90 protein-coding genes and 1 tRNA gene (2 of these 91 only partly in view) are annotated in these 115,343 nt (G+C 33.7%); 44 read left to right on the top strand and 47 right to left on the bottom strand.

Annotation, left to right across the window (positions count from 1 at the left end):
- Both dgt and ACWNT5_RS02485 read left to right on the top strand, forming a co-directional pair.
- Positions 1 to 563, top strand: partial view of a dGTP triphosphohydrolase gene (gene dgt, locus ACWNT5_RS02490; protein ID WP_456516700.1) — the end only. Its footprint begins 781 nt before the window's first position; the window shows 563 of its 1,344 coding nt (coding positions 782-1,344); the start codon falls outside the window, past its left edge; the stop codon is at positions 561 to 563.
- Between the two features lie 263 nt (positions 564 to 826).
- Positions 827 to 3,487, top strand: a complete 2,661-nt coding sequence (locus tag ACWNT5_RS02485; protein WP_456516493.1) for a T9SS-dependent M36 family metallopeptidase — start codon at positions 827 to 829, stop codon at positions 3,485 to 3,487.
- A gap of 11 nt (positions 3,488 to 3,498) precedes the next feature.
- Here the strand turns inward: ACWNT5_RS02485 and ACWNT5_RS02480 are convergent, their stop codons facing one another.
- Complete coding sequence (locus tag ACWNT5_RS02480) at positions 3,499 to 5,268, bottom strand: 1-deoxy-D-xylulose-5-phosphate synthase (protein ID WP_456516492.1); 1,770 nt, start codon at positions 5,266 to 5,268, stop codon at positions 3,499 to 3,501.
- A 131-nt stretch (positions 5,269 to 5,399) separates the two neighbouring features.
- On the opposite strand from ACWNT5_RS02480, the gene ACWNT5_RS02475 reads away from it, so the two are divergent.
- The 5 genes from ACWNT5_RS02475 to ACWNT5_RS02455 all read left to right on the top strand — a co-directional run bounded on the left by ACWNT5_RS02475 (position 5,400) and on the right by ACWNT5_RS02455 (position 10,206).
- Positions 5,400 to 5,849 (top strand): nucleoside deaminase, encoded by a 450-nt coding sequence (locus ACWNT5_RS02475; protein ID WP_299603867.1) that lies wholly within the window; start codon positions 5,400 to 5,402, stop codon positions 5,847 to 5,849.
- Between the two features lie 108 nt (positions 5,850 to 5,957).
- The gene (locus ACWNT5_RS02470; protein WP_456516491.1) at positions 5,958 to 7,877 is read left to right on the top strand and encodes a DUF294 nucleotidyltransferase-like domain-containing protein; all 1,920 of its coding nucleotides are present in this window, start codon (positions 5,958 to 5,960) and stop codon (positions 7,875 to 7,877) included.
- The gene (locus ACWNT5_RS02465; protein WP_456516490.1) at positions 7,878 to 8,543 is read left to right on the top strand and encodes a 3'-5' exonuclease; all 666 of its coding nucleotides are present in this window, start codon (positions 7,878 to 7,880) and stop codon (positions 8,541 to 8,543) included.
- A gap of 75 nt (positions 8,544 to 8,618) precedes the next feature.
- Positions 8,619 to 9,389, top strand: coding sequence for a hypothetical protein (locus ACWNT5_RS02460; protein WP_456516489.1), 771 nt, complete (start codon positions 8,619 to 8,621; stop codon positions 9,387 to 9,389).
- Positions 9,376 to 10,206 (top strand): hypothetical protein, encoded by an 831-nt coding sequence (locus ACWNT5_RS02455; protein WP_456516488.1) that lies wholly within the window; start codon positions 9,376 to 9,378, stop codon positions 10,204 to 10,206. Before ACWNT5_RS02460 ends, ACWNT5_RS02455 begins: the two co-directional genes overlap by 14 nt.
- A 47-nt stretch (positions 10,207 to 10,253) precedes the next feature.
- Here the strand turns inward: ACWNT5_RS02455 and ACWNT5_RS02450 are convergent, their stop codons facing one another.
- Both ACWNT5_RS02450 and ACWNT5_RS02445 read right to left on the bottom strand, forming a co-directional pair.
- A complete protein-coding gene (locus ACWNT5_RS02450) occupies positions 10,254 to 10,451 on the bottom strand; it encodes a cold-shock protein (RefSeq protein ID WP_299603854.1) in 198 nt (65 codons plus the stop codon).
- Between the two features lie 83 nt (positions 10,452 to 10,534).
- On the bottom strand, positions 10,535 to 10,792 hold the full coding sequence (locus ACWNT5_RS02445; protein ID WP_299603852.1) for a hypothetical protein: 258 nt from the start codon (positions 10,790 to 10,792) through the stop codon (positions 10,535 to 10,537).
- Positions 10,793 to 10,986: 194 nt separating this feature from the next.
- Here ACWNT5_RS02445 and ACWNT5_RS02440 point away from each other — a divergent pair, with 194 nt between their 5' ends.
- Complete coding sequence (locus tag ACWNT5_RS02440; RefSeq protein ID WP_456516487.1) at positions 10,987 to 12,936, top strand: alpha-amylase family glycosyl hydrolase; 1,950 nt, start codon at positions 10,987 to 10,989, stop codon at positions 12,934 to 12,936.
- Between the two features lie 55 nt (positions 12,937 to 12,991).
- Here ACWNT5_RS02440 and ACWNT5_RS02435 read toward each other — a convergent pair whose 3' ends face one another.
- Positions 12,992 to 14,776 (bottom strand): chloride channel protein, encoded by a 1,785-nt coding sequence (locus ACWNT5_RS02435; protein ID WP_456516486.1) that lies wholly within the window; start codon positions 14,774 to 14,776, stop codon positions 12,992 to 12,994.
- Between the two features lie 81 nt (positions 14,777 to 14,857).
- The gene (gene aspS / locus ACWNT5_RS02430; RefSeq protein WP_456516485.1) at positions 14,858 to 16,606 is read right to left on the bottom strand and encodes an aspartate--tRNA ligase; all 1,749 of its coding nucleotides are present in this window, start codon (positions 16,604 to 16,606) and stop codon (positions 14,858 to 14,860) included.
- Positions 16,607 to 16,851: 245 nt separating this feature from the next.
- On the opposite strand from aspS, the gene ACWNT5_RS02425 reads away from it, so the two are divergent.
- Complete coding sequence (locus ACWNT5_RS02425) at positions 16,852 to 19,782, top strand: SusC/RagA family TonB-linked outer membrane protein (RefSeq protein WP_299603840.1); 2,931 nt, start codon at positions 16,852 to 16,854, stop codon at positions 19,780 to 19,782.
- Between the two features lie 12 nt (positions 19,783 to 19,794).
- On the top strand, positions 19,795 to 21,132 hold the full coding sequence (locus tag ACWNT5_RS02420) for a RagB/SusD family nutrient uptake outer membrane protein (protein WP_299603837.1): 1,338 nt from the start codon (positions 19,795 to 19,797) through the stop codon (positions 21,130 to 21,132).
- An 88-nt stretch (positions 21,133 to 21,220) separates the two neighbouring features.
- Here the strand turns inward: ACWNT5_RS02420 and ACWNT5_RS02415 are convergent, their stop codons facing one another.
- From ACWNT5_RS02415 to ACWNT5_RS02390, 6 genes are all read right to left on the bottom strand, one after another.
- Positions 21,221 to 24,967: a fibronectin type III domain-containing protein gene (locus ACWNT5_RS02415; protein ID WP_456516484.1), complete on the bottom strand. Its 3,747-nt coding sequence runs from the start codon at positions 24,965 to 24,967 to the stop codon at positions 21,221 to 21,223.
- A gap of 326 nt (positions 24,968 to 25,293) precedes the next feature.
- Positions 25,294 to 28,842: an efflux RND transporter permease subunit gene (locus tag ACWNT5_RS02410; protein WP_299603831.1), complete on the bottom strand. Its 3,549-nt coding sequence runs from the start codon at positions 28,840 to 28,842 to the stop codon at positions 25,294 to 25,296.
- A gap of 6 nt (positions 28,843 to 28,848) precedes the next feature.
- Positions 28,849 to 30,015, bottom strand: a complete 1,167-nt coding sequence (locus ACWNT5_RS02405; RefSeq protein WP_299603828.1) for an efflux RND transporter periplasmic adaptor subunit — start codon at positions 30,013 to 30,015, stop codon at positions 28,849 to 28,851.
- An 8-nt stretch (positions 30,016 to 30,023) separates the two neighbouring features.
- On the bottom strand, positions 30,024 to 31,445 hold the full coding sequence (locus ACWNT5_RS02400; protein WP_299603825.1) for a TolC family protein: 1,422 nt from the start codon (positions 31,443 to 31,445) through the stop codon (positions 30,024 to 30,026).
- Between the two features lie 3 nt (positions 31,446 to 31,448).
- Positions 31,449 to 32,048 (bottom strand): TetR/AcrR family transcriptional regulator, encoded by a 600-nt coding sequence (locus tag ACWNT5_RS02395; RefSeq protein ID WP_299603822.1) that lies wholly within the window; start codon positions 32,046 to 32,048, stop codon positions 31,449 to 31,451.
- 210 nt (positions 32,049 to 32,258) lie between these two features.
- Complete coding sequence (locus ACWNT5_RS02390) at positions 32,259 to 33,146, bottom strand: hypothetical protein (protein WP_456516483.1); 888 nt, start codon at positions 33,144 to 33,146, stop codon at positions 32,259 to 32,261.
- Between the two features lie 167 nt (positions 33,147 to 33,313).
- Between ACWNT5_RS02390 and ACWNT5_RS02385 the strand changes: the two genes are divergently transcribed.
- Positions 33,314 to 34,288: a polyprenyl synthetase family protein gene (locus ACWNT5_RS02385; protein ID WP_456516482.1), complete on the top strand. Its 975-nt coding sequence runs from the start codon at positions 33,314 to 33,316 to the stop codon at positions 34,286 to 34,288.
- A gap of 98 nt (positions 34,289 to 34,386) precedes the next feature.
- On the opposite strand, the gene ACWNT5_RS02380 is transcribed toward ACWNT5_RS02385, so the two are convergent.
- On the bottom strand, positions 34,387 to 34,731 hold the full coding sequence (locus ACWNT5_RS02380) for a hypothetical protein (RefSeq protein WP_456516481.1): 345 nt from the start codon (positions 34,729 to 34,731) through the stop codon (positions 34,387 to 34,389).
- Positions 34,732 to 34,887: 156 nt separating this feature from the next.
- Here ACWNT5_RS02380 and ACWNT5_RS02375 point away from each other — a divergent pair, with 156 nt between their 5' ends.
- On the top strand, positions 34,888 to 35,514 hold the full coding sequence (locus ACWNT5_RS02375; protein WP_456516480.1) for a hypothetical protein: 627 nt from the start codon (positions 34,888 to 34,890) through the stop codon (positions 35,512 to 35,514).
- A gap of 9 nt (positions 35,515 to 35,523) precedes the next feature.
- Here ACWNT5_RS02375 and ACWNT5_RS02370 read toward each other — a convergent pair whose 3' ends face one another.
- Positions 35,524 to 35,898, bottom strand: coding sequence for a hypothetical protein (locus ACWNT5_RS02370; RefSeq protein ID WP_456516479.1), 375 nt, complete (start codon positions 35,896 to 35,898; stop codon positions 35,524 to 35,526).
- Positions 35,899 to 36,038: 140 nt separating this feature from the next.
- Positions 36,039 to 36,560, bottom strand: coding sequence for a hypothetical protein (locus ACWNT5_RS02365; RefSeq protein WP_456516478.1), 522 nt, complete (start codon positions 36,558 to 36,560; stop codon positions 36,039 to 36,041).
- 114 nt (positions 36,561 to 36,674) lie between these two features.
- On the opposite strand from ACWNT5_RS02365, the gene ACWNT5_RS02360 reads away from it, so the two are divergent.
- Together ACWNT5_RS02360 and odhB are read left to right on the top strand one after the other, a co-directional pair.
- The gene (locus ACWNT5_RS02360) at positions 36,675 to 39,461 is read left to right on the top strand and encodes a 2-oxoglutarate dehydrogenase E1 component (protein ID WP_456516477.1); all 2,787 of its coding nucleotides are present in this window, start codon (positions 36,675 to 36,677) and stop codon (positions 39,459 to 39,461) included.
- A 61-nt stretch (positions 39,462 to 39,522) separates the two neighbouring features.
- A complete protein-coding gene (odhB, locus tag ACWNT5_RS02355) occupies positions 39,523 to 40,752 on the top strand; it encodes a 2-oxoglutarate dehydrogenase complex dihydrolipoyllysine-residue succinyltransferase (RefSeq protein ID WP_299603802.1) in 1,230 nt (409 codons plus the stop codon).
- Positions 40,753 to 40,840: 88 nt separating this feature from the next.
- Here odhB and ACWNT5_RS02350 read toward each other — a convergent pair whose 3' ends face one another.
- The 4 genes from ACWNT5_RS02350 to ACWNT5_RS02335 form a co-directional block, all read right to left on the bottom strand.
- Positions 40,841 to 43,375 (bottom strand): glycoside hydrolase family 9 protein, encoded by a 2,535-nt coding sequence (locus ACWNT5_RS02350; RefSeq protein WP_299603800.1) that lies wholly within the window; start codon positions 43,373 to 43,375, stop codon positions 40,841 to 40,843.
- 484 nt (positions 43,376 to 43,859) lie between these two features.
- Positions 43,860 to 44,807 (bottom strand): GYDIA family GHMP kinase, encoded by a 948-nt coding sequence (locus ACWNT5_RS02345; protein WP_299603797.1) that lies wholly within the window; start codon positions 44,805 to 44,807, stop codon positions 43,860 to 43,862.
- Positions 44,808 to 44,917: 110 nt separating this feature from the next.
- On the bottom strand, positions 44,918 to 45,577 hold the full coding sequence (locus ACWNT5_RS02340; protein ID WP_456516476.1) for an ATP-binding cassette domain-containing protein: 660 nt from the start codon (positions 45,575 to 45,577) through the stop codon (positions 44,918 to 44,920).
- A gap of 679 nt (positions 45,578 to 46,256) precedes the next feature.
- Entirely contained in the window at positions 46,257 to 47,573 is a 1,317-nt protein-coding gene (locus tag ACWNT5_RS02335) for a hydroxymethylglutaryl-CoA reductase, degradative (protein WP_299603792.1), read from the bottom strand.
- Between the two features lie 245 nt (positions 47,574 to 47,818).
- Here ACWNT5_RS02335 and ACWNT5_RS02330 point away from each other — a divergent pair, with 245 nt between their 5' ends.
- The 6 genes from ACWNT5_RS02330 to ACWNT5_RS02305 all read left to right on the top strand — a co-directional run bounded on the left by ACWNT5_RS02330 (position 47,819) and on the right by ACWNT5_RS02305 (position 55,258).
- Complete coding sequence (locus tag ACWNT5_RS02330) at positions 47,819 to 49,990, top strand: S9 family peptidase (protein ID WP_456516475.1); 2,172 nt, start codon at positions 47,819 to 47,821, stop codon at positions 49,988 to 49,990.
- A 42-nt stretch (positions 49,991 to 50,032) separates the two neighbouring features.
- A complete protein-coding gene (locus tag ACWNT5_RS02325) occupies positions 50,033 to 51,622 on the top strand; it encodes a peptide MFS transporter (protein ID WP_299603787.1) in 1,590 nt (529 codons plus the stop codon).
- A gap of 99 nt (positions 51,623 to 51,721) precedes the next feature.
- Positions 51,722 to 52,261, top strand: coding sequence for a thioredoxin family protein (locus ACWNT5_RS02320; protein ID WP_299603784.1), 540 nt, complete (start codon positions 51,722 to 51,724; stop codon positions 52,259 to 52,261).
- Positions 52,262 to 52,435: 174 nt separating this feature from the next.
- Positions 52,436 to 53,092, top strand: a complete 657-nt coding sequence (locus ACWNT5_RS02315; RefSeq protein ID WP_299603781.1) for a hypothetical protein — start codon at positions 52,436 to 52,438, stop codon at positions 53,090 to 53,092.
- A 287-nt stretch (positions 53,093 to 53,379) separates the two neighbouring features.
- Positions 53,380 to 53,718: a hypothetical protein gene (locus ACWNT5_RS02310; RefSeq protein ID WP_299603778.1), complete on the top strand. Its 339-nt coding sequence runs from the start codon at positions 53,380 to 53,382 to the stop codon at positions 53,716 to 53,718.
- Between the two features lie 244 nt (positions 53,719 to 53,962).
- Positions 53,963 to 55,258: a serine hydrolase domain-containing protein gene (locus tag ACWNT5_RS02305; RefSeq protein ID WP_299603776.1), complete on the top strand. Its 1,296-nt coding sequence runs from the start codon at positions 53,963 to 53,965 to the stop codon at positions 55,256 to 55,258.
- Positions 55,259 to 55,263: 5 nt separating this feature from the next.
- On the opposite strand, the gene ACWNT5_RS02300 is transcribed toward ACWNT5_RS02305, so the two are convergent.
- The 6 genes from ACWNT5_RS02300 to surE form a co-directional block, all read right to left on the bottom strand.
- A complete protein-coding gene (locus tag ACWNT5_RS02300) occupies positions 55,264 to 57,306 on the bottom strand; it encodes a ComEC/Rec2 family competence protein (RefSeq protein WP_456516474.1) in 2,043 nt (680 codons plus the stop codon).
- Positions 57,307 to 57,434: 128 nt separating this feature from the next.
- Positions 57,435 to 57,992 (bottom strand): hypothetical protein, encoded by a 558-nt coding sequence (locus ACWNT5_RS02295; protein WP_456516473.1) that lies wholly within the window; start codon positions 57,990 to 57,992, stop codon positions 57,435 to 57,437.
- Between the two features lie 91 nt (positions 57,993 to 58,083).
- Positions 58,084 to 58,599, bottom strand: coding sequence for a C40 family peptidase (locus ACWNT5_RS02290; protein WP_456516472.1), 516 nt, complete (start codon positions 58,597 to 58,599; stop codon positions 58,084 to 58,086).
- Positions 58,600 to 58,614: 15 nt separating this feature from the next.
- Positions 58,615 to 59,724, bottom strand: a complete 1,110-nt coding sequence (gene lpxB / locus ACWNT5_RS02285) for a lipid-A-disaccharide synthase (protein ID WP_299603764.1) — start codon at positions 59,722 to 59,724, stop codon at positions 58,615 to 58,617.
- A gap of 24 nt (positions 59,725 to 59,748) precedes the next feature.
- Complete coding sequence (locus tag ACWNT5_RS02280; protein ID WP_299603761.1) at positions 59,749 to 60,030, bottom strand: hypothetical protein; 282 nt, start codon at positions 60,028 to 60,030, stop codon at positions 59,749 to 59,751.
- Positions 60,023 to 60,805: a 5'/3'-nucleotidase SurE gene (surE, locus tag ACWNT5_RS02275; protein WP_299603758.1), complete on the bottom strand. Its 783-nt coding sequence runs from the start codon at positions 60,803 to 60,805 to the stop codon at positions 60,023 to 60,025. Before surE ends, ACWNT5_RS02280 begins: the two co-directional genes overlap by 8 nt.
- Positions 60,806 to 60,976: 171 nt before the next feature.
- On the opposite strand from surE, the gene ACWNT5_RS02270 reads away from it, so the two are divergent.
- Both ACWNT5_RS02270 and ACWNT5_RS02265 read left to right on the top strand, forming a co-directional pair.
- Positions 60,977 to 63,115: a carboxy terminal-processing peptidase gene (locus tag ACWNT5_RS02270; RefSeq protein ID WP_299603755.1), complete on the top strand. Its 2,139-nt coding sequence runs from the start codon at positions 60,977 to 60,979 to the stop codon at positions 63,113 to 63,115.
- Between the two features lie 9 nt (positions 63,116 to 63,124).
- Positions 63,125 to 64,237: an ABC transporter permease gene (locus tag ACWNT5_RS02265; RefSeq protein WP_299603752.1), complete on the top strand. Its 1,113-nt coding sequence runs from the start codon at positions 63,125 to 63,127 to the stop codon at positions 64,235 to 64,237.
- A gap of 95 nt (positions 64,238 to 64,332) precedes the next feature.
- Here the strand turns inward: ACWNT5_RS02265 and ACWNT5_RS02260 are convergent, their stop codons facing one another.
- Positions 64,333 to 64,512: a hypothetical protein gene (locus ACWNT5_RS02260; protein ID WP_299603749.1), complete on the bottom strand. Its 180-nt coding sequence runs from the start codon at positions 64,510 to 64,512 to the stop codon at positions 64,333 to 64,335.
- Between the two features lie 181 nt (positions 64,513 to 64,693).
- Positions 64,694 to 66,289: a vitamin K epoxide reductase family protein gene (locus ACWNT5_RS02255; RefSeq protein ID WP_456516471.1), complete on the bottom strand. Its 1,596-nt coding sequence runs from the start codon at positions 66,287 to 66,289 to the stop codon at positions 64,694 to 64,696.
- 413 nt (positions 66,290 to 66,702) lie between these two features.
- Between ACWNT5_RS02255 and ACWNT5_RS02250 the strand changes: the two genes are divergently transcribed.
- Positions 66,703 to 67,503: a DNA/RNA non-specific endonuclease gene (locus ACWNT5_RS02250; protein WP_299603743.1), complete on the top strand. Its 801-nt coding sequence runs from the start codon at positions 66,703 to 66,705 to the stop codon at positions 67,501 to 67,503.
- Between the two features lie 51 nt (positions 67,504 to 67,554).
- Here the strand turns inward: ACWNT5_RS02250 and rodA are convergent, their stop codons facing one another.
- From rodA to purH, 6 genes are all read right to left on the bottom strand, one after another.
- Positions 67,555 to 68,808 carry a rod shape-determining protein RodA gene (rodA, locus tag ACWNT5_RS02245; RefSeq protein WP_299603740.1) on the bottom strand — a complete coding sequence of 418 codons (1,254 nt, stop codon included), beginning with the start codon at positions 68,806 to 68,808 and terminating at the stop codon, positions 67,555 to 67,557.
- Positions 68,808 to 70,676, bottom strand: a complete 1,869-nt coding sequence (gene mrdA, locus ACWNT5_RS02240) for a penicillin-binding protein 2 (RefSeq protein ID WP_299603737.1) — start codon at positions 70,674 to 70,676, stop codon at positions 68,808 to 68,810. The genes rodA and mrdA overlap by 1 nt, the downstream gene beginning before the upstream one ends.
- Positions 70,673 to 71,017, bottom strand: a complete 345-nt coding sequence (locus tag ACWNT5_RS02235; RefSeq protein WP_366141434.1) for a hypothetical protein — start codon at positions 71,015 to 71,017, stop codon at positions 70,673 to 70,675. The genes mrdA and ACWNT5_RS02235 overlap by 4 nt, the downstream gene beginning before the upstream one ends.
- A 154-nt stretch (positions 71,018 to 71,171) precedes the next feature.
- Positions 71,172 to 71,999 (bottom strand): rod shape-determining protein MreC, encoded by an 828-nt coding sequence (gene mreC, locus ACWNT5_RS02230; protein WP_299603733.1) that lies wholly within the window; start codon positions 71,997 to 71,999, stop codon positions 71,172 to 71,174.
- A gap of 141 nt (positions 72,000 to 72,140) precedes the next feature.
- Positions 72,141 to 73,169, bottom strand: a complete 1,029-nt coding sequence (locus tag ACWNT5_RS02225) for a rod shape-determining protein (protein WP_027393894.1) — start codon at positions 73,167 to 73,169, stop codon at positions 72,141 to 72,143.
- A gap of 43 nt (positions 73,170 to 73,212) precedes the next feature.
- On the bottom strand, positions 73,213 to 74,745 hold the full coding sequence (gene purH / locus ACWNT5_RS02220; RefSeq protein ID WP_299603728.1) for a bifunctional phosphoribosylaminoimidazolecarboxamide formyltransferase/IMP cyclohydrolase: 1,533 nt from the start codon (positions 74,743 to 74,745) through the stop codon (positions 73,213 to 73,215).
- Positions 74,746 to 74,884: 139 nt separating this feature from the next.
- On the opposite strand from purH, the gene ACWNT5_RS02215 reads away from it, so the two are divergent.
- A complete protein-coding gene (locus ACWNT5_RS02215; RefSeq protein ID WP_299603727.1) occupies positions 74,885 to 76,138 on the top strand; it encodes an ABC transporter permease in 1,254 nt (417 codons plus the stop codon).
- A 262-nt stretch (positions 76,139 to 76,400) separates the two neighbouring features.
- Here the strand turns inward: ACWNT5_RS02215 and ACWNT5_RS02210 are convergent, their stop codons facing one another.
- The 7 genes from ACWNT5_RS02210 to ACWNT5_RS02180 all read right to left on the bottom strand — a co-directional run bounded on the left by ACWNT5_RS02210 (position 76,401) and on the right by ACWNT5_RS02180 (position 89,199).
- A complete protein-coding gene (locus tag ACWNT5_RS02210) occupies positions 76,401 to 80,606 on the bottom strand; it encodes a T9SS type A sorting domain-containing protein (protein WP_456516470.1) in 4,206 nt (1,401 codons plus the stop codon).
- 23 nt (positions 80,607 to 80,629) lie between these two features.
- On the bottom strand, positions 80,630 to 81,742 hold the full coding sequence (locus ACWNT5_RS02205; RefSeq protein ID WP_299603723.1) for an ABC transporter substrate-binding protein: 1,113 nt from the start codon (positions 81,740 to 81,742) through the stop codon (positions 80,630 to 80,632).
- A 61-nt stretch (positions 81,743 to 81,803) separates the two neighbouring features.
- Entirely contained in the window at positions 81,804 to 82,370 is a 567-nt protein-coding gene (locus ACWNT5_RS02200) for a phage tail protein (protein ID WP_299603720.1), read from the bottom strand.
- Positions 82,371 to 82,990: 620 nt separating this feature from the next.
- Positions 82,991 to 83,428 carry a retropepsin-like aspartic protease gene (locus ACWNT5_RS02195; RefSeq protein ID WP_299603717.1) on the bottom strand — a complete coding sequence of 146 codons (438 nt, stop codon included), beginning with the start codon at positions 83,426 to 83,428 and terminating at the stop codon, positions 82,991 to 82,993.
- The gene (locus ACWNT5_RS02190) at positions 83,425 to 86,022 is read right to left on the bottom strand and encodes a CHAT domain-containing protein (protein WP_456516469.1); all 2,598 of its coding nucleotides are present in this window, start codon (positions 86,020 to 86,022) and stop codon (positions 83,425 to 83,427) included. Before ACWNT5_RS02190 ends, ACWNT5_RS02195 begins: the two co-directional genes overlap by 4 nt.
- Entirely contained in the window at positions 86,003 to 87,997 is a 1,995-nt protein-coding gene (locus ACWNT5_RS02185; protein ID WP_456516468.1) for a PKD domain-containing protein, read from the bottom strand. Before ACWNT5_RS02185 ends, ACWNT5_RS02190 begins: the two co-directional genes overlap by 20 nt.
- Positions 87,998 to 88,155: 158 nt before the next feature.
- Positions 88,156 to 89,199 carry a hypothetical protein gene (locus ACWNT5_RS02180; protein ID WP_456516467.1) on the bottom strand — a complete coding sequence of 348 codons (1,044 nt, stop codon included), beginning with the start codon at positions 89,197 to 89,199 and terminating at the stop codon, positions 88,156 to 88,158.
- Positions 89,200 to 89,331: 132 nt separating this feature from the next.
- On the opposite strand from ACWNT5_RS02180, the gene ACWNT5_RS02175 reads away from it, so the two are divergent.
- From ACWNT5_RS02175 to ACWNT5_RS02115, 13 genes are all read left to right on the top strand, one after another.
- Positions 89,332 to 89,919, top strand: coding sequence for an RNA polymerase sigma factor (locus tag ACWNT5_RS02175; protein WP_456516466.1), 588 nt, complete (start codon positions 89,332 to 89,334; stop codon positions 89,917 to 89,919).
- Positions 89,916 to 90,656, top strand: a complete 741-nt coding sequence (locus ACWNT5_RS02170; RefSeq protein ID WP_456516465.1) for a hypothetical protein — start codon at positions 89,916 to 89,918, stop codon at positions 90,654 to 90,656. Before ACWNT5_RS02175 ends, ACWNT5_RS02170 begins: the two co-directional genes overlap by 4 nt.
- Before the next feature lie 127 nt (positions 90,657 to 90,783).
- Positions 90,784 to 91,071, top strand: a complete 288-nt coding sequence (locus tag ACWNT5_RS02165; protein WP_299894841.1) for a hypothetical protein — start codon at positions 90,784 to 90,786, stop codon at positions 91,069 to 91,071.
- 59 nt (positions 91,072 to 91,130) lie between these two features.
- Positions 91,131 to 91,919: a TatD family hydrolase gene (locus ACWNT5_RS02160; protein ID WP_456516464.1), complete on the top strand. Its 789-nt coding sequence runs from the start codon at positions 91,131 to 91,133 to the stop codon at positions 91,917 to 91,919.
- A 58-nt stretch (positions 91,920 to 91,977) separates the two neighbouring features.
- Complete coding sequence (locus ACWNT5_RS02155) at positions 91,978 to 93,012, top strand: asparaginase (RefSeq protein WP_299603698.1); 1,035 nt, start codon at positions 91,978 to 91,980, stop codon at positions 93,010 to 93,012.
- Between the two features lie 66 nt (positions 93,013 to 93,078).
- A tRNA-Ser gene (locus ACWNT5_RS02150) sits at positions 93,079 to 93,166 on the top strand.
- 82 nt (positions 93,167 to 93,248) lie between these two features.
- A complete protein-coding gene (locus ACWNT5_RS02145) occupies positions 93,249 to 94,043 on the top strand; it encodes a MotA/TolQ/ExbB proton channel family protein (RefSeq protein WP_299603695.1) in 795 nt (264 codons plus the stop codon).
- 101 nt (positions 94,044 to 94,144) lie between these two features.
- Positions 94,145 to 94,639 carry a phosphoethanolamine transferase domain-containing protein gene (locus ACWNT5_RS02140; RefSeq protein ID WP_299603692.1) on the top strand — a complete coding sequence of 165 codons (495 nt, stop codon included), beginning with the start codon at positions 94,145 to 94,147 and terminating at the stop codon, positions 94,637 to 94,639.
- A 1-nt stretch (position 94,640) separates the two neighbouring features.
- Positions 94,641 to 95,249: an ExbD/TolR family protein gene (locus tag ACWNT5_RS02135; protein WP_299603690.1), complete on the top strand. Its 609-nt coding sequence runs from the start codon at positions 94,641 to 94,643 to the stop codon at positions 95,247 to 95,249.
- 24 nt (positions 95,250 to 95,273) lie between these two features.
- Positions 95,274 to 95,756, top strand: a complete 483-nt coding sequence (locus ACWNT5_RS02130) for an ExbD/TolR family protein (RefSeq protein WP_299603687.1) — start codon at positions 95,274 to 95,276, stop codon at positions 95,754 to 95,756.
- Positions 95,757 to 96,178: 422 nt separating this feature from the next.
- Entirely contained in the window at positions 96,179 to 96,799 is a 621-nt protein-coding gene (locus ACWNT5_RS02125) for an ExbD/TolR family protein (RefSeq protein WP_456516463.1), read from the top strand.
- Between the two features lie 18 nt (positions 96,800 to 96,817).
- Complete coding sequence (locus ACWNT5_RS02120; protein WP_456516462.1) at positions 96,818 to 97,297, top strand: ExbD/TolR family protein; 480 nt, start codon at positions 96,818 to 96,820, stop codon at positions 97,295 to 97,297.
- Positions 97,298 to 97,463: 166 nt separating this feature from the next.
- Positions 97,464 to 98,144 (top strand): porin family protein, encoded by a 681-nt coding sequence (locus tag ACWNT5_RS02115; RefSeq protein WP_456516461.1) that lies wholly within the window; start codon positions 97,464 to 97,466, stop codon positions 98,142 to 98,144.
- Here ACWNT5_RS02115 and ACWNT5_RS02110 read toward each other — a convergent pair.
- Together ACWNT5_RS02110 and rpoN are read right to left on the bottom strand one after the other, a co-directional pair.
- The gene (locus ACWNT5_RS02110) at positions 98,139 to 98,744 is read right to left on the bottom strand and encodes a hypothetical protein (protein WP_299603675.1); all 606 of its coding nucleotides are present in this window, start codon (positions 98,742 to 98,744) and stop codon (positions 98,139 to 98,141) included. The two genes, ACWNT5_RS02115 and ACWNT5_RS02110, sit on opposite strands and share 6 nt — an antisense overlap.
- A complete protein-coding gene (gene rpoN / locus ACWNT5_RS02105; protein ID WP_299894853.1) occupies positions 98,744 to 100,204 on the bottom strand; it encodes an RNA polymerase factor sigma-54 in 1,461 nt (486 codons plus the stop codon). Before rpoN ends, ACWNT5_RS02110 begins: the two co-directional genes overlap by 1 nt.
- 481 nt (positions 100,205 to 100,685) lie before the next feature.
- Between rpoN and ACWNT5_RS02100 the strand changes: the two genes are divergently transcribed.
- From ACWNT5_RS02100 to ACWNT5_RS02085, 4 genes are read left to right on the top strand one after another with little or no spacing between them, the layout of a single operon-like run.
- On the top strand, positions 100,686 to 100,913 hold the full coding sequence (locus tag ACWNT5_RS02100; protein ID WP_456516460.1) for a hypothetical protein: 228 nt from the start codon (positions 100,686 to 100,688) through the stop codon (positions 100,911 to 100,913).
- A 15-nt stretch (positions 100,914 to 100,928) separates the two neighbouring features.
- Complete coding sequence (gene gwsG, locus ACWNT5_RS02095) at positions 100,929 to 101,957, top strand: grasp-with-spasm system ATP-grasp peptide maturase (protein WP_456516459.1); 1,029 nt, start codon at positions 100,929 to 100,931, stop codon at positions 101,955 to 101,957.
- Complete coding sequence (locus ACWNT5_RS02090; RefSeq protein ID WP_456516458.1) at positions 101,950 to 102,162, top strand: hypothetical protein; 213 nt, start codon at positions 101,950 to 101,952, stop codon at positions 102,160 to 102,162. Before gwsG ends, ACWNT5_RS02090 begins: the two co-directional genes overlap by 8 nt.
- 43 nt (positions 102,163 to 102,205) lie before the next feature.
- Positions 102,206 to 103,147, top strand: a complete 942-nt coding sequence (locus tag ACWNT5_RS02085) for an SPASM domain-containing protein (RefSeq protein ID WP_456516457.1) — start codon at positions 102,206 to 102,208, stop codon at positions 103,145 to 103,147.
- 188 nt (positions 103,148 to 103,335) lie between these two features.
- Here the strand turns inward: ACWNT5_RS02085 and ACWNT5_RS02080 are convergent, their stop codons facing one another.
- The 3 genes from ACWNT5_RS02080 to ACWNT5_RS02070 form a co-directional block, all read right to left on the bottom strand.
- On the bottom strand, positions 103,336 to 103,974 hold the full coding sequence (locus ACWNT5_RS02080; protein WP_299603672.1) for a response regulator transcription factor: 639 nt from the start codon (positions 103,972 to 103,974) through the stop codon (positions 103,336 to 103,338).
- A gap of 212 nt (positions 103,975 to 104,186) precedes the next feature.
- The gene (locus ACWNT5_RS02075) at positions 104,187 to 104,984 is read right to left on the bottom strand and encodes a sensor histidine kinase (protein ID WP_456516456.1); all 798 of its coding nucleotides are present in this window, start codon (positions 104,982 to 104,984) and stop codon (positions 104,187 to 104,189) included.
- Between the two features lie 649 nt (positions 104,985 to 105,633).
- On the bottom strand, positions 105,634 to 106,362 hold the full coding sequence (locus tag ACWNT5_RS02070; protein WP_456516455.1) for a hypothetical protein: 729 nt from the start codon (positions 106,360 to 106,362) through the stop codon (positions 105,634 to 105,636).
- An 831-nt stretch (positions 106,363 to 107,193) separates the two neighbouring features.
- Here ACWNT5_RS02070 and ACWNT5_RS02065 point away from each other — a divergent pair.
- Positions 107,194 to 108,006, top strand: coding sequence for a hypothetical protein (locus tag ACWNT5_RS02065; protein ID WP_456516454.1), 813 nt, complete (start codon positions 107,194 to 107,196; stop codon positions 108,004 to 108,006).
- A gap of 27 nt (positions 108,007 to 108,033) precedes the next feature.
- Complete coding sequence (locus ACWNT5_RS02060) at positions 108,034 to 108,885, top strand: hypothetical protein (RefSeq protein WP_456516453.1); 852 nt, start codon at positions 108,034 to 108,036, stop codon at positions 108,883 to 108,885.
- 66 nt (positions 108,886 to 108,951) lie between these two features.
- Here the strand turns inward: ACWNT5_RS02060 and ACWNT5_RS02055 are convergent, their stop codons facing one another.
- Positions 108,952 to 109,416 carry a GNAT family N-acetyltransferase gene (locus ACWNT5_RS02055; protein WP_456516452.1) on the bottom strand — a complete coding sequence of 155 codons (465 nt, stop codon included), beginning with the start codon at positions 109,414 to 109,416 and terminating at the stop codon, positions 108,952 to 108,954.
- Between the two features lie 5 nt (positions 109,417 to 109,421).
- Complete coding sequence (locus tag ACWNT5_RS02050) at positions 109,422 to 109,910, bottom strand: MarR family transcriptional regulator (RefSeq protein ID WP_299603660.1); 489 nt, start codon at positions 109,908 to 109,910, stop codon at positions 109,422 to 109,424.
- Positions 109,911 to 110,268: 358 nt separating this feature from the next.
- Between ACWNT5_RS02050 and ACWNT5_RS02045 the strand changes: the two genes are divergently transcribed.
- Positions 110,269 to 113,463 carry a DUF5060 domain-containing protein gene (locus tag ACWNT5_RS02045; protein WP_456516451.1) on the top strand — a complete coding sequence of 1,065 codons (3,195 nt, stop codon included), beginning with the start codon at positions 110,269 to 110,271 and terminating at the stop codon, positions 113,461 to 113,463.
- 78 nt (positions 113,464 to 113,541) lie between these two features.
- Here ACWNT5_RS02045 and ACWNT5_RS02040 read toward each other — a convergent pair whose 3' ends face one another.
- Positions 113,542 to 115,343: the 3' end of a DNA repair ATPase gene (locus ACWNT5_RS02040; protein ID WP_456516450.1), read on the bottom strand. It continues 3,064 nt past the right edge of the window; 1,802 of the gene's 4,866 nt are visible here — the last part of the coding sequence; its start codon lies beyond the right edge, outside the window — the gene reads right to left on this strand; it ends in the stop codon at positions 113,542 to 113,544.

Below are 115,343 nucleotides of genomic sequence, written 5' to 3'. Positions count from 1 at the left end.
TTGAAGATGGAATTAATTTGGGACTCATACAAGAAGAGTATGCGTTGGAGTATTTGATTAAACTGGTAAAAGACTCTATAAATACAGCTAAATACAACAGTCTGTCTACTACTGCAGATCGACTAAGTTATCTTAGAGCACTTGCTATAAATACATTAATTCAAGAAGCGGCAAATACTTTTATTACATACGAAGAGGATATTTTATCCGGTAATTTTGATACAGCACTTATCGATAAGAGTAAGTACCAAGCGCAAATAGATGATATTATCAAAATCAGTGTTGCCAATATATACCAAAGTACAGAAGTGGTTGAAAAGGAAATCGCTGGATATGAAATTTTGGCAACTTTATTAGATCGGTATTGTACAGCAACCAATAATTATAATAATCAAGAAACTTCTAATTATGACAAATTAATCTTGAAAGCTGAAGGAAGTAATTTTGATTATACGCATGAAGATCTTTATACCAGATTAATTAGTATAAGCAATTATGTTGCAAGCCTTACGGATGGAAATGCTTTATTGAAATTTCAGAAAATAAGAGGTTTACAGGTATAATCAAACACTATATAAAGGATAAAAGATTAGCTAAAAAGTTAAATCTTTCTAGAGTGATATACTAAAGTAGTTTTTTAAGTCATTCTTTGAAAGTTTTGACGAATAATTCCGACAGCAGTATGCATATGGTGCATTGTATCCATACGTTTGATTTTAGCATATATACAATGGAATAGAAATCTAATGTTAACATTTAAGATTTCTTTTTTCATTATTTTAGACAGCTAATTTTAGAGATAGTCATCGATTTAAATAATTTGAAAATGAAAAAATACTACGTAGGTATTCTGTTTTTTGTGATGATTCTTCATTCCGTTAGTTCGAATGGGCAGTCTTCAAATCTTCAATTGATTAAGGATTATTTAATAGCGGAAGGAATGTCTCCGAATGATGTTCTGGGGTTACAAATACAAAGAGAATCTTTTTCTAACAGCTTAAAGGCTAATAATGTATATGTTATTCAGGAATATAATGGGATTCCAATTTATAATGCGATAGGTAGTTTCGTTTTAAAAAATGGTAGAATACTATCTAGTACCCAGAAATTTCACAAAAATCTTTCACAAATCGTAAATACAACACGTCCTTCGATTTTAGCCGAAGACGCTGTACAATATGTAGCTTCTGATGCTGGGATTAATGCTCCTACTAATTTGAAAACAGTACAGAAGAAAGAGAATAAGACAGTAGTTTTTTACGACGAGAAAGTTTCTGAAGAGGAAATACCTGTTCAGCCTATGTACGTTTGGAAAGACGAAACATTAATACTTACTTGGGATGTTAGTATTTATACCTTAGATGGAAAGCATTGGTATAGTACTAGAGTAAATGCGTTAAACGGAGAAGTAGTTGATAAAACAGATTGGATGACAGAATGTACATTTGATCATTCTCATGTTAAAGAGAAATCTTCGGCAGTAATAAATAAGAATTCTTTTGGAGTTCATGCCAGAGAATATGATTTTTTTATGGATGGAACATACAATGTTTATCCTATTCCAGCTGTAGAGAGTCCTAATCATGGAGATAGAGTCTTAGTATCTAATCCAGCGGACGCAACAGCATCACCTTTTGGTTGGCATGATACTGATGGTGTAAACGGTGCAGAATTTACCACTACTAGAGGTAATAATGTAATCGCTTCTGAAGATGTAAATGCTAATAACGGAATTGGAAATTTGGCAGACGGAGGTGCTAATTTAGTATTTGACTTTCCTTTTGACCCTAATGCCCTAGTAGAAAATTTTGAAGATGCCTCAATAACAAATCTATTTTATGGTAATAATGTTGCCCATGATGTTTGGTATCATTACGGATTTGATGAAACTGCAGGTAATTTTCAGTTTAATAATTATGGAAGAGGAGGATCTGACGGTGATGAGGTTTTTGCAGATGCTCATGATGGTTCTGGTTTTAATAATGCTAATTTCGGAACGCCACCTGATGGTTTTAACCCAAGAATGCAAATGTTCTTATGGAACCCACAGGCGGATCCATCTGTTAACACTTTTGTTGTGAACGGAGGAACGTTAGGAGGATCCTATACTACTGTTGATAATTCTTTTAATCCAGGGCATGTAGATGCTCCCGAATTTCCGAGTGGACTTACAGCCAATTTAGCTCTTGCAATTGATGATGATTCTTCAGCAGATGCCAGTGATGCTTGTTCAGATATTATAAATGCTGCTGCACTTAATGGAAGAATTGCGGTGGTAAGAAGAGGTTCTTGTAATTTTGATGATAAAGTAGCTAGATGTCAGGCTGCAGGTGCTGTTGCTGTTGTAGTAGTAAATAATGTTGCGGGAGACCCTATAGCGATGGCAGGAGATGATGGTAGTATTACTATTCCTGCAGTGATGATTGGCAGAGATGATGGAGAGGCATTAATTGCCGAAATAAGTTCAACAACGATTAATGTTACCTTATCAGATATCGGAAGAAATTTTTTTGCAGAAGATAGTAGTTTTGATAATGGAATCGTAATTCATGAATATGGACATGGAATTTCTACTCGATTGACCGGAGGAGCTAATAATTCTGGATGTTTAACTTCTTGTGCGGAAAGAGATGTTGATGGTAATTGTATCCAATTTACTGAACAAATGGGAGAAGGATGGTCAGATTGGTTTGCCCTGATGATGACTATAGAATCTGGAGACGCTGGAGTCGATAGTAGAGGAATAGGAACGTATGCCGCAGGACAACCAACAACAGGTGGAGGAATTAGACCATTTCCATATAGTACTAATATGAGTATTAATCCTGTAACCTATGCTGATACTAATAATGAAGCAAATTTTTCTGCTCCTCACGGAGTAGGATCTGTATGGGCATCAATGATCTGGGATTTGGCGTGGGCTCTTATAGAAAGAGATGGTTTTGACCCAGATTTATATAATGGTACTGGAGGAAATAATTTGGCAATGCAGTTGATCATCGATGGATTAAAGTTGCAATCTTGTAATCCTGGTTTTGTTGACGGGCGTGATGCAATACTGATGGCAGATGAAGTTGCAAATTCAGGAGCGAACGCTTGTTTAATATGGGAAGTGTTTGCAAGACGCGGACTTGGTTGGAGTGCTTCACAAGGTGATCCTCTTAGTAGAACAGATCAGACAGAAGCATTTGATATTCCGCCATCATCAGAAGTATCTTGTTTCTTAAATGTTGAAGATTTTGATGAAAATATCTTCAGAATTGCGCCAAATCCTTCTAATGGAAATTTTGTAATTAATGTTTCCAGAGGTTTTGGAGAGAGTAATGTGAGTATTCTTGATCTAAATGGTAGAGTGGTATATAATAAAGAAATTCTACTTGATAATTCTTATAATATCAATGCCGAAAATTTAAGAGCTGGGATTTATTTACTACAGATTGAAACCAGAGAAGGAAATAGATTCACTGCTAAAATTGCAATCCAGTAATAGTTGTATCGCTAAAGAAGATTAAGAATAGTTTCTTTTATTTTTTCTGCAGAAATACCACAGATATTTTGTAATTCTTCTGTGGTTCCGTGATCAATAAAATTATCTGGGATTCCCAAGGTATGTATTTTATTGCTCGATTTATGTTGATTTGCAAAGGAGATTATAGAATTACCAAAACCACCTTGGATAACACCATCTTCTACTGTAACGAGTATTTTGTGTTTTTGTAATATTTCTTTTATAAGTTTGATATCTAATGGTTTTATAAAACAAAAATGATAGTGACTTATTTTTATTGAAAGTGTATCCAAAGCATCTGAGACATTATTTCCAATCGTGCCGGTAGATAATATTGCTATATCAGAATCCATTTCTAAAAGGCATTTTCCTTTACCGATTGGAAGCTCTGTCATATCTTTTTTCCAATCTAAAATTCTACCTCTACCTCTTGGGTATCTTATGGCGATTGGATTATCCAATCTCAAAGAAGCTGTGTATAATAAATTTCGCAGTTCAATTTCATTTAGTGGTGCCGCTACAATCATATTTGGGATACAACTTATATAAGCAATATCAAAAATACCATGATGAGTCGCTCCATCTGCTCCCACCAATCCAGCTCGATCAATACAAAAGACTACAGATAGATTTTGCAAAGCCACATCATGTATTAGTTGATCATAAGCACGTTGAAGAAAAGTAGAATATATGGTGCAAAATGGTATTAATCCTTGTGTTGCCATTCCTGCAGCCAAGGTAACAGCATGTTGTTCTGCAATACCCACATCAAATGCTCTATCTGGCATTTCTTCCATCATATATTTTAGAGAGCTACCAGTAGGCATGGCAGGAGTAATTCCGATAATATCTTTATTTTTTCTCGCTAGCTCTAAAATAGTATGACCAAATACATCTTGAAATTTTGGAGGCTCTTGGATATCTTTTTTAGGAACTAATTCTCCAGTAGCAGCATCAAATTTTCCAGGTGCGTGGTATTTTACCTGATTTTCTTCTGCTTGTTTTAACCCTTTCCCTTTAGTGGTAATAATATGCAATAATTTAGGGCCTTTTTTATTTTTTAAGTTTTCTAAAGTTTTAAGTAAACCAGGTAAATCATGACCATCAACAGGACCAAAATAAGAGAAGTTAAGTGCCTCAATAATATTATCCGTTTTGGGTTTATATCCTACTTTGGCTTTGGTTAAATATTCTTTTAAAGCACCGACGCTTGGATCAATTCCTATAGAATTATCATTAAGAATTACTAACATGTTTGCATCGGTAACACCAGCATGATTAAGACCTTCAAATGCCATTCCACTAGCGATAGAAGCATCCCCAATTACTGCGATATGTTGTTTCGAGATATTTCCTTGTAATTTAGAAGCAATAGCCATCCCTAAAACAGCAGAAATAGAAGTGGAGGAATGTCCTACTCCAAAAGTATCATAATCACTTTCGCTACGTTTAGGGAATCCACTAATACCATGTAATTGTCTATTGGTATGAAAAAGATCTTTTCTTCCTGTAAGAATCTTATGAGGATATGCCTGATGTCCTACATCCCAAACCAGTAAATCATTTGGAGTATCAAAAATATAATGCAAAGCAATAGTTAATTCTATAACGCCTAAACTCGCTCCCAAATGACCTTCTTTGGTGGCTACGATATTAATAACAAAATCGCGTAATTCTTTTGCTAATACTGGTAATTGATCAATAGAAAGCTTTCTGAGATCTTGCGGATATTTTATACGAGAAAGTAATTTTTCTTTCATGAAGCAAAAGTACTATTTTGAAATGAGCTGGAGTATCAATTTAAAATTAGATATATAAGTTTAGTAGAATATTAATTTCAGTAAAATAAGAACAATTATATTTATTAGTTTTACTTGAAATTGAAATTATTATGTTTGATCCCTATGATGATTCTCATTTTATGAGAAAAGCACTTCAGGAAGCTGAAATGGCTTATGATAAAGGAGAAATACCTATTGGAGCGGTAGTAGTAGTAGCCGATAGGGTTATTGCTAGAGCCCATAACCTCACAGAACTTTTAAATGATGTTACAGCACACGCGGAAATGCAGGCGATTACGGCAGCAGCTAATTTTTTAGGAGGTAAATATCTTAAAGAGTGTACTTTGTATGTAACGATAGAACCGTGTCAGATGTGTGCTGGTGCTTTGTATTGGAGTCAGATTGGTAAAATCGTATATGGAGCAAGAGATGAACAAAGAGGATGTATTAATATGGGAACTAAACTTCATCCAAAAACCAAAATGGTTGGAGGTGTTTTAGCAGAAGAATGTAGTGAAATACTAAAGCGCTTTTTTGTTGAAAAACGAAATCTAAATTGATTTGAATATTACCTCGATCGCGTAACTTTAGTAATAAGGAAATCAAGGGAGGTTTACTTTATTTAATCGTTGGTCTATTATTCAATACGTACTAAAAATTTAAAAGGTTTGAAAAATACAATTGCAGAGCGAATTCAGGATTTTTTAAAACAGTTCCCGCCTTTTAGTTTGCTTTCTACAGAAGAATTGTTGTTTGTTTCTAGCCAAATTAGAGTATTGTATTTAGAAAAAGGAGCTTATGTGTTTAAGCAAGATGAGCAATGTCATGACGAATTCTATATTGTTAGAGAGGGAGCAATAGGGTTGTACAGAACTACAGAAAATATTCAAAACTTCGTGGATATTTGTGATTCAGGAGATCTCTTCGGATTGCGTATTATGATTATCAAAAAGAATTATCGAATGGCTGCTTTGGCTAACGAAGAGTCCATCGTATATGCAATTCCTTCTTCCGTTTTTAAACCTTTTATTGATGAAAATAAAGAAGTAAATAATTTTTTATTAGAGACTTTTGCTACGCATGCTAGAAACTATTTTACCGAAACCGAAAAGGGGAAAAAAATAGATAATACTATTACCATCGAACCGGCTAGTGATCTGTCTACATTACGCACTATTTCTTATCGTAAAAAGCCTCTTACGTGTACTTCTGAGGCTATTGTAAAAGATATTGCTATAGAGATGAATACTAAAAAATCGGATGCGATCGTTGTTGTGGATGAACAAAAGTATCCAATAGGAATTATTACAGATAGTGATCTTAGAGCTAAAGTTGCTACCGGATTAACTTCAGCCGAATCTCGTGTTACAGAAGTAATGACAACACCCGTAAAAACGTACTCCAAAAGAATAACAGTTGCAGAAGCACAAATAGCTTTAATTAAAAACAACATAAGTCACCTTTGTATTACAAAAGATGGCACGCGCAACTCTAAAACCGTTGGTGTTTTTTCTAATCATGATTTGTTAGTATCCTTTGGGAACAATCCTTCAGTTTTGATAAAGGAAATCAAAAGAGTAAAAAAAATCCAGCGGTTACGATATATCAGAAAACAAGTAGAAAGGTTGTTAACTACCTATTTAGAGCAAGATATTCCTACAATGCATATTTTAAATCTTATTTCAGAGATAAATGACGCCTTAGTAGTTCGAACGATTGATTTGTCTTTACAAGAGATGGATTCTTCACCACCAGTATTATTTAGTTTTTTGGTATTAGGAAGTCAGGGAAGAAGAGAGCAATTATTAATTACGGATCAGGATAATGCTATTGTATTTGAAGATGTTGAGGAAATAAGGTATCCAGAAACCCAAAATTATTTTTTAGAGTTAGCAAGAAAAATTACTAAGAATTTACATACGATTGGTTTTGAATATTGTCCAGCAGAGATGATGGCTAGTAACCCAAGATGGTGCATGTCGGTATCCGAATGGGAGAAACAGTTTAGAGATTGGATGACAACTCCGACTGAAGAAAGCACTTTGTTGTCGTCTATATTTTTTGATTTTCAGGCTGTATATGGTGATACTGATATGGTAAATCAATTATCGGATGTCGTATTTGATGGTGTGAACAAGAGCAAAAGATTTCTCGGGTTATTAGGTGTTAGCGCATTACAAAAACCATCTCCTTTAGGCTTTTTTAAACAATTTTTAGTAGAACAAAACGGAGAACATAAAGATACTTTCGATATTAAAACAAGAGCGATGATGGTCTTAATAGATGGTGCACGAATTTTAGCGTTATATCATAATCTAAAAGGAATAAATAATACGTTACTTCGTTATGAGAAACTTGCAGCATTAGAACCAAATAATAAAGAACTTTTCGAAAGTTGTGCAAAAGCTTTTAGGGTATTATTAAAGTTTAGGGCAAGACAAGGATTGATGCACAAAGATTCAGGGAGATATATTCAATTAAATACACTTAGCAAGAACGATAAATTAAAGCTTAAAAGGTGCTTTAGACCGATTAGAGATATACAAGAAGTATTGAGGGTTCGTTTTCAATTAAAAACATATATGTAAATGAATTTTTGGTTTTCAAATAAGCATAAAAAGAATTTCCCTAAGTTTTGGGAGGAGTATCTTAATTCTTTCGAAAGCCAGATTAGTAAAAAAAAGGTAGAAGAAACCAGGTTTATTGCTTTTGATACGGAAACTACAGGTTTTGATTATAAAAATGATAGAGTTCTATCCATTGGCGCTGTGACAATTCAGAATATGAGTATTGATGTGTCTGATCAACTCGAATTATATCTAGAACAGGATGTTTTTAATTCTGAAACGGTGGAAATTCATGGAATTCGAAAAAATCATGAATATATAAGAGTTCATGAAAGCGATGCTATTGAGATGTTTTTGGGATTTATCCAAGATGCTGTTTTAATTGCGCATCATGCAGACTTTGATAGAAGGATGATCAATAGTGCGCTTCAAAGACAAGGTTTAGGCACATTGAAAAATAGGTTTTTGGATACAGGAGTACTATTTAGGAAGACCAAACATCAAATATACAGTAGGGAAAGAAAATATAATCATTATACACTTGATGAATTATGTGATGATTTGAAAATTTCCAAAAGTGATCGACATACAGCTGCTGGAGATGCTTTTATAACTGCATTAGCCTTTTTGAAAATTATTTCAAAACTGAAAATTAAACCAACAGATGTTACTTCTTCACTTTTCTAAAACAGTATTCATGTAATCGAAACCTTGTTGCAACCGTAGTTATTGTTTTTCGTCTTTTTAGTAGAATCAATCAAAATGAAAAAGGAACTTTTTGTTGTATTTTCTTTACTAGGTCTTACAGGTTTTGCACAGGAAAAAGATGTCTTGCGCGGAAAAATAGTAACAGATACTTTACAACCTCAATCCATAAATATTATCAATCTAACTAAGGGGTTAGGGGCGATTAATGATGATGTTGGCTATTTTCAAATAAAAGCAGAAGAAGGAGATACAATTGTTTTTTCTTCCGTTCAACATTATCAAAAAGCACATATTGTTACGAAGAAAGATCTGAAAAAAGCGAATCTAGCAATACAATTAGTAACCAAGGTAAATGAGTTAGATGAGGTCACAGTTTCTCAATATGATCTGTCTGGAGAAGCAAAAGAGGATATTAAAAAAATAGAAACATTCGAGGATAACCTTCCTATGTTTAATGCAAAAGTTCTGGATCCAACTCCTTTTGTAAAAGAAATGGGGGCAAAAACAGTTAGAAATACTACAGTGGATCATCGAAAAAATGCTACTGCTTTTAATTTTATTGCAGCGGGTAGAATGGTAGCGAGTCTGTTTAAGAAAAAGGATAAAACAAATCGTGGTAATGTTAGGATTCCACAGATATCTGATTTTTATCAAGCAACTTTTATTGTAGAAGAGTTAAAAGTCCCAGCAACTGAATTGTATAATTTCCTAGATTATATAAACGAACAAGCTGAAACAAAGAAGATATTAAAAACAGGAGATGAGCTTAGAATTTTAGAGCATTTGATACAGCAGAGCAAGATCTTCAATGATGAAAATAAGTAGAGAAAGTAATAATGGAAAACCAGTTTTATTATTTTTAATGAAAAGATATACGAGTATTCTGTTGCTACTGATTTCTTTCTTAAGCTTTGGTCAACAAAATTCATGGTTAAAAGGTCAGATTATAGTTAATGCATTAGAGCTTGAAGCGATTAATATTGTAAACCTTACTAAAGAAATAGGAACCATAAGTGGTAAGTCTGGCTACTTTGAGATTCCTGCTGATCCTGGAGATGTTGTTGTTTTCTCTTCGGTTCAGTTTAAACTAAAGAAGCTACAAATAACGGAGGAACAATTAAGATCAGAACACTATATAGTTTTTCTAGAACCAGAGGTGAATACATTGGATGAAGTTCATGTATCTCAATATTCTTTAACCGGTGACATTCAGAAAGATCTAGATGATATTCCGACTTACGAAAAAAATCTTCCTTTTTGGAATGCAGAACAACTTAAACAAATGGGTGTGGCCAGACCCAATGATGCACAATCGCCAGTGGAAAACACGGTGCTAAAAACCGGGAATGAAGGAGCTGGTGTTTCCATTGACCTTATAGGGTTTATTCAGGTAGTTTCGGGTATTTTTAAGAAAAAAAGTAAAGAAGATAGCTCAGAAATTCCACTAAATCAATATTACAAAGAAGAGTTTTTTATAAAAGAACTAAAGATTCCAGAAACAGAGTTTTATAATTTTATGGATTTTTTGGATCAGGAGACAGAAATACAAGCAATATTGAGTACTAGAGATGGATTAAAAATATTAGAGTATCTAATGTTTCAAAGCAAAGTATTTAGAGATAAATATAGCATACAAAAATAAAAAAAGACGCTATTTATAGCGTCTTTTGCAACCTTTCGAATATATCTTTATCCATGAATTACGCGAACCTGCGCCGCAATAATTCCTTTTCTTCCTTCTTGTTCTTGGTATTCTACTTTGTCACCTTCATTTAGAGCTTCACCATTTAATCCTGAAGCATGCACGAAAATGTCTTTTCCGGTTTCATCGTTGGTAATAAATCCGTAACCTTTAGATTCATTAAAAAATTTTACTGTTCCTTCCATTGTAATAAGATAATATTATGAATTCTAAAGGTAGCTTTTAATATAATAACAGTTGTTATTAAAATGTAAATATTTACATAATTTTAATTTTTGTCAGTTTTTTCTTCTTTAGTGAAATCCTTCATTTTCTGAAGGTTTTCTTCGGTCAACATATAATCCTTTACCTTTTTATCTTTCCATCTATGGTATATGAATAAAGGCATTAGAATAAAAGAAGCTCCAAGGATACCAATTCCAACCCATTTGTCTCCAGTAAGGTGATCTCCAGTGTTTTTATAATAATAACCTACGGATACAAGAATAACCACTGCAACGAATAATATTCTTATTATATATTTCATAATTGAATTGAGTTTTACAATGAATTTCGGACAATTTATTAACAATCAAAGGTTTTCGTAAAAAAGAGATCTAATAGTTCTACAAAAGATCCGTTTTGATACAATCAGAAGTTTTTTGAACAGTATGGTTCTAAAACATGACAAATAAAACTTATACGTAAATCAAACACAAACAAAAACTAAAAATTCACACAATGAAAAAGAAGTTACTAATTGCAGTAGCCTTTATACTTTGTTTATCAAAGATAGGTTACACACAATCAGATAAAAATTTACCATTCGTTTGGGAGAATGCAACAGTATATTTTGTCCTTACTGATCGTTTTGAGAATGGAGACACATCTAATGATATTTCTTATGGGAGACCTCAGGATGGTCCGGCATTAAGAAATTATGAAGGAGGAGATTTGCAAGGGCTTATTAATAAGATTGAGGAAGGATATTTTGATGATCTTGGAGTAAATGCTATCTGGATTACTCCACCAGTAGAAAATATTTATGGATCGGTACCAGGCGCGGGATATGGTTTTCATGGATATTGGACGAAAGATTGGACAAATATCGATGCTAATTTGGGAACGAATGAGCTTTTCGGAACATTTGTAGATATAGCACATGAACATGGTATTCGAGTATTAATGGATGTTGTTCTTAATCATGTAGGACCAGATACTAGCACGGATCAAAATCAGTCTTGGCCCGATGAGTGGGTTCGTAGAGATCCTAATTGTAATTTTCAAGGCCCTGGAGGAACAATTCCTTGTGAATTGGTAGATAATTTACCTGATATTAGAACTGATTCTAATGATAATGTTAGTCTGCCAAATTGGTTATTAGAAAAGTGGAGTCAGGAAGGAAGAAGAGATAGTGAGGAAAATGAATTGAATGATTTTTTTAACAGAACGGGTAAGTCGAGATCACCAAGAAGTTATATCATAAAATGGTTAACGGATTATGTAAGAAAATATGGTGTAGATGGATTTAGAGTAGATACTGTAAAGCATGTAGAGGAAGCTGTTTGGAAAGAACTAGAAGAAGAAGGGATTATTGCTTTAAGAGAGTGGAAGACAAATAATCCAAGTAAGAAATTAGATGATTTAGATTTCTGGATGACTGGTGAGGTGTTTAACTATAATGCGCCAAGCATGGGGAGAACATTTACAGGAGATGGATTTAATGTAGATTATTATAATAATGGATTTGCCAATTTAATTAATTTCGAATTTCGATTTAATGCCGAAGAAGGTTTAGAAAGTATTTTTAGTCGTTATGATAATTTGTTGCAAAACCAATTAGGGCAAGGGAAAAGTGCTATGAACTTTTTGACTAATCATGATACAGAAGAAGTTTTTGACCGAAATCGTCAAAAAACATTCGAAGCAGGAACAAAATTATTACTGACTCCTGGACCTGCTCAGATTTATTATGGAGATGAAACCGCAAGAACACTTACACCTGGCGGAGGAGCTACAGGAGATGCTACTCTTAGATCCAATATGAATTTTAGTGATTTAAGTAATCCAAATTCTATTCCTTCCTTAACACTGCTTCATTATCAGAAAATAGGAAGATTTAGAAGAGAGCATGTTTCTGTTGGAGCAGGGAAGCATACCAAATTACAGGATACACCATATACTTTTAAAAGAGAATATGATCAAAATGGTATAGACGATAAAGCATTAGTATATACAGGTAATGATAATGATTTTGTAGGAGCATTAGATGTTTTTGGTATGTGGACTGATGGTACTGAATTACAAGATTATTTTTCTGGTAGTTTAGCTACAGTGTCGAATGGAACAGTGACTTTTGGGACTTCCTTTGGATTGGTATTGATAGGAGAACCAACATCTCAAACTTTAAGTATAGATGAACTGGATACTCCAAATGGAAATTTTGCGAAAGCTTGGCCTAATCCTTTTACAAATTCATTACAAGTAACATTATCTACGACCAATCTTTCTACAGATGATATACATATAGAAATGTATGATCTTACTGGTAAGAAGGTGTTAGAAAATAAGAGGATAAAAATTCAGGATAGTAGTTTTAGCATTAATGCACCTCATCTAATGAATGGGATGTATTTGATGAAGATAGAATTTAATGATAGAACCCAAGTAGTTCAATTAATAAAAAAGTAGTTTGAATTGCTAAGTTTATAAAAACCTGTTGAATTTAGTTTCAGCAGGTTTTTTTTTATCGTGTAAAATGAATAAGCTTTCTTCTATAAGCGGTTAGTAGTTTTGATTTTGAGATAAAACCAAAATATTTTCCATCTTTTATCACAGGAAGATTCCATGCTCCTGTATCTTGAAATTTACGCATGGCTTTTTTAGCATCATCACTTTCATAGATAATTGAAGTTTCTACTTGTATCATTAACACTTCTACTGTTGTTTTATGATATAAAGAAACATCGAACATAATGTCCCTAATATTGTCTAAAGTTACGATGCCTAGTAAGGTATTGGATTCGTCAATTACAGGAAATAGGTTTCGGTTCGATTTGGCTACAGCTTCACTTAGCAACTGTTTCAGCGTATAATGTGGTTGTACAGATATAAAATTAGTTTCTATACAATCATCTAATTTCATAAGTGTTAACACCGTTTGATCCTTATCATGTGTAAGTAGGAGTCCTCGTTCTGCAAGAGATCTGGTATAGATATTATGTTCAATGCTGTTTTTGGAAATGATAAATGATATAGACGTTGTGATCATTAATGGAACAAATAATTCATAACTGGTAGTAATTTCAGCAATTAAAAAAATAGATGTTAAAGGAGCATGTAATACACCTGCAATCAATCCTGCCATACCTAATAAAGTGAAATTTGCTTCAGAGACCTGAAATCCTATTCCAATGTTATTAATGATTTTAGCAACTACATTCCCGAGAGCACTGCCCATTACTAATGTTGGAATAATAATACCACCGGATCCTCCAGCTCCAAAAGTAGCAGTCATTGCAATCGCCTTAAAAATGGTAATTCCCGTGAGTAAAGCTATAATCATCCAGATGTTATTGGTCATATTATCAAAAGGAGTATTTCCTATCGCTGCTAAATGATTTCCATTAAGGAGATCATTTATAAAACCCAATCCCTCACCATAGAGTGGAGGTATAAAATATAGCATCACTCCAATAGCAAATCCTCCAATAAGTAATCGATGAATTTTTTTTGGAAAACGATCAAAGAAAGATAATATCCCAAAATACATTTTAGTAAAGTATATAGATGCAATAGCAGTACCAACTCCAAGAATTACATAAAAAGGTGTATCGTAGATATCAAATTTTTCTAGTACTTGAAATCGGAACAATACTTCATCTCCAAGAAAAAAATAAGATGTAATGATAGAAGATACCGAAGCAAACAACAAAGGGAGCAAGGAGGTAAGGGTTAAATCCAGACTAAATATTTCTACAGCAAACACTAAACCTGCCAGAGGAGATTTAAAAACTGCAGATATGGCTCCTGCAGCTGCACACCCAATTAATAAAAATCTGGTTTTTGTATCTAATTTAAAAACTCGGCTTATACTAGAACTTAATGTAGATCCAGAGCCTACTGCAGGCCCCAGAAGACCTACGGATCCACCAAATCCTACGGTTATAGGAGCTAAAAGCAACGGAAGATAACCGCTTACAGGTCTTATTTTACCATCTTTCTTAGAAAGAGAATATAATATTAGTGGAATTGCTGATTTGATATCTTTTTTAAAGATAAACTTTGTAATAACATAAACTATCAATAATCCTATTACAGGTATGATAAAATAAAAAGATGTCTGCCAGGATATAATATCACTCTCCAACACTACTTGGATCAAATGTGTAATGTTTTTAAGAAGCAGCGATATTAAACCAGCACAAAACCCTACTAGTATGCTTAAGACTAAGACAAAGTTTTTGGTAGAAATATGGCGATACCTCCAAATCAAAAACCGATGCAATAAAGTCTTTTTTTTAGTTGGCATAAGAAGATTTCTGTTGGTTAGATTAAAGGTAACAAAAAATCCCGCTTAGCGCGGGATCTTTTCTATTTTGGTTATTTTGAGTTATAAATCTAATTTGATATTGAGTTCTTTGAGTTGCTCTTGATCAATATTGGCTGGAGCATCTATCATTACATCCCTACCACTGTTGTTTTTAGGGAAAGCAATAAAATCCCTGATGGTTTCTTGTCCTCCTAGTATGGCTACTAATCGATCAAACCCAAAGGCAATTCCACCATGTGGAGGAGCTCCATATTGAAACGCATCCATTAAAAATCCAAATTGTTCTTTGGCTTCTTCTGGAGTGAATCCTAAATGATCAAACATAAGAGCTTGCGTTTCTTTATCATGTATTCGTATAGAACCTCCACCTATTTCATTTCCATTTAATACTAGATCATAAGCATTTGCTCTTACGTCTCCCGGTTTAGAATCTAATAGAGGAATATCTTCTGGTTTAGGTGAAGTAAACGGATGATGCATCGCATGATAGCGTTCTGTTTCTTCGTCCCATTCTAAGAGAGGAAAATCGACTACCCATAATGGAGCGAACTCTTCAGGATTTCTCAATCCTAATCGTTCTGCTAATTCCATTCTAAGAGCACTTAGTTGACCTCTCACTTTATTTGCATTTCCAGATAATACACAAATAAGATCACCAGCTTTGGCGCCTGTTGTTTCTGCCCATTTTTTTAAATCGTCCTGATCATAAAATTTATCCACAGAAGATTTAAAACTTCCATCTTCATTACATTTTACATATACCATTCCTAGTGCACCTACTTGCGGACGTTTTACCCAATCGATTAGTTTGTCAATCTCTTTTCTGGTGTAGGAAGCACCTCCAGGAACTGCGATACCAACAACTAATTCGGCATCATTAAATACTTTAAATTCTTTATGTTGAGCCACTTCATTAAGCTCTCCGAATTTCATTCCAAAACGAATATCAGGTTTATCATTACCATAGGTTCGCATTGCCTCATCATAGGTCATTCTCGGGAAATCACTGATGTCCTGACCTTTTATATCTTTTATTAAATGACGTGTAAGTCCTTCAAATATGTTAAGAATGTCTTCTTGTTCTACAAATGCCATTTCACAATCGATCTGTGTAAATTCCGGCTGTCTATCTGCTCTAAGATCTTCATCTCTAAAACACTTTACAATCTGAAAGTATTTATCCATTCCACCCACCATCAATAATTGTTTAAATGTCTGCGGTGATTGAGGTAAAGCGTAAAACTGTCCTTCATTCATACGAGAAGGAACTACAAAATCTCTAGCTCCTTCCGGAGTAGATTTAATAAGGTATGGTGTTTCTACTTCTACAAAGTCTTGGTCAGAAAGATAATTGCGAACTTTCATCGCTACTTTGTGTCTAAATAGTAAGCTATTTTTAACAGGGTTACGTCTTATATCCAGATATCTGTACTTCATACGAATATCTTCTCCACCATCAGTTTCATTTTCAATAGTGAAAGGTGGAACCAAAGCTTCATTCAAAATCTGTAATTCTTTGACCAAAATTTCGATATCACCAGTTGCTATATTCGGATTTTTAGATTCTCGTTCAATCACGGTTCCTTTAACCTGAATAACAAATTCGCGACCTAGAGTTTTAGCATTTTCCATTACATCCAAAGATGTACGTTGCTCATCAAAAATAAGTTGAGTAATACCATAACGATCTCTTAGGTCTACCCATATCATAAATCCTTTATCTCTGGTCTTTTGTACCCAACCTGAAAGAGTAACTTCTTTGTTAATATCTGAGTTGCGTAATTCACCGCAAGAATGACTTCTGTACATAGCTATTTGTTAAGGCTGCAAAAATAAGAAGTTTAAGATGAAAAATATCTAGTTTTTATAAAAATGAGAATGGAAGCTAAAAAATATCTGATAGTAATTTAATATACGGATTTAACATATTTTTTTTATGGTTTTACTGTATAACATGTTGATTGTCAATATCTTTTTAACTAACGCGCGTTAGTTTTAACATTTTTTTATAAGAATGTTTTAATAGTTTTAACCGAACTTATAAACAAATCATTATGAAAAAACATTCACTAAGTAGCAAGGGGCTTTTGCTATTCTTGTTTTTTTTTCCGGTCGTTCTGTTTGCACAGGAAACAATAACCGGGAAAGTAACTAACGAAAGTACTGGGGAAGGAGTACCTTTCATCAATATCGTAGAAGATGGAACCAATAATGGAACTGCCAGTGATATTGATGGTAATTTTTCACTTACCGTTAACAATCTTCCTGTAAAATTAAAAGTGTTTGCACTTGGATTTACTACTAAAGTTGTTTCAGTAGAAAGTACTGGATCGATTACTATTCAGGTAGCTGAAGCATTAGAAGCATTAGATGAAATCGTTGTAACGGGTCTTGGGTCTTCGGTAAAAAGAGCAAATTTGGCAAATGCTGTTGCTACAGTATCTGCAGAGGAATTAGTTGGTAATACAGGGCAGCCAACTGTTGATGGAGCTTTATATGGTAAAGTTCCAGGAGTTAATATTACTTCATCTTCTGGAGCACCAGGAGGTGGTTTTGCATTAAGACTTCGTGGTATTACTTCTATTACAGGAGATAATCAGCCACTTTTTGTAATTGACGGAGTGTATTACAATAACGATGAAATTCCAACGGGATTACGAGCTGCTTCTGGAGCGAATCGAGGTAATGAAGAAAATTCCGCAAATAGGCTATCTGATTTGGATCCTAATGATATTGATAAAATAGAAATTTTAAAAGGAGCATCTGCTGCAGCAATTTATGGTCAAAGAGCAAGTGCTGGGGTTATTATAATTACCACAAAACGTGGTACAGGTGGAAGAACTAAAATTAATTTCAGTCAGGATTTAGGAATTACTAAAATTGCTAATCCTTTAGGATTAAGACCTTGGACCGCTCAATCTGTAGAAGATACTTTTGATGCTTCTGAAAGAGCGTTGTTCGAGCAAGCTGTGGCCAATGGCGGATTGATAGATTATGAAGATGAAATCTATGGAGAAACTGGTTTTATTACAGAAACCAGAATCAGTGCTTCAGGAGGTGGAGAAAAGACTAAGTTTTATGTAGGGGGTTCCTTTAGAGATGAAGAAGGAATTATCAAAAACACTGGTTTTGATAGACTTTCGATAAGAGCCAATATTGATCATAAAATATCCAATGTTTTTGACTTTTCGTTAAACTCTAATTATGTAAAAAGTAACAATAGTAGAAGTTTTACTGGTAATGAAAATGAAGGAGGACTTAGTTATGGATATACACTCGCTTTTACCAGACCTTGGATTAATTTATTTCCTGACGCTAATGGAAACTATCCAAATAACCCTAATTATCCTGGGAATCCTCTTTTTGTAAGAGATGTTGCTAGAAATGAAGATGCTACCAATCGTTTTCTACAAGGATATAAATTAAATACAAAGTTATGGACAACCGAAAGGAATCGCCTTCGATTCTTAATTAGTGGAGGTGTTGATTATGTAGCAAACGAAACGTATGTTTATGTGCCAGAAACACATCAAGCCCAAGTAGGAGGGCAAGAGGGTTTCATTGCACAAGGAAAAAACAATATTACCCAATTTAATAATCAGGCTATTTTTATATGGGATCATACTGCTCTTGGTCAGGATTTAAATTTAACTACGCAGGTAGGAACAACTTATATTGATATTGAAAGAAATTTTGTAAATAGTCAAGGTGCTGATCTTAATCCAGGTCAAACCAATGTAGATCAGTCTGTTAACCAAACAATTAATCAGTTTTTAGCAAAGGAAAGAGATTTTGGATATTTCGGGCAAGTAGAAGGTAATTATAAAGATCAAATTATTGCTACTTTAGGATATCGTCTAGATAAATCCACCAGAAACGGTGACCCTAATAAGTTTTTTGGATTTCCAAAAGCTTCATTAGCGGTAAATATTAATAATTTTGATTTCTGGCAATTTGAGCCGATTAGTCAGTTAAAACTAAGAGCAGCTTATGGAGAAACAGGTAATCCAGGAGGTTTTGGAGCTACTTTTACTAGTTTTACTGCTTCTAATGTAGGAGGTAACGGAGGAACTTCTGTTGCGGGTCTTCGAGGAGATCCAAATATAGAACCTGAAACTTCCTCAGAATTTGAAACAGGTTTTGATATTAGCTTTTTAGATAACAAAATCTCATTAGAGGCTACTTATTATAATAGAAAAGTTGATGATCTTATTTTAACAAGACAATTACCTGCGTCCTCAGGATTTACTACTGAAACAACAAACCTTGCCGATATGGTAAATCAAGGGGTAGAACTAGCTTTACAAGCAGATGTTTTGGATAATGATGTTGTTTATTGGAATACTGGAGTTCAGTTTTATTTAAATCGTTCGGAAATTACACGATTAGATGTGCCTCCTTTTGCAGTGCAAGGAGCTGGTTTTGGAACAGGTTTAGGAACTTTCTTTTTAGAAGAAGGACAACCAGTAACGCAACTAGTGGGTAATATTGATGGAACATTAACTCAGGTTGGTAATGTAGAGCCAGATTTCCAAATGGCTTTTAACAATCAGCTTACATTATTCAAACAATTAGATATCTCTTTCTTACTACAATGGAAAGAAGGTGGAGATAACTTAAACTTAACTAGGTTTCTTACAGATTTAGGGCAGACCTCTGAAGATTTAGAAACACCAGAAGGACAAGCTCGATTAGCTTCTCCAGCAAATGCGGTACGTTTTGTGGAGCCAGCTGGTTATGTTAGATTAAGAGAAGCAGCAATATATTATAGATTCCCATCTGATATGATCACAAGCTTTTTAGGAGAGGCAGTAGAAGGTGTAAAGCTAGGAGTGTCTGGTAGGAACATTTTCACGATAACAGATTATAGTAGTTATGATCCTGAAGTATCCGTAAATGGAGGAGCAGGATTGTCGAGTGGAATTGAGGTTACTCCTTTCCCAAGTTCTAGACAATTTTATTTTCACTTAAATGTTAATTTTTAAAAGAAAGAAATCATGAAAAATATCTCAAAAATAACATTCAAAGTGGTCATCGCTGCGATTTTCACAATGATGACATTTACATCTTGTGATTTCGATGAAGTTATTGACCCAAATGGACCGAGTGTAGGTGGTGTAGAAACGGGTGCCTCGCTTGATCAGTTAAATGGTTTGGTGGTAGCTGTTGAGTCTACTTCAAGAAATGGACTAGGTATTGAAACGACTGCTTCAGGTACAATGGCAAGAGAATTGTATTTATTCGATGCCGACCCTAGAAATACAGGAGATCTTCTTGGTAAAAATGGAATAGGATTAGATAATAATTCATTTTATAGTACAGCTCAATGGAATGGTAGCTATAGATGTATTAAAAATGCCAATGTTTTAATTACAGCGGTTATGAATACCGAAGTTATTACTGATACAGAAAGACAAGGATATCTAGGGTTTGCTAAAACTTTTATAGCATATGAACTTATCCAGATTTTAAAATCGTACAATATTGCAAGAATCGATGTTGCTGATCCAGATAATTTAGGACCAGTATTAGAATTTGGACCTGCTATGACAGCTGTTAGAGCATTGTTAGATGAAGCTGAAACGAACCTTGGTAATGCAGGTAGCGAATTTAGTTTTCCGCTTAGCAGTGGTTTTGATGGGTTTACTACGCCTTCGACATTTTTACAGTTTAATAGAGCTGTAGCAGCTCTTGCAGCAGTGTATGATGGAGATGGCTCTGGCGCTTTAACAGATTTAGGAGCGTCATATTTTGATTTAACAGCGGATTTAACGTTAGGGCCAAAACATATATTTAGTTTAGGTGGTGGTGATCAAGCGAATCCAGTTTTTAGAATACCTTCTTTATCTGCTGCAGAGCCGAATAATGGAGACCAGATTATCGTACATGATAGCTGGGTGAATGATGCTGAAGCTGGTGATACTAGAGTTACTACAAAAACGGCCACAAGACCAAACCCAACGTCTCAGGATGATCTCAATGGAACAAACGAAACGAGATTATATGCTTCTAATGTAAGCTCCATTGACATTCTTAGAAATGAAGAGTTAATCCTGTTATATGCTGAAGCTAGTATTTTAGCAAATAACTTACAAGATGCAGAAGATGCTTTAAATGTAGTAAGGAATGCAGCAGGTTTAGCAGATTATAGTGGAGCTCAAACATCTGCCGATTTAACTACTGAAATGTTAAATCAAAGAAGATATTCTCTTTGGGCAGAAAATCATAGAATGTTTGACTTAAGGAGGTACAATTTATCTAATACATTACCGATTGATAGAACAGGAGATCAGATTTTTAATATGTTCCCTATTCCTTTATCGGAAAACCAATAGTGTTTTTATCTAACATAATAATAAAAACGCCGCAGATCTGCGGCGTTTTTTTATAGATTCAAAATCATCAATATGCTTTCTATTTTTCTTATATTTTATTCACTTTCTGTATGATTCTTTTACCAGAAAAATCTGTGATTTCCATTAAATAAAAACCACTTGGTAAATCGGATAAGTCATATTCTAATTGACTATTCGTAGATTTAAAAATTGCTTTTCCAGAAACATCATACAAACGAATTCCTGAAGGAGCGGTAGTAAACGATACGGTATTGATTACAGGATTAGGATAGAATACAATGGTGTTTAATACGACTTCTTCCACTGATAGTATTTCTGATTCACCAACTTCTCTTACCACACTAACTTTATTACTTTGTGATATAAACAGGTCTCCATTTCTATTAAACAAAAGATAGTTAGAATCATCCAGTCCTCCAATAATATCTGTTGTGCTACCGTCATTTTGGTTATATTTCACAATTTTTACAGTAGCAGATGGTCCGTTACCTACTTGTTCGTCGAAATAAACAAAATCATTAGAATCTACAGCGACAGAACGAATCCCAACAATTCCGGTTAATAGTGTTGTGCTCGATCCATCAGGCGAGATTTTGATTAATTTACGGTCGTTACGATCTGCAACAAAAAGATTTCCACTACGATCAAATGCGATTCCTTCTGGAGAGAATAATCCAGTAGTGTATTCGGAAACTGATCCAGCAGGTGTTATTTTAAGAATATTTCCACTAAAATTACTTACATATAAATTTCCAGCAGTGTCAAACTTTACATCCCATGGAGAGCTAATCCCATCAGAAGAACTTAGAAATTGTGATTGTTGTGCATTGGTATCAAAAGTTAAAACCTGACTTAAAAACGACTCTGCCACATAAAGGTTGTTATTCTGGTCAAAAGAAATTCCGTTGTTATTAAAACCTGTAGAAGCAAACTCTGTGGTTGTTTCTATATCCGTTGCTTTAAAAATTTTCCCGGTAGTATGTTCAGCGATAAATAAATTTTGATCTCCATCAAAGGCTAGACCTCTCGGAGAGTTTAACCCAGTTACATAATCCTCAATTACAAAAGCAGGACCTTCTACAGTTACGGTGGTACTACATGTGTTTATATTACCTGCAATATCTGTAACAGTTAAGGTAACTATTTGTTCTCCAATATCAGCACTAGTAAAATTCGTTTTATCAATGGCTATATTTTGAATGCCACAATTATCCGAGGAGTTCTCATTTATATCTTGTGCGGATATGTTTGCTAAACCAGAATCATCTAATTGAATACTAAAAGGAGCAATACAATTGGCAGTAGGAAGGATTTCATCAGTTACAGTAACTGTTGCTGTTGTCATATCAGAATTTCCAGAAGTATCAGTTACGGTAAGAGTAACAATATTGTCTCCAATGTTAGAGCAATCAAAAGTACTAGGAGAAACGATAATGGATGCGATATTACAATCGTCATTTGATCCATTGTCTATATCTGTTTCTGTAATAGTACTGTTTCCATTAATATCAAGTTGTACTGTAATATCTTTTGCTTGCGCAATCGGATCAACGGTATCCTGTATCGTAACTATTGCAGTGTTAGAATCAGAATTACCATTTACATCAGTTACTGTTAAAGTTACTGTATTTTCTCCTATATCAGCGCAGTCAAAAGTATCTGGAGATACGGTAATTGTAGAGATGCTACAATTATCCGAAGATCCGTCATTAATATCACTAGCAACAATACTTGCCATTCCACTATTATCTAAAGAGACAGAAATATTTTTAGTAACTACTGTAGGGTTTATAACATCCTGTACCGTAACTATAGCAGTCGTTTCGCTAAAGTTATTACTTGTATCTGTTGCGGTCAGTGTAACGGTGTTTTCTCCGACATTCGAGCAATCAAAAGTGTTTGGTGTAACAGTCAGGCTTAGATTACAATTGTCTGAAGATCCATCATTAATATCGTTTCCTGTAATACTTACTGAACCATTCTCATCAAGTGCTACAGTAATATCTTTTGCTTGCGCTACTGGATTTGTATTATCTTCTACTGTTACAAGTGCTGTTGTCGAATCACTATTTCCAGCAATATCTGTTACAGTCATTGTTACTGTATTTGCTCCTAAGTCAGAACAGGTTAATACACTAGGAGACACTGTAATTGAATCAATAGCACAATCATCTGTAGAACCATTATCAATAGCAGTAGGATCTAAAACAATAAAACCGTTAGTGCCTAGTTGTACGGTAATATCCTGAGCCACAGGTGTTGGATCGGTAGTATCTTCTGTTGTGCTAATAAAGTCACGACTTGAGTATCTACTTTTATCATCAGAAGCACACACGGCTCTTACAAATATTCTGTAAGTGGTGTTAGGATTTAAATCATTTAACGTAAATGGGTTTGTATTTGCTGCATAAATAACTTCGTCTGATGTACCAATACGAGTAACTGAAACCTCCCAAGAAGTTTCAGAACCATTTGAGGTCCATCCAATGGTTCCAGAAGAACAAGTTTCATTAGTAATTGTCAATGAAGTTGGTATCTGACATGTAGCTATGGTTCTAAAATCATAAGTAATCCATTTACTAAAACCATCTGTATCACAATTAGATCTTACATATAGTGTGTAATCGGTATCTTTAATAAGTCCATTAACACTATAAGTTGTAGAAGTGATCACATCACCAGAAACTGGTTCTGGATCATTGAATAAAACAACGGTTGCCTCCCAGCTAGTTTCTGAATCACCAGCTTGCCAGGAGAAGTCTGCACTGTCCAATGTGATATCTGTACTGTTAATATTTATAGGAGAAGGACATGTTTCAAGCGTTGTAAAAAATACTTGAGGAGAGTAGTCACTATCAGAAGTAGTACAATTAGATCGAATAGCAATACTATAATTAGTGTCTTGATCTAAATTTGTTAGAGTAAACGGATTTGAATTTGCCGATATCACTTCTCTTGAAGAATTATCTCGATTGATAACCAAAATATCCCAAGAGGTTTCAGAACCTGCATTTGTCCAACTTACGTCTACCGTCGATGGAGTCAAGCTATTCGTATCAATATCTAAATTTGATGGGATTCTACAGTTTGGAAATTGATAAGTAAAAGTATACTGTGTACCTTCTCCAGGGTACTCGGACGTAGATATATTGTCATCAGAAACTGTAGAGCTAACAGAGCTTGGAGATCCTGGTGTAACACTAATAAAACTAATTTGATCTGAAAATTCTGTATTCAACCCGATACTTGTAGATTGATTTTCAGTAGAATTATTTGGCCCATATAAAAAAGTAATATTATTTGTGGTCTCTTCGAAGATTATTCTGAAGCTAACTTCAGAACTTGTATTCGAAGGAAATTGACTTGTCCAAAGTACTTTTTCCCATTCAATCGTAAATGTTCTAAAAGGAGCTGTTCCCGATAACAGTGTTTTTCTTTTAGCAATAGTATTATCATTTGCAACAGTCATTTGGTTGTCCCATAAAGGAGCAATAATTGCTGTTGTACCAGATTCATTTTGTTGTCCAAGATCAGATAGTTCATTAGGTTGAGGTTCACTAGTTCCACCCAGACTGACCTCTCCGTTATTTTTAAATATTAAGCGGTCTATTTTTTGACCAGCATATTCAAAATCAAAAGGTATGCTAAGTGAACTAAAAGTGTTACGGCTTAGTACAGTTTCATCGGCTCCAACTAATGGGGCATAGGAAGCAGTACTTTCAGAAAAGGTATAATAATTTTCGATTTGAGCTTTTGTGGTATTCCAACACAAGAGCGTTAAAAGTATTCCAAGGTAAAAATAGTTTTGTTTCATAAAGTGTTATTTGTTTTCTGTTTTCATCGTAATTAGATATACATTTTTTGAAGAAGTGTATCTATTTACTTTTTGAATTAATGCAAAAAAGTAAATAGATAACAAAATGTATCCAGATTAATATTGTTTGTTTAGAATTTGTAAGTAGGAAAATTAGTTTTTCAAGTATATTTATGATTTAGGGTTTATAATAGATTCGGGTTTTTCGAGCGCGAAATTAACATTAAATTATAAATGGTCAAAATAAGAAGAGGTTAGTTAACAGTTGTTTAAGCAAAAAAAACGCCACAGAAATGTGGCGTTTTTTAGTACAATTAAGATGCGAATTAAGTGGCTGATGGTATCGGCATTTCGCCACTTTCATCACTTTCTAATTCTTCTTTTTCTTCCTGATTAAGTATTGGTGTAGTGCTTCTTTTTTTACTGAGCCAAACTTTTACCTTGTGTACTATAAAGAATAAACATGGCACTATGATCAGTGTTAGGAAGGTTGCTATAATTAATCCATAGATTACTGCCCAGGCAAGAGGTCCCCAGAAAATCACATTATCACCACCAATATAAATTTTAGGGTCAAAATTGGCGAATAAGGAGAAGAAATCTATATTAAATCCAACTGCTAATGGAATCAGACCTAATACGGTTGTAATAGCAGTAAGAATTACTGGTCTTAGACGTGCTCTTCCTCCTTTTACGATTAGTTTCATTACCTCATCATTATCAAGATGTTCGTTTTCTGGAATATTGAGTTCTACCTTTTTACGATCAATTAATAATTGCGTATAATCCAATAATACCACACCATTATTTACTACAATTCCTGCGAGTGATATGATTCCCATCATGGTCATCATGATTACGAATGCTGCTCCAGTGATCAGAATTCCACCAAATACTCCAATAAAGCTTAAGAAGATAGCAATCATGATAATAGTAGGTTTAGAAATAGAACTAAACTGGAAAATAAGGATCAACATAATAAGTCCTAATCCCGCAAAAAAGGCTCCCATTAAAAACTCCATTTGCTTGTTTTGCTCTTCGATCTGTCCTGTATAATTGATTTTAACACTGTTCGGTTTATCTTTAAAACTCGCCATCTCAGTTTCTATTTGTGCTACAATAGCTCCAGCATCAGTGTAACCAGGTTGTAATCCTGAATATACAGTTACCACTCTTTTGGTATCACGATGTTTGATCGCACTAAATGAAGACGTATTCTTTTTAGAAGCTACCGCAGAAACTGGAATCTCTTTCAATCTTCCTGTTGCTTGATCTCTAAATGTGATATTCTGATTAAATAAAGCACTAGTATTGTAGCGATCATTTTTATCAAAACGGACATAGATATCATAGTCTTCTCCATCTTTTTTATACACTCCGGCTTTCTCACCAAAAATAGAACGACGTAATTGATTTCCAACCTGTCCGGCAGCAACTCCTAATTCACCTGCTTTTTGGCGATCAACAGCTACCTGCATAGCAGGTTTCCCTTTGTTAACATCAATCTTTAGTTCTTCGATACCAGGAATGTTCTTTTCATTGATGAAATTTCTCATACGTTCTGCTACGTTGATCAACTCATCATAGTCTTTTCCTTCGATTTCGATGTTTATGGGATATCCAGCTGGCGGACCTACGGCATCTTTTTCTACAGAAATGGCAACACCTGGATAGATTCCTTTCAATGCTTTTTGTACTTTGAATCGTAATTCTTCAGAGTCTTTTCCTTTTCTGAATTTAAACTCTCTCATAGCGGCAATGATCTTACCACGATGAGGCATTTCTGCACTACTACCACCATCTGTTTGTGGATTTCCTGCTCCTTCACCTACCTGTGATACGGCAGCTTCTACCAAGAAGTTGTGATCTTCGCCTTCGATATATTCTTCATCATTAATAATAGCGTATACACGATTTTCAATTTCCTTGGTAATTTTATTCGTTTTTTCGATATCCGTTCCTTGTGGATATTCGATATATACTATAATTTGATTGGGTGTATTATCTGGGAAGAATTCTACCTTGGTTCGCTGACTTCCAACAGAAGCACCAAATGCTCCAAATACCACAAATAATAATAGGAATGTTCCGAAGACAAATGCATAGGTTCTCCATCCTCTTAAGGCAAAAGAAAGAAAACGTTGGTAGGTATTTTCTAACCAAGTTAAAATCCTTGTTTGGAAAAAAGTAGCCATTCTTTTTAATAGATACTTATAGATCCAGAACATAATCGCGGTAAAGATCATTAAAGTTCCAAGTCCTCTTACTGGTCCACCAACAATCATGATAAATATTCCAAATCCACCAAGAATCAAACTTAAGCGAATTAGTTGTTTTACAGTCAATTCTCTTTCGCCTATATCCATAAATTTAGAAACGAGCATGGAATTGAAGAATATTGCTACGAAAAGTGAGGATCCTAATACGACAGATAAGGTTTTCGGGAAATAAATCATAAACTGCCCCATAACACCAGGCCATAGACCTAATGGTACGAACGCCGCAACAGTGGTTAATGTAGAGATTATAATCGGGAAGGCGATTTCACCAATTCCTTTTTTGGCAGCTTCAATACGAGACATACCTTCTTCTTCCATCAAACGATATACATTTTCTACTACCACAATACCATTATCTACCAGCATTCCTAGTCCCATAATCAGTGCAAAAAGGATCATGGTATTCATAGTGAACCCCATTAATGACAGAATCATAAAAGACATAAACATAGTCATTGGTATAGCAAAACCAACGAATAATGCATTTCTAAATCCTAAGAAAAACATTAAAACCCCTACAACCAGAATAATCCCGAAAATGATATTGTTTACCAAATCGTCTACCTGATTAATCGTTTTGGATGATTGATCGTTGGCAATACTGATATTTAGATCTGTTGGGAATACATTTTCCTGCGCATCAGCTACTATCACTCTTATTTGATCAGCAGCTTCTACCATGTTTTTCCCAGAGCGTTTTTTTACCTCTAGCATTACTACATTATCACCAAACTCTCTAGCATAGGTAGTTTTGTCTTCCTCTTTAAAAGTAACTTTGGCAATATCTCTAAGGTAGACAGCTCCATCCTGAGATTTTACCACAAAATTGTCTAGTTCTGAAGGTTGATCTATTTCACCAAGAATTCTGATAGTTCTTCGCTGTCCACTGGTAATCATATTTCCTGCAGACATAGTGATATTACCATTTCTAATGCTATTCAGGACATCATCAAAGCTCACCTTTGCTGCCATCATTTTATAGATATCTACAGCTACTTCTACTTCTTTTTCCTGCGCACCTCGGATATCTACTCCTTTGATCTCTTTTAGGTCTTCAATCTCATCCTCTAGGTATTCTCCAAATTGTTTTAACTTATCTACGGGATAGTCTCCAGTAATGTTAATGTTCATAATTGGAGTTTCCTCTGAGATACTTAAGTCGAAAACATTAGGTTCTACCTTGGCACCATTAAAGGTTGGCCAATCTTCATTAGATTTTTCAGAGTCTACTTCATCTTTTACCTTTTGTTTAGCTTCCGCAACCGTAAATTTCTCTTCAAATTCTACGGTGATGATTCCATAATCCTCTTGCGAGGTGGATACGATTTCTACCACACCTCCAAGGTTCTTTAGCTTATCTTCTAGCGGATCGACAATTAATCGCTCTATATCTTCCGAGGTATTTCCTGGATATGGAACGCTAATGTATATTTTAGTTTCATTAATTTCTGGGAAATTCTCTCTTGGCATCGAGAAATATGCCGATAACCCTAGAACGAAGAAAATCGCCATCATCACATAGATGGTTGTTGGGTTGTCAATGGCCCAAGACGCTAATCTAAATTCTTTATCTACTTTTTTCTTATTTACTTCCATAAGATGTTAGTTTATAATTTCTACTTTCTGACCATCCTTAACACTTCTTGCTCCTTCACTAATGATATCATCACCATTCGCGATCCCTTCAAGAATTTCGATATAATCTCCTTGAGTTTTTCCTGTTTTTACGATAGTACGTTTTGCTTCGGCGATGTTTTTTGCATCTTTTCCAGAAGTTACATAAGCATACTGATCTCCCTCTGCATTTTCTGAGATAATACTTTGTGGAATTAAAATCGCTTTTTCGCTTGTGTAATCGTTGATCTGAACTTTGGCAGTAAGATTAGGTTTGATAATCCCATCTTTATTAGGAACTGCCACTTCTACTGTAAACGAACGGTTATTTGGATTGATGTAGTTTCCTACCTGACGAATTTTTGTATCGATCGTTTTTCCTAAAACTGGAAAATGTACTTTCGTTTCTTTTCCTTTCACAATACTAGAAATATAACTTTCTGGAACTTCTACTTCTATATACATATCGTCTAGGTTTACAATACGGATCAATTGTGATTGTCCAGGAGCAACCACACTTCCTTGCTCGGTAATTACATCATCTACAATTCCTGAGAATGGAGCCGTTACGGTAGCTTTTGCTAATTGACGTTTCATTTGATCTACACCATTCTTCGAAGACTCATAGTTTGTTTTAGCTTGAAGGTACTGAATCTCGGAACCTATTTTTTGCTCCCACAACTTTTTCTGACGTTCATAGGTTGTTTTAGCTAATTCTGCTTGCACTTCCATTTGTGCTACTTGTTGGCTAAGACCTCCATCATCAATTCTTGCAAGAACCTGACCTTTGGAAACTCTTTGTCCTTCTTTAACTAAAACTCTAACCAGTGTTCCCGCAGCTTCTGGATATAGTACAATGTTCTTTTTAGTTTCTACACTTCCTTGTAACTCTAAATAGTGGTTAAATAAAGTGTCTTTGGCAGTAATGGTTGTTACTAAAGGTAATTTTTTGATGCTGTCTAAGGATGCAATAGCTTCATCTAATTGCTTTAGTTTGTTTGCGATTTCCTGCTGTTCTGCTACGATTTCACCTCGTTTGGCTCTAATGGCAGTTAAATCTCCGTCTTCGATAACTTTTTCTATAGACGTTCCATCTTTTTGTCCACAAGAGGCAATAAGAAGGGATACTGAGAATATGATAAGTATTTTTTTCATGAGTATGTCTAGTTATTTGGTGTATTAAGTATTGTTTCTAGTTTGGCTTTATTGTTTATAATAGTAAGCATCGCTTGTAGTACTTCTTGTTGTACACTGTATAATTGTAATTGTGCTTGCCTTAATTCAAAACTTGAAGCCAATCCTTCGGTATATTTGATTTGATTTTTATTTTCTATTCTTTCTGCTAAAGAAAGATTCTGTTTTGATGTTTCATACGTTTCTAAAGAAAGTTGATAATCGCTTACTGTAGAATTGTACTGAAGCTGGATTTGTTGTTGTGCTTCAATAAAAGATGTATTTGCTTGCTCAAAAGCAATTCTCGCTCTTTGTGTTTTAGCACTTCTTCCCAAAGAACTGAAAATTGGAATGTTTAGGCTAACTCCCAAAATCGAAGATTGAAACCAGCGCTGATCATTTTCTAAAAATGTAAATGAATCACTATTTGCTTGTGTACCATAATTTACAAAAGCCGATAATGTTGGTAAAGCTCTACTTTTTTCTAATTTAAGTTCTAATCTTCGCTGTTCAGTTAACAGATATCCTAATCGGTAATCGATATTGTTTTCAATAACAAATGGTTTTAAACCAACAGAATTGTCTATGTTTTTAGTTGTTAGACTATCCAAATTATCTGACAATACTGTATTAGAATCTACATCAACTCCGATAGTAAGATTAAACATTTGCAAAGCTATTTTTGCTAGCCTTTCTGCATTGTTCAACTGATTTGTAATTTGTAATAAGGTAATCTGAAGTTGTTCTACATCTTCTTCTTCGGCTAGACCGTTTTCAAATACCTTTTTTCTTTCTTCATAATTCTTTTCTAAAGCAGCTTTGTTATTCTGTAGAATCTTTACACTTTCATTAGATACCAAGACACTTCCGTAAGCGTTGATCACACTTTCACGAACATTAAGTTGGGTTTTCTCTTGTGAATCATTGCTGTATTGTAAAAAGCTTTTGGCAGCCTCTAAGCCTACAAGGTATGACCCATCAAAAAGTAATTGCGATAAGGTAGCACTTGCAGTAAGTTGTTGTTTGGTTCCAAATACAACTGGAATAAAACCTTCCAAAGGATCTGGAGAACCGTTAGCGGTTAAATCAAAGAATTCTTCTACAGTATTAATGGTACTTTCTCTATTGTCAAAAGCGGAAGCTGGTAATAAAGAAACCGGTTGCTTTAATTGATTTTGGTAATCAATAGCTGCATTAATTTGTGGTAAACCGGTCGCGGTTGTTTCCCATTTCTGTTTAAGAGCTTTAGCTACATCACGTCTGGCATTGATGGATTGATAACTATTTTCCAAAGCAAACTCTATAGCTTCATCTAAGCTAAATGAATATTGTGAAGAAGCAGGAGTCTGCTGCGCAAAAGAAAATGTTATGAATAAGCTAAAGAAACATAAGGACCAAAGGTTGTTTCTCATAATTTATGGTTGTTTTAATAGATTGTTTAAAATTTTTAAGCCTTTTTCGGTGGCAATACCACGGATATGATATTCTAAGTAATCAGTCATTAATTTAGCAACTGGAAATTTATGGATGGGGAACATCTCTTGATCTTTGATGCCTGTCATTCCCATAAAATAAAGTCTTGAAATAATTTCTACGTCGATATTATCTCTGTAAACTCCAATTTGCTTACCTCTTTCTAAATTATCGATTACGCATTCCTGCATTGTATCAAACTGTCTAATTTTAAGGCTACTATGAATTTTTGGATAGTATTTCTGAAGTTGATATTGAGGAGATGTTTTTTCACCTTTTAGATGATGCATTACAAAAGCCTTGATAGCATATAATTCCTCAATTGGCTCTTTATTTTCTTCTAAAATAGCATCGATTCCATCGCTAACCGTACAGAATAAATGGTCGGTTGTAGCTTCTACCAACTTAGTTTTATTCTGAAAGTGCGCATAGATGGTTTTCTTAGAAATTCCCATTTCCGAAGCAAGATCATCCATTGTAACGCTCTTAAAACCTAAGTTTAAGAACATGTCATTCGCTTTTTCTATTATTTTTTCCTTCATATTGGGGTTTACTTAATTACAGTGCAAATGTACACGAGGAAACTTTAAAAACATTAAAAGTTTCCTAAGTTTCACAATTTTTTAACACTGATCTAACACGAATCGTCATTTTAGAGGGTTGAACTGTGGCCATCGTGTAGATTTTTTTTAAATAGAACGAAAAAGGCTGCCCAATTTGGACAGCCTTTTTAACAAGATCTTAGTTCTTAATTAATTATAAAGCTTTTTTCGGAATCTAGTATAAGCTCTGAAACTTCCGTTAGAAGATTGGTCACGTACTACGCGCAGTCGTCTTCCGTATCTTCTTTCAGGACTAAAAGGAGGCCAGCTTGGATCTACAATATGCACAGTCCAGTAGCTGGAATTCCATATACCATTTTCAAGCTCTACTTCTTTTCTTAGCTGCCATGTATCAATATATCTGTAGAATTTTACAGTAGTTTGTCCGCAAATGACATTTGTCCAGGTAAAAGCTTCGTTTAATTTTCTCCAGTTACCTCCAAATACCGATTGTCTGGTATTATTAGTCCAGGTTTGTGAGTCACAGAATTCTATATAATCAGGGTTTGAATTCAAAGGAACTTGACAACGTTGGCTTCTAAAGGTGTTCTCAGATTCATTATAACAACTACTACTTTTTTCAAGGATTTCTTTATAGTTATTATCCAGTACCTCTACCTTTTTTAAAGAAGAGTCCATTGTTCTACCAGATTCTTGGAAAGCATCGTAACCAGCTGCTTTAGCTAATGCTTCAGGAATCGCTACATCTTGGTCAGTAAGTTCTATAAATAATTCGAAAGGAGAATGATTTTCCATTTCTATCATCGGTTCCTCGTTTTTTAAAAGGTCATAATCATACAGTTTAATAAGTTGAAATATTTCATACTCATTATCATTTTCATCACCAATTTCAAAGAGCTTTACATCCAATCCATTTTTCTGTATATGAGCAATTTCTCTTGATTTTGGAAGTATATCATCATTAAGTTCTCCAATTAGATCCTGTTCCGAACTGGATTCAGATTGTGGTTTCTCACAAGAATATGCAATAATCATTGTGAGCATTAGGGCTAAAGTTTTAAAAGTGATTTTTTTCATGTGTAAATGGTTTATTTTGTTTACCACAAAGCTATTTTGAGTATAATTTTTTGATGTCCGAAAACTTTTACATTCAAAATATTAGGACATATTTAATGTGTATAGGATCTCAATTTCAAGAATTGTTTTTTTAATTTTTATTATACCTTAGCACAAAAATTCATTCAGTGCATACCATTTCCGATTACCAAAAATATTTTTTAGATTATTTATCAGAGAATACGATACAAAAAGAACCTAAGAATCTCTATGAACCTATTTCTTATATACTAACATTAGGAGGTAAAAGACTTAGGCCTGTTTTGGTATTGATGAGCTGCGAAATTTTTGGAGGTTCCTACGAAAAAGCTTTAGATGCAGCTTTGGCAATAGAGGTTTTTCATAATTTTTCTTTAGTGCATGATGATATCATGGATGATGCTCCGCTGAGAAGGGGAAAAGAAACGGTTCATGAAAAATGGGATGTAAATACAGGGATTCTTTCTGGCGATGCTATGTTGATCAATGCATATCAACTTTTCGAAAATTATGAAGGAGATATTTTTAGACAGTTAGCTCAGTTGTTTTCAAAAACGGCGATTGAAGTTTGTGAAGGACAGCAGTATGATATTGATTTCGAAACACGAGATGATGTTACTATTTCGGAGTATTTAAAAATGATTGAATATAAGACAGCAGTTCTAGTTGCGGCGGCTATGAAAATGGGAGCGATTATAGCTGAAGCTTCTGACACTTGTAGATCATCTGTTTATGATTTTGGACGATTATTAGGAATTGCATTTCAATTACAAGATGATTATTTGGATGCTTTTGGAGATCCAGAGACTTTTGGAAAACAAGTAGGGGGAGATATTATTGAGAATAAAAAAACCTTTTTGTATTTGAAAGCGATAGAAAAAGGGGATGATAGTCTAAAGAAACAATTAGAAGGGTTGTTTTCATTGCATCCAGAAAATCCTTCAGAAAAGATTCAAACAGTTAAAGGGATTTTTGAAACAACTGGTGCTAAGGAAAGTACAAGACAGGAAATTGAGAAATACACCAAAATGGCTTTTGATGTGTTAGAAGGTTTGTCAATTTCGGATGATAAAAAGAAAGTCTTGGAGACTTTTGGTAAACAGCTAATGAATAGAACTGTATAAATAGAAAGACCTGATCTGAAAATCAGGTCCACGCTTGGTTTGAGGCAAAAAAACACCGCGTAATAAGGTTAATAAAATTCTAATAGGTATAAGTTTTATTAACTCCTTTTATTTTTAGTAATCTTGATCGAGTCAAAAGTAAAATCAGAGTTCGCCGTAAAGTTTTCTCCAGTTTTTACATTCATAAACTTCCACTGATATCCTTTTTCTGTTTCTTGAACATCAGATCTAGCTATAGAGGATATAGGAACACCAAGATAGTTTTGGATAATAGTATTGATTTTTGTGTTTATTTCTCCGCTAACATTATTTTGTGATGATGCTGGGGTAGCTATGTTATTAGAAGTAGTTACTTTTACTTCTTTAGTTTTTAGTGTTTCTTTAGAACCTGAACAGCTTACTGCTGCAAATCCTAAGAAAACTATAAGTAGTTTTGCTTTCATAATGAGTTTGTTTCTTGTACAAATGTATTGTTAAACCATATTTTTTTTATGGTTTAAGTGTGTTTTAAAAATGAAAAATTAGATAATTTGTTGGATTTATCGATGAAATGCAAACACTACAGAGTAAAAAAAGAAGTAATTGTTAATTGTATTAAAGTGAAGATGTTTACGAGGCTTTTATTGATAGTAATTATTCATGTTGGTTATGGTCAAGATAAATTTGATCAGGTTAATGATCGTTATGAAATTTTTTTAGAAAGAATTAATGTAAAGGATACCTTGCTAAAGAATAGAACTAAATATTATAAATGTGGGGAGGATATATCTGGTAGAATTGAATATTATTATGAAAAGGAAGAGTTAAAATTGATGATGCATATCTATAAACAAGGTTTTGGAAATAATTCGTTTTTGGAGAATTATTTTATTCAAAACGATTCATTGCAGCTTAAAACCGTGATATCAGAAGAGATTTTTTTTAATACACTTTATAAAGAGAGTAGTCAAGGAGTATCTTCTACTAGTGTTGAAAAAGTTATAGAAATTACCGAGCAACGAATGCTTTTTAAAGATGATGATGTTCCAGCTTGTATTGAAAGAAAGCATGGAGCAATACTTTCAGAGTGGGACCAAGGATATTTCGACTCCTTAGCATTTGATAAAGGAGCTTGCATTGAAAATAAGGAAGATATCTTATATAAATACCGTTTACTTAGAAAAGCAGAAAAAAAACTAGAGAATTATTCGAATAGAAAGCCCAAATGTATTTTTCATATTTGGTAAAATGAGTAGCTAAAAGTCCGAGACCTGTGTGTTTTCCTTTTTGTTATTCTTCTCTATTTTAACGGAACTAAATTTTAGGTCCGAAAACCCTTTGAAACTACTTCCATTTCTAACATTTAGAAATTTCCAGTAATAGCCATTATCCGTCTTTGTGATTGGAGATATGGCTATAGAAGAAATAGAAATACCGAGATGACTTTCGATAATGGTATTTATTTTCTTCTGAATTTTTGGATCGTTAACTTCTCCTGTTTTAATAGATTTGTCTTTTTTTACAAAATAAGGATTGTTATTAGGATCGAAATTAGAAGTGGCTACTTTTTTGTTACTAGAACAAGACGACAGTGCTATTGCCACTAATAGCGTTAGAGTTAAGTTTTTCATGATGTTTTTGGGGTCTTATTATTTAATTATCATAAAATTACTAAAAGAAATGCAGATTTGATCTTATAAGGCCTAATATTAGATAATAAGTAGTTTTTCTAGATAAACTACCAGATTTTTGCAGCAAATAGCGGGAATTTTTAAAAGAACACTCTCACAAAAGGAGCATAAGCACTTGCATAGATACTTTTGTTTTCGTCATATAAAACATCATATCTGAGTCCAACACTTACAAAACCAATCCTATATCCCGCACCTATAAAAAGAGCTGGATACCAATAATCATCACTGAAATCTTCTCCGTCAATTTCGAAATTTCTGCTTACACCCATTTGTTCAAACTCAGCAGATAGTTGTAAAGAAGGAAAAGGGTTGTATAATGTAATAAGACTTGCACCGTAATTTGTGGCAGTAAAATTTCGAGAATCCGTATAACCGAAGTTGAGTCCAAACCCTGCACTGAACTGATTATTAAAATCATACACTGCAGAAGGTGCTAAAATACCATTAAACGTATCATCGGTAAAACCAATACCAATATTTCCACCAATTCTAACTTTGGACCAAAAATTATTAACCTGAGCATAACATTCTTGTAAGGAAAGGAAAATTGATAATACTAATACGGAAATTTTGATTTTATGAATAAGAATTAGTTTCATTGTTAAAATTGTAAAAAAATGTTACAATAAATATATATAATTCGATACTCATTATACTGTAATTGTTGTATTTTTGTGATGTTTTATAATAAAAAGACGGTTGAATACTTACATATGGATAAATATTCATTTTTGAATGCGGCTAATACCGCATTTTTTGCAGACTTATATGATCAATATCTGCAAAGCCCAGATAGCGTAGAGCCAAGCTGGAGAGCATTTTTTCAGGGATTTGATTTTGGTATGGAAAGTGCCGATGGTGCCGGAGAAACAATTTATATCGAAAAAGAATCCGGCGATACTGTTGCGGTTCCGGAAAATGTTCAAAAAGAGTTTCAGGTAATCAGATTAATCGATGGCTATAGAACAAGAGGTCATCTTTTTACCAAAACGAACCCAGTTAGAGAGCGCAGAAAATACACACCTACATTAGCATTAGAAAATTTTGGTTTAAGTCAAGCTGATCTCAATACTACCTTTAACGCAGGTGAGATAATTGGTATCGGACCGAACACTTTGAGCAATATCATTGTTCATTTAGAACAAATATATTGTGATGCAATAGGGATAGAGTATATGTATATTCGTAATCCTGAGGAACGTGCTTGGATACAAAGTCGTGTAAATTTTAATACCAACAGAACGAAGTTTACTAACGATCAGAAAAAGCATATTCTTAAGAAGCTTAATCAGGCTGTTTCGTTTGAAAGTTTCTTGCATACTAAGTACGTTGGTCAGAAACGTTTTTCGCTAGAAGGAGGAGAGTCTTTAATCCCTGCGTTAGATGCCTTGGTTGAAAAAGCAGCTGATATGGGAGTTAAAGAGTTTGTGATGGGAATGGCACATAGAGGTCGTTTGAGTACACTTACCAATATTTTCGGAAAAAGCCCAAAAGATATCTTTAGTGAGTTTGATGGTAAGGATTATGAAGAAGCGATCTTTGATGGTGATGTGAAATATCACTTAGGATGGACCTCTAAGAGAGAAACAGATTCAGGGAAAGCTATTAATATGAATATAGCACCAAATCCATCCCACCTAGAAACTGTTGGTTCTGTGGTAGAAGGAATCACAAGAGCAAAACAAGATAGACATTATAAAGAAGATATATCTCAGGTATTACCAATTGTAGTGCACGGAGATGCCGCTATTGCAGGACAAGGTTTGGTATACGAAATTGTTCAAATGGCGCAATTAGACGGATACAAGACTGGTGGTACAATCCATATTGTAGTAAATAATCAAATTGGTTTTACTACCAATTATTTAGATGCGCGTTCTTCTACATATTGTACAGATGTAGGTAAGGTTACACTTTCTCCAGTACTTCATGTAAATTCAGATGATGCCGAAGCAGTAGTTCATGCTACTAATTTCGCTTTGGATTTTAGAATGAATTTTGGGCGTGATGTGTTTATCGATTTATTAGGATATCGAAAATATGGTCATAATGAAGGAGATGAACCACGTTTTACACAACCTAAGTTGTATAAAGCAATTGCTAAGCATAAAAACCCAAGAGATATTTATGCAGCAAAATTAATCGCGGATGGCATTATAAACAATGACTATGTAGCGGAATTAGAAAAGGAGTATAAAGCATCACTGGAAGAAGAGTTAGAAGATTCTCGTAAGCAGGATAAAACCATTATCACGCCGTTCATGCAAGATGAATGGGCAGGTTTTACGAGGGTTCAGGAAGATGAGATGATGGCAAATGTAGATACTACGTATTCTAAAGAGAGTCTTACTGAAATCGCTGAAGTAATTACCAAACTACCATCAGATAAAAAGTTCCTTCGAAAAATTGATAAAATTATAAAGGATAGAAATAAGCGCTTTTTTGAAACAGATGAGTTAGATTGGGCGATGGGGGAACTATTAGCATATGGATCTTTATTAAAAGAAGGATATGATGTGCGTATGAGTGGGCAAGATGTAGAAAGAGGAACCTTCTCTCATCGACATGCTGTTATAAAAGTGGAAGATAGCGAAGAAGAGGTGCTATTATTAAATAACCTGAAAGGTGATCAAGGAGATTTTTATATATATAACTCATTTTTATCAGAGTATGGAGTAGTAGGATTTGATTATGGTTATGCAATGGCAAGTCCTAAGTCTTTGACTATCTGGGAAGCTCAATTTGGAGATTTTAGTAATGGTGCTCAAATCATGATAGATCAGTACATTTCTTCTGCTGAGGATAAATGGAAGCTTCAAAATGGTTTGGTGATGTTATTACCTCATGGTTATGAGGGGCAAGGAGCAGAGCATTCTTCTGCTAGAATGGAACGTTATCTACAATTATGTGCTAAGGATAATATGTTTGTTGCAGATGTTACTACACCAGCTAATTTGTTTCATTTGCTGAGAAGACAAATGAAAGCTGATTATCGTAAGCCTTTGATTATTTTTACTCCTAAAAGTTTGTTACGTCATCCTAAGGTAGTTTCTTCTATCGATGATTTGGCAAATGGAAGTTTTCAAACGGTTATCGATGATGCAGATGCTAAAGAAAAAGACACGAAAACACTAGTATTCTGTACTGGTAAATTCTATTATGATCTTTTAGAGCAAAAGGAAAAGTTAGAAAGAAATGATGTAGCTTTAGTTCGAATAGAACAATTATTCCCACTTCCGGTGAACGAAATGGATGCTTTAATTAAGAAGTATAGTAAAGCGAAAGATGTTGTTTGGGCTCAGGAAGAACCGCGTAATATGGGAGCATTAAGTCATATTTTAATGCATTTTGATGGGGCAACTTCATTTAGATTTGCAAGTAGAAGACCGTATGGAGCTCCAGCAGCTGGAAGCGCGACAAGATCTAAAAGAAGGCATCAGGAAGTGATTGATTTTGTATTTGATAAAACAAAAGACAATCAAAGAAGAAAAAAGAAATAGTAAGGTAAAGTAAAAATCGAAAATTTTTCGCTCACGCGATATAAAGTATAAACTTAGAATTATGGCTTTAGAAATGAAAGTCCCTTCTCCGGGAGAATCCATTACAGAAGTAGAAATTGCTCAATGGCTTGTAGAAAACGGTGATTATGTAGAAAAGGATCAAGCTATTGCCGAAGTAGATAGTGATAAAGCAACATTAGAATTACCTGCAGAAGCTAGCGGTATTATCACTTTAAAGGCAGAAGAAGGTGATGCAGTAGCGGTTGGTGAGGTTGTATGTCTTATAGATACGGATGCTGCAAAACCAGAAGGAGGTGCATCTGCATCTTCTGAAGCTCCTAAAGTAGAAGAGAAAAAAGAAGAACCTGCTCCGGTAAAAGCAGAAACACCAGCTCCTCAGAAAACAACTACGTACGCTACAGGTACTGCTTCTCCGGCAGCTAAAAAAGTATTAACAGAAAAAGGTATTGATGCTTCTCAGGTAAAAGGTACTGGTAGAGATGGTCGTATTACAAAAGCAGATGCTGTTGATGCTAAACCTTCTATGGGAACTCCAGGTTTAGGAAGTAGAGGAGAGTCTAGAAAGAAATTGTCTATGTTGCGAAGAAAAGTAGCAGAGAGATTAGTTTCTGTAAAGAACGAAACTGCGATGCTTACTACTTTTAATGAAGTAGATATGCAGCCAATTTTTGATTTAAGAAAAGAATATAAAGAAACCTTTAAGGCTAAGCATGGAGTAAGTCTTGGATTTATGTCATTCTTTACGTTAGCTTGTGTAAGAGCACTAAAGATGTATCCAGCAGTAAATTCTATGATTGATGGTAAAGAAATGCTTTCTTTCGACTTTCAGGATATAAGTATTGCTGTGTCTGGACCAAAAGGATTAATGGTTCCTGTAATTAGAAATGCGGAAAATTTAAGTTTCAGAGGTGTAGAGTCAGAAGTGAAAAGATTAGCTATTCGCGCTAGAGAAGGACAAATTACTGTGGATGAAATGACAGGAGGAACCTTTACAATCACAAATGGTGGAGTATTCGGAAGTATGTTGTCAACTCCAATAATTAATCCTCCTCAGAGTGCGATTTTAGGGATGCATAATATTGTAGAAAGACCAATTGTACGAGATGGTCAAATTGTTGTTGCACCAATTATGTACGTAGCGTTATCTTATGATCACAGAATAATTGATGGTAAAGAATCTGTAGGGTTCTTAGTAGCGGTAAAAGAGGCGTTAGAAAATCCAGTAGAGTTATTAATGGATAATAATGTTAGTAAAGCATTAGAACTTTAGGATAGAATAAAATTTATAATCTTATAAAAAACCTCTGAAATTATTTCAGAGGTTTTTTATTCTAGCAAATTTGGATACCTTGATTAATCTATTTTTTGATTAATTTAGAAGTATAGCTTTGACCTTCTGCAATTATCTTAACCAGATATAAACCTGAAGTAACATTGCTAATATCTATATTGGCGATTGTTTTGTCTACTTCGCGAGATAGTATTTTCTTTCCTTGTACCGAATATAATTCTACTTTAGAAATAGTGGTAGATAAGGAAGATTGGATGTTTAAAACATTGCTTGTTGGATTAGGGAAAATCTTAAACGCATTTTCGATTTGCTCGTTTTCATCTATGGATAGTGTATTTGATTCTCTTTGATAAAAATCTAACGCGTGCATTGCATACACTAACGGAGCATTCCAATTGATAGTAATTTCATTGGTAGAATAAGAACACCAGTGATCTACATATTTAGAGGCTGGAAAGTTAGTAGGAAAACTAACACCAGAACCAGAGCAATCTCCCGTATCTGGATTATTTTCATTTTGTGGTCCACCAACAATCATTCCTGGTACTGGTGCGGAAACACCATCGGCATCAGAAATTCTGTGATGAGGTTCGAATACTTGCTTGTCTCCGAATCCTGTAACATAAGAAAATCCTGTACCATTTCTTCCAAAAATATAATCCATTGCCGTATAAGCAGCATCTAAATAGGATTCATCATTTGTAAGTTCGTATGCTCTAATTAGTAAAAATAGCTGGTTTCCAACAGCGCCATTACTACCCCATGAGTAATCATTGCCTTCCATGGTAATTTTCATTGCAGACGAATTAACACGATCTCTTAGTTCATTGGCTGTTCCTAATAAAGTATTGTTGGCCTGTGTAACATTTATAGATCCGGTTAAACTAGTTGCATGATGTGCAATAGAAATTAGTGCTAAAGGATCACTATAAGGCCAACTGGGTGTTCCTCCTCCGATAGAGCTTACATCAATATCATCCTTATAATTGGTTTCTCCAGTCGTAATAAATAATTCTACGGCTGCCCACTGAAATTCATCAGTTACATTCGTATCTCCATATTCTCCAGTCTGAATATCCGAAACTGGACCTCCGCTTCCTTGACTATAATAAACAGTAGGATTTGCTTTTGCCCAAGTGTAGGCATCTTTAGCAGCATTTTCTAATTGAGTGCTAAATCCAGGACGTACGCTTTCGTAATCGGCAAATATTCTGGATGCTACCGCTGTTACTGCTGCAAAGTTTAATGCGGCTGCTGTCGATTTCTGAACTACATATCGCTGTAAATTGTAATCCGCAGGCATAATTCTTCCAGAAAAAGATTTTGCTGTTAACTTATGATAGACTCCTCCATCAAAAGGATCTTGCATGGTTAACATCCAATCTAGGTTCCATAAGACTTCATCCAAAATATCAGGAAGATCGCCACCCTGTTCAGGTATGTTGTATTGTAAGTTTTCCCATTCTGTTTTATAGTGTTCGAAAGCAGCTAATAGGGTATAAGTGCTTATTCCACTATTTACAATATATTTATTATAATCTCCAGCGTCATACCATCCTTTTGGTGAGGATATGATGAAGTTTTCAGGTCTACCAGAAGAAACTGCTGATGAATGTATTCTTACTTGTGTGTCCGGTGTTCCTGCTGGTCTGGCATATACGCCAGCATGAGTAGCCTCTAAAGCAGTAGACGATCGATTATAATAATAGTATTTAAAGGCTTCTTCTCTTAGTTCGGCATATCCATCATCACTGACTTTAAAAGAAATCTCCTCCTGATCAACTTGAAAACGATAAGTTCCCTCAGCATCTACTCCAGAAATATCAACATTGGCAATATGTTCTCCTGAATCACTCCATAAAGAGGATGGTCCTGTAGTTCCTGATAATACAATATTATCATTACTGTCTAAAACTGTATAAGCTTGATTGCTAAAACTACTTTGCGCTGCAATACTGATAGTCTTATTTCTTCCGGTTAAATATCCAACTTGATTATAACGAACATCAAAGGTAGATGGAGGAGGAATAGCTTCTAAAGGTTCTCCAAAAGAAATCCAGTCAATAGTAATTGTTCCGTTGTACTGACCTCCATTGGTTCCAGGATTGACGAAAAATTGCACAAACCTAATTTTAGAAGAATCTACTGGACAAGGTGCTGTAGCTTGGGTACAAGAAGATCCTCCATAGCCTCCATCTTGTAAGCTAGAGGAATAATCAAGTTCATAAATTGTAGAAGTGCCATCTATTCTAACAGATTGTGGACTTAAGTTAGTTACAAAATCATCTTCATCTTGTATATCTACTCTGAAATCGGGATTAGAAGTTCCTGAAACTTTTATAAAAAGCTTATTGTTACCAGAAGCATCTATCGATATATCTGTTCCGGAATTGTGTAAAGTATACACGATAGGATCAAAATCCCCTGCGGTACCATCTCCTTGTATAACCAGATTTCCTCCAGATAAAGATGAGGAATAAGAACTAGAAGACTCTACAGAGAGTATTCCTTCATCAAAGTCATCACTATAGACAACTTGGGCATTAACTTGAAAAACTACCAATAATAAAATTAAGGTAGCAAATAAATTTCTTTTTTTCATCGGGACAATTTTTAATTTCGAGCTACAATTTTATTTCCAAAAATAGATTATAGCCCATTTTAACGATTTGTGGCGAGCGAAAATTAAATCATAAATAAATCGATCAAAAAATGAAATCTGAAAATCAACGAAAACTTACTTAAGATTTTAAGTAAAAAATTCATTTATATTCTTTTTTTATTTTTTAATTAATGACGATTTATTTAATGAGCATTTTAAGCTCATTTTTAACATTATGTTTAAGAACCAAATTTAAAGAAGGAATGTGTTACTGCTTTAATAATTATATCTTAACATTTTATGTACATTATCTTTTTTGCAGAGATAACAGGTTAAAACACGCTGAGTAAGCGGGTTTTTGTAGGGTTTTCGAATAAAATAGTATGAGTTTGAAAAGTATAGATTTAAAGATATTTTATATAATTAATATCTCTTTTAAACAGATAAATTCAGGAGGTATAGCCTTTTCTTTCTATACAAAATCCTATAAAATTATTTCTGTATATGGAATAATCGTTTGATAACCTTTGTTTTCAAAATATTTCATGTCATCTTTACTTCCTGTAGCTAGTACAAAATCACCTCCCCAACCACCTAAACTTTTTACACTTCCTGCATAATCTGAGAATAAATTAGTTTTTACAGTAGGAGTCTTAATTATTTTTGAGATGATATCTTCATGTAAATCTACTAATACATTAAACTCTTCTAAAGAATCACAGCTAACTATTTTGTGAGTGATTTCTGTGATGGAAGTTGCAGCTTTATCAAAATCTTTAAGAGGTAATGATTGATAGTGTTTGATGGATTGTTTACTGTCTTGTTTTTTGTTTAAATAGATAAAAAATAAAGAATCTTTGAAAGTGGGCTTGAAATCTATTTCCTGTACAAGAGGTTTTCCTTCCTTACGAGTGTATAGTATAGGACTATTATGTTTGGCACTGGCAATATCATAACCACTGCCTCCAAAACTTTTATTGAGTAATGTGTAAGCATCTACATCAGCCCATTGAGCAATATTGTTTATAAGTGTGGAAGAAGAACCTAGTCCCCATTGTCTATTAAATTCTAATTTCGTTTCTATACTATATCCTTTAGGATCGGATAAAAATTTTGGATTTAATTCCTGAGCTACTTTTAAAATTTTGAAAAGTGTTTCAGAAATACCTAATCCTTCTTCGTCATGTATAATAGAATCTGAAGAAGTTTCTATAGAATATAAATCTTGTAAAGGTAATGGTATGATAGTTTCAAACCATTTTAAGTTATTATCGTCAATACTTTTCCAGGTGATTTGTGCGGTCTCATTTTCAGTTACCTCTAGCCATTGACCTTTTTTGGTAGGTAATGCTAATGCTGGGATACCATCAAGGACTAAATATTCTGAAGTTAAGAGTAGTTTACCGTGACTATAAAATTTGTTTTTCGACATATATGATAGATTAGTCAAAAACAAATGTACTTTTTTAAGTGCTTTTATAAAATTAGGTAAGAAATAAATTAGAAATTGATGGTATCAGAGAATTTGATTGCAATACCTAATTAAGTTGGGAGATAATTTAAATATCCATAATCTACTAATTGAGAAGATTCTTTTATGGGAATCGATGTATTGTCTTTTATCAAATATAGCTCATCGGATACATTAAGAATCTGGCGATACATGTGATCGGTAATAATGATGATTTTATGTGCTTTTTCTTTTTCAATAAGTTCGATGAATTTTTCGACATATAAAGGAGTAATGTTAGAAAAAGGCTCATCCAACAGTGCAATGTCACCTGAACTCATGAGCATAAGGTAGGTTTCAATTATTCTTTTTTCACCTCCTGATAGATCATATATGTGAGGGTTTTTATATTTCCGAAAAGTTTTGAAGTCAGACACAAAATTTTCCCAAGTAAGATCGAATAGTCTAAATACCCTTTTTAGAGGTATATTTTTGGGTATGGTATCAATTTGAGATAAATATTTTACTTTTTTGGATAAGTATAAGGGTTTGCTTTGGTGTTTTCCATCAATTCGGATTAACTTATTTTGCGGTTTTAAATGCCCAAAAACAATTTTTAACAAACTACTTTTTCCACATCCATTTCTTCCTAATATTCCTGTTACTTTTCCTTTTTCTACTTTTATGTAAATACCGTTCAGAATAAACTTATCACCGTAGGATAATTCTATATTGTCAATTTCCAAAATCATGAAATAAAATATTGAAATGCATAAAATGTGATTGCAGAAATTATACAATCAAAAAGAAACCCAACCAGAAAAAGATACATGTGATGCAAGCCAAGGTTTTCATAAAATAAGAAACGATCTGTATATGAAACCTCCATGTTGGTATAAGAAACAAACTTGTGCCATACTTTTAATCCCAAAAAGTACAGTAGTTTAATGAGGATAATAAAAGAAAGATTTGTATTATTATCTCTAAATAATAGCAATAACGTAGCAAATGTAAGCACTACAAACTGCTTTCTGTAAAAATATAGTAAGAGATATAATTTGGTGGGCATAACTAAAAACCTTGAAGGTAATGCTTAAGACTGAATTATTGTTAAGAATGAGCTATTACCAAGATACTTCCTGTAGTAAGGACGAAGGTTTTGTTTAGTTATGACAGTTTTCTGAAATTATAGACCACAAAAAGAGCTTTTATGTTTTTCTTTTTAAGCTAATATCTCTGTTTAAAGTTATTTGTTTTTATCAGTATAAGCATACAAAAAAGCCAATGATACTAAGGTTCCTGATACCATTGAAGAAATAGCAGTTTGTAAAAAAGATAAACGATTAAAATAGAAGTATTCTATAGCAATATGAATGCAAAAAGTAATTGCGGATATTAAGATTAAATTTTTTAGGAAGAAACGAGTTTTCATTATTTTCTGAGCTTTTCAATTTGTTCTACTACCTTACTATGACTTACTGTATTGGTTTTGAAATATGTTATCAATGATTCCTTTTCTGAAGCTGTTGCCTCAAACTGATTTAGAATGTTCATCAAATGCATTTTCATATGACCTTGCTGAATTCCAGTTGTAATCAAGGAATTGATCGCTCCAAAGTTTTGCGCTAGTCCTGCTACCGCCGTAATTTTCATTAATTGTTTGGCATCTGGTTTTCCTAATAAGTTTAGTGCTAGTTTTACCAAAGGATGCAAAGAGGTTAGCCCTCCAACAGTTCCTAAAGCTAATGGTATTTGTATAGAAAAGTAAAATGTATCATTTTCAATTTTGGCATCGGTAAGACTTGTGTATTTACCATTTCTAGAAGCATAAGCATGTGCTCCTGCTTCAATAGCTCTAAAATCGTTTCCTGTAGCCAATACTACGGCGTCGATTCCATTCATAATACCTTTATTATGAGTTACCGCTCTATAGGGTTCTATTTTGGCAATCTCTACGGCTCTTACAAATTTTTTGGCATAGGCATCAGGAGATAATCCTTCTACAGTAGGTAAGGTTTCTACAGGACAAGAAACAGAAGCTTTTACAACACATTCTGGTACATAATTAGACAATATACTCATGATGATTTCGATATCCTTTTCATCATCTGAAAATTTATCATAAGAATCGGCGGCATTTGTTAGAAAATCGGCAAACTGCTCTAAGCAAGAGTTTATAAAATTAGCACCCATTGCATCTGCTGTTCCAAATGTACAATGAAGTTGATAATAATTTTCGATTTCATCAGTTTTGTCTCTTAGCTCAATATCAATAATTCCTCCACCTCTTTTTTCCATATTTTTGGTAATATGAGAAGCAGACGAAATAAGATCAGATTTTATAGTTTCAAAGAATGTTCTTAATGAAGAAGTATCTCCTTTAAAGGTGAAATGTACTTGCCCGACTTTAGTCGTAGATAATACTTCTGCATGAAAGCCACCTCGATTTTGCCAAAATTTAGCGGCTTTGCTGGCTGCAGCTACTACAGAACTCTCTTCAATTGCCATTGGAATGGTAAAACGCTCTCCGTTGATCAAAAAGTTTGGGGCTATGGAAAATGGTAAATAGTAGTTCGATATAGTGTTTTCAGTAAACTCGTCATGCAATTGCTGAAGCTTTTCGTCAGAATTCCAGTACGTTTTAAGTATTTCGATAGTTTTTTGATCATTATTAAAATGATGTTCTACCAACCAGTTTATTTTGTCTGATTTAGAAAGCTTAGAAAAGCCAGAAACTACAGGAGCCATATTGAATTTTTACGATCTGGCCTCAAAGATACTATTCTGTTTGGTTTCAATCGATTTTTCAGAATTCTTATGCGTTTTTTATAATTGTTCTAAGCTGAAATATATTTTCAATTCCCTTGGATTTATTGATGATATGCTAATAAATATTCGATTATCGAATGTCGTTTTATTGTATTTAACGTCAATTGTTGTATTTTTCACGGATTTTTTAGTATTCTTGACGTTAACAAATTTTACAAAAAAGTATGAAGATTACCCAGTTGTTTTTAGGATTCCTATTATGTGTCAGTTTTACAACTGTTGCCCAAAATAAAGCATTTACGCTAGAAGAAATATGGGGAGGCGCCTTTAGAACAGAAAGATTGCAATCGCTACACTCTATGAATAATGGAAAAGAGTATTCGGTGTTAGAAAGTGATACAGAAAATGGAAGTACTTCGATAGAAGTATACGATTATGCGACAGGAGAGAAGGCGAATACAATTATCAAATCTTCGAATATCGATGATCTTCAATTTTTTCAGAGCTATGAGTTCAGCAAAGACGAAAAAAGAATATTATTGGCAAGTGAATTAGAGCAAATTTATCGCCGTTCTTCGAGAGGTATTTATCATATTTTTGATGTTCCTTCAAACAGTAGTTTCAAAATAAGTGATAAAAAAATACAATCTCCTGCTTTGTCTCCTGATGGAAACAAGCTGGCATATGTGTTAGATAACAATATTTACGTATTAAATTTTGTAACAGGAGAAGAGATCCAGCTTACAGACGATGGAAAGAAAAATGAAATTATCAACGGAATTACCGATTGGGTTTACGAAGAAGAATTTGCTTTCGTAAGAGCTTTTGATTGGAGTGCAGATAGTAATAAAGTTGCCTTTATACGATTTGACGAAAAGGAAGTTCCAGAATTTTCGATGGATGTATACGGTACTGCTTTATACCAAAAACAAGATGTTTTTAAATATCCGAAAGCTGGAGAAAAGAATGCGAAAGTTTCTTTGCATATAGCAGATTTAGGAAGTATGTCTTTGGATAAGATTAATCTCGGAGATTATAAAGATTTCTATATTCCAAGAATTAAATGGTCTGCCAATCCAGATATTTTGAGTGTGCAAGTTTTAAATAGACATCAAAATAATCTGGATTTAATTTTTGTAGATGCCAAAACAAAAACACCAAAGGTGATTTTAAATGAAAAGGACGAGGCATATATCGATATTACCGATAATCTTACATTTTTAGAAGATAATAGTTTTATCTGGACAAGCGAGAAAGATGGATATAACCATATCTATCATTATAAAGAAACTGGAGAGCTCATTAATCAAGTAACCACTGGTTCATGGGAAGTTACCGATTACTATGGTTATGACGCAGCGAATAAGACCATTTTTTATCAAAGTGTAGAGAATAAAAATATCAATAGAGATATTTATTCTATTGGATTAGACGGTAAAAATAAGAAGAGACTGAGTAAGAAGGAAGGAACAAACGATGCAGATTTTAGTGCAGACTTTAGCCAGTACATTAATTACTTTTCTAATTCAGAAACACCTTTCGAATTTACATTAAACAATGCTACTACCGGTGATGTAATTCGTGAGATTAAAAATAATCAGGGACTAAAAGATAAACTGGCTCAGTACGATGTGAGACCAAAAGAATTCTCTACGATAGAAATCAATGGAGAAACTTTAAATATGTGGACCATTAAGCCAAAGAATTTTGATCCCAAAAAGCAATATCCTGTTCTTATGTACCAATATTCTGGACCAGGATCACAATCAGTGAGCAATGTTTGGAATAGAAGTAATGATTACTGGTATATGATGTTAGCGCAACAAGGATATATGATTGTTTGTGTAGATGGAAGAGGAACTGGATTAAAAGGTGCAAAATTTAAGAAGGTTACTCAGAATGATTTAGGGAATTTAGAAGTGCAAGATCAAATAGCCGTTGCTAAGCAGCTAGGAGCATTGCCTTATGTAGATGCTTCTAGGATTGGTATCTGGGGATGGAGCTATGGCGGTTTTATGTCTAGTAACTGTTTGTTTAAAGCTCCGGATACATTTAAAATGGCTATTGCTGTCGCTCCCGTGACTAGTTGGAGATTTTATGATACCATTTATACGGAACGATATTTGATGACTCCACAGGAGAATGCAAAAGGATATGATGATAACTCTCCAATTAATTTTGTAGATGGGTTAAAAGGTAAATTTTTATTAGTACATGGTAGTGCAGATGATAATGTTCATGTACAAAATACCATGCGTTTGATCGAAGCATTAGTACAAAAAAATAAAGATTTTGAATGGGCGATATACCCAGATAAGAATCATGGTATCTATGGAGGTAATACTAGATTACATCTATACAATAAGATGACCAATTTTATTAAAACGAACTTATAATAACTAAACAACTTATAAATTTTACTAACTTAATAATACAATATGGAATTTAAATTTGGAGGTTCAGAGATAAACCAAAGAACCGTTTTAGGACATCCTTCAGGGCTTTTTGTTCTCTTCTTTACTGAGATGTGGGAGCGCTTTTCTTATTATGGAATGCGAGCTTTACTTGTTTTATTTCTGGTAGCTTCTATCGTAGATGGAGGTTGGGGATGGGAGCGAGATGAAGCTTTAGTACTCTATGGATGGTATACGGGATTGGTTTACATCACTCCAATTTTAGGTGGATTGATAGCCGATAAAATTATGGGGTATAGAAATGCTGTTGTTTTGGGAGCTTTATTGATGACCCTAGGACATGCGTCTATGGCGCTAGAAGTTACAGCAGATGCCTTCTTTTTCGCAGGATTAGGACTTTTGATTATTGGTAACGGGCTTTTTAAACCGAATATTTCTTCTATGGTTGGTCAATTGTATAAAACGCAGGGAAAAGAAAAAGATGCAGGATATACGATCTTTTATATGGGGATCAATGCGGGAGCATTTTTAGGAATATTATTATGTGGATATATTGGTGAGAAAGTCGGATGGCATTATGGTTTTGGTCTTGCAGGTATCTTTATGTTTGTGGGAATGTTGCAGTTTTATTTTGCACAAGGAATATTTGCAAACATTGGTATTTCGCCAAAGAAGAGAGAAGAGTTAGATGATGTTATTGAGGATTCAATAGAAGATGCACAAGATGCAATAGAAGATGTTATTGAAGAATCTAAAGAGTCGAAGGTGACAAGAGACCGATTAATAGTGATTGGAGTCTTCTCTTTCTTTGTCATATTTTTCTGGTGGGCTTTTGAGCAAGCTGGAGGTTCTATGACGATATTTGCTTCGGATTATACCGATAGGGTGTTGGAAGGAAATGGGGCAATGATTTTTAAAATATCTAATGCGGTGTTAACAGTAGTTCCGATGTTAATTATTACATGGGTATTAATGTTATTATTTAAACAAACTTTTGGAAAATATTCACTGTCCAACATTTTATTAGGAGTTGGATTTGCGATTATTTGGGGTATTGTAATTTGGATGTTACAAAGAGAGTTTGTTGCGGATTCTGCAGATGTGCCAGCTTCTTGGTTTGGTATCCTAAATTCATTCTTTATCATAGCATTTGCACCTTTATTTTCTAAAATTTGGCAAAGTAAATATAATCCTACCGGACCAGTGAAGTTCGCAATAGGATTGATACTTTTAGGATTAGGTTTTGGGATATTGGCTTTTGGTTCTATGGGAATACCATTAGGAGCTAAAACGGCCTCGGTGAGTATGATATTCTTAATATTGGCTTATTTATTCCATACGCTAGGAGAATTATGTATTTCTCCTGTTGGATTATCTTATGTAAGTAAGTTAGCTCCAGTTAAGTTCGTAGGATTGATGTTTGGAATTTGGTTTGTAGCTAATTTTATTGCAAATACAATGGCTGGTGTTACTGGTAGTTTTATAGATCCTATTGTAGAAGAATATGGAATGAGTGTATTTTTCCTAATGTTTACTGTAATTCCTGCAGGCGCTGGAGTTGTTATGTTAATATTAAACAAAACATTATTACGAATGATGCATGGCATTCGTTAACACTAAAATACTACTTTACCCGTTACCCAAAACGGGTAAAGTTTTTAATAAGGAATAGTTTTTGTTCCGACTAATATGTAAAAACCAAATTTAAAACATATGAAAAACCTACTTATTCTAATTGGATGTATGTTCATTTTTTCTGTCCAAGCACAGGAAATTAAATGGATGTCAATGAATGAGGCACTAGAAGCGCAGAAGCAAACTCCAAAGAAAATCTTTATGGATGTATATACCGATTGGTGTGGCCCTTGTAAGTTGTTGGATAAAAAAACTTTTCATAATAAAGATGTGGTGGATTATGTAAATGCTAATTATTATGCAGTTAAGTTTAATGGAGAGGGAACCGAAGAAATCAGATATAACGATTTTACCTATACCAATCCTAATCACAATCCAAATAGAAAAGGTAGAAATAGTCAGCATTTCTTTGCAAATGCGCTGAAGATTAGTGGATATCCTAGTATTGTGTTTTTTGATGAAAAAGGCAATTTAATAGCACCAGTTGTTGGCTATAAAACGCCAAAACAATTAGAGATTTATCTAAAAATGATTCACAATGATGACTATAAAAATCTAACAAGTGCAGATGCATGGCAAAAATATGAACAATCATTTGTGAGTACCTTTAGCAACTAAAATAAATTAAATATACATATAGGATTAACCCTTTTGTCGATAAGATAAAAGGGTTTTTTTATAATCGTTTGATTTATTGGATGATATAAAGTTTGGTTGCGATTATTAGAATTTATACAGTAACAAAACGAATAAGTTTGACACTAATTAATAATAATTTCAAATACGTAAAGAATGAAAAAAAACTTATTCAGTTTAATAGCTGTTTTTGCCTTTTTTAATCTGGGCTTTGCTCAAGAAGTAAATCTAATTGGAAGACTAAACGGTAGTATCGGATTTAATTATGATTCTGTTGACTATAATGGGGGAAGCTTGGCCTATAGTCCTGGAGGAGGAATGGGATTAGAAGTTGGTGCAGAGTATCATATGTTCAAAGGGCTGTATGGTTATGGGACGCTAGGATTTCAATATAATTTAGCTCTTCAGTTACAAAGTGGAACAGGAGGCTCTAACAAGAGTTCGGTTACTTTTAATCGTACATTTTTCACTTTTGGAGTTCATAAACTTTTTAAATTATCAGATAACACTTTACACGGTTTAGTGATTGGTGCTGGTGGAAATTATAGCCTTCCTGGTAAATTAAAGATTACCCAAAATGATGTTTCTGGAGATCCAATTGAATATAAACCAGGTCTTGGTTTTCACTTGGATGCCAGACTTCGATTAAAATTGTCTGATAAGTTTTTTTTAGAACCAGGAATTAGATACAGACAGCTAGAACTCGATGCTAAGTCTTTTGGTAACAATAGTACAGATATTTTACCTTCTTATTTAAGAGAGCTAAATACTTCTGGAATAGAAATTTCAGTTTCAGTTATAAAGAAACTATAGGCTGTTTGTATATGCCTGATAAGAGCCCTGTTACGAATAGGTAACAGGGTTTTTTGTGCATTAAAAAAGGTGTATCCTTAGAAACTTTAAGGGAAAACAATTATTGGAATTATTCCAAATTTTGTATCTTTGTATTGGAATTATTCCAAGTTATAGAGATTCGTTAAACTTCATTAAAAGAATCTTAAAAACACAATTTGTGGAGTGTATTTTGCTTGTATTACAGAAATATACTTAAAATTCAAATATGCATAACATCAATACCTATTAAACAATAATAGTACTATATGAGTGGTATTAAGTATGAAATACAAAATAGAAAGCTTAGATCTTATAAGCATACGTTTGATTATAACTTTTGTAAGCAAAAGTATAATGAGTATGCTCGTATGGATTTGGATAAGTTTAAAGCATGTTTGAAGAAACCGGAGAAAATAGGAGAAATTGGACATCTATGTAGTTTCATTTTATGGGTAAAAAATAAAGAGCAGGATGAGTATCGAGATTGTCTTGGGGATTATGGACTGATTCATCTACTCTTCCATTGTTTGGAAAATAAGCATAATATAGAAGTCCATGCAGAGTATATTCATATGCTCTTCAAAGAAGATATTAAACTAGTTTGATGAATTTTGGGCTGCTTTTTCTAAAAAAGAAGGTATTGTCCTACAAATAGGTTGGTAAAATTTGTATCGAACCATTAAAAAATGTTAAAAAACACAAAAAATGGTATTTCAACGATGATATTTGCATATAATCGTTATATTTGATCAAATTTAAAATATTTAATAAACCAAATCGTTATTAGAATTATTAAAAATCATCCCCGTTTTCTTGATTTTGATATTCTTAACTTGAGCTTAACCTATTATGAAAAAACGTTTCATCATTGCCCCCTCAATGTTGTTATTAATAGCATTACTTTTTCCCCTTGTTTCTGCCAACAAAATAGAAACTCCAAAATTACCTACACCAGTGAAGCCGAAGTTAGCTTCAGTTGACTTTTTCAAAAACCCAATTTCGGACAAGCAAAAGGAGCTACTAGCTAAAGCTGTAGAGCAATATTTTAATAAGGCATTGCAGCAAAATAAAATTATCGGAGCAGGAGTAAGTATTGTAAAATGTGATTCTGTTATATATTTAGAAGGTTTCGGAAAGAAAAATGCGTCTTTAAATGACAAAGTTGATCCTGAAACAATTTTTAGAATTGGTTCTGTTTCCAAAGGTTTTGCAGGGGTTTTGTCAGGAATATATGTAGAAGAAGGTTTATTAAATTGGGATGATAAAGTACATGATTATGTGTCTAACTTTGAATTGGCAAATAAAAAATGGTCGGATAGTGTGACATTGTCTCATATCCTATCACACTCTTCTGGATTGCCATATCATAGTTTTACAAATTTGGTGGAAGATGGAATAGATTTGAGTACAATTGCTGGTCAATTTAAAAGTATTCCTACTATTGATAAACCAGGAAAGATTTATAGTTATCAGAACGCAGTATTCGCTCTAAGTGGTTCAATGATCGAAAAGGTAAGTGGCAAGTCTTATGGAGATGCTATAGCAGAAAAGATTTTTAACCCTTTACAAATGCATAGTGCATCTACGGATTACCATTCGTTACAGACAGCTACTAATGTTGCGATGCCTCATAGAAAGTATGGTAGACGTTGGAGATCTTTAAAATTGAACAAAAAATATTATAACGCGATACCTGCAGGAGGAGTTAATGCTAGTGTTGCTGATATGGCAAAGTGGATGCGTTTCTTGTTGGGTCATAATCCAGGTGTAATGAGTGCTCAAGGTTTAAAAAATGTGTTCAATCCTGTGATAAACCTTCCAGGAAAGAGTAAGTACTATCAGAAATGGAAAGGACATAAAGAGTCACAATATGCTCACGGATGGCGTATCCATGATTTTAAAGATAAGAAAACCGGAGAGTCTACTCGTATGATTCATCATGGAGGTCACGTGAATAGTTACAGAAGCGAAATCGCTTTATTTCCCCAAGAAGACTTAGGGATAACAATTCTTTTTAATAGTCCAACAAAATTAGCAAGAACAGTGATTCCAGATCTTCATAAAATTGTAAAGGAAGTAATGGAAATGCCGGTAGAAGAATTGTTAGCGGCAACCAATACCTCGGTCAATAAAAACGAAATTTAATTTAGTTATTTTAGTATATATGCTCCCTTTTTGTCAGTACGATGAAAAGGGATTTTTTGTTTTAAACAAGTGCTTTCCCAACGATTTAGATAACTCCTATAATTACTGCCATCAGCAATAATCTGCTCAGGATGTATTTGTTCTATAACCTTTTCTAAATGAATTTTTGGTGAATTGATTAATAAAATGATATCAGCCTTAAAATTAGGTAATTCATATATTCCGTTATTATCAATAATTAAAATACGTTTGTCTTTATAGGTATAGATATTATGAAGTGTTTGAGGAGTTAAGAGTTTGAAGTTATTCGCCACGACGTGGCCTTTGATTAGAAAATCTATGGTTGTGTCCGTAATAGAATCTTTAGAAAATATTTTTAGTTGTTGATTTTCAGATACTCCTATGATTGTATTTCTGGGATTATGAAAAACAATAAGTTCTTCTGTATTAAGAGATATACTTTTTTCATAAGCTAATACGGATAAAAATAGTACGAGCAGAAGAGATAGGGCGAATAGTCTTTTGATATGATAGTTCTTCAAAGTTTGTATAAATACGATTGTCAAAAGATATCCTGAGACAAGCATTTTAGAGGAAAAAGAGATGTCTTTTATAATAAATGCTTTTTGCGAAGCTACCCAATAAACAATGGTATTTATGAAATCTATAAGGTTACCATAGACCATGACTATCCAATCGGTAAGTAAATGGATCTCTGCTAATAAAATCACTAAGATCCCTAAACCAAGAATAATACCCAAAATAGGGATGATAATAAGGTTTGATATGATGAATAATAGTGGGAATTGATGAAAATAGAATAATAATAAGGGTAGTAAACCTATTTGTGCTGTGATAGTAACAGTTAAAGTTTCCCATAAAATCTTATCAATGTAAAATCTAGGCTTGTATCTTTTTACAAGATGAGGTTGCATCCATATTATAGAAAAAACGGCTACATAACTTAATTGAAACCCAACTGAAAATGTTAGTAGTGGGTCTATAGTTAGTAATATAAATATTGATATTATCAACGCATTATAAATACTGGTTTTAGAACGAAAGTACGTACCAATGGTTACAAAGGAAAACATGGCTGCTGCTCTAAGTATAGATGGTGATAAACCTGCGATTATTGCAAAACTCCATAAGGCGATAATAATAAGAACTATTTTAAGTTCTCGACTTCTTTTAAAGATGTAATCTAAAGGTTTAAGTAAAAAGTTTAAGAGTATTAATAATATTCCAACATGCAACCCTGATACAGCTAGTATATGAGTAGCTCCAGCGTTTTGATAATCTTTAAAAGTGTCTATATCAATGTCCTGTTTTTGTCCTAGAATAAGTGCATTTATAATCGCTAATTGTTTTCTGGTAAAAGTATGTTTGGATAGATTTTTAAGAATATCGGTTCTAATGATATCTGCAACACGATATAGGCTAAATTTAGTTTTATCAGTAAGAATTAGATTTTTAAAGTCAATAGTAGTTTGGTAAAACACATATTCGTAGCCCATATAAGTAGCATAGTTAAATTGATTTGGGTTAGAGGGTTTTGGTATTGGTTTAAGTGGTGCATATGTAAGATATGATGTGCCGGTAATTAACTTAGTTTTTAGGCTTTTGTTTGGTAGCCTAAGTAGTACATCTCCTGTAACTTTATTGTTTTCTAATGAAGTAAGACTGATGATATATTTGTCATAAAATGAAGTCGATTTTAGCCTTTTTTTTACTAAAAACTCAAATGGGACTTGTCGTTCTGAGTTATTTAACCGATTTGTAAAGTGAAACGGGTCATTTTTTGGATGATATAACTCTACTAATGTTATACCAAAAAAGAAGAACGTGATTATAACTAAACCACTGAAGTGGATAGTACTGCGGAATATCTTGTTTGCGTACCACCAAGAAATAACTAAACCAGTTATACTTGCAGTTTGAAGTATGATTACTAGTCTAAGAGATATTGAAATGTAGTATCCTAAGATAATTCCAAGAACCAGGGAAATGGTTAAAATTACAAAAGGAACATTAAGTAACTTTTTCACTACTAACAGATTAATGTATAGGTATTATGAGCCTATAATTAATCGTGTGTTGAAAAGAGTAGTTGTTACCTGTTATTACCTATTTTGTTCATCAAATAGGTGTCAATTTCTAAAAATTATAGTGTAAGCTACTTTCTTATTCGATTTCTTCGTCTTGTAGTTCCTGAAAGTTCAGTCTTTTTGTCTTTAATCGTTACTTTTCCTGTATCTATTTTAACGGTATAGTCTGGGTGAGGTCCGTGCGGATCCACATCCAGTAAGATGTGAAGGCTAGAATTAGCCGTTGGGCCAAAATTATACGTTTCCTGATAACCTTCGTGAGTTAAGGCGTCTATTCTTTTACCATCATGGCGAATAATCATTTCATATTCTCCTCCGATCCCACTTTCTTTGTCTAAACGCAAAAATTTTCTACTATATGGTTTCATACCAATCAAACTTCCAAAATATCTGGATTTTGGTGTATGAAACCAATTTTTAAACCTAGGCGCTTCTTCCCAAATATAACCTTTATTATCTCTAAATTTATTACCCATGTAGTGTGTTAGAGAAGTAATCTCTTTTTTTACATTAAAAAGATTTCTATTTAGATGGTAATAGATGAATTGATCTTCATCATATTCCTGTCCATTTACTTTGGCATCTATAACTTTTTTTACTTCTAGAGGATCTAATGAGTATTCCATTGGTTTAATGAGTTTTAGTATACTAATTTATAATAAATTAGGGGAATTTAGAAAGAAGGAAATAAAAAATAAATAAAATAAAGTGAAAAAGCTATAGGATCCTTCTAACTCCTGCAAAACAATTATTCCAATAACGTTCATCTAAACTCGATATTGTAACTCCTTTAGAGGTTGAAGCATGAATAAATTGTATCTGTTTTCCTGTTTTTACCACCAATCCTACATGATTAATGCTACTTTTATTTTTATTGGTCTTAAAAAACAATAGATCTCCAATTGCTACATTTTTCAAGGATACTTTAACGCCTTGTGTGGCCATGGCTCTGGAAGTTCTAGGGAGTACAACTTCTTCTTTCTTAAACGAAGTATATACCAAACCAGAACAGTCCATACCCCTTTTGGTAGTACCACCATATTTATATCTTGTACCTTCAAAAGTCTTTGCATAGTCAATTATGCTTTTTATTTTTTTACTATTAGCATTAGCTCGAGTACTTTTTTTAGAAGTCTTCGTCGATTTTCTTGAAACTGTACTTCTCTTTTTAGCACCACCACAAGAAGAGAGTGTAATACTTAGTACAACAAGCAGATACAATAGCTTTTTCATTTTGGGATATCTTGTTTATTTTGTTTTTTCTACAATTAAATTAGCCGTTTTGTCACTGGCTCCTTTTCCGCCTAATTTCTTTTCTAGATCATAATACTCTAAAAACATCACAGCTCTTTTGTAGTCATCTAATATAATCGTAAGTTCTTCTTTTAGTTTTTTTGTATTAAAATCTCCTTGTATTAATTCGGTAACCACAGGCTTATCCATGATAAGATTTACCAAAGAAATATAATCAAGGTTGATAATTCTCTTGGCTATATGGTAGGAAATTGCATTTCCTTTATAGCATACTACTTGCGGAACCTTAAATAAAGCAGTCTCTAAGGTTGCTGTTCCTGAAGTTACTAAAGCTGCAGTACTTAAACTTAGAATGTCATAAGTCCTATTCATAATAAGATGAACTCCTTCTTTTTTTATAAAAGGCTCATAGAATTCTTCATCTTGACTTGGAGCTCCTGCAATGACGAATTGATATTCAGAAAAATCATCGACAACACTGAGCATTACCTCAAGCATTTTGCGAATTTCTTGTTTCCTGCTTCCAGGTAATATAGCTATTATTGGTCGGTCATCTAGTTGATATTCTTTTTTAAAATCATCGGGCATTACCTGTTTGTGATCGGCTATGGCATCGATAAGGGGGTGTCCTACAAAATTTACATCATAGTCATATTTTTTGTAAAAATCTTTTACAAAAGGTAATATTACGTACATATAATCTACGCTTGCCTTTATAGTTTTTACTCTTCCTGCTCTAGATGCCCATACTTGAGGACTTATGTAATAATGAGTAGTATATCCTTTAGGTTTTGCCCATTCTGCAATTCGTAGATTAAAGCCAGAATTGTCAATTAAAATGAGTGCGTCTGGATTGTATGCTTCGATATCTTTTTTACACTGTTTTATGAATCCTAAAATTTTAAATAGATTCAAAATAACTTCTAAAAAGCCCATAAAGGCTCTTTCTTTATAATGAAGTACCATAGTACCTCCAACTGATTGCATTAAATCTCCTCCCCAAAACCTGATTTCGGCGTTGGGATCCTCTTTAAGAATAGATTTCATTAGGTTGGCTCCGTGTAAGTCGCCAGATGCTTCTCCTGCAATAAGATAATATTTCATCTTTTAAGATACGTTCAAAGTGTGTTAACCAAATTTGCTGATAGCAATTCCTACTGCGGCTACTAATGTAGCTAATAGAACACCTCGGGCTCTATAGGGTTTGTTCTGTTTTAAAAATAAAAAGAAAACTATGAGATTAAGAATCGCTCCTAAAGCGATTAAACTTCCCAAAAAGTTATTTTGTTGAGCTGCTTTTAATGTTTCAGTAATACTTAATTCCGAAAACAATAAAATATATAAAGCAATCCCAACAGTGTTTGCAATAATTCCGGTAATAAAACCGATTATAATTTCTTTTTTAATCATGTAATGACCAGTTGTTTAATTCTTGAATATAATGATGAGCAGTAAGATCGAATTGTGTAGGTACAATAGATACATAACCGTTCTGTAATGCCCATTCGTCTGTATCTTCGCCTTTATCTTCATTGATAAATTTCCCAGAAAGCCAGTAGTAATCTTTGCCCATTGGATTAGTTCTTTTGTCAAACTCTTCAACCCAGTGTGCATTTGCTTGTCTGCAAATTTTTATTCCTTTAATTTCTTCTTTGCTTAATTTCGGGATGTTTACATTAAGTACTACGCCTTTGGGAAGACCATTTTGAAGTACATTTTCAACAATTGTTTTCACGTATTTTCGTGCAGGTTCAAAATCAGCATCCATGCTATAATCTAATAACGAAAATCCGATGGCGGGTATTCCTTCTATTCCTGCTTCTACAGCAGCACTCATAGTACCAGAGTAAATTACATTAATAGCCGAGTTAGAACCATGATTAATTCCACTTACACAAAGATCTGGCTTTCGTTTTAAAATCTGTCTAGTTGCCATTTTCACACAATCCACAGGAGTACCTGAACAGCTATATTCTTTTTGAGGAGCATTTTTATCCACGGTAATAGGATCGCAATATAGAGTATTGTTTATCGTAATAGCATGTCCCATGGCACTTTGAGGGCTATCTGGAGCAACGACATATACATCTCCGATTTCGTTCATTATGTTAATTAACATTCTAATTCCTGGGGCTGTAATCCCGTCATCATTCGTAACTAGAATTAACGGTTTTCCTTGTGACATGCGGTTGTTTTTTTCTCTGGTAAAAATACATTTTTTTTATTCTAAATATATAATTCTAAATCAGGAGTATATATAATTAGTTCTTTTAAGAAAAATTTAGTAATATTACCTCTTATTGGCACGATTTTTAATGTAATTTGCCAAGAACACCCCTAAATTAAAAATGAGCGTATGAAAAAGAGTTTTTTGGTATTGATGCTTACCGTAATCGTTTCGGCTGCCTCTTGCAGTTTTACAACAAAAGTAGACAACAATGACCCTGACAAAGATCGAATACTAATTGATCTTATAAGTTATGTATTAAGTAAAGGTCATTATGACGCAAAGGATATTAATGACGATTTCTCCAGAAATGTTTTTGTTGATTACATAGACGCTTTAGATCCATTAAAGCGATATTTTTATCAAAGAGATATTGAAGAATTTAAAGAGTTTGAAACTTTAATTGATGATCAGATTAGAGATAAAGAAATTGAATTCTTTAATATGACATATCAAAGACTACAAACTAGAATGGAAGAAGCAAGAACCTTATACAAGGATATCTTGGATCATCCTTTTAATTTTGAAATCGAGGAGTCTATTAATACAGATTATGAAAAGTTATCATACGCTAAAGATAGAGAGGAGATGAAAAATCGTTGGAGATTGCAATTAAAATTTAATGCATTGTCCAGTTATTATGATAAGGTCGATGAACAAATAGATTCTATTACCAAAAATAAAGACTACAAGAGAAAATCTGCTGTTGTTTTAGAAGAAGAATCACGAGAGATTACGAAGACTTCGCTAAAGGAATATTTTGAGTTTGCTGATGATTTAGAGCGTAAGGATTGGTTTTCTATCTACATAAATTCTATAGTTGAAGAATTTGATCCTCATACATTTTATTTCGCTCCACAGGATAAAGATAGATTTGATATCGCAATGTCCGGTAAATTAGAGGGTATTGGTGCTAGATTACAAAAGAAAAATGATAACGTAAAGATTATCGAGATTATTTCTGGAGGACCAGCTTGGAGAGGAAATAAAGTAGAAGTTGGTGATTTTATCATGAAAGTAAAGCAAGAAGATGAAGTAGAGCCAGTAAGTATTGTAGGGATGCGACTTGATGATGCAGTAAGTTTAATCAAGGGGCCAAAAGGGACTAAAGTAATGCTTACTGTTAAGAAGGTTGACGGAACAATAGAAAACGTTGAGATTGTTAGAGACGTTGTCGAATTAGAAGAAACATACGCTAAGTCTTCTGTAGTAAAGAAAAATGGGAAGAATTTTGGAATTATAAATTTACCAAAATTCTATTTTAATATGCAAGATTATAATCAACGTAATGCTGCGAAGGATGTAAAGCAGGAAATTATACGTTTGAAACAACAAGACATGGAAGGCCTAGTGATAGACCTTAGAGATAATGGTGGAGGATCGCTACAAACTGTTGTAGATATAGCTGGTCTTTTCATTGATAAAGGACCTATTGTACAGGTAAGAACAAAAGGAGAAACGCCTGAAGTATTAAGTGATAAAGATCGTAATATTTTATGGGATGGGCCTTTAGTAATTTTAGTAAATGAATTATCAGCTTCTGCTTCCGAAATCTTAGCAGCTGCTATGCAAGATTATAAAAGAGCAATCATTATAGGAAGTAAACAGACATACGGTAAAGGTACGGTACAAAATGTAATGGATCTGAACAGATGGATGAGAAGTAATGATTTTGGGGATTTAGGAGCTCTTAAATTAACAACCCAGAAATTTTATCGAGTAAACGGAGGATCTACACAATTAGAAGGAGTAAAGAGCGATGTAGTTGTTCCAGATCGTTATAGTTATATCGATATTGGTGAGAAAGATCAAGAAAATCCACTTCCTTGGGATAAAATTCCAGCTGCCGATTATAATCTATGGGATGGTTATATTGATTTTGACCAAACTATAAATAAAAGTAAGGCTCGTATGGCTACCAATGAGCAACTTAAATTGATAGATGAAAATGCTAAATGGGTAAGAGAAAAAAGAGATGTAAATGAGTATTCTCTTAATTATAATAAATACAAAGCGAATATAGAGCTTAATGAAAAACAAGCTAAACGTTTTGATCGCTTAAATGATTATAAAACAAATCTAACTTTTGAATCCCTGCCTTATGAAAAGGAATTAATGAAAAAGGATTCAATTTTAGAAGAAAAAAGAAATAGATGGCATAAGAGTCTTAGCAAAGATGTGTATGTAGAAGAAGCATTAAGTGTTTTGGAGGATATGAAAATTAATAATATTAGAAGATCTAAAAACCCACTTACGCTAAAGAACTAACATGCTTTAATGCAAGAGACAAAATCAAATTCATTAACACAACTAGCGCTCCAAAGATTTAGTAAAAATTTTTGGGGCGTTTTGAGTTTTTGGTTTATCGTAGTATGTGCATTAGTTGCAATTCTAGCGTACATGCTTGCTCCTGACAGTTCTAAAAATGCGAATCAGATGCATTTGTCTATTCATTCGAAAGGTCCAGGTTTTTCGGTTAAGATGATCACTATTCCTTCGCAAGTAGTATCAGACCAATCTTTCCTGAGTAAGATTTTTTTTGGAACAAAAAATATGGATACTGAGATTCCCATAGAATCCTATAGTTTTAATAATAAGGTAATAGATGTAATTCCCTATACAGAGGGGGAACTTATAGGGGTTTCTAAGAATATAGCATTATCTAGTTTTCCAAAGGAATTAAATATTGAGGAAATAGAAAATCAATTTATAGAAGATAGAACTTTTATATTGGGAACTGATAAGTATGGAAGGGATATGTTAAGTAGAATGCTTATAGGGATTCGTATATCGTTTTCTATTGGTTTTGTAGCTGTGCTTATTTCTTTGTTTCTGGGGATTACTCTTGGGGCTTTAGCGGGTTATTTTGGTGGTAAGGTAGATGTATTTATTATGTGGCTGATTAATGTTACTTGGTCTATTCCCACGTTGTTATTAGTTATCGCGATTACCTTAGCTTTGGGTAAAGGATTCTGGCAGGTTTTTATAGCTGTAGGATTGACCATGTGGGTTGAGGTGGCTAGAGTAGTAAGAGGTCAGGTTTTAAGTATTAAACAGATGCAATATGTTACAGCTGCCAAAGCGTTAGGATATACACATGGTAGAATCATTATAAAGCATATACTTCCTAATAGTTTAGCTCCGGTAATTGTCATTTCTGCAGCTAATTTTGCAGGAGCTATCTTAATAGAAAGTGGATTGAGCTTTCTGGGAATTGGAGCACAACCTCCAATGGCAAGTTGGGGAGCAATGATAAAAGATCATTACTCTTATATTATATTAGGAAAAGCGTATTTAGCAATTATTCCAGGTCTTGGTATTATGAGTCTAGTTATGGCTTTTATGCTTATGGGTAATGCACTGCGAGATGCGTTAGATGTAAAAGGATAGCTAATAATAAAATTAGAGTCTTAAAAAAATGAAAAGGGTTAACTGCTGTGTTAACCCTTTTTTTGTAAACTACAATTAATAATAAAAATTGTTTTTTAGAAGCAAGGAGGTCCTTGTACCCATGTGGTGCCGTTATGATAACAACAACTAAGAGCAGGGTTACATCTTCTTCTAGTGTTACTTGGTTTAGTAAAAACTAAAATTCCCCCATGTACATCTTTCTGTTGGGATTTGGATAATGTTTTTGCTCCTTTCAATTCTTTAATCTGTTTCATAATTTTTTAAAGGTTTAAGAGTTTATAAATATTCCCCGAAAGTTTTAAGACATTCGGGGATATGTCTGAGTGAGTGTGTGAAGAAAAAGAGTATTTACATACGTCTTTTACAAAAAATGTTCTTTTCTATGTATCTAGAAAAGATAAAATAACATTATAATTAGCCCCAATTATAACATTATTATGCTTCTATAGGTTGGTTTTCTACATCATAATCTTGTTCCTGTTGGTTCTCTATCATCATGCTTGTAAAATGAAAGAATTCATCGTAGCTATACTTTTTAGGATAGATAGAAGTGTTCATTAATGATGCAGGAGTGTAAAACAAATTATTTTTCTCTGCCCAATTAGATTGATTTTGTAAGGTTTCTATATGTATTTTATTATTTTTTGGCGCTCCATATTCTTTTATCCATTTGCTGAAGGTTCTGTCGTTAAACCACTCTGTGTATGCTTTTATAAAACTATCAGAACCATCATTTTGATATATTTCCATAAGACGTAAACTAACTTGGGTAGCCTGATTGTTAAGGTCGTTTAAAGCGACTTTTAATCTAATTACCACCTGCAATTGATCGCTCATAGTTCGTAAAACTCTAGTGTATGCTTCAAAAGCACCTTTGCAATAACCACACATGGGATTGGTAACACTGATAATTTTAAACCTTGCGTTTGGATTACCAAGAATGATTTCATTTGCGATTGTGCTATTGTCCTCGATTTTTTCTGATATACTTAACAAATGATCAAAAATTTGACGATCTCTTTTAAAGTGATTTAGTTTTACATTTTCATTTTTATAGTCCTTATTTTGAACCATATTTTCTTTCACATACATGTAAGCTAATACGGTTAGTGCTGAAATCATTATAAAACCAGCAATGGAAGTTATAGAAAAAGTAAAAGGAAGACTAACAAGCGAAATTGCAGTTAGTCCTATAGAAATTACGCTAATAGCTATACATATAGCACACCATTTTTTTATCACAAAAGCTTGTGAGTATAGTGAGTAAACGATAAAAGGAATTCCAGCTATAGTTGGTATTAATAGAGTGCTATTAAAACCATAGAATAGTTGATAAATAGTAAGTATTCCAAAAAAAGTAATACTAGCATCCGCTAAAGAAAAATTCTTTAATAACTTACCAGTGTTATTGTTAATAACATCTCCACAATTAGAGTTTCCTACCGAAGTACAAAATTGGTGCATAGTGTTGGATTGAATGCCTAAGCTTTCTCTAACAGCAAAAAGACCAAAAACAGCTCCAGTTATGGATAAAAGCAGGAAAAATATTTGATAAACATTAAATGGTTGGTAGAACAAAGATATACCAGCTCCTATTAAAAGTGCTCCAAAAAGTACGTTCTGAATCAAAGATTCCTTAGAAAAAAGAGATCTATTTCCGGTGCTATGCTCAACAGCGATTACCTTTGGAACCCAAATTTCTTTAAATTCTTCATAAGAAAACTTCTTTTTGTCAAGGTCAGTATGCTTTAGTTGAATAGCTCCATTTTTGTTAATGACAGCAACAATTTCTTCTGCATGATCTTTTTTTACCAAAGAAATAAAGCTTTCCGGAAGTTGATCTAAAGCATCTACTGGAACTTCTACCGCAATATTATCAATATCGAAATAATCTAAAGTATCAGTTATTGATTGGAAACTAGGGTAATTCGGATGAATTTGTAGCTGAAGTTCAAGATCTTGTTTGTCGTAATTGCCAATTCTGTTTTGAATAAGAACCGTTTCTACTATTTTCTCAATGCTATTTTTCATGAATACTTAAGATGTTTTGTTTTGTGTGCTTTATCTAGTTAAATATACTATAAGTTGGGTGCCCCATGTTCCATTATATAGTTTTTTATAAAAGTATTAAGATTTAAAAACTCTTAATTCTCATAAAAAAGCTTTGTAAAATAGAAATTTTAAGGCATTATATTGATGAGGATATGACATAAAATAACAACGTAATAACCATATTTTTTATGATTTAGATGTTTTTAAATATTTAATTATTTGATTTTCAGTATTTTGATTGTAGGTGCATTTGGAGAAAAACATGTTTTTAAAGATGTTAAAGTTTCAAAACACTGAAAGAGAATCTGGGAATTAGGTTCTAATAATGTTTCATCATGTTTGATGGTTTTGATACTTTTGTGCTCTAGGAATAAACTACAAAACTGATTGATTTGAAAAGGAAATTTGTGTATCCAATTTTAGTAATAATTGTGACCATTTGCTTTTATTATATTGAAAAACATATTGATGCTAATGAGTATGGTGCTACCGAAAAGGCAGTTGGAGATGATGATCTTAGTTTTTTTTATCTCCCTACCTCTACAACAGGAGCTATTATAACTCATCAAAATTATTCTTTATCTTATTCAGAAACACATGAGCAACCAGAATGGGTGGCATATGAGCTAAAAAAGGAGCATTTATCCAATAATGATTACAAAAGACCATTTTTTGAAATGGATGCTAAAGTAAGATCTTCATCTGCTGATTGGCGTAATTATAAAAAATCTGGATTTGATAAGGGACATTTGTGTCCTGCTGGAGATCGCAGATTTACTTACAAAGCGTTTAAGGAAACATTTCTGACTTCTAATATTACTCCTCAAAATCATGATTTCAATGCTGGAATATGGAATAAACTAGAACAAAAAGTACGGTATTGGGCAAAAAAATACGATGATGTATATGTAGTAACAGGAGGTGTTTTATCCAAAGATCTTAAAACAATTGGATACGAAGCTGTGACGGTGCCCGACTATTTTTATAAAATTATTTTGGATAAAGATGATAAAAATGTCAAGATGATAGCTTTTTTAATTCCTCATAAAGATACCGATAGATCACTTCAAAGTTTTGTTGTGAGTACCGATGAGATTGAAGCATTAACTGGAATTGATTTTTTTTCAAAATTACCTGATGATCTAGAAGAAAAGCTAGAGCAATCATCTGGGATTGGTAAATGGAAGTTTTAAATAGTATAATAGAAAGTCTTTTTCAGAACTTTTATGATTCAATAATAAACATCACCACTCATTAACCCTGTTTGCATCAAGTTTGATGAAAATAAAAAGTAATAGTGTAAAGCCCCACAAACCAGAACCTCCATAACTAAAAAATGGCAAAGGGATTCCTACAGTAGGGAGCAATCCAGTTACCATTCCCACATTTATAACAAAATGTATAAATAGAATACCTACAACGCTATATCCGTAAACCCTACTGAACTGTGTCTTCTGTTTTTCAGCAAGGTATAAAAGTCTTATCAAGAGGCCTACGAATAGAATAACAACAGCTGTAGCTCCTAGAAATCCCCATTCTTCTCCAACGGTACTAAATATATAATCGGTATGCTGTTCTGGAACAAAACCACCTTTGGTTTGGGTTCCTTCTTTCCATCCTTTTCCAATCCAACCACCACTTCCTATTGCAATTTGACTTTGATTTGTGTTATAACCAATACCTCTAGAATCTACTTCTTTTCCTAAAACTATGTTGAAACGATCTCTATGTCGCTGTTCAAAAACATTGTTGAAAATATAGTTAACAGAAAAGCAGAATCCTGTGATCACTATAATCGCTAGAAGGTATCTAGAGTACTTTGGTTTTTGTTTTCTGTTTTTGATTAACAGAAGTGCCATTACTAAAGCAATTCCCAGTACAACCCACAACGGTGAAAATAACAGAGTTAGTATAAACAATGCAGCTGCTGAGGCTCCAATAATTAAATATGTAGCCGCTAAACCTTCGCGATATAGAGGAAAGAAAAAAGCTGCATATACTAGTGCACTTCCTGGATCAGGTTGAGGAATGATAAATAATGCTGGTAATGCAATAATTAGGAATGCTCTTAATTGGTGATTTATAAGGTTTATATTGGTTTGCATATCGCTTAAAAACTTAGCAATAGCTAAGGCGGTAGCTGCTTTTGCGAATTCTGAAGGTTGCAACCCTACTGGTCCGAATGAATACCAAGAAGTAGCTCCATTTACATTCTTACCAAATAAAAATAGTCCTAGGAGCGATACCAAGGATATTACATATATTAAACCAGCGAAACGTTCATAAAATTTCGTTTCAATAGCTTGGGTAATAACAATAATGACAATGCTAAGTGCAATCCAGTATAGCTGTTTGATGTAGGGCTTCGAAAGATCGGTTATGGAAAACTGTTCATCTCCATAGGAAGCTGAGTATATATTAAGCCATCCAAAACCCACTAATAATAGAAATAATAAGACCGTTAACCAATCTATAGTACCGACAGTTGATCTACTCATTATTGGTTAATTTTGAAAGGTTCACCACTATACGGTTTGGCATATTCTTCTTCAAGGCTGTGAGTTAAAACCCAATCTTCTAAATCCGTTCGGGAAATGGTTCCTTTAATATATTTTTCTATCATTAAACTTGCTATCTTACCAGCATATCGTGATCCCCAGTATCCATTTTCTATAAATACAGTAAGTGCTATTTTAGGGTTATCTTTTGGGGCAAAAGCTACAAATACGGAGTGATCTGTAAGTTGCATACGTTCTCCATTAACCACAGTGTAGTTTTCTGCAGTACCAGTTTTACCACAAATTTCTATATCGTTTACCTGAAGTGCTTTAGCAGTACCCTGAACATAAACCTGATGCATTCCTTCTATAACAGGTTCAAAGTGTTCTTTGTCAATGGTGGTGTATTTTGGTTTGGTAAAGTTTTCTATATCTATTGGTTGCCCATCGATAGCTTTGATAATATGTGGTGTGTAAAAATATCCTCTGTTAGCAATTGCGGCGGTCATATTAGCAAGTTGTATTGGTGTTGCTAGGATTTCTCCCTGTCCAATCGCGTTAGATATCGTAGCAGTGGAATACCATTTGTATTTTGGATAATTATATCTTCTATTATAGTAATCTGAATTGGGTACAAGCCCTTTACTACCACTTGATAAGTCATTACCAAGGTAGTTACCTAGTCCAAAACTTTCTACATGCTTTTCCCAATTGTCAATACCTTCTTGTGGAGTGTCGAACTTATTAATACTTCTAAGGTATACATTGGCAAAATAAGCGTTGCATGACTGCGCAATTCCTGGTATCATACTTAATGGACTCGCATGTGCATGACATCCAAGTTTAGCTTTTTTTCCATATCTAAAGCCATGACTACAAAAGAAGCTTTCTCTTGGATCTACAACGCCTTCTTGCAAAGCAATTAATGCTGTAATAGCTTTAAATGGAGATCCTGGAGGATATTCTCCTTTCACACCTCGATCAAACAATGGTCTCGAAATAGAATCATAATGTAATCTTGTATAGTTGGGAGATCTTTTTCGACCTACCAATAATTCTGGCTTATAATTTGGTGCTGTAATTAATGTTAAGATTTCTCCAGTTGAAGGATCTAGAGCTACAATTCCACCACGTTTATTTACCATTAATTTTTGACCATACGCTTGAAGTTCTTCATCGATGGTAATGGTTAGATCTTTTCCATTAACGGGAAGTGTATCATATTTACCGTTTTTATATGGACCAATGTCTCTATTAAAACGATCTTTTTGAATTCTCTTGATTCCTTTTATTCCTCTTAATTCGTTCTCGTATTGTTTTTCTACGCCTTGCATTCCAATAAGATCACCAGAAAGATAATAAGGGTCTTTTTTAATTAGTCCATCGTTTACCTCGGCTATATATCCCAAAACATTGGCTGCATTTTCGGTGTGATAGTCTCTAAGAGAACGCTTCTGAATATAGAAACCATCGAACTTCCTCATTTTTTCCTGTAAGTACGCATATTCATCTTTTGTTAGCTGTGGAATAACAACCGAAGGAACTCTGGGTGAATATACTCTTGCTTTTTTTAATTGTTTGTTGAGCTTTTCTTTAGTAATTTTCAGTATGGAACAAAACTCTAAAGTATCAAAAGGTTTTAGTTCTCTTGGAATTACCATTACATCATAAGATGGCTGATTGGTAACCAAAAGTTTACCATTTCTGTCGTAAATAGCACCTCTTTGAGGGTAGTCATAGAGAACTTTTATCGCATTATCTTCTGATAAAGCAGCAAATGAAGTATTATAAATTTGTAAATAAAATAACCTTCCGATAAAAACAACACCGGTGGTAATGATTATTAAATAAAGTAATAGTTTTCTCATGAATCTTTTCTTCTAAACAATACCAAAACAAGCATAATCACAATGATTGAGAATAAACTAGAAAATAACGTTTTTTTTGCAATTAATAGTATATGAGAAAAGTTAAATATTTCTAACGTAAAAAGTATAATATGATGTATAAAAATCATTAGGGTAACATAGGCTAAACGCTGTCCAAAATTCACCTTGCTTAACTTCACAGTTTGGAATTCATAACTTAGTCCAAAAACAGATCTAAGAATAACAGGTCTTAAATATGCTATCGATATGCAAGCGGTAGCGTGTACACCTCCAGAATCTCCAAATAAATCAATAGTTATTCCTAGAATGAAACTTAACACAAGAAACAAACTTTTATTAATATTAATTGGTGAAAGTAATATGAAAATAATGTAAATGTAAGGGTTGAGGTACCCCCAAAAGTTAATGTTATTAAGAATGAAAACCTGAACAAACACCAAGCTTATAAATCTACCTATGTATAATGGAATGTTATTATTCATTAGTTTTAGGGTTTTCTAACAATCTAACTTCGGCGGTATCATTACTTTTAATAGCGTAAACAAAACCAATGTCTGTCATGTCGTTAAATAGCAGGACATCGATTAGAAAATAACTTTGGTTTTTGTCCAATTCATAATTGAGAATCGTTCCAATGCCAATTCCACGTGGAAATATGGTTGAACGACCATTGGTAATAATAGTGTCTCCTTTTTTTAGTACCGCTTGTCTTGGTACAGTTTCTAATTGCACAATATTTGGATCTTTACCATTCCATACTAATGACCCATATTGATTAGATTTTTTTAGGCCAGCGTTAATTCTAGAATTACTATTTAGTATAGAAATAACTCTACTGTAATTCGTAGAAGTGTTTTCTACGATTCCGATAATTCCTTTGTCGGTAATGACTCCCATATCTGGTTCAATTCCGTCTTTTTCTCCTTTATTAATAAGGATGTAATTATCAATTTTACTGTAGTCATTTTTATAAACATTTCCTTTTATAAAATGATATGGTTTATCAAAGGATGTAGTGTCGTTGTACTTAGTCTCAATGGTATCTGTAGCAAAAATACTTAATTGATTGCGTAATCGTTCGTTTTCCTCTAATAGTCGTTCATTTTCGCTTTTAAGGCCAAAATAATTACTTATAGAGTATCTCCATCCATATACTCCACCGGATAGAAAATTCGTGGAACTTATGAACTTGCTTTTGTGATAACTATGTGATTGAATAGTAAGAACCAGAGATATAAATAATAACAGCAGGAATAATAAGAAGTTCTTATTCCGTATTAAAAAATTAATAATTTGCTGCATATGTTATCGAGATACTAAAACTTTATCTATAGTAAAAAAAATCTCTCATACTATCTTATAAAAGCAAGTATGAATGATCAAAGCAGAATAACGTAAAAATTACTTTTTAGGTATATTCTAATTTGTTTTTTCTAAAAAATATTATTTAATCAATACACTTTTGTATCGATTGATATTTTTTAAGGTAATACCTGTTCCTCTTACTACTGCCCTCAACGGATCTTCAGCAATATAAACAGGCAAATCGGTTTTTTGAGATAATCTTTTGTCTAAGCCTCTTAGCATGGAACCTCCACCAGCAAGATAAATTCCTGTGTTGTAAATATCCGCAGCAAGCTCTGGAGGAGTTTGTGATAATGTTTCCATTACGGCATCTTCAATTCTAAGAATTGATTTGTCCAATGCTTTTGCTATTTCACGAAATGAAATTTGAACTTGTTTTGGTTTTCCGGTGAGAAGATCACGTCCTTGAACGTTCATTTCCTCTGGAGGTAACTCCAAATCTTCTGTAGCTGCTCCAATTTGTATTTTTATCTTTTCCGCAGTGCGTTCTCCAACATATAAGTTATGTTGAGTTCGCATATAGTAGATGATATCGTTGGTAAACACATCACCCGCAATTTTTACTGATTTGTCACAAACAATTCCACCTAATGCAATAACTGCGATTTCAGTAGTACCACCACCTATATCTACAATCATATTTCCTTTAGGTTGCATGATATCCACACCAATACCAATGGCAGCTGCCATTGGTTCATGGATTAGATAGACTTCTTTACCATTTACACGTTCAGCACTTTCTTTTACTGCTCGCATTTCTACTTCGGTAATACCTGATGGAATACAGATAACCATTCTAAGAGCAGGAGTGAAGATTTTTTTCTTTAAAGCAGGAATATCTTTAATAAACATGCTTATCATCTTTTCACTAGCATCAAAATCTGCGATCACTCCGTCTTTTAGAGGTCTTATCGTTTTTATGTTTTCATGTGTTTTTCCTTGCATCATCGCAGCTTCTTTTCCAGCGGCAATTATTTTTCCAGACATAATATCTCTGGCAACAATGGATGGACTATCTACCACCACTTTGTCGTTGTGAATAACTAAGGTATTTGCGGTACCTAAATCTATAGCAATTTCTTCAGTAAAGAAGTCGAAAAATCCCATATAAAACAGTAAAAAGGGTTAGAATTGAGTAAATGTACTAAAATTAATGCTTAAAATGACGTGTTCCGGTCATTACCATAGCAATTCCGTTTTCATCACAGTAATCAATACTTAATTGATCTTTTATAGAACCTCCTGGTTGTATAACTGCCTTGATTCCTGCTTTGTCTGCAAGCTCTACACAGTCAGGAAATGGGAAGAAGGCATCACTAGCCATTACAGCGCCATTAAGATCAAAATTAAATGAATTTGCTTTTTCTACAGATTGTTTCAATGCATCTACACGAGAAGTTTGTCCTGTTCCACTAGCTAAAAGTTGCTTGCCTTTAGTGAAAACAATTGTATTAGACTTTGTGTGTTTACATATTTTTGAAGCAAATAAGAGATCTTCAATTTGCTCATTAGTAGGAGCTACTTTTGTAACCGTATTTAAATCTTCTTGAGCATCTGTTTTTAAATCCTTGTCTTGTACCAAAGCTCCATTTAAACAAGAGCGTACCTGAGTTTTTGGAAGCTCTATGTCTTTTTGAATTAAAATAATTCTATTTTTCTTTCCTTTTAATATTTCAATAGCTTCATCAGTATAAGAAGGAGCGATTACCACTTCACAAAACAGTTTGTGAATTTCTTCGGCGGTTGGAACATCTATTTCAGAATTACTTATTAATATACCTCCGAAAGCTGAAACCGGATCACCAGCTAATGCATCTACATACGCTTGGTGTATCGTTGAGCGTTGTGCTAAACCACAAGCATTATTATGTTTAAGTATTGCAAATGTAGGGTCCTCTCCTTTAAATTCATTCATTAGGTTAACCGCTGCGTCTACATCTAATAGGTTATTGTATGATAACTCTTTACCGTGTAGTTTGTCAAACATTGCATCGAAATCTCCGAAGAAAAATCCTTTTTGATGAGGGTTTTCTCCATAACGAAGTGTTTTGCCTTTAGTTTCGCTAATTTTTAAAGATGCGATCTCATGATCACTATTAAAATAATTAAAAATAGCACTATCGTAATGTGAAGAAACATTAAATGCTTTTGCAGCAAATCGTTTACGATCTTCTAAAGAGATACTTCCATTACCTTCGGAAATAATTTCCAAAAATTCTGCATAATCTTCAACAGAAGCTACACAGGTTACATCAGCAAAATTTTTAGCAGCAGCTCTAATCAAAGAAATACCACCAATATCAATTTTTTCAATAATATCTTGTTGTGATGCTCCAGAAGCAACTGTCTTTTCAAAAGGGTATAAATCAACTATTACGATGTCGATCTGCGGAATTTCATACTGCTCAAGTTCGGCGACATCGCTATCGTTATTCTGACGATTTAGTATTCCACCAAAAACTTTAGGATGTAATGTTTTAACTCTTCCACCAAGAATCGAAGGGTAAGAAGTTACATCCTCCACAGGAATTACATCTACTCCTTGTTCTTTTATAAATTTTTCAGTTCCACCAGTGGAATAAATACTAATTCCAAGTTCATCTAATTTCTTAACGATTGGTGCTAATCCTTCTTTACTAAATACAGAAATTAAAGCAGATTTAGCCGTTTTTGTTGTGCTCATAACAATGTTTAGTTGATAAAACGCAAAAGTAGCAATTTAGTTGCCAATTAGACAACCCATTGTTAGTAATTGTTTTAGATATTTTGTAACAAAATTATTAAGAAAACGTCCTATCTTTATATTGTTCAAAAATTAGCACATGCTTATCTATCTACGAGTACTTAAGGAAAGTTTTAATTTTGCTATTAATGCATTAAAAAACAATAAGTTAAGAACATTTCTTTCTTTACTGGGAGTTACCATTGGGATATTCTCTATTATTGGAGTATTAGCTGCAGTAGATTCTTTAGAAAAAGAAATAAAAGGCAGTATCAGCTCTTTGGATAATAGTACAATTTATCTTACCAGAGTTTCTTTTGGTCCTACGGATGTTCCGGATTGGAAAAGAGAACAATTTCCGGATGTTACATTTGAAGAGTATCAGCTTATAAAAAGAAGTATGCCTGATTTGAAAGCAGTAAGTTTTTTACTAAATGTTGGGCAAGAAACCTTAAAATATAATGATAAAAGTATTAGTAATGTAAGTATGGCTCCAGTTACTAATGATTATTACGATATAGAGGAACTACAAGTGGTAAAAGGAAGGTTTTTTAATGAACAAGAATCTGTTGGTGGAGCACCAGTGGTAGTGATTGGTGATGAGATTGCAAAAAGTTTATTTGGAGATGGTGATCCTATTGGAAAGAAAATCCGTGTATATGGTAGAAAGTTTACAGTAATAGGTGTTCTTAAAAAAGAAGGTAGTGGTCTTTTTGGAGACTCTAAAGATACAGCAGCAATACTTCCCGTTAATTTAGTAAGAAGAATCTATGGAGATAATAATAAGTTTACATTTCCTATGATTATTATGAAACCAGAATCTGGAATTGATATTCCTGAATTTGTGTCTACTTTAAAACAAAAAATGCGTTCGTATCGAGGTTTAAAACCAGACGATATAGATGATTTTTTTGTAAATCAATTGCAGGGATTTACTGATTTTATTGATAATATTACAGGTACTATGTCTAAAATTGGAGGTTTCATAGGAATGTTTTCTCTTTTAGTGGGTGGTTTCGGAATTGCAAATATCATGTTTGTAAGTGTGAAAGAAAGAACTAATCTAATCGGTATTCAGAAAGCATTAGGAGCGAAGAAAAAGTTTATATTACTTCAGTTTTTATTTGAAGCTGTTATTCTGGCAATTTTTGGTGGATTAATAGGATTGGTATTGGTATGGTTAATTTCAAAAGGAGCCTCTCAGTTTACAGGGGATTTTGAGTTTATTCTTTCATCTTCCAATATGTTTTGGGGTATGTTCTGGTCAACATTGATTGGGTTAATAGCAGGAATTTTTCCAGCATGGATGGCTGCAAGATTAGATCCTGTAGAAGCTATTAGAACTGGAATGTAGTATTTGAATCATTGTTACATGAATCGAAATAATAGGTAGATATTCATACCTAAAGCAATTAATATAAGTATTAGTACGGCGATTGGAATTACTTTCATCATCTTCTTATCTTTCTTTGTATTTGGGGTTATTACATTTGTCGTCATGGAGGCAAAGATATAATGAATTGATGTCGACGGAAATAGGTGAAAATACTTGATTATGAAAATAAAAGGTCGAGATTAATCTCGACCTTTATATTTAATGAGGTTTTATTAGAAAACTATTCTTTAATTATTCGCTTAGTAGTAGAACCAGTTTCGGAATATATAGTTATTAAATATAAACCAGAAGGTATGGATGTGATATCTATAATGTTTATAATATCATTTTTATTTAGTTGTTGAGAAACAATTATTTTACCTCTAACATCAAAAATTTCTACATTTTTTAAGGCTACATTAGTTACTCTTGGTATATAAATAACGTTTTTAGAGGGTACAGGATAAATGTTTAATTCCATTTCAAGTATCTCGTCATCAGTGTTTAATAGATTGTCAAATATAATAGTAAATTGAGAAGCTATTATGTTTCCATTACCTGCTCCATCCGTAGCAACATCTGCAGCGATATCAACTGTAACTGTCCCATTTGCAATAGGAGTAATATCAAAAGTGTAGGTGTCTCCAGATCCAGTAAAATTAGTGGCATTTCCATTTCCTGTAGTTACATCGTTAATATCAAATCCTGTAACAGATTCACTAAAAGTAACGGTAACCGGAATAGGGTTGGCTCCTGTAGGTCCAGGACTTTCAGTTGATGTAATGATAACTGTTGGTGCTGGGTCAATAATAGTTACGCTTATATCAGATGAGTTCGGGCAAGTTCCTACAGTGGTATAAGTTACTGTATATGTGTTTGGTGTGGAAGCGGATACATCAATTTCTCCTGTAGAACTGTTTAGAGTTAAACCTGTTGTGGAAGAAAAGCTACCTCCAGTTACACCGGTAATTGTTGGAGTAGGGTCAGCATCAGTAGTTAGATAAGAAGCAGCAGAGTAGCTAAAGGATGCATCATCCAGCGCATTAATAGTTACGGAAGTATTCGATGAGTTCGGACAAGTTCCTGCGGTGGTATAAGTTACCGAGTATGTATTAGGAGTAGATGCTGATACATCGATTTGTCCAGTGGTAGTATTGATGCTTAAACCAGCTGTAGAAGAGAATGTTCCACCCGTAAGTCCAGTAATTGTTGGAGTAGGATCCGCATCATCTACACAATAAGTGCTTGTACTATAATTAAAAGATGGATCATCCAACGCATTAATAGTTACGGAAGTATTCGATGAGTTCGGACAAGTTCCCGCAGTGGTATAAGTTACCGTATATGTATTCGGAGTTGAAGCGGATACATCGATTTGTCCGGTAGTGGTATTGATGCTTAAACCAGCTGTAGAAGAGAATGTTCCACCTGTAAGTCCAGTAATTGTTGGAGTAGGATCCGCATCATCTACACAGTAAGCACTTACATTATAATTAAAAGACGGATCATCCAGAGCATTGATAGTTACCGATGCATTCGATGAGTTTGGGCAAGTTCCTGCGGTGGTATAAGTTACCGTATATGTATTTGGAGTTGAAGCTGAAACATCGATTTGTCCAGTAGAGGTATTGATACTTAAACCAGCTGTGGAAGAGAATGTTCCACCCGTAAGTCCAGTAATTGTTGGAGTAGGATCCGCATCATCTACACAATAAGTGCTTGTACTATAATTAAAAGATGGATCATCCAACGCATTGATAGTTACAGAAGCATTCGATGAGTTCGGACAAGTTCCTGCGGTGGTATAAGTTACCGAGTATGTATTAGGAGTAGATGCTGATACATCGATTTGTCCAGTAGTGGTATTGATACTTAAACCCGCTGTAGAAGAGAATGTTCCACCCGTAAGTCCAGTAATTGTTGGAGTAGGATCCGCATCATCTACACAATAAGTGCTTGTACTATAATTAAAAGATGGATCATCCAACGCATTAATAGTTACGGAAGTATTCGATGAGTTCGGACAAGTTCCCGCAGTGGTATAAGTTACCGTATATGTATTCGGAGTTGAAGCGGATACATCGATTTGTCCGGTAGTGGTATTGATGCTTAAACCAGCTGTAGAAGAGAATGTTCCACCTGTAAGTCCAGTAATTGTTGGAGTAGGATCCGCATCATCTACACAGTAAGCACTTACATTATAATTAAAAGACGGATCATCCAGAGCATTGATAGTTACCGATGCATTCGATGAGTTTGGGCAAGTTCCTGCGGTGGTATAAGTTACCGTATATGTATTTGGAGTTGAAGCTGAAACATCGATTTGTCCAGTAGAGGTATTGATACTTAAACCAGCTGTGGAAGAGAATGTTCCACCCGTAAGTCCAGTAATTGTTGGAGTAGGATCCGCATCATCTACACAATAAGTGCTTGTACTATAATTAAAAGATGGATCATCCAACGCATTGATAGTTACAGAAGCATTCGATGAGTTCGGACAAGTTCCTGCGGTGGTATAAGTTACCGAGTATGTATTAGGAGTAGATGCTGATACATCGATTTGTCCAGTAGTGGTATTGATACTTAAACCCGCTGTAGAAGAGAATGTTCCACCCGTAAGTCCAGTAATTGTTGGAGTAGGATCCGCATCATCTACACAATAAGCACTTGCACTATAATTAAAAGACGGATCATCCAGTGCATTGATAGTTACAGAAGCATTCGATGAGTTCGGACAAGTTCCTGCGGTGGTATAAGTTACTGTATATGTATTTGGAGTTGAAGCCGAAACATCAATCTGTCCAGTAGAGGTATTGATACTTAAACCCGCTGTGGAAGAGAATGTTCCACCCGTAAGTCCAGTAATTGTTGGAGTAGGATCCGCATCATCCACGCAATAAGTACTTGAGCTATAATTAAAAGACGGATCATCCAGCGCATTGATAGTTACAGAAGCATTCGATGAGTTCGGACAAGTTCCAGCAGTTGTATAAGTTACCGTATATGTATTAGGTGTAGAAGCAGACACATCGATTTGTCCAGTAGAGGTATTGATACTTAAACCCGCTGTGGAAGAGAATGTTCCACCGGTAAGTCCGGTAATTGTTGGAGTAGGATCCGCATCATCCACACAATAAGCGCTTGAGCTATAATTAAAAGACGGATCATCCAGCGCATTGATAGTTACTGATGCATTAGACGAATTCGGACAAGTTCCTGCGGTGGTATAAGTTACCGTATATGTATCAGGTGTAGAAGCTGAAACATCGATTTGTCCGGTAGTGGTATTGATGCTTAAACCCGCTGCGGAAGAGAATGTTCCACCCGTAAGTCCGGTAATTGTTGGAGTAGGATCCGCATCATCTACGCAATAAGTACTTGAGCTATAATTAAAGGATGCATCGTCAAGATTATTCACTGTAACGGAAACAGAGCCACAAGATCCTGGTGTTACACAACCACCTTCTCCTCTAATAAAGTAAGTTGTGGATGGTCCTGTAGGAGTCACTACAATAGAAGAGGAAGTCGTTGTACCTACTTGTGTTCCTCCACAAGAACCAGTATAAACTACCCATTGAGTAGCATCGTTTAAACTTCCGGTGATATTTAATGTTGTCGTATTGCCATTACAAACCGCTGTTGGCGAAGCAACTATTGTGGGTACGTCGGGATCGGTGCAGGCAGCAATACAATTTACAGATGGTGTTGAATATCCAGAAGGTGTAATGTCATACGCAATGTTATTATCAGATATCCAATTAGATCTGTTATTTATGGAAGCCCGAATAGTATTAGAATCACCCGATAGTGTTCCATTATATTTTGCGTTGTCAGTTTCTGTGCCAATAGCAGGAAATAGTGATATACAATCAACAGCATTGGTTAATCCGGCAGGTAATGCGGATCTTGCTGTTCCTAGCGGGACTGCTGATGGATCATTCCAAAGAGTTGTAGGATCAAGGGTAGTTGGAGATCCATTTCCATCATCACCATTGATTCCCGATATAAAAGTAGGGATGCCAGCAGGTTCTGGACCACTTGCACTATAATATGCTAAAACTTGATCACCACCAGTTAAACTCCAACCAGCACCTGATGATAAAGTGGCTGATCCGCCTCCAGTAACAGTAATTGTGTTAGCACTAGATTCGTTAAAACTAATAATGGTTCCGCAGCTAATACCACCTGTAGGTGATGTCCAGGTTAGGTGTCCCTCAGTAGTTCCTGCCCAGGTGTCTAAACTGGTATCCCAGCCTTCTTCGGTAAAATATATAATTTCTCCAGCTGGAATATCCGTTAAGGCTATTATTGTGAAATTATCATTTGTTCCTGTACCAGCATCTGTATTATATCCAATAAAAGCGATATCTCCTGCACCTAATGTTTGCGAATAGAAAATAGAACTAAATAAAAGTAATATAATACTTAGAAGTGTAGTTTTTTTCATATGTTAAGATTTGTAGTTTCACATTAATGACATAGGTAGGTGTTAAACCATCCCGTATTATTTTTTTTACTTGAACCAGTAAATGTTTTCTTGTTTAATTTTGCATAAATTGATCTTTGAGGGTGTTGTTGGTTTGTTGATTCATTATTCCAGATATAATGATCATAGCTTGTTCTGTTGTAACTGTTGTTGAAATCTATTAATCCTCTAGGCCCTTCGAGTTTAAGATGTTTAATTATTGTACTACATTCTTGTTTAGATTTGTTAAAAGTGGATCTAATTACTAATCCATTTTCATAACCAAGCAAAGCAAAAAAATCAGGACTTTTATTGAATTCCTGCCAGTATTCTTGTGTAAATAACTTGTTGGATTCTGTGTTTAATTCGGGATACCAGCTAGAAATGGTTTTGGTTGTATTAAAAACTTCAGGATATTCTTTTAGTAATGCCTCTTCTGCTGAAAAAGGGAGCATATACATTGGATGTTTTAAGTGTAATTGATTCTGTTCTAAATAAAAAGCGTGTTCTCTGGCAAATATGTTATTGTGAAATGCTATTATAGCATCAGGTTTTATTTCTGAAAAAAATCTATGCATCAGTTCACTTTCATTTTTTCTCGGATGCAGAGGCGTGATGTAATGGCCTGAAAATGAAATGTTCTCTTGGGAAATAATACTATCTAAAGCTTCAATAAAACCATAACCAGCTTCGTAATAACAAGTAGAAGTGGCCATTTTAGTCTTGTTATTTTGTAGAAGATACTCTGCTAATAACTGAAGAGAATCATATAACCCTAAAGAATTTTGAAAAACCCCATCAGGTAATTCTAAAGGATGCTTTGAGCCAAAATTTGCAGCAATTAATGTCTCCTGATTATTACCAGCAAAGTCGGTAAGTTCTTTAAAACCATAATGACCTAAAATACCAGTTGTTAAAATTACATTTTCTTGAAAACATAATTTCTGAAAAGAATTAATCAGTTGTTTAGGGTCTGATCCAGAACCAATACTTTCTATAATAAGGTTGTATTGTGTTTCTTTTAAGGCTAAATGCATACCATTTAGAAATGATTTACCCATACTAGGATATGCATTCGATTGAGGAAGTAATACACCTACTTTATTTTTTGATAACATTATTCCGATCTTGCTAATAGTTAGAGGAATTTAAATCCCTCTAACTACTCATTTTATTTTTTTAACTTCTTGATGGAAATATACCTTGCATTGCTATGCATACATACACCCCTAAAAAAGGGTTTCTTATGTTAAAACCTTGATTACCTCCTGTAATATTGGTCGTTCCAGAGATGGATACTCCTGCTAATTTATCTCCAGCGGTAGGGCTCTCTCTAAATATTTCAGGCATATTGCCGGCGGTTCCAAGACCGTTATTGCCAGCATCTGTTTCATTCGTAGCGTCAGTATTATCGGTAGTAAGTACCTCTACATTAGCTACACCATTGGTTAATGTGTGCGAATGGCTTGGCATATGAAGTTGATTTAAAGTTACAGTTTCTGAACCTCCTCGTTCTCCCCAGGAAATTGAAGATAAACCAGGACCATTTCCTACATGTACAATACTTCTTCCTCTTAGATCTGGTAAAGCAAAAGTGGTTCTACCATCTCCTCCAAAAGTAGTTCCGAGTAATGAAAAAAGTGCTGAGTTTTGGGCTATGGGTAATAACTGTCCATCGCATAACGCCCAACCACGAGGTGCAAAATTGAATCCGAAAGGTTGAATCTGTCCGATAAATGGGTCCATAATAAGTATTGTTTTTTAAAAATTAATAATTTGATATTAGTTATTTAATTGTTTGAAATCAGAGTCTTTTTTTAAAGGTTTTAGTCTATCATAATAATATTTTGAGCTGAATAAGTTTTTCAGCCAGAAACCTATATACAGTAAGACATGTAGGAAAGCTTCCGATTAGTACCGTTTTCATGATCTTTTGTTTTTATAAGCTGCCATATTCCAATGAATTCTGGGGATTTTAATCATTGAAGTGTATTCCAAAATCACCAAGAATCAAATCTAAATAGGAGATCAAAGAGAGTCAATACGTAGAAATACCTGATTTGTATAAATAGTGTTGTAGATTTCTAAAATCTAAGTATATAATTTTGGTAAAATGTTTTAACCCGCTTTATGCAATGGAACTTCGTAATGAAGCTTTGAGATACAATAAATACTGGCTTTTTCTTGATTTCAGCATAGCATCGCAATGGTTATATTAAAAAAAGTAGTGAAGCGGTAGTATTTGCAGTAGCTCAAAGATGGAATAGATTTTCTATTGTATAAAACGGGTTTAATAAAGATAGTATCAATAGAATGATTCTATGTCTGGATTTGCTGCAGAATAGTTGAAGGAAGATAGCAATCTTCTATTTTAAATAGAGGCACTTTTTTTCGTAGTCGATTACAGCCTTTCCCCTTTTTAGCACATCCGCTCCAATAATTCCATCCACGGGTGTCGCATCATGCGTCGTTAGTGCCGTGTTAACATGGGTTAAGTCAAAAAGAATTAGTGAAACGTTTTTTCTAGACCATTTACCTAATTGCAAAGTGTTTTTTTTGGAGAGTTGGGTGTGCATGTCTGTAGCACCAGCACCAGCAGCCTTAACATCACTTTCTTGTGTAAAAAGTTTAAACTTTTCTACCGCATCAAAACCAACACAAGAATTAGAGGCTCCCGTATCGACAATAAAATTTCCTTCTACGCCATTTAAAAATGCTTTTATTTCGAAATGATTGGTTTTGGTATACTCAAGTTTAATGCGGTGATACTCTTTATCAAGTAAAAATTGGCGAAGTGTGGTCATTTTAATTTTCGTCTGATCAGCAGTAAAAGTAATACAATTATAAAGAATAGAATGCTAATAATTATCCAATAACTTTTTGTTACAGGATGTTCATAAGAACCATAGTATACAAAGGAAGCCCAATAATATGGGGATTTTTGTGCATTGGTAATTTTTTTAGAAGTCAAATACTCAAGCTTTGAAGTGTGTAAACTATGTGTGTTGGAGTTCTGGTCTTTTAAGTTTTTATAGAAATAACGCATTAGTTGCGAGGTGGTTTTGTCATTAACCTTCCATAAAGAGAACAGTGTGTTTGGTATTCCTGCATATTGAAATCCTCTAGCAATACTTAATGGTCCTTCGCCTTTTGCTATAGCACCTACGCCTGTTTCGCAAGCGCTTAATACAACCAAATCAGCATCTAGTTGTAAGCCATATAATTGGTTTACTAGTATGTTTTGATCTGTAAATTGGATGGATGCTGGACTTGCAAAACTTCCTGATGCTGCATGAGTTGATAGGTGTAAAATTGTATGATCTTTTAATTGATCTATAAAATTAGCATAAGTAGCGTCTTCGTTTTTCAAAAAAGTACCATCGAAATGTTCTTCAATATGTTTTTTTTCATCTACAGAAAAAGGTAGTTCTAAGTTGGTGTTTTGGAAAACAGGAAATACACCTAAAACATTTTTCTTGAGATGGTTGCTATTTGTAGCTCTAAGATATTTATTGATAGAATTTTCATAAGTAATCATAGAGGACTTTACTAAGAAAGGCATGTTTTCAAAATTGAAAGCATCAGTTTCTTCTGTTAATAATGCTTCAAAAGGAACGAAATTTAGAAGTCCGTCTGGTATGATTAGTAACTTTTCAGAATTTGGGATTTTTAAACTTTTATATAAATTAAAACTAGCTTTGGAAAAACCATTTATATCATTAGTGATATTTGAAGCGTCGTCGAAATATTGAACGTAATCTCGGATGCTATTTTTTAAGAGTGTATTGTTTTCAATTTTAAGAATATTTAGCGTTTTTTCATTACCTGTAAATTGATAAATGTTATTTTTTCCGAAAAAATAAGAAACTAACAATAGCTTATCTTCTTTTAGCTTTTGATGAAGTTGAGGAACTGAAATAGTTTGTTGATCGGAAATTAAATTAGGATATTTTTCTTGTAGTGTTTTTGAAAGTTCTTTCAATTGTATGGAGATATTTGAATGCTGCTCACTCCATTTTTGGATTAGAGAAATATCCGCCTGATCTTTTCTTAGTTTTTCTTTTAGGATGTTGGTTTCGTATACCGCTAATTGAATATGAAGTTGTTCGTTCTTTTTGATCAAAGAATCACTTTTATATTGAAATAAAAGTCTTTTGGATACTAAAGCTTCGTTTACAAAAGGAGCCTTAGAATTTTCAGAAGCATTGAACGCTTTTTGTAGATATTCAATTTCATTGGTGTTTTGATATAATGCGTATAACAGCTCTATGTAGTTTTCAGTTCGATTTCTATTCTGACCATGTTGAATAATCTTCGTGCTTTGCAGCGGATATGCAATATTTAATTTAGAGTTTACTATAAAAGCTGCTTCTAACGATTTTATTGCTGAAATGGGATCATTTAATCGTTCATAAATATATGCTTGAGTATCTAATGTTTTTAATAAAATTTGGTCAGCAACAAGTGTTTGTTTTTTTGGAATAGCAACTTCGGAGTCATACGTAGGTAGTAAAAGAGAATGGATTTCTTTTAAGGATGCTAATGCTTCTTTGTATTCTTTTTTTGAAATGAGGATGTCTGTGTACGCTAATTGCCACTTTGCAATATCTCTGGCAGATACATTGGATTGGTCTAATAAGAGTCTTTTTGCAGTTGATAAATGTTGCTTTGCAGCCGTTGCATTATTGTTTTCTAGTGCAATAAAAGCTAGGATTTTATATGCGTTTACTTCTTTTGGGTCAATAGAAAGTACTCTTTGAGCAAGTTTTTTAGCTTTTGCGATTGCTCCTTTATCTAAATAATTTGTAGCTAAATTCGTGAGAATATTTGGGTTATTAGGTTGTATCTTTTCTGCTTTGTGTAGAATCTCAAGCGCCTTGTCATATTCACTTTGATTGTGGTAGGTAATGGATAAGTTGGTAATGGCCGAAATCATTTTTGAGATGTTTCTATTTTGTTCGGCAATGAATAAATAATTGGTAATGGTGCTTTCTGCTTTTTTTAGATCGCCGATTTTTAGATATAAATTTCCTAAAGGTTGTAAACAGTTTTCAATAATATCATAATCCTTTAAGTTATTTGTGCTGTAGGTTTTCCAAGCTTTTTCATAATGTGTTATTCCTGAAGAGATATTACCATATCTATTGTAGTAATATCCTAAATTACTGTGTATAATCACCCAGGCAAGAAGATCTTCTTTAGAAGATAGTTCTGACTCTTTGGAGGAAATGATGTTTCTAAGTTGTTCTAAGCTTTGGTTCGAAGGTTTTTCTAGGAAATTATCTAATTGGTTGTATAAAAACTCTGAAGTTTTTGTAATATCCTGCGCATAATTGACTGATCTCCCAAAAATGAGTAGCAGTATGAAAACAGTCTTTTTAAAACTTCCAAATCCCATATAATTGAATTTGAGAATTTGGTTCGTTAAGGTTGTATACATATCTAACACCTATGCTTGGACCAATTCTCACGGTTCCAAGGTTCATTCCTATAAAAACACCTGTTTGTAAATTGGTAAAGCTATCATCAATTTCAGTAGTATTAAAAGAATCTAAATCGGGATTAGGAATTATTTGATTACCATTTTCGAAGACGGTAAAACCTTGACCAGTGGTTTCCTGATCATTTGTGCTTGTTAAGTCTAATTTTAATTGAACACCAGTCCCCATAGCAAAGAAATTCGAGAAATTATATCTATAGGATGCGGGCACTGCATACACAGAAATATTAGTAAATTGATTAACCTCAGAAAAACGGATTAGGTTTACATTACCTGTAGGATCGGTAGTTCTTGTTTCAAAATTTCTTGTTTCATCATAAGAGGAAGCGGAGAACATTAATTCTGCCTGATAGTATCCTCTATAAGATTTAAAAGGAGATAAAGTTGCTCCAACAAAATATTCACTTTGATTATCTAATTCTGGTGCTGTAATATATCCTGCTTTTACTCCAATAGAAATTCCAGGCATAAAACGAGTGGTCGCATAATTTGTAATAATGGGTTCATTCTTGTCAAAATAAATGGCAGTTCTACTTTTTGTCTTTTTTTTATGAAAGTTTTTGCCAAATTTCATAGAATATTTTACAAAACCTTTGGTGGAGTCGATTTCAGAAACATTCTTTTGCTCACTTCCTGGAAGGTAGATTCTGTTAAACTTAAATATAATTTTGTCCTTTTTTAAAATAGTATCTAAGCAACTGTAATTTACCTCTCGTTCCTTTGGACAAATTGGACATTCTGGATACATATTGTCAATTTGTAATGTGGATTTATCAAACATTTCGGGTGTGTCTACCTCTAACCTTATGGTATTCGCAGGTCCTTCACCATTATTCTGAAAGCGCACTTTAAATTTTAGTCTTTTAAACCGTACCAGGCGATAATTCATTAACCAGCCATTAGATGACATTTTATTTGGGTCGTGAGAAGTAACAATTTCCATTTCGGTGTCCTTTACCGTATGATCGTCAAAATTACTATCGGGAACATAAACACTTCTTAACGTTACAATTGCACTCGTATCTTTAATCATTTCTGGAGTGGTTTTTAAGGTTCTGAAAATATTGCGCTCTTCTCCAGGCTTCATGTTATCAAACTCAATAATCTGATAATTTCTGTATAGTGCTTTTGATTCTTCTAACGTAAGTGGAAGATTTTTTCGTTTTGTAGTATCCTGTACAAAAAGAGTTTGCTGATAGGATGAGTAATTACTATTAGATGCTAATAAAGTGTGGTCGTTATTCGATTCAAGGTTCATAGAAATGGCGTCTAACGGAATGATACGTTCACCATGATGTAATCTTGTATCTTCAATAATAAAGTTATCGTTTTTGAACTGTCTATCATTGTAAAACAGGTACATTTTTCCACTTGATATATAATTATTATTGTTTTTATAACTCGTGATAAATACCATTTCCTGATCAGGAATAGGTTCTCTGTTTCTTTTTAAAATAAGATCTTCATCTTCTAAGAAAGATGTAGTGTTGTTGTTTATGGAGGCTTCGTCGGTTTGATCTGAGTCATCAGTAATAGTTACTGATTTAGGTCTACTAGTTGGAGGTTTTCCGTTGTCGTAATTATTAGTAGCCCATAGCTTTACTTCGTAAGAACCCTTTTTTTTAAAGGAATTGGTTGGCTTTTTTTTAAAACTATAATTACCATCACCAAATTCCCAATAGTAAGAATAGAAGGCTTTTGGTGCACCAGCTATTTGATTAAGTGGCGGCATCGTTGCATTATATCTAACCTGATTACCTTCAATTTCATATGATATTGGAGCGATTCTAGGAATCGTATCATATAATGCGATTTGTCCTGGACAGAAATAGGGTAATAGTATCAGAAGTAATAAAGCCGAAAATCTCTTCATGTTCTTTTGTTAGTGTTAATAAAGATAAACAAAAAGTTATATGCGATATATGACGGTAATTAGTCAATAAAAATTCCGGAAGGTAAACCTCCGGAATTTTTTCTGAAATTTGCTGTAACCCCCATTACCTAATTCGCATATTCCAGTGTGAGATTTGTTTACGGGAGATCGTTTATTAGAGCTACTAATCCCGCTTCGGTAGTAGTGCTTGTTGTTTCAATTGTTTCTAAGTGATCTTCTTCGATGGTTGTTCCCTGAATCGCATATACGTATTCATCGTTCTGAACGGATACAAAGATGATGTGTACTTCTAATCCTATTGGTACTAATCCATAATGTTCAGAAAACAGTCCAGTTTCTGGATCGTAGATGTCTAGTAATGCTAATGCAGTTGGTTCTCCATCATAGGATACGTACACATTGCAGTTGGTGTTATCAAAACCTTCTGGAACATCTACTTGCAGCATGGTTTTAGGTCTTGGGTCATTATACCAACGGTCAATGTTTGTCCATCCAAAATTGCTTATAAAACCTCCATAACCACTTACACCTTGTCCATTAGGTCCTTCTCTTTGCATGGGCTCCAAACCTCCTTGTTCATCTTCTTCCCATACAATATCACATTGCATTTCATCTCCATCACAATCATTATCCTGCCCATTAAATAATCGCATATCATCATTAAATTCATCTGCTGGAGCAAAAAGCATAAAATCGTTAACAAGTTGCAGTTGTTCTCCGTTTTGAGTGGCGTTTACATAAAATTCTCCACCGGAAACCAATGTTTCTATATCACCATTAGGGCGTTTTCCGTTGGTAGGCATTTTAGTAAGTAGCATTTTTGCTTTATCGTAGATTTCAATCAATTCAATAGTAACGGTTCCGGTAACGGGACTTCCGCTATCATCTACGATACTATTTGGAGGAAAATAAAGGATCGTACCTTCTAATCCATAGATTTCTCCAGTTCCACCACCATTTAGTGTAAATGTTTGTAGCGCTTCTTCTCGATTTTCTGTAATCTCTGTTTCTAATTCTAGTCCTCCTAAAGTAGGAGTAGCTAAGATAATGTCATTGTCATCATTTTTACTACAGCTTGCTAATAGCAGTATTATGAAACCTAAAAATAAAATTTGTATCGTCTTTCGGTTTGCATGCTTACTATTATTAGACAATGCAATTGTTCTACTATTGTTTTTCATTTTTTTCTAATTTTAATGGTGCTTTTTAAATTATTACACTCGTTGTTTACATCTTCATATCAATACCTGTTGTTTTTTGTTACCCTTTTTTTAAAAACTTTTTTAAATTAGTTGCATAGACCAATCTTTTTTATGGGAAATAACAAGGTTCACGCAGATCAAAAATATATCGAAGCTCTTTTGAAGAATGATACGCTAGTATTGAAAGAGATCTACGAAAAATTTGCTCCTAAAGTAGTTGGGTATATTAAAAAGAATAGTGGGGATGAATCTAAGGCTCAAGATATTATTCAAGAAACATTGATGACAATTTATGCTCAGGCCAAAGAAAAGAAATTGGTGCTCACTTGCCCTTTCGATGCCTACTTTTTTTTGTTGTGTAAAAGAAAATGGTTGAATGAATTAAAAAAGAATAATAAACAAAAGGTAACAATTAATGAAGAGATCGTATCTAAAGGTGACGAGAGTGAACAATACGCAAATGAAACCATGATTTTTGAAGCTAGGAATGAACTGTTTTCAGAGATTTTCGAACAACTAGGAAAGGCTTGTAAAGAATTATTGAAGGCTACATTTACCATAAAGTCAATGGAAGATGTTGCTTCAAAATTGGGAAAATCTTATGGATATGTTCGTAAAAAGAAGTCTTTGTGTATTGGTCAGTTGACCAAAATGGTTCAGAGCTCTCCAAAGTATAATCAAATAAAAAACTTGTTATGACCCCAGAAGAAAAATACGAGCTTTTTGAACGAAAAATTAGTAATGAAATCTCTAGAGAGGAGGACCAATTGTTATCTCAGATAATTGAAGATGATCAGGCTATCGCCGAAGAATTTAAAACCTATCAGGAATGGAATTCATATTTATCATCTAACCTTGGTTTAGATACAGAGAAAGCACAACTTGCGAATAATCTAAAGAATATATCTGATACCTTCTTTACTAAAGAAACTCAAAAAACAAAGTCTAAGGTAATAAAGATGCCTTCTTGGGGATATGCGGTTGCTGCCAGTGTATTAGTTCTTCTTGGAGTTTATACCTTTACCAAGAGTACAACACCTATATATAATGATTTTGTTTCGATACCTGAGTTGTCAATAAGTGAGAGAGCTGATACCAATGAAATAGGTAAAAAAGCAGAAGAAGCTTTTAATTCCAATAATTATAAAGAAGCTGAGGTGTTTCTTAATCAATTATTAGAAGAAGATAAGTCGAACTCAGAGTATCTATTTTACTACGGAATATCTTTGGTAGAATTGGATGAGTTTGAGAAGGCGTCAGAAGTTTTTACAACATTACAAAACGGAACATCAATATATAAATATAGGGCCATCTGGTTTGAAGCTCTGAATCAATTAAAACAAAAAAATACAGATAGGTGTAAAGTGCTATTAGAATTAATCCCCAAAGAAGCACAAGATTATCAAACAGCTCAAGAGTTACTTGAGGAATTGTAAAATAATTCAGAATTGTTTACTGAAAAATGTTAATTAGTTATTAATAACGTAATAATAATCTTGTTTTTGTGTAATTATTAATATTGTGTCGCCACTAAAAGGTAGAATGTTTTAATAATTATGAGTTATGAATGGATATAGATCAGTACCAGCTGTTGAGAAAGAAGATATTAAATTTTTGCGTTTTCCTAATCAAGAAGTGCTTCGTGATAAAAAAGACAAGTATTGTAGATCAATAAATGTAGAAAGGGCTATGCGCTTAGGAAACTTGGAACATGAAAAAGTAAGAATAATTTTTGCTGATGATCAAGGAGCAAAAAAGGTAGAAACTACTATATGGGGAGTAACAGAAAAGGCTGTTATTCTAAAACAATCTACAATTATACCCTTAAGAAGAATTATAAGTGTAAACTAATCACTTATTTCTTTTAAAAAGCTAAAAATGTGCGTGCAAAATTTAATTACTTTTGCCGCATGATACTTACAGATACACATACACACATATATAGTGAGTCCTTTGATGAAGATCAAGAGGAGATGATGCAAAGAGCCATGGCGGCTGGAGTAAAAAGATTCTTTGTTCCGGCGATTGACTCTGAGTATACAAAATCTATGTATGAGATAGAAGAGAAGTACCCAGAAAATGTATTTCTAATGATGGGTCTACATCCTACACATGTAAAAGAGAACTATAAAGAAGAATTACTACATGTAGAGGGGGAACTAAGTAAACGATTAGATCACGATAATGATCTAAATTTTTACGCCGTAGGAGAAATTGGGATAGATTTATATTGGGATAAAACTTTTCTTGTACAACAACAGGAAGCATTTAGATATCAAATACAGTTAGCTAAAAAATATAAATTGCCTATTGTGATTCATTGTAGGGAGGCTTTTGATGAAGTTTTTGAAGTATTAGAATCAGAAAAAGGGCCAGATTTGTTTGGAATTTTTCATTGTTTTACGGGTACAATCGAACAAGCACATAAAGCTATTGATTGTAATATGAAACTCGGTATTGGAGGTGTGGTTACTTTCAAAAATGGAAAAATTGATAAGTTCTTACATGAATTTTCATTAGATCATATAGTTTTAGAAACAGATGCTCCTTATTTGGCGCCTACGCCTTACAGAGGAAAAAGGAATGAAAGTTCTTACTTGATTCAGGTGGTAGATAAATTATCTGAAATCTATAATATATCTGCAGAAGAGATAGCTGCAATTACTACACAAAATTCAAAAGATATATTTGGAATCTAGAATATGTTTTTAATTTAAATTTTGTTCATTTGTTAGGTCTTATAAATAAAGGTAAGCAATGAAGAACTCTCCTAATATATTATTGATTTATACGGGTGGAACCATTGGTATGGTGAAGAATTTTGAAACGGGTGCATTGGTAGCTTTTAACTTCGATGAACTCCTGTTAAGGATTCCCGAATTAAGACAATTGTCTTGTAATATAGAAACAGTTAGTTTTAAAGAACCGATCGATTCTTCAGATATGGATGTAGACCGATGGAGAGAATTAGGGGATATAATCAATGAACATTATAATTCTTATGATGGTTTTGTAGTGTTGCATGGGAGTGATACAATGTCGTATACAGCTTCTGCTATCAGTTTTATGTTTGAAAATTTAGGGAAACCTATCATATTTACAGGATCCCAATTGCCAATTGGAGATTTAAGAACAGATGCTAAGGAAAATTTAATTACAGCAGTTCAGATTGCTGCTTTACAGAATAAAGGTAAGCCAGTTGTTACAGAAGTAGGATTGTATTTTGAATATAAGTTACTACGAGCAAATAGAACTACCAAAATAAATGCTGAACATTTTGAAGCTTTTCAATCACTGAATTATCCCGCTTTAGTGGAGTCTGGTGTACATTTAAAGGTGCATACTTCTTTTTTGCGAGAAGTAAATCGTAGAAAGAAAATGGTTTATCATACTCATTTTGATAATAATATAGTGGTGATAAAGATGTTTCCAGGTATTAATGAAGCTATTCTGAAGGGTATATTTGCTTCAGAAACTATAAAAGGAATTATTCTGGAAACTTATGGATCTGGTAATACTACTACAAAACCATGGTTTTTGAAGCTTATTTCTGATCTAATTAAAAAGGGAATTCCGGTTGTAAATGTAACTCAGTGTGCTGGCGGAAGTGTAGAAATGGGTAAATACGATACTAGCGTAGCTTTGAAAAAAGCAGGTGTTATCTCAGGAAAAGACATAACTACAGAAGCAGCTTTGGCAAAACTGATGTATTTATTGGGAGAAAAATTACCGCTTAAAGTGCTCAAAACCATTTATGAAACCTCTCTGCGCGGCGAAATGTCAGAAAATTAACGCCTCAAATTTTAGTAGTTAACATTTTTTTTGTTATTTGCTCAACCATTTTGGGCAAACATTTATAGAGAGGTGGCCGAGTGGTCGAAGGCGCACGCCTGGAAAGTGTGTATACGTCAAAAGCGTATCGAGGGTTCGAATCCCTTCCTCTCTGCATTATTATTAAAATTATAATGGATATTATAATATTTTTTTATCTTTAACCCTTTAACTAATTAAAATTAAGAATCAGCGCAATGAAAAGACTATTTTCTATTCTGGCAATCGCAACAGTAATGGCTTTCGGAAATATACAAGCAGCTACTGCTCCAGCCCAGTTAACGACAAACGTGCAATTATTAATTGCTCCAATAACAACAACTATTCAAGCAGAAGAAGCTGCTGCTGAAGAACCAGAATCCTTTCACCAAAATCTTAAAAAACGTTTTATAGAAGGAGGTCCTAGTTTCATGGGAATCGTTCTTTTATGTTTGATTTTAGGTCTTGCGATCGCAATTGAGAGAATTATCTTTTTGAATTTATCTACTACTAATAGTAAGAAACTACAACAAAATGTAGAAGACGCTTTAAATAGTGGTGGAGTAGAAGCAGCTAAAGAAGTTTGTAGAAATACAAAAGGACCAGTTGCATCTATCTATTATCAGGGTCTTGACAGAGCTGATGAGAGCATAGACGCTGCAGAAAAGGCAGTTGTTGCTTACGGTGGTGTTCAAATGGGACAATTAGAAAAGAATGTTTCTTGGGTATCATTATTTATCGCTCTTGCTCCAATGCTTGGGTTCATGGGTACGGTAATCGGTATGATTGACGCATTCGATAAGATTGAAGCGGCAGGAGATATGCAACCATCATTAGTAGCAGGAGGTATTAAAGTAGCACTTCTTACTACGGTATTTGGACTTATTGTTGCAATTATCCTACAGGTATTCTATAACTACATTATCGCTAAGATCGATAGTATTGTAAATGATATGGAAGATGCATCGATTACTTTAATCGATATGTTGGTAGCTTACAAAAACAAGAAGTAATAAGAGTTTTAAAAGACTTTCATAGTCAAAAAAATTAAAACATTTATTATTTAAAAATAGAGTTGTTGTATTTAAACGACTCGTTATAAAACATAAGTCACATGAAAATTTCAAAAATATTATCATATGTTGTACTAGCGGTAGGTGCAATAGGTGCGGTATTGTTATTTCTAATGAATGGTAACTTTACAACACTTATGGATAACTATGGTATCACGGAAGCTAAAGATTTGGTGAAAGACACTTCATCATCTGCTTTTGCAGAAGCTACTTCTTTAGTTAGTCCTATGTATAACCTTACACTAGTAATTTTTGTAATCATTATTATCGCTACATTGATTGCAGTTTTTTCAGCTTTAGCAAAAAATCCAGCTGGTCTAAAGAAAGCAGGAATTGGTATTGTTGCTTTCTTAGTAGTAATTGGTATTGGATATGCAATGGCAAAAGGTGTAGAAACGCCTATGAAAGATGGAGAAGTTCTTTCTGCTAGCGGTTCTAAATGGGTAGGAACGGGTATTTACGCTTTCTACTTTCTAGCAGCAATTGCTGTTGGTTTAATGATTTTATCAGGAGTTAAAAAATTAATAGGTAAATAATATGGCAAGAAGATCAGCACCAGAAGTGAATGCGGGATCTATGGCGGATATTGCGTTTTTACTTCTTATATTCTTTCTGGTTACTACAACCATTGATACAGATAGAGGTATTAGTCGTAAGTTACCACCGCCATTGGATGAGACCGTAGAACCTCCAATTCTTAAGCAAAAAAATATTTTTGTGGTAGAATTAAATAAAAATAATGATCTTTTAGTAGAGGAGGCGCCAATGCAGTTGAGTGAATTGCGTGCTGCAGCTGTTGCTTTTCTAGATAATGGAGGAGGAACTGGTGATGAAGCTTGTAGCTATTGCAAAGGAGAAAGAAGTCCAAGCTCTTCAGATAATCCTGAAAAAGCGGTGATTTCACTTCGTAATAACAGAGAAACAAGTTATGCAGCGTATATTGCTGTTCAGAACGAGTTGGTAGCAGCATATACTGAATTGCGTAATAGAGAATCTGAACGTCTATACGGTAAATCTTTCCAGCAAATGGAAGAAGAACTTAAGGATGTGAATTATTCTGGTAGTAAGGATAGGCTTAAGGATCAGATTAAGCAAATTCAGTTAATGTATCCAGAAAAACTTTCTGAGGCAGAACCAAAGAAATAATAGTATAAACGTAAAAACGAAATTATGTCTAAATTTAAAAAGAAAAAAGGTGGTGAACTACCTGCTATTTCTACAGCATCGTTACCAGATATCGTATTTATGTTATTATTCTTTTTTATGGTTGCTACGGTAATGAGAGAGAATAATCTAAAAATCGAGAATAGACTTCCTCAAGCAGACCAGACTGAAAAATTAGATAAGAAAAACCTAGTAATGTATATTTACGCTGGTAAACCTAGTTCTAGATACGCTGCAAGTGCAGGTACTCAGGCTAGAATCCAGTTAAACGACAAATTTGCTGAGGTTAGTGATATCAAACCTTTTATATTAGCTGAGAGAGCTGCTAAAAGAGAAGAAGAGGTGCCATTCCTTATTACTGCTTTAAAAGTAGACGGTGATACTAATATGGGTCTTGTAGGTGATATTAAAAAAGAACTTAGAGAAGTTCAAGCGCTAAAAATAAATTATACTACAAGAGAAGGTGCCGCAACTGGAAACTTTCAATAAAGGTTAAAGACTTTATATTAAAAAATCCCGCTAAAAAGCGGGATTTTTTGTTTACATAGGTTTCTTATATAGAAACTGTTTTCTTCGAACAAACTCTATCCTTAGATTTTCATGCTAATGATACTGAGAAGTCAATATTTAAAATTTCTACATAGACTTGCCACTATGGCATAACAATTGTTGCAAATAAAGAAGACTGTGATCTACTAATTACATCAATATCTAACCTTCCAAGCCACGTGATATTGAAATAATGGAGTTATCGGTTTTATTGTTGGTGGATACTATTTCAGTATCACCATAAGATTTATATATACTTTGTGTATAGATCTAGTTTATCCATTTTGTTTTCAGATATACATATCACTTCGAGTTCGCAGTAATTGATTTAGTAGGTAATTATTAACTAAATATGAATTATTATGGCTAGAAGATTAGCACCAGAAGTGAACGCAGGTTCCATGGCAGACATTGCCTTTTTATTATTGATCTTTTTTTTAGTGAGTACCACTATCCAAACAGATTATGGAATTAGCAGGAAGCTACCACCACCTCCAGAAGAATCAACAACTGGTAGTGTCATGGTAAAGGAGAAAAACCTTTTTAGGGTAGAGTTAAATCAACTGAATGAGTTGTTTGTTGAAAAAAAGCGATTAGAACTAAAGGATTTAAGAGCAGCGGCAATTGCTTTTTTGGATAATGGAGGTGGGGAATTAGATCAATATTGTTCTTATTGTAAAGGAGCTCATGATCCTAAGTCCTCTGATAATCCTAATAAAGCGATTATTTCTCTTATTAATAATAGAGAAACTAATTACGAAGCCTATATCGCAGTACAGAATGAATTGGTTGCTGCTTATACCGAATTAAGAAATAGAGAAGCAACAAGATTGTATGGAATGACTTTTACCTTAATGAAAGATTATTTAAAAGACCCTAACTATTCTGGGGATAAAGATAGACTTAAACAACAAATTGAAGAGGTTAGAGGTATGTATCCAGAGAAGCTTTCAGAAGCGGAACCATTGACAGCAGAATTATAAATAATTAAAAACATCCATATGTCTATATTTAAGAAAAAAGAAAAAGAGGGTATGCCAGCTATATCTACAGCATCACTACCCGATATCGTGTTTATGCTATTGTTCTTCTTTATGGTGGCAACAGTAATGAGAAAGGATACATTAATAGTTAAGAATGAATTGCCATTTGCGGATCAAATAGAGAAATTAGATCGTAAAAATATGGTCATACATATCTATGCCGGAAAACCAAGTTCTCGGTATAAAAATGTAGGATCTGAAGCTAAAATTCAGCTAAACGATAAGTTTGCAAACATTAAAGATATTCAACCCTTTGTATTGGAAGAGATAAAGTCTAAACCGAAGGAATTGCAGCCCTATTTAACAACTGCTTTAAAAGTGGATAAAGATACTAAAATGGGGCTAGTTGGAGATATTAAGAAAGAACTGAGAAATGTTCGTATGCTTAAGATTAATTACACTACCAGAAGTGGAGAAGCTACAAATAATTTGAAATAAAAACCTATTAAATATTTATAAGAATTCCATGAGTATTCGTGGAATTCTTATTCTTTTTCTAAAACGTTATCTTTTCTAAAGAAATAGAATTATTTTAGTGAATTGTATGGGAGGGATATTGAAAAATTCAAAAACTATAAAATTATTACTGACTTTAATAGGTGTTATGTTTGCTATAATGTCTTGTTTTAGTCAAAGTGAAACTCAGGTAGATAATGCAAAAAAAACGGCCTTAGATTCGCTCTACAGAGAAGATCAATTTTATGCAGGTTTTACGTTTAATTTACTTTGGAACACACCTTCGGATATAAGTCAATCTGGATTTTCTGGAGGACTGCATCTCGGGTATACTAGAGATATGCCCATTAATAAAAGGCGAAATGTCGCTATAGGTCTAGGTTTGGGATATTCAATTAATACCTATGGACAGAATCTTTTCATAGGAGAGGATATAGAGACAGGACAAAGTATTTTTAGTAACCTTGATGGAGTAGATTTTGACAAGAATAAATTTATCACACATTTGGTAGAGGCGCCTTTGGAATTTAGGTGGCGCACATCGGTTCCTAATACACATAAGTTTTGGAGAATTTATACAGGACTTCGAATTGGTTATTTGTACTACTTCGATGCTAAGTTTGAACAACCTGGGAACCAAGTAAGACAGACTAAAATTGATGAGTTAGATCGCTGGCGCGTAGGAGCTACCTTTACATTTGGTTGGAATACCTTTAATTTTCATTTTTATTATAGTCTTAATCCTTTGTTCAACGGAGATGCTAGAATAGGAAATGAAAGAGTTGGTTTAAATGCTGCTAAAATAGGCCTGATGTTCTACATATTATAACCAGAAATTCAATAAAGTAAGTTGGGGTATTACTCCAATCAGAAATCCTAATGTCAATTCTAAATTTGTATGCGCTTTTTCGTGTAATCTGGAAGTAGCTACAAGACCATTGGCAAATATCATTGCTGCAATCAATAATATAAGATTGATCTCAAAGTGAATGCTTAAGGCAATGGTAAACATGGTAACTGCACCTGATCCAAGCATATGTAAACTTGCTTTAATATCAAAAAAGACAATAAATATGGCGCTTAGTGAGGATAATAAGACTCCAAGAAAGAAAAAATATAATTCTGGATAATTATATACATCTATAATCATTTTAATTACTAGAAGTAAAATTAATGATTGCAAAAGAAGAGGGATTTTTCTTTGTTTTGCATCTTCTAAATGGATAGAAGAAACAATACCCATTGTTTTTAGAAAAAAGTAAAGGACAATAGGAATCAAGATAGTAACGACTACTAATCCAAAAATTTTAGCTTGTACTATGTTTTCAGGAATAAATCTTGGAGCAGTAACAAAATAAATTACCGCGCCAGCAATTGGCATCAGTAACGGGTGAAAAATGTATGAAATGCTTTTTAGTAAAAAATTCATTAAATCTTCTTTCGCAGCCTGGCTACAGGAATATCTAATTGTTCCCTATATTTAGCTACCGTTCTTCTGGCTATAGGATATCCTTTTTCTTTAAGGATTTTAGCTAACTTTTCATCTGTAAGAGGTTTTTTCTTATCTTCTTCTCCTATGGTTATTTCCAGTATTTTTTTAATCTCTCTTGTGGATACTTCCTCACCTTGATCATTGGTCATAGATTCAGAAAAGAATTCTTTGATCAGTTTAGTTCCGTAAGGAGTGTCTACATATTTGCTGTTAGCCACTCTGGACACAGTACTTACATCCATATCAATCTCATCAGCAATATCCTTTAGGATCATTGGTTTTAGACTACGCTCGTCTCCACTTAAAAAATAACTTTCCTGATAGTGCATTATTGCACTCATCGTTAAAAAAAGTGTTTGTTGTCTTTGTTTAACAGCTTCTATAAACCATTTGGCAGCATCTAATTTTTGTTTTATAAATAATACTGCATCTTTTTGAGATTTGGATTTTTGTTTACTGGCTTTATAGCCCTGAAGCATATTATTGTACTCTCTAGAAACGTGCAATTCTGGTGCGTTTCGGCCATTTAGGGTAAGTTCCAGTTCTCCATCAACAATTCTTATGGTAAAGTCAGGAACTACGTGTTCTATTAGCTTGTTGTTTCCTGCATAAGCTCCGCCTGGTTTTGGGTTTAATCCTTCGATCTCTTCAATTGCTTCTTTTAATAAATCTTCTGTAATATCAAATTTAGCAAGTAGTTTTTCATAATGTTTCTTGCTAAAGTGGTCAAAAGACTTTTCTAAAATCTGTGTGGCTAATTTTATAGGAAGCGTAGTTTCTTTTCTATTTAATTGGATTAGTAAACATTCTTGAAGATTTCTAGCCCCAACACCTGCTGGATCCAGTTGGTGAACTGTTTTTAGGATGCTTTCAATTTTTTCTTCTGTGGTATATACATTTTGTGTAAATGCAAGGTCATCCAGTATGTCTGTTAGAGATCTTCGTATATAACCACTTTCATCAATACTACCCACAAGAAATTCTGCAATCTCTCTTTCTTCTGGTTCGAATCGATAAGTATTCAGTTGATTTACGAGATGTTGATGGAAAGAAGTTCCCGAAGCATACGGAACATTTTTTTCTTCATCATCAGAGCTGTAATTATTAGAACTTAAGCGATAACTAGGTATTTCATCATCACTAAGATATTCATCTACATTGATTTCGGTTTCTATTTTTTCAGTGCCATAATCATCATCTACACTGCCTTCATTACTATAAGCATCTTCGTACTCATCCAATTTTTCTTTTCCACTATCTAGTGCAGGATTCTCTTCCATTTCTTGCTTTAGACGTTGTTCAAAAGCTTGGGTAGGAAGTTGTATTAACTTCATTAATTGAATCTGCTGTGGAGAAAGTTTTTGAGAGAGTTTAAAATTTAGTTGTTGCTTAAGCATAAAAATATCAATGTTCTTATACTCACAAAAATAAACAAAATACAGCGTATTTTTGTAGGTATTCGATGGTTAGTTTAGTGAAACTTTTTTTAAAATTTGTTGAAAACAAAGAATTAAAAAAATATAGTTGAACCAATCCCATATGTAGTATGGGGTCTCATTCAAATAGTTTTAAAACCATAAATTTTTAAAACTATTTTATGCAACTAATCAATAAACGCGCCAAAATAGATTTATTACACATTGATAGACGCTTTTTTTAGTTAAAAAAAAGCTAAGACATAAATAGCTAAGTTTAAAATTACTGTAACAGGTTTAAAGACAGGATTGGTTATAAAACTTCTATTACTTGCTAGATTTTTGATAATTTAAGTAGACTTTTACTATGATTTTATCGAAAAAGAATAAAAATAGTACGGGAATTTTGCAACAAAATATCTTTTTCGTAGTTTGTAAGCTAAAACATTTAAAATCATAAATCATGAAACAAAAGAAAAGCATCGATACTCTTTTGGAAGAGTTGAGAGACCAGAAAGGAGCGGTTATGACAGGTAATCACGGTAAATCTATACAGTACTGGTGTGGATTAAGTGTAGTTGGAGGAGACGAACTTCAGAGTAGTCCCCCTAACGGTCCAAGTACTGGTTCTCAAATGACGGATACACCAGATTTAAAGGATAAATCTGATTGTCAAGATCCTGATCATTGATTTTATGATTGTTAAATGATAAATTTAATATTTTCGGAAAAAAATGATTTTTCAGTTAATAGAGTTATGGATTGGTTATACTTTTCAGATAAATCTTATGAAAAATTCATAGGTTCATCTGAAAATGAAGATTTTTTTCAATTCAATTATAAAACCTTTTCCTTTATTTTTGGAGGGAAAGGTGATATTAATGATTCTTCAATCTTTGATGAGGAATCATCAATTGATTTTTCTTCCGTTTGGTTTCGGAGACCTCAACAATATGCAAATCATTTTCTTAGAGGCGACTATAATTATGAGGGTGTTTATCCTAAAGAAAAGTTAAACAAAACAGTTTATAGTCGTTTTCGTATTTTCTATGATTATTTGTCTTATAAGCTAGGTGAGAAACAGAAACTTGGTTCTTTTCGAACTTTCGAATTAAATAAGCCAATCGTACTACAGAGGGCTCAAAAATTAGGTTTAACTATTCCTAAAACTTTGATTACGAATTCTAAGAAAGAATTGATCGATTTTTTCGAAAGTTGCGATAGAAAAATTATAACAAAATCATTACATGAAGTAATGAGAGATCATAAATATGAAATTGAAAAAGATAATTGGGTGTTTATTTACCAAATGACACAACTTTTGGATAACTTAAATGATTCTCCCAATGTTTTTGCGCCATCCTTATTTCAGGAATACATAGAAAAAGAATATGAAATTCGAACTATTTATATAAATGGAACTTTTTATTCTGCTGCTATCTTTAGTCAGTTAAATGAACAGACTAAAGTGGATATGCGTAATAGAGACGCCAATGCTCCTGCAAGATATATGCCTTATGAATTGGATGAAAGTGTAGAAAGTAAATTAAGAAACTTAATGGAGAATTTGGATCTTACTTTTGGGGCTATTGATCTAATTAAGTCGACCGATGGGGATTATTACTTCTTAGAAATCAATCCTGTAGGTCAATATGGAGATGTTTCCATTCGGTGCAACTATTACCTTCATAAAATAATCGCAGAATTTTTAAGTAAAACAACTATTCATGATTGATGAATTTGAAAAATACAAACATTTAATTTCCATTCCAGAACATCAAGATATATCTTTTGATTTACATAAAATATCTATATCCCATCAGGGTAAAAGGGGAAATATGGAACGTTTTGTTTATATGAAAAAATACAAAGGTCAAGATGCTATTTTAGATTTTTATAAGCCCAATTCTAATATTATTTTGTTCGAAGAGGATGAATGATCGGTTTTTTGTATTATTTACTAGTTGTATTCCAGTAAAAGGTGTGAAATCAAGTGTTGTAATGGACCTTGATAGAGGTTCTTATACAGAGATACCAAATTTGTTATGTGATATCTTACTTCTTGATTTAAAAAAACATAATATTCAAAGTATCTTAGATTTGTATGAGAATCAATATGATGAAGGCATTTTAGGGTATTTGGATTTTTTGGTAGAAAACCAATATGGGTTTTTTACAAAAAATCCGAAACCCTTCAAAAACCCAGAAGACGTTTTCTATAGTCCTTATAAAGTAATTTCTTCTGTTATAGCGTTAGGTGCTTCCTCTGATTATGATCTTCGTAAAGTAGTAGCTGATTTAGATTTATTATCCTGCCAAATATTACAGATTAGAGTATACGAGTATATCGATTTTGATGTTTTTTTGAAGTCTTTAGAGCCATTGAAAGAAAGTACTATACGAATTGTTGAAATTTATTGGCCAGACACTTCCAAAGTTTCTGAGGATGATCTTAAACGTTTAGCTAATGAATATGCTAACGTGGTTTTGGTGATCCATTCTTCTGAAGAAAATAGAAACATCAAAATATCAGAGAAATCCGATAAAAAAATAGCTTTTTCTAAAAAGAAGATTACTCCAGATACGAAAGAGGTCTATGATAAGGATCTATTTGTGGTGTCTTATTTTATGTATTATGAGTCAAGGCACTACAATTCTGGTCTTAATCGAAAAATATGTATTGATACTGATGGTTCTATAAAAAACTATCTCTCGCATGATAAGATATTTGGGAATATAAAGAATGAGGCAATTCAAGATATTTTAAATCTTACAAAGTTTAAAGAAAAATTTACTATTACCAATGATCAAATAGAAAAATGCAAGGATTGTCAATTTCGTTATATGTGCTTAAGTAATTCTGATATTTTTCAGAAAAATAATAAGTATTTTAAAGAGCACTATTGTGATTTTGACCTTGTATAGAATTTACTTGTCTTCGATATAATTCGTTTTAGGTAGATATTACTATTGATGTACTGAGTTTTCTGTTTAGGTAGATAGATGTCTAAGTAAATTGTAGAACAAAAGCACTTCGACAAGCTCGGTGTGACATTAGAGTGTATGAACCAAATACGTCAGTTTTAACATTTGATGTGAATTTTATAAAAGACTTATGGAATGAAAATTTTATTCTTTATCGCATAAATTACCAAGCCTGTTCGGTTTTTAAGATGTAGTTTTTCGAATATAGAATCTCTATATCCTTCGATTGTTTTAGGGCTCAAGCACATATCGCTTGCAATTTCTTTATACGTTTTTTCGGTGCATGCATGTTTAATAAATTCCATCTCACGATCCTTAAGTACTACTTTGTTTTCCTTCTTAGGATTTAAAGAGCCTAATAATAAATTGGTCACATCTTTGGTATGGTAAAACCCGGTTTCCTGTACTTCTATTAATGCATTTTCTAAGATGCTTTTCTCTGTGTCTTTTAGTAAATACCCTTTGGCACCTGCTCTCAGCATTTTAAGAATGGTTTTTTCATCTTCTTCTACCGAAAGGGCTAATACATTTACTTGTGGATATTCTTCTTTAAGAGCAATAGTAGTTTCGATACCATTCATGATGGGCATATTAATATCCATTAATACAATATCTGGAATGTTTTTAGGATCTTTAAATCGCGTAAGTAATTCTCTTCCGTTTTTACACAGGTATAATATTTTAAACTTAGAAAACCCATTTACCAATCCTGCCAGTGCCTGTGATAATAGGATATGATCTTCTACAATAACTACTGAGTATTTCATTTTTTTTTGATGTTTTGTGTGTATAGTGCTTTTATGCGCTTGTTTATTTTGATCTTATAAGGATAAATTACATCCCTCTAAATCTCCCTTCGAAGGGAGACTTTAAGCCCTTCCTTTGAAGGAAGGGTTTGGGATGGATGTTTTTATAGTTCATATGCCGTTGAAAACACTTCGACATCCTTCTGCCTTTGGAGGAAGCACAATGTGACAAACTAATATAAATCCTCTTCCTCTTCTTGTTCCAGTTTTTTATAATGATAGGTTAGTGTAATCGCTGTTCCTTTTCCTTTGGCGGCATCTAAGCTAACTTCTGCATTTATCAATTTAGCTCTGTTTTGCATATTACATAAACCAATACCTACTTGCTTTTTATTTCTCACATCGTTCATGTCAAATCCGACTCCATCATCCTTAGCATGAATCACCAACTTCTCATTGCTATATTTTACGTTTACACTTAATGTAGAAGCTTTAGAATGTTTGATGGTATTGCTAAAAAACTCCTGCAGTATCCTAAAAATAATCACTTCTGCTTTGTCATCTAAGGTGCGTACTTCTGTATTACTGCTTAGCGTGGCTTCTATAAACTGTAAACGATTAAAACGTTCTACTTCCAGCGCAATAGCTTCTGTAAGACTTAAACTCTTAATCGCATCAGGATTTATCAGTTTTGATAAAGCTCTTAATTCTATTAAGCTCTTAGTAATGGTATCGGTAACCTCTGGTAGCTTTTCTGGATCTTCTTTGGCAACATCTACCTGTATTTTGGCAAGCGTTAATAACTGACCAATATTATCATGCAATTCCCAGCTAATATTGCGTAAGGTTTCTTCACGTATTTCTATTTGTGTTTCGGCAATAGCTCTTTCAAACTTCTTTTCAGCTTCTTTTTGTTGTAATAATAGGCTGTTTTTTCGTTTTTGAAATATCAAGAACAAAAAAATCATCAGTATAATTATACCTACAAGTATTAAACTTGCTATTAATATGGCTGTTTCTTGTCGCTCCATATAAATCCTATAATAAAACAGATGTTCATCAAAATAGTTAGGATTACGTTAATCATAAATAATATTGATAATTCTGTAGCACTAGAATAATAATTTCTCACAATTCGAAAAGGAATAATACCTACGTGGTACAAGAGAAGTCCTACACTTATCCAAAAAAGTAGGTTCTTCTTTATGTTTAAAACTCTTTCAGAGTTTAATATTTCAATAAAATAGAATATTATTGATAAAATTATAAAAGACGATGCCAATATGTATGGAAAGCTCTGGAATTCTATAAAATAGTTTTCTCTAAAACCATTAAAAATAAAAGATATTAAATAACAAATTATAAAAATTGAAATATATTTTTTGTATTTAAGCTTAATTACGTATTTCCTGTAAAGTAGGAATAAATACAAAAAATATATTACATTATATATGTTGTACAAAAGAGCGTTATAATTAGTTATTTTTTCTCTTATATAGCTTCCTACTACTTCATTAATTGCAATATACAAGAGAAGAAATAATATGTACTTCAATCTGGTGGTTTTGTATTTTTGATAAAAAACAACCGCAATTAAGGCAGTTGCTATTTCTAATATTATTCCGGAATCTCTTAGAGTCTTGTATATATCAACATAATTCATTCTATTTTTAACTCCTTTTAATGAGCTGGATTTGGAGGTGAGGCTCCTAATTCATTTGCGATTAAACTATTTTCTTCATCTTCTTGCATTGTACTGAAGTTGAAAAATCCTGCTTTTTGGATATTTCCATTCTTATCGATTCTACTATCTAGTCCTATTTTATCTCTTAATAACTCGACTTTAAAGTTGTTGTCTAATGTGTATCCCAGATGTTCTATATTACCAGCAGCATCTTTTACTTCTTGTGTTGGTGCTATAAAAAAGGTCTGTCTTTTTGCGTATCTTTTATCTTCTTTGTCTCTTAAATAGTTATCTGGATATAAGGCAAAATAAAATCTAAATCCAGATGGCTTTACTTTTGCTCTGCGTGATTGTACTCTTACATAACGGATATACTTCTGTAATTCATCGATATCATAGAACAAAGATCTAGTAGCTTTAAATTCATTTCCTTCTCCATCTTGTCCTACTACTTCGTTGATTAATTCTTCTCGTTGATCATATAAGTGGAAGATCTCTTTAGCAAAACCGGATTGGATGATATTTTCGGGTTTTCGTTTGTCATCAATACTGCCCAATTGAGATTTCAATGCTTCGATTTCTTTTTCATAGGCTTCGATCTTCTTTTTATAAGTTTCTAGTTCAGCGCAATTTGTGGCTTCATTAGATTTATTGCATGATCCTAAGAATAGACAAGCACATGCAATCATCAGATACTGTTTGATAAGGTTGGTTTGTAGTTTCATTTTTTGATAGGTTTAATAAGTATTTGTGTGATTTTGGCATCGGCCAAAATATTAGTTAGTTAAAAACTTAAGTATTTGTTAAGTTTTGAGTTTTAAAAATACCATTTTAAATAGTTTTAAAAAATTCGAAATACCCATAATAAGTGTTTTTATCACTGAAATTGTTGAATTACAAGCGTTTTGAAAAGTTAGAGATGAGATTAGGTTATAGACAAAAGGGGTAAACGCCCCTTTTAAAAAAAGTGGAATAACGGTTGATTTATTGTATCCTCTCCCAACCTCTCCTTCAAAAGGAGAGGAGCTAATAAAGTCCATCTTCGAAAGCCTGTCCGCAGATTAGGAAGGAAGAGATTTTGGGCAATGTTTTTAAGTACGGTAATCTACCAAGTATCTGTATTAGATTTCTATCCATTATCATCTTATTGTAAGAAAAACTGTACGAACTTGTAGTACGAGTTTATTAAATCATTAACGATTGTCTAGCTATAAGAGGTGTTTTGTTTTCGTAATCGATAATATTTGGGGATTTTTCTACTAAATTTTTGCGAAAACAAGCACGAAAGTTTTTCGATAGAATTGTCAATCTTCTAGTAAATAATGGGGAAAATAGAGCGACTTGATAATGTCAAAAATATACTTTTAAAAAAATGTTAATTTTTAATTTTAGCGAAAACGTTTTTCGTTAAATAAATTGTTAAAAATTAACTTTCAAATTGCCATGCGGCCTTTTCTTTTCTTACTTCATAGTAGCTAGAACAGCTAAGAACTAAACTTTTCGAAAAGTAACTTTTGCTAACTCACAATGTTAAACAAAAACTAATAACCGCAATCATGAGAAAAATTTATCTAGTACTTAGTATAATCTTTGGTTTGTATTCCTGTGCATCAGATATAGAAACCTTGGACTCAGAAATGTCAATCGAACTATCTTCAAAAAACAGTTCCGAAAATGTGAAACTCATAAGCGCATGGACCGCAAATAGGAGTAGTCCTGTTCAGATCAACTACCAACGTAAATTTAAGGTAAAGGTTAAAAATTTAGCCTACCAGAAAGAAGTAGCTATACACCATGCAACCAATAATGGTGGTTGGGTCGATATTCCATTAACGTATGATCAAAGCATTGGTAGTAACGAAGAAATTTGGGTAGGAGAGGTAACACCTGATAACGAAATCTATAGTACAGACTTTGTGGTAAAATATACTGTAGATGGTGAAACGTATTGGGATAATAATAGTGGCAAGAACTATAGCATGTTGGTCAATGTAGGAGGCTTTTTATCGCCAGATGTAGATGTAGAGGTAAATGATAGCTTTACTAGATGGGCTGGAACTTCGTTTGCTATCAATGTAAACGCGAGACGAAATTATGGTGCTAATGCCACAGTAGAAGTAGTGTATACTACAGATGACTGGGCAACAAAAAATACTGTGCAGATGTCTTATCAACGATATTTTAGAGTAGGATATGCACATTATATTATGAGTCCTAATCAGCATGATGTGGATATTTATGATACCCTAATCAGAGTCCCTGATGAAGTAGATTCCATTGAGTTTGCAGTAGTGTATAAGGTCAATGGCGAAGAATACTGGGATAATAACTACGGAAATAACTATACCCTAAGTAAAATCACGTATTAACCAATAATAACCAACAAATCATTTAAAATGAAAAAGTACCTTTATCTATTAATCAGTCTTGTAGTACTCTCTTGTAGTCAAGATGATTTTATGGAAAACTCAGAAGCTTCAATAAATTTATTAGAAGTTTCAGCAAAAAATTCAGATCCTGTACAATTAGTAAAAGCTTGGACGGTTTACAGTTCTTACAGAGGATTTCAGTCGTATACAAGAAACTTTACGGTGGAAGTTGAAAATCTAGCGTATGCAAAGAATGTTAGCATTTACCACCAGAGAGTTGATGGTAGCTGGGATGAGATTCCTTTAGCTTATGATCAAAGTATTGAAGATGGACAAAAAGAATTATGGACTGCAACCTATACACATGGTGGATTTGCAATCGATAGAATATACGCAGATGAGTTTGTAGTTCGATATGAAGTAAATGGAACAGTATATTGGGGCAATAATAATGGTTCTAATTATGCTATGTCTAGAATGGAAGGTTGGTTCTTTGCAGATCCCGAACTTAACGTCAATGTAGATACAAACTATACAAGCTTGTCATATTTTCCAAATGGTAATACCAACTCTCTCAATGTTACGGTAGATGTGCGAAACTTAGCTCCAGACAAAGAGGTGGGAGTAGTGTATACATTGGATAATTGGCAAACACAAGGGTATTTGCCGCTAACGTATCGTCAGTTTTGGTCTAATGGCCCTTTGTTTACAGTGCAAAGTCCGAATAATTTTGGTATAGAAAGATGGCAAGGATATGTTGCATTAGACCCTTCAATCAATGAAGTGGAGTACGCTGTTGTGTATAGAGTAAACGGAAACGAATATTGGGATAATAACTACGGTAATAATTATAAAGTAGCTATAAACGATTACAATTAAATAAGCATATTTATTGTAAGTGTGGAAGTCCACCTGGCATGTGTGTTAGCTGGGTGGGCTTTGTTTTTATAGTATAAGCTCCATTTTTATGTTACTTCGTAAATATGGTGAATCTTTCTCAAGTTCAATTTCTGTAAAACCATATTTTTTATAAATGTAGATGGCATTTTCTAGTTTCGTATTGGAGTAAAGTATAAGTTTGGTCCAGTGCTGTTTTTTGGCAAAGTCAATGCAAAAAGTTAAGAGTTGCTGTCCTATTTTTTGTCCTTGAAATTCTGGAGACACTGCCATTTTTCCTAACTCATAGATACCTTCCTGACTTTTGATTAATGAAAAGGTTCCCGCAATTTCAGAGCCAACTTTAGCAAAGAATATATGACCTCCATTATTGATAATGGTTTCTTCACATTTTTCTAAAAGTTCCACATCGTGAGGTTCTACAACAAAGTATTTTTCTAACCAAGCGACATTAAGATCAGCGAAATCTTTGGCATACTTCGGGTCAAATGGGATAATTGTAACTTCTTTCATGGCGTTTATGGTTGTTGTCTAATGTTTTCTAATATACGTTTGCTAAGAGATTTCTCTTTAAACTGATTCTCCATATAGGTTAAGTGGCGTGTTAAGCTAGTCGATGAACCTTCAGTAACCCATTTGACTTGCTTGTCTATAGTTTGCCAAACAGGAACTAGTTGATCATGTGTTTTTTTTCCTTTAGAGGATAATTGATATAGTTTTTTACGCTTATCCTTGGTATCCGTTTTATATCGTATCAAACCTTTTTTTGATAGTTTTTGTAAGCCTTGTGTAATCGCAGGCTGCGTATAATGTAGTTGCTCCTGAATTTCTGAAGTGGTTACTATGTTTTGATCAGCAATAATCTTGAATATAGGAAATAGGTAAGGATCGAATTGTATTTGAAGCGTATTATAAACAATTTGTGTTTCTTTCATCAAATAGTCACTAAGACGTTTAAATCTTGACCCCAATCCTAATTCTCCAAACTCTTGTAAAGAATCTCTCATTAATTAATAAGTAATTATATAAGTACTTATGTAAAAATATAAAATTTAGAAATTCTATACAAGAAGAATGTTGATTCTATATCATGTATTCTAAATCAGGAATGTGCTGAAATATGAATTATCCATGGTAGGGTTTCCTTTTTAGTAGATTTTTATAGGAATTTCATTTTCGAATTCTTTCTAGATGATAACGAATACTACTCTAATTACTACTAATACTATTCGTCATAGATTTTCGGTAATTTTCGTTTAATAGTTTCGTTATTAATAGATTATGGTTTTCAGGGATATTTCTGTTTTTAATCTTTGATTTTCAATAATAAACCCGGATATAACAATCAACAAAATTAACCACACAATGATTATTTCAACTCGACTAAAACTATTTGCACTATTTGTATTCTTTTCTTTTGCAATGAGTGCCCAAAATCCTCAAGGCGAATTAAAAAGATGGCATAAAGTTACTCTTTCATTTACAGGCCCAAACACCTCTGAGACGGCAAATCCAAATCCATTCTCAGATTATCGTCTGGATGTTACATTTACGAATGGTTCTTCTTCTTACACAGTTCCTGGCTATTATGCCGGATGTGAAGATCCAGCAGAATCTAGTTGTGATTCTGGAGCGATCTGGAAAGTTCATTTTGCACCTGGAAAAACAGGTACATGGAACTGGACAGCTTCTTTTAAAACTGGAGATGATATTGCAATTACAACTGGAGGAGCTTCAGCTGGATTTATGGATGGAGATACTGGTTCTTTTAATATCACAGAATCTGATAAAACAGGACGTGATCATAGAGCCATGGATAAAGGGAGATTGCAATACGTAGGAGAACACTACTTAAGACATTCTGGTACAGATCCAGAAAACCCTAACGGTAACTGGTTTGTTAAGGCAGGTGCGGATGCTCCAGAGAATACCTTGGCTTACGAAGATTTTGATAATACACCAAACCGAGGAAACCGACGAAAAAATTGGAATCCCCACCAACAAGATTATGTCGCATCTGATGCTTCAGCATATACTTGGGATGGAGGAAAAGGTTCTGAACTATTAGGAGTGGTTAATTATCTTTCTACCAAAGGATTGAATGCGTTTTCTTTTTTAACGCTTAGTCTTCATGGAGATGATGAAAATGTATTCCCTCATTTACTGAAGGTCACCGAAAGTGTATATAATGGGTATAATGATAGCCAGCAATGGAATCAGGGTGTACATAAAGATCGTTTTGATGTTTCTAAAATGGCTCAATGGGAAAAGATCTTTGAATATGCTGATAAAAAAGGGGTGTTTATGCATTTTAAAACCATGGAGACGGAGAATGATAATATGATGGATAATAATACCAATGGTAGAGAAAGAAAATTGTATTACAGAGAACTGATAGCGAGATTCGGACATCATTTAGCATTAAACTGGAATATTACAGAAGAAACAACAATTCCAGATAATGTGGTGAAAAGTATTGCATCTTATATTAAAGATGTAGATCCTTATGACCATCATATTGTACTGCATACATATCCAAATCAGCAGGACCAAAGATATGATCCTTTATTGGGTGCTAATTCTGAACTTACTGGAGCATCTATTCAAACGGGAAAAAACAATGTGCATAATGATGTAAGAAGGTGGCTTGAGAAATCTAGAAATGCTGGAAAGAAATGGGTAGTTGCTAATGATGAACAAGGAAGCGCAAATATAGGAGTAGATCAGGATGGTACTGAAGATAAATTGGTTCGTGATCAAGTACTTTGGGGAACATTTATGGCTGGTGGTACTGGAGTAGAGTATTACTATGGTTACCAAACAGGAGAAACCGATTTAACAGCTCAGGATCATAGGTCCAGAGATGTAAAATATACACACGCTAGTTATGCATTGCACTTTTTTGAAACGTATTTGGATTCTTATTTAGTGGATATGGTTTCTTCTGATGGTCTTACCTCCGCTGACGATTATGTACTAGCAAAACCAAATGAGGTATATGTGGTGTATCTTCCAGATGGTGGATCAACCAATATCAGTTTACCTTCAGGAACTTGGCAGGTACAATGGTTTAATCCAAGGTCAGGAGGCGCATTGTCTTCTCCACAAGGAGTTACCAATTCTTTATCTGCCCCAGATACTAATGATTGGGTAGCTTTGATAAAAGGTGAATCAGACGGAGAGCCAACATGTGATGATTTAGAAAGTATAGCAACACAAGATGCCTATTTACAAGGAACTACTAGGTTTAACACGGATGAACTTAGAGTAGAGCAAGGAAATAGAGTTTCTTATTTGCAGTTTGATGTACCATCAACAGAAGATGCAGTGAGTGCTATTAAACTGAGATTAACAGTAAACGATGATCCTGGTCAGGGAACCATAGATGTTTATAAAGGAAATGCTAACAATTGGACAGAAGGAAACTTATCCGATGCTAATAAGCCATCAGAAGGAGATAAAATAGGCTCTATTAATGGTGCATTTTCTGCTGGGCAATCATATGAATGGACTTTGTCTGGTGTTTCACAAGGAGAAACAATTTCATTAATACTAAAACATACAGGTTCTAATGATGTTTCGTTTCATTCTAAAGAAGGAGCTGTGGCTCCAAAAATCATTGTATCCTTAACGGATTGTAATGATGGTGGTGATGGAGATGGTGGAGGAGACGGAGATGGTTCTTCATGTGTGCCTACAGAAGAGAATGGTGTGGTAGCAATAGAAGCAGAAGACTTCGTAAACCAAACAAAGACAGAAAAAAGACAATGGTATTTCCAAGATGGAACGGTTTCTACACCAACTCCAGATCCAGATCCTAGTCATCATGCTTCTGCCAGTGGTGGTGGATACTTAGAAATTTTACCTGATACCAGAGTAACTCATGATGATCCATTGGTTAATGGAGAAAGCTTTTCTAATACACCTGGAGTAGTGGGGGTTTTAGACTATAATGTAAAGTTCAATTCTCCAGGAAAATATTTTGTTTGGGTACGTTTATATTCTACAGGTTCTGAAGATAATGGGCTACATGTAGGGATCAATGGTACTTGGCCAGCTTCTGGACAACGTATGCAATGGTGTGCTGGTAAAAATCAATGGACGTGGGAAAGTAAACAACGAACAAATGCGAATCATTGTGGTGAAGAGCAACTTATTTATATTGATGTTCCTAGTGCAGGAGTACATACAATTTCATTGTCTATGAGAGAAGATGGAACAGAAATCGATAAGTTTGTTCTTTCTAAAGCATATACAAAACCTACGGGTACTGGGCCTGATGTAGTATTGTCAGATTGTCAATTGTCTGTTGGTGAATTTGATAAGGCCCAATTTAAGGTATATCCAAATCCTGCAAATAATCTAGTAAATGTAGCAGGATTAACTAAAGGCAAAGTATCTGTATATGATATGACTGGTAGAAAAGTGATTTCTGCTATAGAAATTTCGGAATCTGATAACAATTCTTCGATAGATATTTCTAGTATTCCTTCGGGAGTTTATTTCATGGTGATCAGAGATGGAAAAAATCAAAATACTTTAAAGTTTATTAAACAATAGTGTAACTAACTATCTAACTATTTGTAAAAAGGATTGGATAATCATATCCAATCCTTTTGCTATTTTCTATATTAGATTTTACCTTTCTAACCCTTTTTTTAATACTTCCTGAATTCCAGATAGGTGATCGCTAAATTGCATCATCTGTGCAAGCACTTGTGCCATTTCGTTTTTATCGCCAAACCCTTTTAATTTATTGTTTTTTACAAAGGTTTCTTTGATAACTTCCCAGCGGTTTTTTTCCTCCTTTGAAATGTTGTTTGTTAGCTCTTTGTACTTCAGAAGATTGGCTTCTGCAGCACTTGTTAAAGTTTGAGATTCATTTTCATAATGTGATAACAAAAGTGTCTGCAATTCCTTTTCATTCATAATAGGAACTACTTTTGCCACTAATTTACTCATATCACGATACGAACCTTGTAGTTTAAATGACGGTTCTGTGCGGTACGAATCTTCCATTGCAGCAGACTGTATATACGTCGCATTTACTTGCATGACCGTATCACGAATCGTAACTACTTTTTCTAATATAGATAAGTAATCTTGTACTTCTTGTTTTGTATGATTTCCTTTAAGCTCAATACCTTCTTGGGTTCCTGATACTACCATTTCGATTAATCCATAGATATCTTCGAAATATTTACTGCTTAGTTGATGCAATATAGGATTAGAAGTAAGTGCGTTTTCAATCAAACTCAATTTGAATAAATCAGCTGTATCACCAATAATATCTCCCAGATTGTAAATGTCAGCTCTGTTTGCTAACATATCTGGTATCTGAAACTTTTCACCACTTTCTGTATATGGATTTCCAGCCATGATCACACAGAACTTCTTACTGCGTAAATCATAGGTTTTAGGATTTCCTTTGTACACTCCTTCAATTTTACGAGTACCATCAGCCAGAGAAATAAATTTCTGTAAAAACTCTGGATTACAGTGTTGAATATCATCTAGATATAGCATCACATTATTACCCATTTCGAATGCAAGGTTTAGTTTTTTCAATTCTTCACGAGCGGCGGCATTATTGGCTGCCATAGGATCCACAGAAGTTACTTCGTGACCAATTGCAGGCCCATTTATTTTCATGAATACCAATCCCAAACGATTTGCCATATATTCCATCAGGGTAGTTTTACCGTATCCTGGTGGAGAAATGAGTAATAACATTCCCATTCTATCCGTACGTTTGTTATCTCCAACACTTCCTAATTGCTTGGCTAAGTTGTCTCCAAATAAAGGAAGATATACTTGATCAATTAGTTTGTTTCTAACGAAAGAGGATAAAACTCTTGGTTTAAACTCAGAAAGTTTCAAGTCTTCTTTTAGCATTTCTGTTACCTGATGCTTTGCATCTCTATATGCTTCATAGGCAGGAACATCAATCTGTACAAAGTTGGTTACATCGGCAATAAACTTATGATAATTAAATTCAAAATTTCCTTCTTGTATTGTTGAATGACTTCCTTGTAAACCATCAATAATTTGTGATGGACTTACATGAATAATTTCTGCTATGGATTCTTTTTTGTACAACAGACAACAAACAATCTCATGTGCATAATCAATTTGTTTTGGATGATGTGTTTTTAAATAGGCGGTTACCCATTGCAATGCTAAACGGATGAGATCTTTTTGATATTTATCTCCCGTTGCTTCCAATGATTTTTTGAATCTATCAAGTACCTTTTTCTTTTTTAATTCGGTTAAAAAGGACTCGTGTAGCTCATTTGCCGTTTGACTAATACAAAAAACATTATCACTTTGTAATTCCTCAAAAAGATAGTTACTAATGACTTCTGCATAATCTGATGCAAAAAGTTGATGTTCTTCTGAGAATGAAATCACTTCTTTTGCTAAATCAGTAAGTACGGTTT

Source organism: Aquimarina sp. 433 (assembly GCF_054054605.1).
The sequence above is the reverse complement of the archived record's forward strand: the minus strand, read 5'-3'. Positions and strand labels throughout refer to the sequence as shown.

Excerpts from the sequence above, each read along its gene's own strand:
- ACWNT5_RS02210 (WP_456516470.1), bottom strand. The coding sequence starts at position 80,606 with ATGAAAAAAACTACACTTCTAAGTATTATATTACTTTTATTTAGTTCT.
- ACWNT5_RS02185 (WP_456516468.1), bottom strand. The coding sequence starts at position 87,997 with ATGAAGAGATTTTCGGCTTTATTACTTCTGATACTATTACCCTATTTC.
- ACWNT5_RS02445 (WP_299603852.1), bottom strand. The coding sequence starts at position 10,792 with ATGAAATATATAATAAGAATATTATTCGTTGCAGTGGTTATTCTTGTA.
- ACWNT5_RS02475 (WP_299603867.1), top strand. The coding sequence starts at position 5,400 with ATGTTTGATCCCTATGATGATTCTCATTTTATGAGAAAAGCACTTCAG.
- ACWNT5_RS02155 (WP_299603698.1), top strand. The coding sequence starts at position 91,978 with ATGAAGAACTCTCCTAATATATTATTGATTTATACGGGTGGAACCATT.
- ACWNT5_RS02400 (WP_299603825.1), bottom strand. The coding sequence starts at position 31,445 with ATGAGAAACAACCTTTGGTCCTTATGTTTCTTTAGCTTATTCATAACA.
- mreC (WP_299603733.1), bottom strand. The coding sequence starts at position 71,999 with ATGCAGCAAATTATTAATTTTTTAATACGGAATAAGAACTTCTTATTA.
- ACWNT5_RS02325 (WP_299603787.1), top strand. The coding sequence starts at position 50,033 with ATGGAATTTAAATTTGGAGGTTCAGAGATAAACCAAAGAACCGTTTTA.
- ACWNT5_RS02070 (WP_456516455.1), bottom strand. The coding sequence starts at position 106,362 with ATGAAACTACAAACCAACCTTATCAAACAGTATCTGATGATTGCATGT.
- ACWNT5_RS02305 (WP_299603776.1), top strand. The coding sequence starts at position 53,963 with ATGAAAAAACGTTTCATCATTGCCCCCTCAATGTTGTTATTAATAGCA.
- ACWNT5_RS02215 (WP_299603727.1), top strand. The coding sequence starts at position 74,885 with ATGCTTATCTATCTACGAGTACTTAAGGAAAGTTTTAATTTTGCTATT.
- ACWNT5_RS02135 (WP_299603690.1), top strand. The coding sequence starts at position 94,641 with ATGGCAAGAAGATCAGCACCAGAAGTGAATGCGGGATCTATGGCGGAT.
- ACWNT5_RS02365 (WP_456516478.1), bottom strand. The coding sequence starts at position 36,560 with ATGAAACTAATTCTTATTCATAAAATCAAAATTTCCGTATTAGTATTA.
- ACWNT5_RS02370 (WP_456516479.1), bottom strand. The coding sequence starts at position 35,898 with ATGAAAAACTTAACTCTAACGCTATTAGTGGCAATAGCACTGTCGTCT.
- mrdA (WP_299603737.1), bottom strand. The coding sequence starts at position 70,676 with ATGAGAAAACTATTACTTTATTTAATAATCATTACCACCGGTGTTGTT.
- ACWNT5_RS02315 (WP_299603781.1), top strand. The coding sequence starts at position 52,436 with ATGAAAAAAAACTTATTCAGTTTAATAGCTGTTTTTGCCTTTTTTAAT.
- ACWNT5_RS02270 (WP_299603755.1), top strand. The coding sequence starts at position 60,977 with ATGAAAAAGAGTTTTTTGGTATTGATGCTTACCGTAATCGTTTCGGCT.
- ACWNT5_RS02195 (WP_299603717.1), bottom strand. The coding sequence starts at position 83,428 with ATGACCACACTTCGCCAATTTTTACTTGATAAAGAGTATCACCGCATT.
- ACWNT5_RS02350 (WP_299603800.1), bottom strand. The coding sequence starts at position 43,375 with ATGAAAAAAAGAAATTTATTTGCTACCTTAATTTTATTATTGGTAGTT.
- ACWNT5_RS02435 (WP_456516486.1), bottom strand. The coding sequence starts at position 14,776 with ATGCCAACTAAAAAAAAGACTTTATTGCATCGGTTTTTGATTTGGAGG.
- ACWNT5_RS02090 (WP_456516458.1), top strand. The coding sequence starts at position 101,950 with ATGATTGATGAATTTGAAAAATACAAACATTTAATTTCCATTCCAGAA.
- ACWNT5_RS02050 (WP_299603660.1), bottom strand. The coding sequence starts at position 109,910 with ATGAGAGATTCTTTACAAGAGTTTGGAGAATTAGGATTGGGGTCAAGA.
- ACWNT5_RS02080 (WP_299603672.1), bottom strand. The coding sequence starts at position 103,974 with ATGAAATACTCAGTAGTTATTGTAGAAGATCATATCCTATTATCACAG.
- ACWNT5_RS02320 (WP_299603784.1), top strand. The coding sequence starts at position 51,722 with ATGAAAAACCTACTTATTCTAATTGGATGTATGTTCATTTTTTCTGTC.
- ACWNT5_RS02190 (WP_456516469.1), bottom strand. The coding sequence starts at position 86,022 with ATGGGATTTGGAAGTTTTAAAAAGACTGTTTTCATACTGCTACTCATT.
- ACWNT5_RS02205 (WP_299603723.1), bottom strand. The coding sequence starts at position 81,742 with ATGTTATCAAAAAATAAAGTAGGTGTATTACTTCCTCAATCGAATGCA.
- rpoN (WP_299894853.1), bottom strand. The coding sequence starts at position 100,204 with ATGCTTAAGCAACAACTAAATTTTAAACTCTCTCAAAAACTTTCTCCA.
- ACWNT5_RS02075 (WP_456516456.1), bottom strand. The coding sequence starts at position 104,984 with ATGGAGCGACAAGAAACAGCCATATTAATAGCAAGTTTAATACTTGTA.
- ACWNT5_RS02310 (WP_299603778.1), top strand. The coding sequence starts at position 53,380 with ATGAGTGGTATTAAGTATGAAATACAAAATAGAAAGCTTAGATCTTAT.
- ACWNT5_RS02415 (WP_456516484.1), bottom strand. The coding sequence starts at position 24,967 with ATGAAACAAAACTATTTTTACCTTGGAATACTTTTAACGCTCTTGTGT.
- ACWNT5_RS02130 (WP_299603687.1), top strand. The coding sequence starts at position 95,274 with ATGTCTAAATTTAAAAAGAAAAAAGGTGGTGAACTACCTGCTATTTCT.
- ACWNT5_RS02175 (WP_456516466.1), top strand. The coding sequence starts at position 89,332 with ATGGGAAATAACAAGGTTCACGCAGATCAAAAATATATCGAAGCTCTT.
- ACWNT5_RS02055 (WP_456516452.1), bottom strand. The coding sequence starts at position 109,416 with ATGAAAGAAGTTACAATTATCCCATTTGACCCGAAGTATGCCAAAGAT.
- ACWNT5_RS02160 (WP_456516464.1), top strand. The coding sequence starts at position 91,131 with ATGATACTTACAGATACACATACACACATATATAGTGAGTCCTTTGAT.
- ACWNT5_RS02395 (WP_299603822.1), bottom strand. The coding sequence starts at position 32,048 with ATGAAGGAAAAAATAATAGAAAAAGCGAATGACATGTTCTTAAACTTA.
- ACWNT5_RS02405 (WP_299603828.1), bottom strand. The coding sequence starts at position 30,015 with ATGAAAAAAATACTTATCATATTCTCAGTATCCCTTCTTATTGCCTCT.
- ACWNT5_RS02145 (WP_299603695.1), top strand. The coding sequence starts at position 93,249 with ATGAAAAGACTATTTTCTATTCTGGCAATCGCAACAGTAATGGCTTTC.
- rodA (WP_299603740.1), bottom strand. The coding sequence starts at position 68,808 with ATGAGTAGATCAACTGTCGGTACTATAGATTGGTTAACGGTCTTATTA.
- ACWNT5_RS02335 (WP_299603792.1), bottom strand. The coding sequence starts at position 47,573 with ATGGCTCCTGTAGTTTCTGGCTTTTCTAAGCTTTCTAAATCAGACAAA.
- ACWNT5_RS02200 (WP_299603720.1), bottom strand. The coding sequence starts at position 82,370 with ATGGACCCATTTATCGGACAGATTCAACCTTTCGGATTCAATTTTGCA.
- ACWNT5_RS02170 (WP_456516465.1), top strand. The coding sequence starts at position 89,916 with ATGACCCCAGAAGAAAAATACGAGCTTTTTGAACGAAAAATTAGTAAT.
- ACWNT5_RS02065 (WP_456516454.1), top strand. The coding sequence starts at position 107,194 with ATGAGAAAAATTTATCTAGTACTTAGTATAATCTTTGGTTTGTATTCC.
- odhB (WP_299603802.1), top strand. The coding sequence starts at position 39,523 with ATGGCTTTAGAAATGAAAGTCCCTTCTCCGGGAGAATCCATTACAGAA.
- ACWNT5_RS02465 (WP_456516490.1), top strand. The coding sequence starts at position 7,878 with ATGAATTTTTGGTTTTCAAATAAGCATAAAAAGAATTTCCCTAAGTTT.
- ACWNT5_RS02340 (WP_456516476.1), bottom strand. The coding sequence starts at position 45,577 with ATGATTTTGGAAATTGACAATATAGAATTATCCTACGGTGATAAGTTT.
- ACWNT5_RS02425 (WP_299603840.1), top strand. The coding sequence starts at position 16,852 with ATGAAAAAACATTCACTAAGTAGCAAGGGGCTTTTGCTATTCTTGTTT.
- ACWNT5_RS02480 (WP_456516492.1), bottom strand. The coding sequence starts at position 5,268 with ATGAAAGAAAAATTACTTTCTCGTATAAAATATCCGCAAGATCTCAGA.
- ACWNT5_RS02420 (WP_299603837.1), top strand. The coding sequence starts at position 19,795 with ATGAAAAATATCTCAAAAATAACATTCAAAGTGGTCATCGCTGCGATT.
- ACWNT5_RS02110 (WP_299603675.1), bottom strand. The coding sequence starts at position 98,744 with ATGAATTTTTTACTAAAAAGCATTTCATACATTTTTCACCCGTTACTG.
- ACWNT5_RS02345 (WP_299603797.1), bottom strand. The coding sequence starts at position 44,807 with ATGTCGAAAAACAAATTTTATAGTCACGGTAAACTACTCTTAACTTCA.
- ACWNT5_RS02225 (WP_027393894.1), bottom strand. The coding sequence starts at position 73,169 with ATGGGATTTTTCGACTTCTTTACTGAAGAAATTGCTATAGATTTAGGT.
- ACWNT5_RS02120 (WP_456516462.1), top strand. The coding sequence starts at position 96,818 with ATGTCTATATTTAAGAAAAAAGAAAAAGAGGGTATGCCAGCTATATCT.
- ACWNT5_RS02485 (WP_456516493.1), top strand. The coding sequence starts at position 827 with ATGAAAAAATACTACGTAGGTATTCTGTTTTTTGTGATGATTCTTCAT.
- ACWNT5_RS02290 (WP_456516472.1), bottom strand. The coding sequence starts at position 58,599 with ATGAAAAAGCTATTGTATCTGCTTGTTGTACTAAGTATTACACTCTCT.
- ACWNT5_RS02440 (WP_456516487.1), top strand. The coding sequence starts at position 10,987 with ATGAAAAAGAAGTTACTAATTGCAGTAGCCTTTATACTTTGTTTATCA.
- ACWNT5_RS02460 (WP_456516489.1), top strand. The coding sequence starts at position 8,619 with ATGAAAAAGGAACTTTTTGTTGTATTTTCTTTACTAGGTCTTACAGGT.
- ACWNT5_RS02330 (WP_456516475.1), top strand. The coding sequence starts at position 47,819 with ATGAAGATTACCCAGTTGTTTTTAGGATTCCTATTATGTGTCAGTTTT.
- lpxB (WP_299603764.1), bottom strand. The coding sequence starts at position 59,724 with ATGAAATATTATCTTATTGCAGGAGAAGCATCTGGCGACTTACACGGA.
- ACWNT5_RS02125 (WP_456516463.1), top strand. The coding sequence starts at position 96,179 with ATGGCTAGAAGATTAGCACCAGAAGTGAACGCAGGTTCCATGGCAGAC.
- ACWNT5_RS02410 (WP_299603831.1), bottom strand. The coding sequence starts at position 28,842 with ATGGAAGTAAATAAGAAAAAAGTAGATAAAGAATTTAGATTAGCGTCT.
- ACWNT5_RS02140 (WP_299603692.1), top strand. The coding sequence starts at position 94,145 with ATGAAAATTTCAAAAATATTATCATATGTTGTACTAGCGGTAGGTGCA.
- gwsG (WP_456516459.1), top strand. The coding sequence starts at position 100,929 with ATGATAAATTTAATATTTTCGGAAAAAAATGATTTTTCAGTTAATAGA.
- ACWNT5_RS02280 (WP_299603761.1), bottom strand. The coding sequence starts at position 60,030 with ATGATTAAAAAAGAAATTATAATCGGTTTTATTACCGGAATTATTGCA.
- ACWNT5_RS02260 (WP_299603749.1), bottom strand. The coding sequence starts at position 64,512 with ATGAAACAGATTAAAGAATTGAAAGGAGCAAAAACATTATCCAAATCC.
- ACWNT5_RS02255 (WP_456516471.1), bottom strand. The coding sequence starts at position 66,289 with ATGAAAAATAGCATTGAGAAAATAGTAGAAACGGTTCTTATTCAAAAC.
- ACWNT5_RS02360 (WP_456516477.1), top strand. The coding sequence starts at position 36,675 with ATGGATAAATATTCATTTTTGAATGCGGCTAATACCGCATTTTTTGCA.
- purH (WP_299603728.1), bottom strand. The coding sequence starts at position 74,745 with ATGAGCACAACAAAAACGGCTAAATCTGCTTTAATTTCTGTATTTAGT.
- ACWNT5_RS02115 (WP_456516461.1), top strand. The coding sequence starts at position 97,464 with ATGTTTGCTATAATGTCTTGTTTTAGTCAAAGTGAAACTCAGGTAGAT.
- ACWNT5_RS02060 (WP_456516453.1), top strand. The coding sequence starts at position 108,034 with ATGAAAAAGTACCTTTATCTATTAATCAGTCTTGTAGTACTCTCTTGT.
- ACWNT5_RS02265 (WP_299603752.1), top strand. The coding sequence starts at position 63,125 with ATGCAAGAGACAAAATCAAATTCATTAACACAACTAGCGCTCCAAAGA.
- ACWNT5_RS02100 (WP_456516460.1), top strand. The coding sequence starts at position 100,686 with ATGAAACAAAAGAAAAGCATCGATACTCTTTTGGAAGAGTTGAGAGAC.
- ACWNT5_RS02180 (WP_456516467.1), bottom strand. The coding sequence starts at position 89,199 with ATGAAAAACAATAGTAGAACAATTGCATTGTCTAATAATAGTAAGCAT.
- ACWNT5_RS02295 (WP_456516473.1), bottom strand. The coding sequence starts at position 57,992 with ATGGAATACTCATTAGATCCTCTAGAAGTAAAAAAAGTTATAGATGCC.
- ACWNT5_RS02165 (WP_299894841.1), top strand. The coding sequence starts at position 90,784 with ATGAATGGATATAGATCAGTACCAGCTGTTGAGAAAGAAGATATTAAA.
- aspS (WP_456516485.1), bottom strand. The coding sequence starts at position 16,606 with ATGTACAGAAGTCATTCTTGCGGTGAATTACGCAACTCAGATATTAAC.
- ACWNT5_RS02045 (WP_456516451.1), top strand. The coding sequence starts at position 110,269 with ATGATTATTTCAACTCGACTAAAACTATTTGCACTATTTGTATTCTTT.
- surE (WP_299603758.1), bottom strand. The coding sequence starts at position 60,805 with ATGTCACAAGGAAAACCGTTAATTCTAGTTACGAATGATGACGGGATT.
- ACWNT5_RS02380 (WP_456516481.1), bottom strand. The coding sequence starts at position 34,731 with ATGAAAGCAAAACTACTTATAGTTTTCTTAGGATTTGCAGCAGTAAGC.
- ACWNT5_RS02455 (WP_456516488.1), top strand. The coding sequence starts at position 9,376 with ATGAAAATAAGTAGAGAAAGTAATAATGGAAAACCAGTTTTATTATTT.
- ACWNT5_RS02450 (WP_299603854.1), bottom strand. The coding sequence starts at position 10,451 with ATGGAAGGAACAGTAAAATTTTTTAATGAATCTAAAGGTTACGGATTT.
- ACWNT5_RS02390 (WP_456516483.1), bottom strand. The coding sequence starts at position 33,146 with ATGAAAAAAATCACTTTTAAAACTTTAGCCCTAATGCTCACAATGATT.